The sequence below is a fragment of the Streptomyces sp. NBC_01716 genome, assembly GCF_036248275.1.
Classification (GTDB): Bacteria; Actinomycetota; Actinomycetes; order Streptomycetales; family Streptomycetaceae; genus Streptomyces.
The window spans coordinates 57,672-171,413 of record NZ_CP109181.1; the positions used below are offsets into that span (position 1 = coordinate 57,672).

Annotated in this window: 105 protein-coding genes and 8 pseudogenes (1 of these 113 cut by a window edge); 54 read left to right on the forward strand and 59 right to left on the reverse strand. The window is 68.8% G+C overall.

Annotated elements, in window-relative coordinates; all coding sequences use genetic code 11:
• Positions 1-34 precede the first annotated feature (34 nt).
• Genes OIE74_RS00235 through sbnB form a run of 3 tightly spaced genes read left to right on the forward strand, consistent with a single transcriptional unit; the run spans position 35 to position 2,927 of the window.
• Positions 35-931, forward strand: coding sequence for a formyltransferase family protein (locus OIE74_RS00235; protein WP_329377072.1), 897 nt, complete (start codon positions 35-37; stop codon positions 929-931).
• On the forward strand, positions 928-1,905 hold the full coding sequence (gene sbnA / locus OIE74_RS00240; RefSeq protein ID WP_329377074.1) for a 2,3-diaminopropionate biosynthesis protein SbnA: 978 nt from the start codon (positions 928-930) through the stop codon (positions 1,903-1,905). Before OIE74_RS00235 ends, sbnA begins: the two co-directional genes overlap by 4 nt.
• Before the next feature lie 20 nt (positions 1,906-1,925).
• The gene (sbnB, locus tag OIE74_RS00245) at positions 1,926-2,927 is read left to right on the forward strand and encodes a 2,3-diaminopropionate biosynthesis protein SbnB (protein WP_329377075.1); all 1,002 of its coding nucleotides are present in this window, start codon (positions 1,926-1,928) and stop codon (positions 2,925-2,927) included.
• Positions 2,928-3,052: 125 nt separating this feature from the next.
• Here the strand turns inward: sbnB and OIE74_RS00250 are convergent, their stop codons facing one another.
• Both OIE74_RS00250 and OIE74_RS38520 read right to left on the reverse strand, forming a co-directional pair.
• A complete protein-coding gene (locus OIE74_RS00250) occupies positions 3,053-3,742 on the reverse strand; it encodes a class I SAM-dependent methyltransferase (RefSeq protein WP_329377077.1) in 690 nt (229 codons plus the stop codon).
• 333 nt (positions 3,743-4,075) lie between these two features.
• Positions 4,076-4,552, reverse strand: a pseudogene (locus tag OIE74_RS38520) (IS1380 family transposase); the annotation flags it as partial.
• A 228-nt stretch (positions 4,553-4,780) separates the two neighbouring features.
• On the opposite strand from OIE74_RS38520, the pseudogene OIE74_RS00260 reads away from it, so the two are divergent.
• Positions 4,781-6,032 (forward strand): annotated as a pseudogene (locus OIE74_RS00260) (ISAzo13 family transposase).
• 543 nt (positions 6,033-6,575) lie between these two features.
• The gene (locus OIE74_RS00265) at positions 6,576-7,079 is read left to right on the forward strand and encodes a hypothetical protein (RefSeq protein ID WP_329377081.1); all 504 of its coding nucleotides are present in this window, start codon (positions 6,576-6,578) and stop codon (positions 7,077-7,079) included.
• A gap of 139 nt (positions 7,080-7,218) precedes the next feature.
• Here OIE74_RS00265 and OIE74_RS00270 read toward each other — a convergent pair whose 3' ends face one another.
• Positions 7,219-8,415, reverse strand: a complete 1,197-nt coding sequence (locus OIE74_RS00270; protein WP_329377083.1) for an MFS transporter — start codon at positions 8,413-8,415, stop codon at positions 7,219-7,221.
• Positions 8,416-8,674: 259 nt separating this feature from the next.
• Here OIE74_RS00270 and OIE74_RS00275 point away from each other — a divergent pair, with 259 nt between their 5' ends.
• The 4 genes from OIE74_RS00275 to OIE74_RS00290 all read left to right on the forward strand — a co-directional run bounded on the left by OIE74_RS00275 (position 8,675) and on the right by OIE74_RS00290 (position 12,549).
• Complete coding sequence (locus OIE74_RS00275; protein ID WP_329377085.1) at positions 8,675-9,949, forward strand: 4Fe-4S cluster-binding domain-containing protein; 1,275 nt, start codon at positions 8,675-8,677, stop codon at positions 9,947-9,949.
• The gene (locus tag OIE74_RS00280) at positions 9,946-10,554 is read left to right on the forward strand and encodes a uracil phosphoribosyltransferase (protein ID WP_329377087.1); all 609 of its coding nucleotides are present in this window, start codon (positions 9,946-9,948) and stop codon (positions 10,552-10,554) included. The genes OIE74_RS00275 and OIE74_RS00280 overlap by 4 nt, the downstream gene beginning before the upstream one ends.
• Before the next feature lie 18 nt (positions 10,555-10,572).
• The gene (locus OIE74_RS00285) at positions 10,573-11,817 is read left to right on the forward strand and encodes an amidohydrolase family protein (protein ID WP_329377090.1); all 1,245 of its coding nucleotides are present in this window, start codon (positions 10,573-10,575) and stop codon (positions 11,815-11,817) included.
• 546 nt (positions 11,818-12,363) lie between these two features.
• Complete coding sequence (locus tag OIE74_RS00290) at positions 12,364-12,549, forward strand: hypothetical protein (RefSeq protein WP_329377093.1); 186 nt, start codon at positions 12,364-12,366, stop codon at positions 12,547-12,549.
• Between the two features lie 158 nt (positions 12,550-12,707).
• Here OIE74_RS00290 and OIE74_RS00295 read toward each other — a convergent pair whose 3' ends face one another.
• The 4 genes from OIE74_RS00295 to OIE74_RS00310 form a co-directional block, all read right to left on the reverse strand.
• Complete coding sequence (locus tag OIE74_RS00295; protein ID WP_329392115.1) at positions 12,708-14,195, reverse strand: UvrD-helicase domain-containing protein; 1,488 nt, start codon at positions 14,193-14,195, stop codon at positions 12,708-12,710.
• Positions 14,192-14,668, reverse strand: a complete 477-nt coding sequence (locus OIE74_RS00300; protein ID WP_329377095.1) for a hypothetical protein — start codon at positions 14,666-14,668, stop codon at positions 14,192-14,194. Before OIE74_RS00300 ends, OIE74_RS00295 begins: the two co-directional genes overlap by 4 nt.
• Before the next feature lie 2 nt (positions 14,669-14,670).
• Positions 14,671-15,579 carry a DUF6083 domain-containing protein gene (locus OIE74_RS00305; protein ID WP_329377097.1) on the reverse strand — a complete coding sequence of 303 codons (909 nt, stop codon included), beginning with the start codon at positions 15,577-15,579 and terminating at the stop codon, positions 14,671-14,673.
• Between the two features lie 170 nt (positions 15,580-15,749).
• Positions 15,750-16,013 carry a helix-turn-helix transcriptional regulator gene (locus tag OIE74_RS00310; RefSeq protein WP_329377099.1) on the reverse strand — a complete coding sequence of 88 codons (264 nt, stop codon included), beginning with the start codon at positions 16,011-16,013 and terminating at the stop codon, positions 15,750-15,752.
• A 185-nt stretch (positions 16,014-16,198) separates the two neighbouring features.
• Between OIE74_RS00310 and OIE74_RS00315 the strand changes: the two genes are divergently transcribed.
• Entirely contained in the window at positions 16,199-17,275 is a 1,077-nt protein-coding gene (locus OIE74_RS00315; protein ID WP_329377101.1) for a hypothetical protein, read from the forward strand.
• Positions 17,276-17,361: 86 nt separating this feature from the next.
• Here the strand turns inward: OIE74_RS00315 and OIE74_RS00320 are convergent, their stop codons facing one another.
• From OIE74_RS00320 to OIE74_RS00340, 5 genes are all read right to left on the reverse strand, one after another.
• Positions 17,362-18,282: a Dyp-type peroxidase gene (locus OIE74_RS00320; RefSeq protein ID WP_329377103.1), complete on the reverse strand. Its 921-nt coding sequence runs from the start codon at positions 18,280-18,282 to the stop codon at positions 17,362-17,364.
• Between the two features lie 486 nt (positions 18,283-18,768).
• On the reverse strand, positions 18,769-19,317 hold the full coding sequence (locus tag OIE74_RS00325; protein WP_329377104.1) for a hypothetical protein: 549 nt from the start codon (positions 19,315-19,317) through the stop codon (positions 18,769-18,771).
• A 12-nt stretch (positions 19,318-19,329) separates the two neighbouring features.
• Positions 19,330-22,803, reverse strand: coding sequence for an RHS repeat-associated core domain-containing protein (locus tag OIE74_RS00330; RefSeq protein WP_329377105.1), 3,474 nt, complete (start codon positions 22,801-22,803; stop codon positions 19,330-19,332).
• Positions 22,707-23,441: a DUF6531 domain-containing protein gene (locus OIE74_RS00335; RefSeq protein WP_329377107.1), complete on the reverse strand. Its 735-nt coding sequence runs from the start codon at positions 23,439-23,441 to the stop codon at positions 22,707-22,709. The genes OIE74_RS00330 and OIE74_RS00335 overlap by 97 nt, the downstream gene beginning before the upstream one ends.
• 394 nt (positions 23,442-23,835) lie before the next feature.
• Positions 23,836-24,405, reverse strand: coding sequence for a phosphoribosyltransferase family protein (locus OIE74_RS00340; RefSeq protein WP_329377109.1), 570 nt, complete (start codon positions 24,403-24,405; stop codon positions 23,836-23,838).
• A 107-nt stretch (positions 24,406-24,512) separates the two neighbouring features.
• On the opposite strand from OIE74_RS00340, the gene OIE74_RS00345 reads away from it, so the two are divergent.
• The 3 genes from OIE74_RS00345 (at position 24,513) to OIE74_RS00355 (ending at position 26,662) form a co-directional block, all read left to right on the forward strand.
• A complete protein-coding gene (locus OIE74_RS00345) occupies positions 24,513-24,878 on the forward strand; it encodes a mycothiol transferase (protein ID WP_329377112.1) in 366 nt (121 codons plus the stop codon).
• Between the two features lie 215 nt (positions 24,879-25,093).
• Complete coding sequence (locus OIE74_RS00350; RefSeq protein WP_329377114.1) at positions 25,094-25,819, forward strand: dienelactone hydrolase family protein; 726 nt, start codon at positions 25,094-25,096, stop codon at positions 25,817-25,819.
• Positions 25,820-26,074: 255 nt separating this feature from the next.
• Positions 26,075-26,662 carry a hypothetical protein gene (locus tag OIE74_RS00355; RefSeq protein WP_329377116.1) on the forward strand — a complete coding sequence of 196 codons (588 nt, stop codon included), beginning with the start codon at positions 26,075-26,077 and terminating at the stop codon, positions 26,660-26,662.
• A gap of 50 nt (positions 26,663-26,712) precedes the next feature.
• Here OIE74_RS00355 and OIE74_RS00360 read toward each other — a convergent pair whose 3' ends face one another.
• A complete protein-coding gene (locus tag OIE74_RS00360; RefSeq protein WP_443076333.1) occupies positions 26,713-30,354 on the reverse strand; it encodes a DNRLRE domain-containing protein in 3,642 nt (1,213 codons plus the stop codon).
• A 405-nt stretch (positions 30,355-30,759) separates the two neighbouring features.
• Positions 30,760-30,930 carry a hypothetical protein gene (locus tag OIE74_RS00365; protein ID WP_329377120.1) on the reverse strand — a complete coding sequence of 57 codons (171 nt, stop codon included), beginning with the start codon at positions 30,928-30,930 and terminating at the stop codon, positions 30,760-30,762.
• Positions 30,931-31,018: 88 nt separating this feature from the next.
• Here OIE74_RS00365 and OIE74_RS00370 point away from each other — a divergent pair, with 88 nt between their 5' ends.
• Positions 31,019-31,342 carry a hypothetical protein gene (locus tag OIE74_RS00370; RefSeq protein ID WP_329377121.1) on the forward strand — a complete coding sequence of 108 codons (324 nt, stop codon included), beginning with the start codon at positions 31,019-31,021 and terminating at the stop codon, positions 31,340-31,342.
• 66 nt (positions 31,343-31,408) lie between these two features.
• Here OIE74_RS00370 and OIE74_RS00375 read toward each other — a convergent pair whose 3' ends face one another.
• Positions 31,409-31,981 carry a TetR/AcrR family transcriptional regulator gene (locus OIE74_RS00375; protein WP_326795926.1) on the reverse strand — a complete coding sequence of 191 codons (573 nt, stop codon included), beginning with the start codon at positions 31,979-31,981 and terminating at the stop codon, positions 31,409-31,411.
• An 83-nt stretch (positions 31,982-32,064) separates the two neighbouring features.
• On the opposite strand from OIE74_RS00375, the gene OIE74_RS00380 reads away from it, so the two are divergent.
• Positions 32,065-33,015, forward strand: a complete 951-nt coding sequence (locus tag OIE74_RS00380) for an NADP-dependent oxidoreductase (RefSeq protein ID WP_329377127.1) — start codon at positions 32,065-32,067, stop codon at positions 33,013-33,015.
• A 92-nt stretch (positions 33,016-33,107) separates the two neighbouring features.
• Here the strand turns inward: OIE74_RS00380 and OIE74_RS00385 are convergent, their stop codons facing one another.
• Both OIE74_RS00385 and OIE74_RS00390 read right to left on the reverse strand, forming a co-directional pair.
• Positions 33,108-33,287 carry a hypothetical protein gene (locus OIE74_RS00385; RefSeq protein WP_329377129.1) on the reverse strand — a complete coding sequence of 60 codons (180 nt, stop codon included), beginning with the start codon at positions 33,285-33,287 and terminating at the stop codon, positions 33,108-33,110.
• An 805-nt stretch (positions 33,288-34,092) separates the two neighbouring features.
• Positions 34,093-34,908 (reverse strand): competence protein CoiA family protein, encoded by an 816-nt coding sequence (locus tag OIE74_RS00390; RefSeq protein WP_329377131.1) that lies wholly within the window; start codon positions 34,906-34,908, stop codon positions 34,093-34,095.
• Positions 34,909-35,543: 635 nt separating this feature from the next.
• On the opposite strand from OIE74_RS00390, the gene OIE74_RS00395 reads away from it, so the two are divergent.
• The gene (locus OIE74_RS00395) at positions 35,544-36,761 is read left to right on the forward strand and encodes an LAETG motif-containing sortase-dependent surface protein (protein WP_329377134.1); all 1,218 of its coding nucleotides are present in this window, start codon (positions 35,544-35,546) and stop codon (positions 36,759-36,761) included.
• 232 nt (positions 36,762-36,993) lie between these two features.
• On the opposite strand, the gene OIE74_RS00400 is transcribed toward OIE74_RS00395, so the two are convergent.
• Both OIE74_RS00400 and OIE74_RS00405 read right to left on the reverse strand, forming a co-directional pair.
• Entirely contained in the window at positions 36,994-37,269 is a 276-nt protein-coding gene (locus tag OIE74_RS00400) for a DUF6381 family protein (RefSeq protein WP_329377137.1), read from the reverse strand.
• Positions 37,270-38,429: 1,160 nt separating this feature from the next.
• Positions 38,430-38,711, reverse strand: a complete 282-nt coding sequence (locus tag OIE74_RS00405) for a hypothetical protein (protein WP_329377139.1) — start codon at positions 38,709-38,711, stop codon at positions 38,430-38,432.
• 144 nt (positions 38,712-38,855) lie between these two features.
• Between OIE74_RS00405 and OIE74_RS00410 the strand changes: the two are divergent.
• A pseudogene (locus tag OIE74_RS00410) lies at positions 38,856-39,338 on the forward strand (ATP-binding protein); the annotation flags it as partial.
• Between the two features lie 29 nt (positions 39,339-39,367).
• On the opposite strand, the gene OIE74_RS00415 reads toward OIE74_RS00410, so the two are convergent.
• The 7 genes and pseudogenes from OIE74_RS00415 to OIE74_RS00445 form a co-directional block, all read right to left on the reverse strand.
• Positions 39,368-39,658 (reverse strand): hypothetical protein, encoded by a 291-nt coding sequence (locus tag OIE74_RS00415; protein ID WP_329377141.1) that lies wholly within the window; start codon positions 39,656-39,658, stop codon positions 39,368-39,370.
• Between the two features lie 386 nt (positions 39,659-40,044).
• A pseudogene (locus OIE74_RS00420) lies at positions 40,045-40,308 on the reverse strand (Mu transposase C-terminal domain-containing protein); the annotation flags it as partial.
• A 188-nt stretch (positions 40,309-40,496) separates the two neighbouring features.
• On the reverse strand, positions 40,497-41,039 hold the full coding sequence (locus OIE74_RS00425; protein ID WP_329377143.1) for an ATP-binding protein: 543 nt from the start codon (positions 41,037-41,039) through the stop codon (positions 40,497-40,499).
• A gap of 634 nt (positions 41,040-41,673) precedes the next feature.
• Positions 41,674-42,003 (reverse strand): hypothetical protein, encoded by a 330-nt coding sequence (locus tag OIE74_RS00430; RefSeq protein WP_329377146.1) that lies wholly within the window; start codon positions 42,001-42,003, stop codon positions 41,674-41,676.
• Between the two features lie 246 nt (positions 42,004-42,249).
• Positions 42,250-43,191 (reverse strand): winged helix-turn-helix domain-containing protein, encoded by a 942-nt coding sequence (locus tag OIE74_RS00435; RefSeq protein WP_329377148.1) that lies wholly within the window; start codon positions 43,189-43,191, stop codon positions 42,250-42,252.
• Positions 43,192-43,457: 266 nt separating this feature from the next.
• Positions 43,458-44,066, reverse strand: a complete 609-nt coding sequence (locus OIE74_RS00440; protein WP_329377150.1) for a hypothetical protein — start codon at positions 44,064-44,066, stop codon at positions 43,458-43,460.
• 314 nt (positions 44,067-44,380) lie between these two features.
• Positions 44,381-44,902 carry an SUKH-3 domain-containing protein gene (locus tag OIE74_RS00445; protein WP_329377152.1) on the reverse strand — a complete coding sequence of 174 codons (522 nt, stop codon included), beginning with the start codon at positions 44,900-44,902 and terminating at the stop codon, positions 44,381-44,383.
• Between the two features lie 107 nt (positions 44,903-45,009).
• Between OIE74_RS00445 and OIE74_RS00450 the strand changes: the two genes are divergently transcribed.
• From OIE74_RS00450 to OIE74_RS00465, 4 genes are all read left to right on the forward strand, one after another.
• Positions 45,010-45,537, forward strand: a complete 528-nt coding sequence (locus OIE74_RS00450) for a DinB family protein (RefSeq protein ID WP_329377154.1) — start codon at positions 45,010-45,012, stop codon at positions 45,535-45,537.
• A gap of 277 nt (positions 45,538-45,814) precedes the next feature.
• Positions 45,815-48,958, forward strand: a complete 3,144-nt coding sequence (locus OIE74_RS00455; RefSeq protein WP_329377156.1) for a discoidin domain-containing protein — start codon at positions 45,815-45,817, stop codon at positions 48,956-48,958.
• Positions 48,903-49,949 (forward strand): GAF domain-containing sensor histidine kinase, encoded by a 1,047-nt coding sequence (locus OIE74_RS00460; RefSeq protein ID WP_329377158.1) that lies wholly within the window; start codon positions 48,903-48,905, stop codon positions 49,947-49,949. Before OIE74_RS00455 ends, OIE74_RS00460 begins: the two co-directional genes overlap by 56 nt.
• Positions 49,950-50,013: 64 nt before the next feature.
• Positions 50,014-50,556, forward strand: coding sequence for an MOSC domain-containing protein (locus tag OIE74_RS00465; RefSeq protein ID WP_329377160.1), 543 nt, complete (start codon positions 50,014-50,016; stop codon positions 50,554-50,556).
• A gap of 18 nt (positions 50,557-50,574) precedes the next feature.
• Here OIE74_RS00465 and OIE74_RS00470 read toward each other — a convergent pair whose 3' ends face one another.
• The gene (locus tag OIE74_RS00470; protein ID WP_329377162.1) at positions 50,575-51,141 is read right to left on the reverse strand and encodes a TetR/AcrR family transcriptional regulator; all 567 of its coding nucleotides are present in this window, start codon (positions 51,139-51,141) and stop codon (positions 50,575-50,577) included.
• 127 nt (positions 51,142-51,268) lie between these two features.
• Here OIE74_RS00470 and OIE74_RS00475 point away from each other — a divergent pair, with 127 nt between their 5' ends.
• Positions 51,269-52,387: a saccharopine dehydrogenase NADP-binding domain-containing protein gene (locus OIE74_RS00475; protein ID WP_329377165.1), complete on the forward strand. Its 1,119-nt coding sequence runs from the start codon at positions 51,269-51,271 to the stop codon at positions 52,385-52,387.
• Between the two features lie 200 nt (positions 52,388-52,587).
• Here OIE74_RS00475 and OIE74_RS00480 read toward each other — a convergent pair.
• A pseudogene (locus tag OIE74_RS00480) lies at positions 52,588-53,571 on the reverse strand (MFS transporter); the annotation flags it as partial.
• Between the two features lie 320 nt (positions 53,572-53,891).
• On the opposite strand from OIE74_RS00480, the gene OIE74_RS00485 reads away from it, so the two are divergent.
• Positions 53,892-54,314: a pyridoxamine 5'-phosphate oxidase family protein gene (locus tag OIE74_RS00485; RefSeq protein WP_329377167.1), complete on the forward strand. Its 423-nt coding sequence runs from the start codon at positions 53,892-53,894 to the stop codon at positions 54,312-54,314.
• 77 nt (positions 54,315-54,391) lie between these two features.
• On the opposite strand, the gene OIE74_RS00490 is transcribed toward OIE74_RS00485, so the two are convergent.
• On the reverse strand, positions 54,392-55,420 hold the full coding sequence (locus OIE74_RS00490; protein WP_329392116.1) for an Acg family FMN-binding oxidoreductase: 1,029 nt from the start codon (positions 55,418-55,420) through the stop codon (positions 54,392-54,394).
• Between the two features lie 355 nt (positions 55,421-55,775).
• A complete protein-coding gene (locus OIE74_RS00495) occupies positions 55,776-56,279 on the reverse strand; it encodes a hypothetical protein (protein WP_329377169.1) in 504 nt (167 codons plus the stop codon).
• Positions 56,280-56,682: 403 nt separating this feature from the next.
• On the opposite strand from OIE74_RS00495, the pseudogene OIE74_RS00500 reads away from it, so the two are divergent.
• Positions 56,683-57,027 (forward strand): annotated as a pseudogene (locus OIE74_RS00500) (hypothetical protein); the annotation flags it as partial.
• A 74-nt stretch (positions 57,028-57,101) separates the two neighbouring features.
• Here OIE74_RS00500 and OIE74_RS00505 read toward each other — a convergent pair.
• The gene (locus OIE74_RS00505) at positions 57,102-58,307 is read right to left on the reverse strand and encodes a globin domain-containing protein (RefSeq protein ID WP_329377171.1); all 1,206 of its coding nucleotides are present in this window, start codon (positions 58,305-58,307) and stop codon (positions 57,102-57,104) included.
• Positions 58,308-58,586: 279 nt separating this feature from the next.
• The gene (gene rpmG / locus OIE74_RS00510) at positions 58,587-58,751 is read right to left on the reverse strand and encodes a 50S ribosomal protein L33 (protein WP_203183923.1); all 165 of its coding nucleotides are present in this window, start codon (positions 58,749-58,751) and stop codon (positions 58,587-58,589) included.
• 68 nt (positions 58,752-58,819) lie between these two features.
• Between rpmG and rpmB the strand changes: the two genes are divergently transcribed.
• Together rpmB and rpsN are read left to right on the forward strand one after the other, a co-directional pair.
• A complete protein-coding gene (gene rpmB, locus OIE74_RS00515) occupies positions 58,820-59,056 on the forward strand; it encodes a 50S ribosomal protein L28 (protein WP_329377176.1) in 237 nt (78 codons plus the stop codon).
• A complete protein-coding gene (rpsN, locus tag OIE74_RS00520; protein ID WP_329377179.1) occupies positions 59,056-59,361 on the forward strand; it encodes a 30S ribosomal protein S14 in 306 nt (101 codons plus the stop codon). The genes rpmB and rpsN overlap by 1 nt, the downstream gene beginning before the upstream one ends.
• Positions 59,362-59,452: 91 nt before the next feature.
• Here rpsN and OIE74_RS00525 read toward each other — a convergent pair whose 3' ends face one another.
• The 9 genes from OIE74_RS00525 to OIE74_RS00565 all read right to left on the reverse strand — a co-directional run bounded on the left by OIE74_RS00525 (position 59,453) and on the right by OIE74_RS00565 (position 72,291).
• Positions 59,453-61,156, reverse strand: a complete 1,704-nt coding sequence (locus tag OIE74_RS00525) for a right-handed parallel beta-helix repeat-containing protein (protein ID WP_329377181.1) — start codon at positions 61,154-61,156, stop codon at positions 59,453-59,455.
• Between the two features lie 315 nt (positions 61,157-61,471).
• Positions 61,472-63,643, reverse strand: coding sequence for a glycoside hydrolase family 3 N-terminal domain-containing protein (locus OIE74_RS00530; RefSeq protein ID WP_329377183.1), 2,172 nt, complete (start codon positions 63,641-63,643; stop codon positions 61,472-61,474).
• Between the two features lie 12 nt (positions 63,644-63,655).
• Positions 63,656-65,257: an FAD-dependent oxidoreductase gene (locus tag OIE74_RS00535; protein ID WP_329377185.1), complete on the reverse strand. Its 1,602-nt coding sequence runs from the start codon at positions 65,255-65,257 to the stop codon at positions 63,656-63,658.
• 145 nt (positions 65,258-65,402) lie between these two features.
• Positions 65,403-66,446, reverse strand: coding sequence for a LacI family DNA-binding transcriptional regulator (locus OIE74_RS00540; protein ID WP_329377187.1), 1,044 nt, complete (start codon positions 66,444-66,446; stop codon positions 65,403-65,405).
• Positions 66,443-67,546 (reverse strand): ABC transporter ATP-binding protein, encoded by a 1,104-nt coding sequence (locus OIE74_RS00545; protein ID WP_329377189.1) that lies wholly within the window; start codon positions 67,544-67,546, stop codon positions 66,443-66,445. The genes OIE74_RS00540 and OIE74_RS00545 overlap by 4 nt, the downstream gene beginning before the upstream one ends.
• Positions 67,543-68,616, reverse strand: coding sequence for an ABC transporter ATP-binding protein (locus OIE74_RS00550; protein WP_329377191.1), 1,074 nt, complete (start codon positions 68,614-68,616; stop codon positions 67,543-67,545). Before OIE74_RS00550 ends, OIE74_RS00545 begins: the two co-directional genes overlap by 4 nt.
• Positions 68,617-68,674: 58 nt before the next feature.
• Complete coding sequence (locus OIE74_RS00555; RefSeq protein ID WP_329377192.1) at positions 68,675-69,574, reverse strand: ABC transporter permease; 900 nt, start codon at positions 69,572-69,574, stop codon at positions 68,675-68,677.
• 6 nt (positions 69,575-69,580) lie between these two features.
• Positions 69,581-70,585, reverse strand: coding sequence for an ABC transporter permease (locus OIE74_RS00560; RefSeq protein WP_329392117.1), 1,005 nt, complete (start codon positions 70,583-70,585; stop codon positions 69,581-69,583).
• Positions 70,586-70,629: 44 nt separating this feature from the next.
• Positions 70,630-72,291 carry an ABC transporter substrate-binding protein gene (locus tag OIE74_RS00565; RefSeq protein ID WP_329377194.1) on the reverse strand — a complete coding sequence of 554 codons (1,662 nt, stop codon included), beginning with the start codon at positions 72,289-72,291 and terminating at the stop codon, positions 70,630-70,632.
• 411 nt (positions 72,292-72,702) lie between these two features.
• Here OIE74_RS00565 and OIE74_RS00570 point away from each other — a divergent pair, with 411 nt between their 5' ends.
• Complete coding sequence (locus OIE74_RS00570; RefSeq protein ID WP_329377196.1) at positions 72,703-74,721, forward strand: beta-galactosidase; 2,019 nt, start codon at positions 72,703-72,705, stop codon at positions 74,719-74,721.
• A 153-nt stretch (positions 74,722-74,874) separates the two neighbouring features.
• Entirely contained in the window at positions 74,875-76,761 is a 1,887-nt protein-coding gene (locus OIE74_RS00575) for a hypothetical protein (RefSeq protein ID WP_329377198.1), read from the forward strand.
• Here the strand turns inward: OIE74_RS00575 and OIE74_RS00580 are convergent.
• A complete protein-coding gene (locus OIE74_RS00580; protein ID WP_329377200.1) occupies positions 76,724-77,533 on the reverse strand; it encodes a TetR/AcrR family transcriptional regulator in 810 nt (269 codons plus the stop codon). The genes OIE74_RS00575 and OIE74_RS00580 overlap by 38 nt on opposite strands.
• A 126-nt stretch (positions 77,534-77,659) precedes the next feature.
• On the opposite strand from OIE74_RS00580, the gene OIE74_RS00585 reads away from it, so the two are divergent.
• Positions 77,660-78,883 carry a saccharopine dehydrogenase family protein gene (locus OIE74_RS00585; protein ID WP_329377202.1) on the forward strand — a complete coding sequence of 408 codons (1,224 nt, stop codon included), beginning with the start codon at positions 77,660-77,662 and terminating at the stop codon, positions 78,881-78,883.
• Between the two features lie 566 nt (positions 78,884-79,449).
• On the forward strand, positions 79,450-80,274 hold the full coding sequence (locus tag OIE74_RS00590) for a DUF427 domain-containing protein (protein ID WP_329377204.1): 825 nt from the start codon (positions 79,450-79,452) through the stop codon (positions 80,272-80,274).
• A 22-nt stretch (positions 80,275-80,296) separates the two neighbouring features.
• Here the strand turns inward: OIE74_RS00590 and OIE74_RS00595 are convergent, their stop codons facing one another.
• From OIE74_RS00595 to OIE74_RS00610, 4 genes are read right to left on the reverse strand one after another with little or no spacing between them, the layout of a single operon-like run.
• On the reverse strand, positions 80,297-81,781 hold the full coding sequence (locus OIE74_RS00595; RefSeq protein WP_329377207.1) for a flavin-containing monooxygenase: 1,485 nt from the start codon (positions 81,779-81,781) through the stop codon (positions 80,297-80,299).
• Positions 81,781-82,359 carry a carboxymuconolactone decarboxylase family protein gene (locus tag OIE74_RS00600; protein ID WP_329377208.1) on the reverse strand — a complete coding sequence of 193 codons (579 nt, stop codon included), beginning with the start codon at positions 82,357-82,359 and terminating at the stop codon, positions 81,781-81,783. The genes OIE74_RS00595 and OIE74_RS00600 overlap by 1 nt, the downstream gene beginning before the upstream one ends.
• Positions 82,356-83,294 (reverse strand): hypothetical protein, encoded by a 939-nt coding sequence (locus tag OIE74_RS00605; RefSeq protein ID WP_329377211.1) that lies wholly within the window; start codon positions 83,292-83,294, stop codon positions 82,356-82,358. The genes OIE74_RS00600 and OIE74_RS00605 overlap by 4 nt, the downstream gene beginning before the upstream one ends.
• Positions 83,295-83,304: 10 nt before the next feature.
• Complete coding sequence (locus OIE74_RS00610; RefSeq protein ID WP_329377213.1) at positions 83,305-84,087, reverse strand: HpcH/HpaI aldolase family protein; 783 nt, start codon at positions 84,085-84,087, stop codon at positions 83,305-83,307.
• 270 nt (positions 84,088-84,357) lie between these two features.
• On the opposite strand from OIE74_RS00610, the gene OIE74_RS00615 reads away from it, so the two are divergent.
• The 12 genes from OIE74_RS00615 (at position 84,358) to OIE74_RS00670 (ending at position 95,458) form a co-directional block, all read left to right on the forward strand.
• Positions 84,358-85,143, forward strand: a complete 786-nt coding sequence (locus OIE74_RS00615; protein ID WP_329377215.1) for an IclR family transcriptional regulator — start codon at positions 84,358-84,360, stop codon at positions 85,141-85,143.
• 113 nt (positions 85,144-85,256) lie between these two features.
• On the forward strand, positions 85,257-86,300 hold the full coding sequence (locus OIE74_RS00620) for an extracellular solute-binding protein (RefSeq protein WP_329377217.1): 1,044 nt from the start codon (positions 85,257-85,259) through the stop codon (positions 86,298-86,300).
• Between the two features lie 5 nt (positions 86,301-86,305).
• On the forward strand, positions 86,306-88,018 hold the full coding sequence (locus OIE74_RS00625; RefSeq protein WP_329377219.1) for an ABC transporter permease subunit: 1,713 nt from the start codon (positions 86,306-86,308) through the stop codon (positions 88,016-88,018).
• Positions 88,015-89,205, forward strand: a complete 1,191-nt coding sequence (locus tag OIE74_RS00630; RefSeq protein WP_329377221.1) for an ABC transporter ATP-binding protein — start codon at positions 88,015-88,017, stop codon at positions 89,203-89,205. Before OIE74_RS00625 ends, OIE74_RS00630 begins: the two co-directional genes overlap by 4 nt.
• 40 nt (positions 89,206-89,245) lie before the next feature.
• Positions 89,246-90,187, forward strand: coding sequence for a DUF6282 family protein (locus tag OIE74_RS00635; RefSeq protein WP_329377223.1), 942 nt, complete (start codon positions 89,246-89,248; stop codon positions 90,185-90,187).
• On the forward strand, positions 90,184-91,002 hold the full coding sequence (locus tag OIE74_RS00640) for an N-acyl homoserine lactonase family protein (RefSeq protein ID WP_329377225.1): 819 nt from the start codon (positions 90,184-90,186) through the stop codon (positions 91,000-91,002). Before OIE74_RS00635 ends, OIE74_RS00640 begins: the two co-directional genes overlap by 4 nt.
• 79 nt (positions 91,003-91,081) lie before the next feature.
• Positions 91,082-91,942, forward strand: a complete 861-nt coding sequence (locus tag OIE74_RS00645) for an SDR family NAD(P)-dependent oxidoreductase (protein ID WP_329377227.1) — start codon at positions 91,082-91,084, stop codon at positions 91,940-91,942.
• Positions 91,939-92,943: an NAD(P)-dependent oxidoreductase gene (locus tag OIE74_RS00650; protein ID WP_329377229.1), complete on the forward strand. Its 1,005-nt coding sequence runs from the start codon at positions 91,939-91,941 to the stop codon at positions 92,941-92,943. The genes OIE74_RS00645 and OIE74_RS00650 overlap by 4 nt, the downstream gene beginning before the upstream one ends.
• Entirely contained in the window at positions 92,940-93,350 is a 411-nt protein-coding gene (locus tag OIE74_RS00655) for a cupin domain-containing protein (protein WP_329377232.1), read from the forward strand. Before OIE74_RS00650 ends, OIE74_RS00655 begins: the two co-directional genes overlap by 4 nt.
• Positions 93,347-93,736, forward strand: coding sequence for a carboxymuconolactone decarboxylase family protein (locus OIE74_RS00660; protein WP_329377233.1), 390 nt, complete (start codon positions 93,347-93,349; stop codon positions 93,734-93,736). The genes OIE74_RS00655 and OIE74_RS00660 overlap by 4 nt, the downstream gene beginning before the upstream one ends.
• Positions 93,723-94,703: an NAD(P)-dependent oxidoreductase gene (locus tag OIE74_RS00665; protein ID WP_329377235.1), complete on the forward strand. Its 981-nt coding sequence runs from the start codon at positions 93,723-93,725 to the stop codon at positions 94,701-94,703. The genes OIE74_RS00660 and OIE74_RS00665 overlap by 14 nt, the downstream gene beginning before the upstream one ends.
• On the forward strand, positions 94,700-95,458 hold the full coding sequence (locus tag OIE74_RS00670) for a carboxymuconolactone decarboxylase family protein (RefSeq protein ID WP_329377238.1): 759 nt from the start codon (positions 94,700-94,702) through the stop codon (positions 95,456-95,458). Before OIE74_RS00665 ends, OIE74_RS00670 begins: the two co-directional genes overlap by 4 nt.
• A gap of 43 nt (positions 95,459-95,501) precedes the next feature.
• Here the strand turns inward: OIE74_RS00670 and OIE74_RS00675 are convergent, their stop codons facing one another.
• The 5 genes from OIE74_RS00675 to OIE74_RS00695 all read right to left on the reverse strand — a co-directional run bounded on the left by OIE74_RS00675 (position 95,502) and on the right by OIE74_RS00695 (position 100,751).
• Entirely contained in the window at positions 95,502-96,302 is an 801-nt protein-coding gene (locus OIE74_RS00675; protein WP_329377240.1) for an NAD(P)H-dependent oxidoreductase, read from the reverse strand.
• Positions 96,303-96,618: 316 nt separating this feature from the next.
• Complete coding sequence (locus tag OIE74_RS00680) at positions 96,619-97,830, reverse strand: S8 family peptidase (protein WP_329377242.1); 1,212 nt, start codon at positions 97,828-97,830, stop codon at positions 96,619-96,621.
• A gap of 304 nt (positions 97,831-98,134) precedes the next feature.
• Complete coding sequence (locus tag OIE74_RS00685) at positions 98,135-98,515, reverse strand: DUF6221 family protein (RefSeq protein ID WP_329377245.1); 381 nt, start codon at positions 98,513-98,515, stop codon at positions 98,135-98,137.
• A 202-nt stretch (positions 98,516-98,717) separates the two neighbouring features.
• Complete coding sequence (locus OIE74_RS00690) at positions 98,718-99,305, reverse strand: CGNR zinc finger domain-containing protein (RefSeq protein ID WP_329377247.1); 588 nt, start codon at positions 99,303-99,305, stop codon at positions 98,718-98,720.
• A 318-nt stretch (positions 99,306-99,623) separates the two neighbouring features.
• Complete coding sequence (locus tag OIE74_RS00695) at positions 99,624-100,751, reverse strand: FAD-dependent oxidoreductase (RefSeq protein WP_329377249.1); 1,128 nt, start codon at positions 100,749-100,751, stop codon at positions 99,624-99,626.
• A gap of 85 nt (positions 100,752-100,836) precedes the next feature.
• On the opposite strand from OIE74_RS00695, the gene OIE74_RS00700 reads away from it, so the two are divergent.
• Positions 100,837-101,529 carry a TetR/AcrR family transcriptional regulator gene (locus OIE74_RS00700; protein ID WP_329377251.1) on the forward strand — a complete coding sequence of 231 codons (693 nt, stop codon included), beginning with the start codon at positions 100,837-100,839 and terminating at the stop codon, positions 101,527-101,529.
• 118 nt (positions 101,530-101,647) lie between these two features.
• Here the strand turns inward: OIE74_RS00700 and OIE74_RS00705 are convergent, their stop codons facing one another.
• Entirely contained in the window at positions 101,648-102,709 is a 1,062-nt protein-coding gene (locus OIE74_RS00705; protein ID WP_329377253.1) for a PP2C family protein-serine/threonine phosphatase, read from the reverse strand.
• Between the two features lie 357 nt (positions 102,710-103,066).
• On the opposite strand from OIE74_RS00705, the gene OIE74_RS00710 reads away from it, so the two are divergent.
• Positions 103,067-103,573, forward strand: coding sequence for a Dps family protein (locus OIE74_RS00710; RefSeq protein ID WP_329377255.1), 507 nt, complete (start codon positions 103,067-103,069; stop codon positions 103,571-103,573).
• A 13-nt stretch (positions 103,574-103,586) separates the two neighbouring features.
• On the opposite strand, the gene OIE74_RS00715 is transcribed toward OIE74_RS00710, so the two are convergent.
• A complete protein-coding gene (locus OIE74_RS00715) occupies positions 103,587-104,315 on the reverse strand; it encodes a YoaK family protein (protein ID WP_329377257.1) in 729 nt (242 codons plus the stop codon).
• Positions 104,316-104,555: 240 nt separating this feature from the next.
• On the opposite strand from OIE74_RS00715, the gene OIE74_RS00720 reads away from it, so the two are divergent.
• The 6 genes and pseudogenes from OIE74_RS00720 to OIE74_RS00745 all read left to right on the forward strand — a co-directional run bounded on the left by OIE74_RS00720 (position 104,556) and on the right by OIE74_RS00745 (position 107,859).
• Positions 104,556-105,419, forward strand: a complete 864-nt coding sequence (locus tag OIE74_RS00720; RefSeq protein WP_329392118.1) for a DMT family transporter — start codon at positions 104,556-104,558, stop codon at positions 105,417-105,419.
• Between the two features lie 132 nt (positions 105,420-105,551).
• Complete coding sequence (locus OIE74_RS00725; RefSeq protein WP_329377259.1) at positions 105,552-106,142, forward strand: TetR/AcrR family transcriptional regulator; 591 nt, start codon at positions 105,552-105,554, stop codon at positions 106,140-106,142.
• Positions 106,143-106,290: 148 nt separating this feature from the next.
• Positions 106,291-106,764, forward strand: coding sequence for a DinB family protein (locus OIE74_RS00730; protein ID WP_329377261.1), 474 nt, complete (start codon positions 106,291-106,293; stop codon positions 106,762-106,764).
• Positions 106,765-106,849: 85 nt separating this feature from the next.
• Positions 106,850-107,206, forward strand: coding sequence for a PadR family transcriptional regulator (locus tag OIE74_RS00735; RefSeq protein ID WP_329377263.1), 357 nt, complete (start codon positions 106,850-106,852; stop codon positions 107,204-107,206).
• 56 nt (positions 107,207-107,262) lie between these two features.
• A pseudogene (locus OIE74_RS38525) lies at positions 107,263-107,349 on the forward strand (hypothetical protein); the annotation flags it as partial.
• A gap of 270 nt (positions 107,350-107,619) precedes the next feature.
• Positions 107,620-107,859, forward strand: a complete 240-nt coding sequence (locus OIE74_RS00745) for a hypothetical protein (protein WP_329377267.1) — start codon at positions 107,620-107,622, stop codon at positions 107,857-107,859.
• Between the two features lie 16 nt (positions 107,860-107,875).
• Here OIE74_RS00745 and OIE74_RS00750 read toward each other — a convergent pair.
• Together OIE74_RS00750 and OIE74_RS00755 are read right to left on the reverse strand one after the other, a co-directional pair.
• A pseudogene (locus OIE74_RS00750) lies at positions 107,876-108,031 on the reverse strand (dihydrofolate reductase family protein); the annotation flags it as partial.
• Positions 108,032-108,161: 130 nt separating this feature from the next.
• Positions 108,162-108,749, reverse strand: a complete 588-nt coding sequence (locus OIE74_RS00755; RefSeq protein WP_329377268.1) for a TetR/AcrR family transcriptional regulator — start codon at positions 108,747-108,749, stop codon at positions 108,162-108,164.
• Positions 108,750-108,830: 81 nt separating this feature from the next.
• On the opposite strand from OIE74_RS00755, the gene OIE74_RS00760 reads away from it, so the two are divergent.
• The gene (locus OIE74_RS00760) at positions 108,831-109,616 is read left to right on the forward strand and encodes an oxidoreductase (RefSeq protein ID WP_329377270.1); all 786 of its coding nucleotides are present in this window, start codon (positions 108,831-108,833) and stop codon (positions 109,614-109,616) included.
• A 44-nt stretch (positions 109,617-109,660) separates the two neighbouring features.
• Complete coding sequence (locus OIE74_RS00765; RefSeq protein WP_329392119.1) at positions 109,661-110,032, forward strand: VOC family protein; 372 nt, start codon at positions 109,661-109,663, stop codon at positions 110,030-110,032.
• Positions 110,033-110,054: 22 nt separating this feature from the next.
• Here OIE74_RS00765 and OIE74_RS00770 read toward each other — a convergent pair whose 3' ends face one another.
• The 3 genes from OIE74_RS00770 to OIE74_RS00780 form a co-directional block, all read right to left on the reverse strand.
• A complete protein-coding gene (locus tag OIE74_RS00770; protein ID WP_329377272.1) occupies positions 110,055-110,816 on the reverse strand; it encodes a hypothetical protein in 762 nt (253 codons plus the stop codon).
• The gene (locus OIE74_RS00775; protein ID WP_329377274.1) at positions 110,813-111,724 is read right to left on the reverse strand and encodes a hypothetical protein; all 912 of its coding nucleotides are present in this window, start codon (positions 111,722-111,724) and stop codon (positions 110,813-110,815) included. The genes OIE74_RS00770 and OIE74_RS00775 overlap by 4 nt, the downstream gene beginning before the upstream one ends.
• Positions 111,725-111,805: 81 nt before the next feature.
• A complete protein-coding gene (locus tag OIE74_RS00780; RefSeq protein WP_329377276.1) occupies positions 111,806-112,345 on the reverse strand; it encodes a hypothetical protein in 540 nt (179 codons plus the stop codon).
• A 236-nt stretch (positions 112,346-112,581) separates the two neighbouring features.
• On the opposite strand from OIE74_RS00780, the gene OIE74_RS00785 reads away from it, so the two are divergent.
• The gene (locus OIE74_RS00785; RefSeq protein ID WP_329377278.1) at positions 112,582-112,935 is read left to right on the forward strand and encodes a hypothetical protein; all 354 of its coding nucleotides are present in this window, start codon (positions 112,582-112,584) and stop codon (positions 112,933-112,935) included.
• 162 nt (positions 112,936-113,097) lie between these two features.
• Complete coding sequence (locus OIE74_RS00790; protein ID WP_329377280.1) at positions 113,098-113,604, forward strand: DUF6624 domain-containing protein; 507 nt, start codon at positions 113,098-113,100, stop codon at positions 113,602-113,604.
• A 42-nt stretch (positions 113,605-113,646) separates the two neighbouring features.
• Here the strand turns inward: OIE74_RS00790 and OIE74_RS00795 are convergent, their stop codons facing one another.
• Positions 113,647-113,742, reverse strand: the final stretch of a protein-coding gene (locus tag OIE74_RS00795) for a tetratricopeptide repeat protein (RefSeq protein WP_329377282.1). Its footprint extends 744 nt past the window's final position; only the last 96 of its 840 coding nucleotides appear in the window; the start codon falls outside the window, past its right edge; it ends in the stop codon at positions 113,647-113,649.

Sequence of the window (113,742 nt, forward strand, 5' to 3'; positions counted from 1 at the left end):
CCACTGCCGGCGGTCAGAAGGGAAGTCCCGCTCCTTGTCTCCCTACTTCCTGCTCACCGAGAACACCCTCCACGCCGCCTATCTGGTCACCGACTGGCTTGCCGAGTTCGGCACCAAAGAGAGCTTCCATGGGGTTGTCCTACGGGACGATCCACTGCCGAAGGCCGTCAGGATAGCCCGGGACAACTTCCACCGGACGTATCAGGGCGAACGGTCTCTGGATGAGGGCGCGTGGGAGCGTCTGTACCAGCTGTATCCCGATCTGAGCGAGACCGAACGGACCATGATCAGGGACTTCGGAGTCCCAAGACATACGGTGACCCAGGATCCGGACACTGTTTTCCTGGGCAGGAATCTCAACAGTGAGGCTGCCAGGAAGTGGCTCGACACGCAGTGCGCAGGTCCGAGTAGACCGTTCCTCTTCGTGTTCCTCGACAGGATCCTGGCTCCGTGGTGGATTGAGATGACGGAATCCCGCATCATCAACGCCCATTCCGCTGTGCTGCCCCACGCCAGAGGGACCTTCGCGATAGAGCAGACCGCGCTTCTGCAGGACCCCACGCTGTTCCGAGCCGCCGCCGGAGCGACGGCCCACTTCGTCGACACCGGGGTCGATACCGGGCCCGTAGTGCGCGCCGTGACGTTCACTGATCCGTTCACCTTCGAATCCATCTGGAGCTGCAAGGGGCACTCCTTCATGCTGGCCTTCAACGTCCTGAGGGCAGTGGCGCACGACATGACTGAAGGCCGCGACACCACATACGCGGGTGTCGTCCCCGCACCATCTCCGCACGGCTCCCCCGAGTTCAGGCGCGACGCCTTCACACCGGAACGGCAGGCCGCCTCGGAAGCCGCCTACGCAGCCATGCGAGCTGCCGCACAGAAATCGGCTCCGTCCGGGGCCAGGAAGAATCCGATCGGGTCATCGTGATAGCCAATGAAATCTACGAAATCGTGCCCGACGACCTGTTCCTCCGATTTGACGAACTAGCTCCCAGAAGCTCTGTCTACCTCAAGGTCGAAGGCCTCAACGCTGCTGGGTCGGTAAAGCTTAAGACCGCTGTCGCCCTGGTAGCGGAAGCTGAGGCGTCCGGGTGGTTTCCGCCCGGCCGCCTGATCGAGTCGACGTCCGGCAACCTCGGCGTGGCCCTGGCGGTGGTGTGCGCCGCAAAGGGGTATCCCCTGACCTGTGTCACCGACCCCAACACGAATGCCCAGTCGGTACGGATCATGGAAGCCTTGGGTGTCGAGATCGTCGTCATCAATACGGTGGACGAGAACGGCGGATTTCTCCAGTCTCGCGTCAGGTATATACGCCGGCGTCTCGCACGCGAGCCCGGTCTGTACTGGCCGAACCAGTACGCCAGCGCGGCTGGCCCACGGGTCCACCGGGACCGTACAGCTCAATCAATATTCGGGGAACTCGGCCACGTCGACTATGTCTTCATCGGCGCGGGGACGACCGGAACGCTGATGGGCTGCGCGGATTTTGTCCGGGAGCACAGCCTGACCACCCGGATCATCGCGGTCGATATTGTGGGTTCGGTGACATTCGGCGGTCCCGCCACCCGGCGCCATATCCCAGGACTCGGCACCAGCAGACGGCCGGAAATCCTCAACGAAGAGAAGATCGACAAAGTAATTCACGTGACCGAATCCGAGACCATCGCCATGTGTAGGAGGATCGCTGCCCAACGCGGGATCCTTCTCGGCGGATCGAGCGGCACCGTACTTGCCGCCGTACAGAGCATGGCCAAGGAACTCCCGCTCGGCAGCATCATTGTGGCTATCTCCCCAGATCTCGGGGACCGTTATCTCGAAACGATCTACAACGACACGTGGGTGGCTGAGCGATGGCCGCAAACACTGTTGGTTCCGCGAGTCTCCGACGGTCCGAAGAAGTAAGCGAAGGAGAGTCAGAAACTGTGCAGCGTTTTGACATCATCACCGGCGGAACGGCACGAGATATCCTGGAGAGTAACAGAGAAAAGGTTCTCGATATCGTAAGAAACACGTACCTGCACCACAGTGCGGGGGAGGCCGTCAATCCGGACAGCCACTTTCTACGCTTTCCCGGGAATTCAGATTCCCGCATCATCGCACTCCCCGCTCATCTCGGTGCCAACGTGCGGTTTGCCGGTCTCAAATGGATCGCCAGCTTCCCAGAGAACACGAAATCTGGGATACCTCGGGCATCGGCCGTGCTCATCCTCAACGACTACGAGACGGGCTATCCCGTAGCCTGTATCGAGGCCGCGACCATCAGTTCGGCACGTACGGCCGCATCGGCGGCGCTGGCGGCGCGCGCCCTGCGTCCCGGCGGGTACGGGGGGACGAGGATCGCGGTCGTGGGTGCCGGGGTGATCGCCCGGAACATCGCCAACTACCTTCATACAGCCGGCTGTACGCCGGACTCCTACGTGGTTCACGACCTGGACGAGTTTTCTGGCAACGCCCTCGCCGACCATATCGACCAGACGCAGGGCGTCCCCGTCGATTTCACCGCCGACCGTGCAGCCGCGCTGGAGGCCGAGACGATCGTGTTCGCCACCACGGCACTTCAGCCCTACGTTGCCAAGCCGTTCGAAGCCGGCCAACTCGTCCTGAACATCTCGCTACGAGACCTCGAACCACGGGTGATACTCGCAGCGCAGAACATCCTCGACGACGTCGGTCACTGCCTGAAGGCCAGTACCTCTCCCCACCTCGCAGAGCAGGCGTCAGGCAGCCGTGACTTCGTCACCGGCACGCTTGCCGACGTCCTCAACAACTTGGTGACCCTCGACCCGGGCCGCCCCGTTGTCTTTTCGCCGTTCGGGCTCGGGGTCCTCGATCTGGCGGTAGGTGTCTTCATCCTCCATGAGGCTCACGAGTCTGAAAGCTCCCTACGAATCCCAGACTTCTTCGGCGAGACCGAGCGGTGGTGAGGCGCCTCACGAATCCGACACTCAGGGTCCGGTGATATGATTGGCGCGATCTTTTCATGCGGCGGGCGCGACCGACAACAACTGCCGCGCTATCCTCGTGTTTCCAGCCGTCCATCAATGCGGTATCACGTCGGCACCAGTTCGAGGAGCAGGTGGGGATGTTTGATGGTTCGGGTAGCGGACTGCGAACGAGCTCGCTCGATGAACGTGTGCCCGGTCCGTTCGGCGAAGTTACGAAGCAGACTGACGTTTCCATGCCCGCTGAATCCGATCAGCAGACGCCCACCGCGTGTCAGATGATTCGGTCCCTCTTCTACGTATCGCCGATGACTTTCGTACCCAGGATCGAAGAATGCTTTCTCGAACTCGGACTGGTGCGTGTAGTCGGACGGCATCTCGATTCCGTTGGAGTTCCAGAAAATACAGTCGAACCTCTCGTTGACTCTGACAGCACTGAATAGGTCCCCGTGGCGTACGCTTACCTTTTCGTCCACACCGTGCCGGGCTATGTTGATCCCAGTATTGCGGACCGCCTGCGGATTGATGTCGGACGCAACCACCGCGTCACAACCTGATATGGCTGCAGTGACAGCAGTAACACCCGCGCCGCAGCCGATCTCCAGGAATTTTCCGCCAGCTGGCGGGTAGATGTCTTGGTAAGTAAAAAATTCAGTGGATGAGAAGGAGCCCGACGGATATACGTTCGGCAAGATTGACCACTCCTTCCCGAGGAGGGAAAACACATTTTCCCGGTCGATGGCAAATCGGCGTATATTGTTCCGCGTGATCGCTTCGATGGAGATGGGTTCCGGCATGATGATACATCTCCTTCCGTTCATGCCCGAGATAACGGTTCCTCACGTTAACCCGTTGCTCCTGTGATTCTGTAGTGTAAATCGAGACTTATATGGCTGGTGCCCTCGGGTGCTGGACGCCGTTACCCATCGCCTGATGACTCCGAGAGGGCGCACGGAAACCGGGAAGCCGCTCCCCCACCGAAGCCGACGACGCTCGCCTCGGCGGCCTCGAAACGAGCGGATCGGTAGGCCGCGTCAGGTGGTACGTCTCCGTCCTTGTCAGGTGCAGAACTTCTCACTCCGTCCATTGCAGTTCCTCAACTACCTGAATCCGCTGTGCTGCTTCGCCATGACGAACACGAGGCGCGGATGATGGCCGAAGGGCTTTTTCCAGGTCGCGGTTGCGTACCGCTTCTCGGAGTGCGCAAGGGCCAGCACGCCGTTGACGTCCACGGTCACCTGCCCGTCCGCGGCCGGAGCGTGGGCCCCGGCCAGCTCCCAGACCCGCGTTCGTATTCAGGACATGTGGCCCGGATCGCAGCGAGAGCCTTCAGGCCGGACGCGGCAAGAGCGGCGACGAGACGGGGGCCCGTCGGATCGGAGGCCACCGGGCCGAACACCCCCGCTTCCGCCCGCAGCATGCCGACATCAGCCAGGCGGCCCCCCGTCGAGTGCCACAGCAAAATCTTGCCCGGATCCTGCACGGCCCACGGCTTGGATCACGGCGTAAGTGCCGCCGATACTGCGGTGTCCGGCGGACTTGTGGACGGTATCGACCAGCAACGCCGAGCCGGCCTGGGCAACCACCCCGCGACCGCCGCCATCGATACGGACACGTGGGCAGGACCCGCGTTTCTTTCACCTGGAGAGGGTCTCTCCGCTACCACGCACAGGACCCTCAGTAAGTCCTATCGTTGCAGCTCAGAGCCACTCTCTGCTTCTCGCCCACCTGCCGGACAGCACCCCTCAAGAAGGCACGAGGCTAAGGGCTTGCAGATCATCAAGGTATTGCTTCCCGTCCCATGGCTCGTTGTATGCGCATCCCGGATAAGCTCTATGCCCAACTCGCCACGAAGTTCGCGGTTGTTGTTCCCGCATCTGGATGAGCGGCAACGACGGCTGCTGATGGCCACAGAGGCCCGTGTTCTGGGACACCGTGGTGTCCGGGCCGTGGCGCGTGCGGCCTCGGTCAGTTAGACCACGGTCCGCAAGGGCATGTCCGAGCTGGAGGCCAGCGAGGAGCCTCTGAGGCGGGTGCGGCGGCCGGGCGGAGGCCGCAAGAGGGTCGCAGATCTCGATCCGGGGCTGCAGCCGACACTGCTGGCGCTGGTCGAGCCGGACGAGCGAGGCGATCCGATGTCGCCGCTGCGGTGGACGGTGAAGTCGACCCGCACGCTGGCGCGGGAGCTGCCCCGGACCGGACACAAAGTCAGTGCGGACACCGTCGCCGACCTGCTGCGGGAGGAAGGCTTCATCTGCAGGCCAACACCAAGACCATCGAGGGAAGCCAACATCCGGACCCGGATGCCCAGTTCCGCTACCTCAACGAGCAGGCTCGCGATCACCGGGACGCCGGCCAGCCGGTGATCAGCGTGGACGCCAAGAAGAAAGAGCTCGTCGGTGAGTTCAAGAACAACAGCCTCCAGTGGCGGCCTGCGGCTGATCCGGTGCCGGTGAACGTCCATGACTTCGCCGACCCCCAGCTGGGCAAGGCCGCCCCGTAAGGGATCTACGATTTCGCGGCGAACGCCGGCTGGGTCAACGTGGGCACCGATCACGAGACCGCCGCGTTCACGGTGGAATCGATCCGCCGCTGGTGGTGCGGCCAGGGCCGGGCCGCCTACCCGCAGGCGACGCGACTGCTCATCACCGCCGACGCGGGCGGCTCGAACAGCTACCGCACCCGAGCCTGGAAGCTCGAACTCGCCCAGCTCGCGGCCGCAACAGGACTTACGATCACTGTGTGCCACCTGCCGCCGGGCACATCGAAGCGGAACAAGAGCGAGCACCGGCTCTTCTCGCACATCACGATGAACTGGCGCGGCCGCCCGCTGACCAGCCACGAAGTCATCGTCCAGTTCATCGCCGCGACCACCACCCGCACCGGACTGCGTGTCATGGCCGAGCTGGACACCAACGTCTACCCACCGGAGTCCAGATCGTCGACGCGGAGATGGCGTCCCTGCCACTGACCCGACACGCCCTCCACGGCGACTGGAACTATGCCCTCACCCCCAGCCGTGCCCCCGGGCTCCGCAGGAGCCGGCCCCGGAGTGGGACCACGCTCTCCTGTCCGATCCCGCTCTGACCGGCATGTCCCGGCGGCAACTGAGCGATCTCACCGACACTTTGGCCCTCGACGGCGACGTCAAGCACGGCCGCCCGCCCCGGCTCGCCTTTCCCGACAGGTCCTGGCAGCCGTCCTTCACCCGCAGGTCGCACTGGCCGCGGAACCCCTCACCGTGCTGTTCGACAGCAGTCGGACCGCCGTGCACCGCACTCTGCTGAAGATCAGGACACTGCTCAAGGCGCACACCATCATCATCCCGCCGGCGGCCACCCCGCCCTCCGCCCTCACAACCCTCCAGGCTCGCGCTCGAGCCCTGAGCGGCGACCCCAGCAGCGTGATCAAGACAACGTGTTAATGATCTGCAAGCCCTTAGGGGGTGTCTTGCTCGTCGCAGCGAGACAACCAACTTGCCGAAGCAGCGCGAGCTCAGCCCGGTGAAGGGCTTCTATCCGGGACGGCACGGACGCCGTGATCACACCAGCCACAACAAGATCGTTTCACTCGGTGAGAAGCAACCATCGCCCCGTACCCTCTCGGCCTGAGCCGGTCCAGAATGCCGCCATGGCCGAGGAAGAGCGCAACAAGGCAGCTGCACGTTCATTCCTGTCATGCGCCACCGAGGTGGCGCGGCTGATGGATCTCGGGAACGCGGCCGACATACCGGAAACACGCCGCGCACGGCACCTGGCCCATGCGGTGCGCAGGCCGCTGCTCGAACGAGCCCACCTGCCCGAAGAGTTCTTCGCCCCGTTGATGGCCGCAGCCGTCTACGACCCGGACCCCAGCTTCTGCCTCTGGTTCGTCGAACCAGCGGTCTACGCCTTCGGGCGCCGCCAAGTCATGACCGCCCTGCTCGACTATCTACGGAACGGCACGGACGCCGAGCAGGCAGGCGCCGAGCGGGCCTGGTATTGCGCCCATGTGCCGCTCCGCGCAGACCGGTCCCCGGCCTACGCACCCGGCGGAAGTCGCGATCCCGCCATGGATGAATCCCGCGATTTGAGGGACAAGTGGCGGGAAACCCTTCGGCGATCAGCGATGTGCCCGGGCCGCCTCGAAACCTGAGCCAGCCCCGTGGCCATGGGGCTGTTGCTCACTCTGACCCGTTACGGGACAGGTTTTAGACGGTCCCCCGCCGCCATTGCCCTGATCACGATCGTGGCAGCGGCTGAGCCCCCGGACGGTGCCCCCCCCTGGCGGGGCGTCAGCTTTCCGCAGTGGCCGCCATGCTACGCCGTACCGCCAGCAAAAGGGCCACCAGCCCCGGCACCACGGCCACCGTCATCAGAGGCAAGGTGGCCCACCAGCCGACTAGGTCCTTGGCCGCGCCGAACAGAGGAGGTCCCAGCAGAGTCCCCAGGCTGCCGATTTGCGTGACCATGCCAGCTGCCATACCGGCCCCCGAGATCCCTGCCACCGAGGGCAGCGCCGAGAAGACAGCGGCGACCACGATCCCGTTGACGATCATAAGAAGGCCAGCGGCGACGAAGCACGCGAGCCACGTCGGCCCGAGGAAGACACCCGCACCCAGGAAAGGCATCAGCAGCGCGGAGACGAAGAGCGGCTGGGCACGGACACCGCGCTGAGCAAGGAGACCAGCTACCACGCTGCCCACGATACTGGCGGCCGCCACGACCGACGTTAGTGCACCGGCGCGACCCCGCGGCAGGTTCTGTTCCGAGGTAAGGAAGGCTGGCAGCAAGGTCACCACCGCCAGACCGACCATCGAGACGAGCGCAAAGCCGGACGCCAACAGCCACACCGGCGCCCCCAACCGAGCGGTGGACTCGGATTCTGCGGCTCCCTCCTCGAAGTCCGCTCCCCCGGAAACTGGGTCCACCCCCGGTACGGCTGCCCTCAGTGGCGCCCCCCGGTACACCGCAGCCGCCAGCAGGAGCGAGGCAACCGCCGGCACCACCAACCACCCGCGCCAGCCGACCCCTGTCATGAGGCCGCCCGCCGCCGCGGCGGCGAGTCCGGCCGGAATGCACATCCCCCACAGGGCCAGCGCCCACTTGCGCAGGGCCACATCAAGCACTTGCGCCAGCAGAGCCGGACCGGCCACCATAATCGCCACGTAGCCAACGGCTTCTAGCAGACGTGCGAGGAACAGCTGCCAGGCGGCGTTGGCGAACACGGAGGTCCCGAGCCCGCTCAAGCCGATCGTGACCAGCCCGAGGGCTAGCGCCGACCGGCTTCTGCCAGCCCCGGCCCATCGCCCGACCGTCGTGGCGGCCACCGCTGCCACGACCGTGACGCTGGACGTCAGCCAGCCAGCCCCTGTCAGCGACAGGTGGAACCCATCACGCACCTGGTCGAGGAAAGGGGAGAATTTCCCCAGGGACACTGCGGCCGCCACACCGGCCGACAGAACCACCGATACCGCCGCCCGCTCCGACATCCGGATGCACTCCCTCCGTTTAATAATGGCGACGGGCCATTAATTCACCCGATTCCCGGATCAGCCACGCTGATTGAAACACGGCGGAGGGAACGGCGACAGCGAACAGATGCCATGACTTTCGTGCCCGCTCGAACGCAACAAGCGCTTTCCAGCCAATCGGCCCCGACCGTTCGAATCACTTGACGGACGATAGGTCGCGACGCAGGATATTCTATGCGTCAACTAGGGGAGGGAAATTTTGCATCATCCGCATCTCATGGACGCTTTCCGTGACCCTTCGGTCGCCCGCGAGCGGGTTCTCCGTTCCTTCCATCATCAGCTCGAAAATATTCCGACTCAGGGATCGAGCTTCTTCATTCATCTGAGCGAACTGTGCCCGGTGGCATGCGAGCACTGTATGTATTCATCAGACCTGGAGCGGAAATCAGAGAAGACCGCACTCTCCAAGAGTGAGCTTGAGGACGCGATCCGATTCATTTCAGAATCCTCCTCGCAGAAGCTCAACATAACCGGCGGGGGGGAACCCTTTCTCAAGTTCTCCAGCATTTTGCGTCTCCTAGAGACGGCCAAGGTCCCAAGAATCGAAATCGTCACCGCCGGCCACTGGGCCACAACCCCCAAACGCACGGCGCGCATGATGCGCCAGATCGACGAAGCACGCTCTCGCAATGCCGTCAACCCCGAGCTACTGCTTCGGCTGAGCATCGACCGCTACCACCTCAACGCGCCCCGCCCGGTGCGGATCGAGCAGTACGGCAACGTACTTCGCTGCTGGTCAGAGACCCAGCCGAGCTTCGCTGTAGGGCTACGCAGCATTCAGCCGGACATGGGCACGGTGGACCGGGCGATCGCGGATGAACTCGGCGCGGGCATCGCCGAAGTGGACGGCTGGAACCGCCGGCTCCTGCTGCCCGGCGGCAAGACCGTTCCCCTGACCTTCAATGTCTTCCGGCGCAGCGGAAAGGCCCTTCGCCTGGCGGAGGACCACCGGGACGCCAGCAAGACCATCCGGGAGTATTACGGCCCCTTCGAGTCCCAGCCTGGAAACCTGTCGCTGGCCACCGCCGTGAACGACGCGATTCGCGGGGATTACACGGCCAGTACCGGAGTCGCCGTCACGCTCAACTCCGACGGAACGTTCTGGATCTTCTGCGGCACCGCTCCCGACCGCAAACTCCTCCTGGAGAAGCAGAGCTTCGCCGAGGCGGTGGCGTACTTCTTCGACGACCCCATCACTCATCTGCTCGTCTACGAGGGAATCTGGGCCCTGTCCGACCTCGTCATGGAAATGGCCCCGAAGACCCATGCGGCAGCCCTGGCCAAGAACGACTCCGCTTCCCTGGTGGACGATCTACTCGCCCCCGACGACGTCCGGCTCGCCGTCACGCTGATCTCGGCCCAGCAACAAGTAACCCGAAACCGTGCCACGGTCGACGCGGAGCATCCGCTCGCCGGGCTGCTGGCCGATCCGGCGGTCGACGTGGCGGAAATGTGCTGTGGCCTCATCCTCGGGAACAGGGAAACGCGGTGACCTTCGCAGCGGAAGCACCCGACGACGAGAAGCGTTACGCCCGGCTGCAGCACACCACCGATCCCGGCGAGGCCCGGCACGGCCTCATCGGGATCGGCGGCGTCCTGGGCCTGCGGACCGCCGAGATCATGCGCGCCGAACTCGGTGCCCTGCGGGACGTGTTGTGCGTGTTCGTGCTGCGGGGCGGCGCACTGATGTACCCCGGCTTCGCGACGGCCTTCCCGCAGGCCGACTTCTGCGTGCTCGGTATGCGGCGCACGGCCGACCGACTCCGCGTGGACCACCAGTACATGACGGACGTTCCGCGGGGCAGCTATCAAGCGACGGTCTACATCGACTGCGTAGCGGCCACCGGAGGCACACTGCTGGCAGCCAGAGAAGCGATCACCGCCCGATGCGACACCGGTCATGAGGTGGCCGCAGTCGTCAGCAGCGCCGCAGCGGCCACCGACAGAGTCCGGGCGACGGGCATCAGCTTCGTCGGTTTCAGCCTCTACGAGGACCTCGACGGCCAGGTGGTCACCCCCGACATGGGAGAACTCGACGCCGGCGATCTCTTCAGCGGCGTCTCGTGGCCTTCTGTACCCGACGGATCCGAGCGGTGACCCCGGAGGCGGACCCACGTGTTGCTGCTGACGAACGCCCAGCTTCCAGACGGCCCACTGACGGACGTGCTCCTGCGCCGCGAACACATCCACGCCGTCGGCCCGGTCGGCAGCTTGGAAACCAACGTTGAACACGTCGATCTGACCGGTTACCTCCTGCTGCCTGCCCCCGCCGAGCCCCACTGCCACCTCGACAAGGTCCTGCTTGGCAGGTTCGACGGTCAAGGACGAGGAGATCTGGAGAGCGCGGTCGAGTCCTGGTACACAGCCCGCAGGACGGTCTCCCGGGCTGATGTGCGAGACCGGGCGCTGAGCGCCGCCTCCAAACTCCTGGCGGGCGGCGCGACCGCCATCCGCACCCATGTGGACGTCGGGGAGACGACCGGGCTGATGCTGGTCGAAGCTCTGACGGAAGCGCGTGAACTGCTGGCGGAGCGGCTTGACCTCCAGATCGTAGCCTTCGTGGACTTCCCGCTCCGCGGCCGTGCCGGAGCCAGCAACCGCGCTCTGCTCGCGGACGCGCTCAAGGCGGGCGCCGACGTGGTGGGCGGTGCGCCCTACCGGGACGACGATCCGTCGGCGTGCCTCGACATCCTCATGGACACGGCGGCCGAGGCCGGGCGCCCAGTGGATCTCCATGTCGACGAGACTCTCGACCCGGACTCGACCACGCTCGGCGGACTCGCCGAGTGGGTCCTGAGGAGCGGCTTCCCCCACCACGTCACCGCGAGCCACTGCGTAAGCCTCGGCAGCCAGCCGCAGGAGCTGGTGGAGCGGACGGCCGCCCGGGTCGCCGAGGCCGGGATCTCCGTCGTGGCCTGTCCGCAGACTAACCTGTATCTCCAAGCCCGGGGCCACACCCGCGCCGTACCGAGAGGACTCACAGCGATCGCCGCGCTCCGCGCCGCCGGGGTCACCGTGGCGGGCGGTGGAGATAACGCTCGGGACCCGTTCAACCCGCTGGGCCGGTTCGACCCCATGGATACGGCATCGTTGCTGGTCCTGGCAGGTCACCTGACGCCGCGCTCCGCCTACGACGCCGTCAGCGGAGCAGCCCGGACGGCCATGGGCCTGGCCCGCACGACGATCGAAGCCGGAGCTCCCGCTGAGCTGCTGGCCGTACGGGCGAACGCCCTCGCCGACGCCATGGCGGACGCCTGGGCGGACCGTGCGGTGATCCACCGGGGCCGCCTCGTCTGCCGCACCTGGCACGAGCGGGTCTTCCCCGCGGGCCGGTCCCCCGGTGCACGCGGTACCGGGTGAGCGCCGGTCCAGGTTGCCGCAGACGAACTTCTTCGTCGTGCGCCCCAACTCCCCGCCTCTGTAGAGCAGTTCCCACAGGCCACGTGGGTGCGCTCCGAACGGGAGATAGCGCGAGAACGGGTGCGGCTGCGGGAAACCGGCCCACGTTACGGCGCCTGAACCTGCCGGTGTCCGGCGGTTCTGAACTCTTGCAGGCGCTGTCACGATCCCGATCCCCCGACTGAGCCGGTCGCCTGTCTCGGCATTCTCCTATCCGGTCGTGCTACCTGCCTGGCCCACTTCGACGGGCTCTCATCCCGCGCCTCGTCGCTCCCCTCGTGGACGGCTTGGCTGCTGGCGAGGTCGATGGGCCCCAGCGGTCCGGTGAGGCTAAGTCGTCGTTTCTTTTGGCGTGATCGTTCGTTGTGCTGAGCATGACGAGCCTTGCTGAGCGGTTGGTGCCCAACGAGTTGTGGAAGCTGTTTCGGCTGGGTCGTGTCGCCGACGGAGGTCACACGCCCGCAGGGCGGCGGGCGTCGGCGGGCTGGTGAGTGAGTGAGTGAGTGAGTGAGTGTTTCAGATCTCTGGTCCCTGGGGGACTGCGGTCCTGCGGCACATCCGTCCTGGGATCTCGTCAGCGCGCTGATTCACCTCGTTGACAAGGCGACCGAACATCTGGCCCAGAGTCACTTGGCGCTGGACCGTCTGTTCGGCAACATCGACGAAGACCTCGGACAACCTTTGCTCACCTGAGCCTCACCAACGTTACGGGGAAGGGCCGCACGTGGTGCTTACCTTTACGGCTCGTACCCCTGGGCGGTGAGGGGCAGACGTTGCTTACCCATGCGCGGGATCAGCTCATGCGTGCCGGCGGCGCACGCCTTGCCCGGTTCGGTGGTCCGGTCTGGTGTTCATGGTGGCGACGGTGCCGGCTGCGGTGCGGGGTTTCCGTCGGGGTGGTGGTGAATCCAGGACAGTCCTCCGAGGTCGAGTCGGGTGCGGGCGCGGGTGACGGCGACGTAGGCGAGGCGTGCTTCGGTGTCGTCGATGGGGCCGGGGACGGGGCGCCCGTTGTCGTCTTTCTGGTCGGTGTCTTTGGGTGGGGTGAAGTCGGGGGCGATGCGTACGGTGTTCCATTCGCGGCCTTTGGCGCGGTGGGCGGTGGAGACGGTGACGTCGGAGCGCGTTTCGGGGGTGAGCTGATCGACGGCGGCCAGGATCGCTTCGGGGCCGTGCTGGTCGATGAGGTCGACAAACGGTTTCAGGTCGCCGCCGGCGGGGTCGTGTTCGGCGTAGTCCTGGAGTTCGCCCCAGGAGGCGAAGAGGAGGAGTTCGGGGTGCCAGGTGGGGCGGCCCTCCTTGAGGTCGCGGGCGGCGCCTGCCAGGGCGCGCAGGCTGTCTCCGCCTCCGGCGAGGGCAACGGACTGGCCGGTGGCGAGGTGGTTCATGACTTGGGTCATGGCGCCGATGTTGGTGCGGCACAGCACTGCGTCGGGGGCGGCGGCGGGGGCGAGATCGGTGGGGATGGTGGGGGTGCCGGTCAGGCGGATGGGGGCGCCGGCGATGGTCAGCCACCGGTTGGCTTCGGTAGCCAGGCGGGGGCCGAAGCGGAAGGACTGGGACAGGGACAGGGCGTGGCCGTCGAAGCCGGTCATGACGTCGCGGGCACCGCGCCAGCCGTAGATGGCCTGGGCGGAGTCGCCGACCATCACCAGCTGGGCGTGGTCGCGCTGGGCGGTGAAGACCTGTTCGAGGACGGGGTTGGTGTCCTGGGCCTCGTCGAGGAGGAGGAAGTCCGCCTCGATTCTCGGGCCGGTCAGTGCCCAGATTTTGAGGTAGTGGTCGTGGTCGAAGCGCACGACGCCGGTGTCGGGGTGCTGGAGGTCGGCCCACGCTTTGCGGGCGAACGGCAGTACCACGTGGGCGAGCTGGGCGTGCAGGGCGTGGTCTTCGAGGCCGCGCAGGCGCGGTACGTGAGAGCGGCTGAGGTGACGGTCGGCGGAGTGGCAGTAGTGGGTGACGGTGCGCAGCACGGCGTGGGACAGGGCCTTGTGGGAGACGTCGCGTTCGCCGATGCGGACGTTCTTGGTGATGCCCAGATCTCTGCCGGTTTTCCACCCTGCCTGGCGGGGGCCGTTGAGCCGGCGGGTGTAGCGGTGGCCGGTAGCGGCGAATGCGAGGGAGTGGGCTGTCCGGCAGGTGACGGTGGGCGGGAAGCGGGCGGCGGCGCCCTGGGCGATGGCCTTGTTGAAGGCGATATAGCGGCCCCGGCGTCTCGTCCGTGTGGCGAGGAGGACCAGGGTGCTGGTCTTGCCGGTACCGGCACCGGCCTGGAGGGCCAGGTGTCCCCCGGTGGTGAAGGCGTCGGCAGCGGCGGTCTGTTCGTCGGTCGGGTTCAGCACGCGGGCTCTCCGGTGGTGTGGGTGAGGGTGCGGCCGACGGCGGCCACGAGCCGGTCGGGGCTGGTACGGGTCAGAAGCTCGCTTAGGGCGTGCTCCAGGTCCGCGGCCTGCCGCCGGGCGTGATCCGCCAGGGCCCTTCTGATGACCTGCGCCACGAAGAGGCTCGGTTCCTGGCCTTCATGTTCCGCGGCATGACGGATCGCGGCGGCAGCGGCGGGGCTGAAGGCGACAGAGAGAAGAACCTGTCCCGCCTGGTCCGGGTAATGGGTGCTGAGACAGTCGAGGGGAAGCAGTCCTTCGAGACGGCGCCGGGCGCGGTTCAGGGCCCGGCCGGGATTCCTGGCTTTGATCACTGTCATCAGGCGCGTCGTGTCATGGTTCGCAGCAAGTGGCAGGGCCTGGGAGGCGCGGGCGAGTTCGGCCGGGGTGGCGGGCCGGGTCAGGGTGATCTCAAGGGCGTGGCGGGCCATGGTCACCCCTCCCCGGTCCGCGGCGAGTTGAGCTGTTCGTATCCCTGCCTCCGGGCACCGGCGGGGGTCGTGAGCGGCAGGCGGGGGTGGATGTGCTGGTGGTGGAGCAGGGGGTCGAAGGTTTTCCAGTCGGCGAGCGCGAGGTCGGCGCCGGTGGGGGTGGCGGCGTGGGCGGGGCAGTGCTGGGTGCGCCAGCGCAGCTGCCCGGCGTAAGGGAGGCGGGTGAGGTCGTAGACCGCCATACCGGTCCCGGGCAGGGCAAGTTGCCCGCGCACAGCGGTGGCAGGCATAAGCGTCCAGATGCCGGCCGGGGCACCGGGGGCCAGAACGGGGAGGGTGCAGCGGCGGCGTGTACGGGTCTGGGCGACGCACCGGATGTCCTCGACCGGACGGTCGGCGAGGTAGCGCCCGTAGAGGATCTGCACAACGGGGCGGGCCGGGCGGCAGCCCTCCGCCTGGGACTCGGAATGGGCGGGCTGGGCGGTGGTGGGGGTGAAGGCGCCGGTGTCGATCATCCGGCGGGTGCGCAGGGCGAGGCGACGGCGGAACTCGGCCAGGTCCGGTGTCAGCGGATCAGGTGCCTCGCGGCCGGGGCACAGGAGCGGGTGCGGGATCCGGCACCAGGCCGTGCCGTCGCTGGCGGGGTAGGCCGTGCCGGAGCTGACGTGCCAGCGACAGGTCGACGGAATCACGCTGGTAGGTAGTTCGTGGGGGTGGAGGGCGACGGGCCGGTGGCCGGTGCGGTCGTACCACTCGATGAGGTTGCCGCACGCGGTGCAACGGCCGCTCTGCCCGGCGCGCAGGAGACGGCTGCTACTGGTCGACGCGACCCGCAGCCGACGGTGGTGACGGTGCGCCTGGGGCTGGGTACCGTCCCAGCGGCGCCTGGTCGAGGCGGGTGTGGAGTGCATGGCGGCGAACGTGCCAGGCGGCACGCCGCCCGGCGGGCGTCGCGGCCGGACATGTCCCCCGGACAGCCTCTTTCACTGCCACACCCGTACGGTCACCCGCTCGCGTGTTCGCGGGTCGTCACCGGTACGGGTGATCCGTCCCGTGGTCCTGAGAGGCGGGCCGAACGGTCTCAGTCGTCCTGCGGGGCTGGGGGTTCGTGGCCGGCACAGAGGGTGCCGAAGAGTTCGTCGAGCGGGGCGCCGAGAGCGTGGGCGAGGGCGTGCCAGGTGGCCAGGGTGCCGATGGTGCGTCCCTGCTCGATCTCGATGAGGGTGCGCCGTGACAGGCCGCTGCGGGCGGCCAGTTCGTCATAGGTCCAGCCGTGATCGCCCCGCAGCCGCGCCAGCTCCAGGCGCAGTGCTTCGAGGTTCGGTTCCGGCGGGAAGATCGTCACTTCCCCATCCGAAGGTGCAGACCCCTGCCCTGTCAGTGCAGACCTCTGCCCTACTTGTGCGGGACGGTAGGCCGAACGAGAGGGCAGAGATCTGCACTACGGTGCGCCCACCACCCCGCTCCCCCGCCTCAGGTCACCGAAGGACCCCGTACCGGCGCGGCCAGACAAGGAGGAACACGCGCCCCATGAGGCTGTGCACCACCGCATACGAGACGGTGCGACGCACCTGGACGGTCGAACTACGCCCCCACGCAGACGGACCGGCCCTCCACTGCCCGCAGTGCGCCACGAGTTCCACCCCGGTGGCGGCCGCCTCCGCACGGGCCACCGTCCTCGCGCATCTGGCCCGTCACGCGCGCCGGTCGGCACTCCCCGGCCACCTGCGGACCTGCCAGTGCCACCAGCACGGCTGCCACTGGCACCCCCGACACCGCGGCTGCGCCGGACCGATCCTTCTCGCCCTCACCCGCGAACGCAGCGGCCGCACCTGGCGTCTCGCCGACGTCTGTGCCGCCTGCGCCGCAGCCACCGCGTACACGGCCGTCGTCCCCGACACCACCCCCGCCACAACGGCCAACGGATCGGCGCCCTCTGGCCGCGGTCCGGGCAGGAGAAGACCGCCCAGAAGGCCCGGCGGTCTGTCCGGGCAGCTCCGCGTCCAGGAAATGCTCAGCTACCTCGCCGCCGCCCTCCCCCACGACGCAAGCACTGAAGCCCGGCTGCTCGCCTTCCAATGCGCCCTGCGCACCGACAGGCACGGACAGGCCCACCTGCCCGCCGGGCTCCTGCGCGGCATGCGCCTGCGCCACGACCCCGCCCCGTGGCAAGAACTCGAAGCGGCCCGCTGGCTACAACCCCTCACACCAGCAGACAACGCACCCCGCCACCACGCCCGCACCGTTCAACTCCTCGACCCCGACGTCCTCAACCAGGCCCCCAGCCGCACCGACCGACACCAAGCAGCCGACTGGGCCCTGCGCATCATTGCCTCACTGCCTCCGGGCGCCCATTCACCCCCGGCGCGCCTTACCCACCTGGCCCTCACCGCTCACCGCTCCCCCGGGACTGCGCACTCCAGCACTGAAACCGACCGCCTGTCCCGCGCCTGCGGCCTCAACCCTCACGATCTGGAACAGACACTCGACCAACTGGTACTTGCCGGCGTCATCACCCAATGGCGGTTCAGCCAGGACAGCGAAGAGGTGCACTGGGCCCCGGCCCCGTCCACCCCTCACGCATCCCGGGCACAGGGCGGCGTGTGACGTGAGGCGGCAGGCTGCGCCGGGGGCTCATCAGCGAGAGCGCGTACGGAGAAGGTGCGTGCCCGTCAGGGGAGTTCACACGATCTCTAGCTGAGGGCGTCGATCCACGCGTCGCCAGGCGGCGGTACAAAGAAGTACCCACCGCCGGTCGTGAGCACGTACTTCGCCAATGCCTCACCCTCAAGCCGCTTCTGGACCGCCTCGAAACCTTCGACCAGGTCCCGCTGGTAACAGTTGAAGATGATGCCGGTGTCACCGTCACCACGGTCGTAGCTGTAACTACGCCGCACCAATGGGGGCGGATTGCGGCGGTCGGGGGCAGCGAGCCGCACATGCGAATCCAGAGGCGTGAGCCGGCCCTTCGGGTCGGCCGCGAAGTTCGGCTCCTCACTGACCGGCGCCCCGTCCAGCCACCTCCCGTCACGCCGCCGGCCCACAATCCGCTCCTGCTCATCCACAGAATCCTTGTCCCACAACTCCGTCGCGAACCGAATAACCCGCACCACCTGATAACTCCCCCCAACCGCCCACTCCGGCTCACCCTGCCCCTCCCGCACAACGACCCGGTCAGCGACCTCCCGCTCCGACACCGGATTCCCGAACCCCTCAGTGAAATCAAACGGGTTACGGGAAAGCCCCCGACCCTCCTCGACACGATTGTCCGCCCGGAACCCTTCGATGGCCCAGCGGACGACCCAACCGGCCTCGGCGGCAACCGTCTTGACTCTCTCCACGGCTTCCCGCACCGCCTCCGCATCCTCCCCCGCGACCCGCACGAGAAGATCACCGTGCGACCGCGCCGGATCCAGCAAATCACCCGCAAAGGACGGCATCACCCGCAACTGCCGAGGCGAGGGGGCCCGGTCACCCTCGAAGAGAGAGGCTCCCAACCCGAACCCCACTGCGGAGTCGACCCCACCGGCAGACCGCGCCCCCTCAACCAGCGCCCTTGCCGCACGCCCCACTTCCCCACCGGACTGCCCCCGATCAAGAACAAGAACCCCCACCCGACTCTCCGGTTGTCCGCCTCCCAGCACTCGCGCCACTGCGGCATCGGCTCCAGCACCGGAGCGCTCAACCTCAGACGGGCCACTCCCCGCACGCACCGCGACCACACCCGCAACTCCTAGCCCAACCGCCGCCCCGGAAACCACCAGCGTCCTACGCCGCACGGCGCACCTCCCCACTACTGACAGTGACCCCTCTGAAGAGCGACGAACCAACCTGATCTGCCCACCTCCGGTACACACCAGAGAACGACGGGCTAGCCTCGCACTTTCACGAGGCGGGCTGTCCGCCTGATGATCAAGAAAGCAGAAAGTGCCTCTGCCCAGCCAGAAAGAGGATTACTGAGGTCCTTGTTCCGGCCACCGCCGGAAGCACTTTCCAGATCAAGAAGCGTATCGGGTCCTACCAGCATGTCCGCGGCGAGGGCGCCGGTCGCAGAGTTTCTCGCGGGGAGCAAATGCCGAACGCGCCCGGGGGTCATGTGATCACAACGGCAGCTCGCCAACTGCCGCCATTTCTCTTTGAATCCAGGCTTCATCATTAGCCTGAAGGACTCCCTCGCCATCAAGAAAGAAGATTTCATCTCGATAACATTGAACGAAGATTTCGACCATCTGACCGATGCTCCGATAGGCGATTCTTGACTCTTCGCCGACTACAACGCTGACAACATAGGAAAGTCCCGTGCCTTGATCGTATGACGCCGCATAGAAGTCACCTCCACCCGATCCCAGTAGCGGATAGAAATCAGAAAGCAAGATGGCTTCGCCTGGATGGTCAACCTTGATCGAGAGCGAATCTTCTACGGATAGCGGTTCGTACCCTGGAATCAGAGCCGCATCATTCTGGGTTTGCCCGGAACGATGCATGACGCCATTACATGCACCGAACCAGCCTGCAACTTCCGAAGGGACCACCCCACCGAAGGAACTTTCCAAAGACCTGACTGAAACTCCCGGGATCCTGTCAGCCACGACAGAAAGTTCGAGGCGTTCCGCTTCGCGCCAAAGCGTCACAAGCCATTCTTCTAGCACCTTATTTCCTCCTCAGCGGATCCTCACCAGGAATTGATCGCCGACATTAACCCCGGCACCCCGATAGAAACTCTTCAGAGACGCCCCGTGGCTGGAGTTGATTGATCCAGGGGAAAGGGTGAGCGATGCACCCCGCCCTCCCTCAACAGTGGAGGCAAAAGGATACTCCTCCCAGGTTGCATTCCCTGCGAACCGCCGTGGGCGAGGTGCGTGTGCTTGCGCCTGGCGCCGCGCTGTTCTGGCCGCTGCCTCTCCGCCACCTCTCCTCGTCACAATGGCTGGAGCTCCGTCTGCCACTGCCCGCTGGAAGTTCGCCGCCTGTGGCGCGTGTGCCGCTGAGTCGATCTCATGCACTGGGAGGGCTGTAGCCTCGCCAGCGGAATCTACCGCGAATGCAATCGGACAGGAGTCACTGTTTGCATTGTGGACAAGTACCGGCGTTGCCGCCGCGAACACGTAGTACGTATGGATGTCGTCGACGGTGAGGTTGTAAACCGTTGTTGACTTGGTGTGGTGGGTGAGGGCGGTGATTTGGGTCCAGGTGCCGGTGCTGGTCTGGAGCCATTGGCCGGTGGTGAGTTCGTCGGCTTCGATCCAGCGGCCCAGGGCCGGGACCCAGAAGGGGTGGCCGTCGGTGGCGGTGAGGGTGCTGGTTTTGCCGTCGGCCAGGGTGATGTCGACCAGTTGTTTGTCGCCGGTGCCCCTGATCAGCGCCGTGACCGGGCGGGGGCCCGATTCACCGGTTTCCGGGTCAGTGGCAAGAACCTCGTCGCCGATCTGCACATCCTTGATCGGTTTACGGGTGCCGTCCGCCAGGAGGACCGGGGTGTCGGCCGTGAAGCTGTTGGCCCGGCACTTGCCGAGGCTTGCCCATTTGCCGATCATGCCGCCCACGCAGCCCAGCGCCGCCGATGTGCCGACCTGGCCCCAGTTGACCTTCCGGCCCGACAGCCGCTGGCCCAGCCAGTCCAGGCCCGCCTCGCTCAGGCCGCCGATCACGCAGCCGGCCAGCATCGGGGAGTTGCCCGACGGGTCCGTGTACGTCGTCGGGGAACTCAGCGCGTACTGGTAGAGGTTCGTGCCACCCGCGTAGCCGATCGGGTCCTGGGAGATGAAGCGCCCGGACTCGGGGTCGTAGTAGCGGTTGCGGTAGTAGAGCAAGCCCGTGCCGTCCGACTCGCGGCCCGTGAACGTGTACGGGTTCGTCGAGGCGGCCCCGGACGCAGTCGGCTGGCCGTACGGGTCGTACGTATAGCTCGTGGCGACCGTGCCGTCCGCGTTTGCCAGGCCCACCACCGTGCCCAGCGCATCGGTCAGGTAGACCTGCGTCGCACCGTTCTCCGTACGGGTCAGGTACTCGTCCAGGCCCGACGTCGCGACCGTCGCCTTCGCAGCACCCGCACCGTCCTGCTCCACCAGCGGGTTCGAGCCGTCGGTCAAGTACTTCTGGGTCGCGTCACCCAGCTTCTTCGAGCTGCGGATACCCAGAGGGTCGTAACCGAAGAGCCCGGCGGATCCGCCACCGGTGGGCGTGACGCCCGACAACTGGCCCCGGGCGTTCCAGTTGTACGTCCTCTTGCCGTCGGACTTCAGCTGCCCGTCCGCGTCGTACGTGAACGAGCGGCCGCCCAGGGACGTGACCCGGTTGTCCTTGCCGAACACCGCACCCGTCTCGGCCGCCGGCAGCGCGACCGACGCCAGGCTGCCCGTCAGGCCCGTCTGGAGGCCCCGGGTGTCGCGGGTGTAGGTGAGGTCGCCGACGGCAGCGGCGCCGCGGGCGTAGTTGATCGCCGAGACCACGCCGGTCTTGTCGAGCGTGGTGGTACGGGTGATGCCGCCCGGCAGGGTCGCCGTCTTCTCCCGGCCCACCGCGTCCAGACCGAAGCTCACCTCCTGCCCGCCCGAGGTGACGGAGGTGAGGATGCTGGAGGTGTCGTAGCCGTAGACGGTGGTGGTTCCGGCCGCCGTCATCTCCGTGCGGCGGTCGGCCGCGTCGTAGTCGTAGCCGACCGTGCCCGTCGGGCCGGTCGCCGTCTTCAGCCGGTCGTAGGCGTCGTAGCCGAAGCTCTCCGTGCCGGCCTGGGTGTCGGTGACCGTCTTCGGGAGGTCCACGGCGTCGTACGCGTATGTGACCGTGGACTCGGCCACTCCGGCCGCGTTCACGCCGTACTTGGTGTTCTTCGCCCGGCCCAGCAGGTCGTACTCGGCCGTCGCGGCCAGGCCCGAGCGGTTCGTCGCCTTCGTCAGCCGGCCCGCCGCGTCGTATCCGAACAGCGCCTGCGCGCCCACCGGGTCCGTCACCGACTCCGTGCGGTCCGCGTCGTCGTACGCCCACGTGGTGCTGTTGAGACGGGCGTCGGTCAGCTTCTTCAGGTTGCCGTTCTCGTCGAAGTCCAGGGCCGTGGACTGGCCCAGCGGGTCGGTGATCTTCCGGGTCTGGTTCAGCTCGTCGTACGTGAGCGTCGTGCGCGAACCCGCCTCGTCCGTCACCACGGTCGGGCGGCCCGCCGCATCCAGGAACTGGGCGCCCGTCCGGCCCTCCGCGTCCTTCACGGAGTCCAACTCGCCTTGCCGGTAGGTGTATTCGGTCACCGCGTCCGACGCGTCCGTGACGGTCTTGACCTGGCCGTCCGGCGCGTACGTGAGAATCGTCTCCCGGCCCTCCGGGTCGGTGACCGTCCGCAGGTTCCCCTCATCGTCGTAGCCGAGCGTCGTCTCGTTGCCCAACGGGTCGCTCACCGAGGTGGGTTGGTCGTACGGGCCGTTGTAGACCGCCGTGCCGGACTGGCGCGCCTGCGCCGTACCCGCAAGCTCCGTCGTGCGCGAGACGTAACCGTTCGTGTCGTACGTCAGCTCCGTGCGCCGGCCGTACGGGTCCGTCACCGCGTCAATCCGGTGCTTCGCGCCCCGGTGGTACTGCGTGGGCCGCGCCAGGGAACTCCCGGACGCCTCGGTGTCCTTGACGCCGTAGCCGTGGGTGTCGAACTCCACCTGGCGCACGGATCCGCCGGGCTCGGTCACCGACGTGACCTTCCCGGCGCCGGTCTGCGCGTACGCGAACGAGTACTCCGCGCCCTCGGTGAGCGTCTGCTTCTGCACCCGCCCGTCGGCATAGAACTCGTTCTTCATATACGTGATGCCACGGGCGTCGACCGCTGTCTCGATCCGGTTCGACGTCCCGATGTAGGTGTACTTGCTGATCCCGCCCGCCGGGTCCTTCACCGTCTCCAGCCGGCCGGCGTTGTACGTGTAGGACGTCGTCCGGCCCGTGTTGTCTGTCGCCGACGTGACGCGGTGCTGGGTGTCGTACTCCAGCGAGATCCACCGGCCGCCCGGGCTGGTGATACGGGTGATCTCACCCTTGTCGGCGTTGCCGCCCCCGCGCCTGGTCAGCTTGACCGTGTTGCCGTGCCGGTCGCGGACCTCGCGGAGCGCGCCGTACTGCGGGAACTCCCACACCGTCCCGCACGGAACGTCAGGTCCCACTGCCCCGTACCGTTGGTGATCTTCGCACCGCGGAAGTCGGACGGTGTGTCCTCCGGCTCGAAGACGGCATCGTTCCAGCCGCTGCCCGGCGAGGTGCGCTTGAAGTGGACCTTGCTGCCGCCCGGCAGATAGAGATCCACCTCCTGCCAGGGCTGTTTGGAGTTCAGGAATACGTTGTACGACAGGTCGCGGCCGATGCCGAACGCCCGCGGGTGCGGGTCGCCCTGCCAGTACGTCCGGGTGACCTCGGCGCCACCGCGCGAGTCCGCGACCGCCAGGTCCGTACGTGAGTCGGTCAGCAGGCCCGTCGACAGCTCGACCGGGTCGCCGGACAGCCAGTCCATGACGTCCTGGAGCCAGGAGGTGTCCCAGGGGATGAGGTCGTCAGTGTTGAACATCGCGCCGTGGAAGGCCCACACTCGGGTCTTCTTGTCCGGTACGACCTGGCGGCCGTCCGCCGACACCTCGCCGGTGCCGTAGACGTGCCAGCCCTTCTTCTTCGGGTCGTAGTCGAGGAATTTGACCCGGGTGCCGGGAGCTTCGCGGGTGTAGTTCGGGTAGACGATCTGCGCGCCCTCGGGGAAGACGTACGTACCGCCCGGCTGCACGGTGAACGGCAGGCAGAAAGCCCCGTTCACGTGCAGCGGCCAGGTCCTCGTACAGGGGCCGGCAACCGTCACCCGTGCACGGAAGGCAGCCAGGAGCCCGTTGATGCGCGCGAACGTGCCCGGGCAGGTGAAGCGGGGTGGACAACGAGCCGCCCCGGGCAGCCATGAGAGGCGGGCTGATGCCGGTGAAGCCACTCTCCGGGACAGTGACCCGCGGGCTTAAAGCACTGGCGCCAACCGCTGTGGCCAGGGCCGCGAACAGCAGGCCCCGGCATACGCAACCGCTGATCATGACACCACTGCCTGAAACGACAGGCCGTCGAGCAGAACCGCGTACGGGCCGGAGCCTCCTGCCCCAACCGCTCGTCGCAGCTCTCGCAGACCGCTCCGCAGCACCGGTCCGGCCGGGCCATGCTCGCGGAGGTTACACACCTCGGTCAGAGTGATCGGGATTTTCCCGCCGCAGCGGTGATGGGAGGTCTTGTGCAGTCACGATCCCTCGAACGGTGCCGAGCGGGTACTGCGGGGCTCCGGGCAACTGATCAACGATGACGCTGCACCCGACCCAGACGGATCCGCACTCCTCGACCATGCTCCTGACAGCCGCAGCTTGGCTTCCGGTCTCAATCCAGTCATCAACCAGCACCACTCGATCTCCCGGCCCCAGCGAGGACCGCTGGAGCCGCAACGTATGACAAAGGCCCCGGTAGTCGGGGGACGACTGACGCGCGACCTTGTCGCCCGGGAAGAGGCCCTCGCCCTTCCGGACAGGCACGAAACCGACTCCGAGCTCGACCGCAGCCGCACCGCCCAGGAGAAACCCCCGCGCCTCGATGCCGCAGACCGCAGTGATCCCCTCACCTCGAAACGGTTCAACGAGACCGGTCACCACCGCGGCCAGTGCCCGGGCATCCCGAAAGACCGCCCACACATCGGCGTGGCCACTGATCCACCGGAAGTGTTCAAGCGTCAGGTCACGTGCGCTCACGGGCATGGACGGAAGTCTCCCGACCGCCCAGCAACGCCGCAAGCCATCACCGACACCCACCTCCTCCCCGCCGCTGATGACGGACATCGGCCGCCGCTGCCAGGGAGTGGCTCATGAATACGACACCGGACGGACGGCCCATCCCGCCCGCACACGCCGACGAGCGCACCATGCTCGAAGCATGGCCGGACTTCCACCGTGCGACACTCGCCCTCAAGTACTCGGGCCTCAAAGATGATCAAATACGGACTACCGCGGCATCACCCTCGCCGATGACACTGCCCGGTCTCGTCCAGCACATGGCCAAGGTGGAACACAACTGGTTCCAGAGCGTGTTCACCGGTCCGACCGAGCCACCCGTCCTCGGCAAGACCAACCCCGACGGCTTCACCCTTCAGCCCGAACGAGCGCTAGGGGTGATCGTCGGCGACGAACTGGCGGCTCGTCTGCTTCGACATCCTGCCGATCTGGGGGTGTGACCGAGGTACACGCCAAAGAGGCAACGAGATGACCTTGAAGCCCTGAGCGCTCGGCCCCCGTACTTCAGAGGGACCCGAGGGACAGGCGACCCGACGGCAGCCAAGCCGAGAATGCTCAGCCGTGACTCGATCGCGGTCGGTGCCAACACGCACGCTGTTCTGCCGGCGGAGAACACCGGACCGACCGGGCTCGACGATCACTACAGTCCAGTCTCATGACGACGATCACGACGCGTACGGTCGAGTACCCGGCCGACGGTTTGACGATGATCGGGCACCTCGCGCTCCCGGCCGGTGTCGACCGCCGGCCCGCGGTGCTGCTCGGACCAGAGGGCATGGGGCTCAGCGACGTCGAGCGCTGCCGGGCCGATGCTCTCGCCGAGCTGGGATACGTAGCGCTGGCCTTCGACCTTCACGGCGGGCGCTATTTGGGCGACCCCGAGGAGATGCTGGCCCGTTGCATGCCGCTGCTCGCCGACCCCGACCGGATGCGGGGCATCGGCCACGCGGCGCTCGACGTGTTGCGCGCCGAACCGCGGACCGACCCCGACCGGATCGCCGCCGTCGGCTACGGCACCGGGGGCGCCGTCGGGCTGGAACTCGGGCGCGACGGCGTCAACCTGCGCGCGATCGGGACAGTCAACGCACTGACCACGGGCCGACCGGGCGAGGCGGCGCGCATTCGCTGCCCGGTGTGGGCCGGGGTCGGGTCGGAAGACCCGATCATGCCGCCCGCGCAACGGGACGCGTTCACCGCCGAGATGCAGGCCGCGGGCGTCGACTGGCGCCTCGCGGTCTACGGCGGCGCCTTGCACGCCTTCCACCACCCGCCGGTCGACCACCCCGTGGTCCCCGGCGTCGGCTACCACCCACAGCACGCGCAGCGCGCCTGGCACGACGTCATCGACCTGCTCGCCGAGTGCCTGCCCGTAACGGAGTGATGTGCGGGCATGACCCAGGCAAACAGCCTGGCGCCATGCCTGGTCCGCGTCGGACACTCACAGTCCCCTCCCCTCAAGTCCGCACAGCAGAAGCACATTAGGGCGGATGCTCGATCGCGGAGACGCGTTCGCAACTGCCGTGGTAAATACCGGATTTACTGCGGCCGCGATGTTGGCCCCGTGTACGGTGACCGCGTGTCTGTTCAATCACATGGTGAAGAGGAAGCCGAGCGCGTCGCAGTGGCTTGGCGGGCTGTGACCGACTGGCTTGCCGAGCATGCCCCCACTTCGTACGCCTCCCTCCTGCCACCCGCGACGGACGAAGAGATCGCCACCGCCGACTCCCAGCTGAGGCAGCACCTCGGGTTCGGGCTGCCCGTGGAGCTGGGCGCGCTGTGGCGGCTGTGTGGTGGTGTGGAGCACCAGGACATCGAGGCCGACGAGCAGGGCGAGATCTTCTCCGGAGAGTTCCTCCCGGACGGGCTGCTTCTCTCGCCGGCCAAGGCGCTGGCCCCGCGCCTTCCCGGGCCCGGGACGAAGGACTTCTGGGGCGCCGAGGTGGTTCCCTGGCTCACGGGGGACGACGAGGACGCTCCACTGCAGGGCTCCTACATCGGCGCCCGTGGTGTCGGGAAGTGGTCGTTCGAGGACAACCCGGCCGGCACGCCTGATTACCCGTCGATGGCCGCCTACCTGGAGAGCGTTCACCGCACGCTGACCGTCGGGCCCGCGAACCTGATGAGTTCCAATGTGCCCGGCGTCGTGTGGGGCTGCCTGATCTGGGACCGTCCCGAGGGGTCCTGGCTGACGGATGCCGCCGGGCACTGGAGCCCGGTTCACTGACCAGAGCGGTCCCCGCCCGGATCCGGGCGGGGACCGTCAAGGATTGCTTGCTACGGCTTGGCCATCGTGCAGAGCAGTGTGGCCTTGGACGGGTCACACGCCTTGAACCAGTCATTGCCCGGGTCGAGGGTGTAGGCGTCGCCGTCCAGAACCCGGAACGTCTTGATGAATGTCGGGTCGGCGAACCCGAACTTGTTCATCGATCCGGAGTTGACCTTCAGCGACATCGACGACCGGCCGCAGTTCTCCGCGAACGTCGGGGCGTCGTAGCGGGTGTCATCGAGCAGGTGCTCACTGCCGTCGTCGGTCTTGGCCGCAACGGTCTGTATGCACTCGCCGCCACCGTTCGCGCCAGCGGTGTTCTTCCCGCCGATCGCCTTGGGCGTGCCGGGGGATTGGTAGGTGGAGGAGAACGGAAACTCGTCGCAGGAGATCGCTTCAGGGGCGCCTTCGGTGATCTCCGGGTGCAGGGCCGTCCAGGGGTGCTTGAGGAACGGCTTGGTGGGAACCCATCCGTCCGTGCGCTTGGACCGGGACTTGGAGCACATCACCTTGTTCCGGTTGTCCTCAGTCTCATAGCCGTTCGCGTTTCGCTTCTGGGACGGCAGGTAGGTCAGTGGATCGGAGCGGTTCTTGCCGCCTCCCCTGACCTTCGACTTGTTCTGGATCAGCCAGGCATGCGCCGCGGCAGCCGGGTACTTACCGGTGTTGAAGTTGTATTGAGGGAAGTACTGCGGCAGTACACACCCCGGCACGCCGTAGGACTCGACCTTGTCGCAGCGTACGTCGATGCGCGGAGAGCGGAACGGAACGTGAATGGTCTCGTCCTTCTTGCCCTCGGCCGGCTCGTAGTAGGTGTCGAACTGGCCGACGAACCAGACCGGGAGCCCCTTCGACAGGTCGACGTCCCGGGAGCCGGTGGCGCTGTTGACCGAACCGTCCCACTTGTGGCTGGCCGTTCCGGTGGCCATGTGGGAGTCGTCCGGCTGGCTGTCGCCGCCGCCCTTCCAGCTCAGGTCGTTGTAGAAGTCGAAGTTCCTCACGTCCCTGCTGTCCGTGGCTCCCTCGCAGGCAGCGCTGAAGCACATGGAGTCGATGTAGGCATCCGGGCTTCCCGCACCGAGCAGTACCGACTCGTCATGCCCGGGGAAGTCGTTGAAGATAGGGTTGATCTGGATCCATGTCTTGATGTCGCCGTTCTTCGGGTCGGTCTTGACCTGGTAGGCGACCTCGAAGGACGCGTGATGCTCGGCGACCGGGAGGCCGTTCCAGCTGTATGTCGCGGTGAAGTTCAGGCCGAAGAACAGGCACGCCTCATTGCGTGTGATCAGCGACTTCTGCGCTTCGCCGTACAAGCTGGGCTGGCACCAGTCACCCTTGATGATCGGGTCCGGGTAGCTGGGCGCCCGGGTCTTGTCCCGCTCGGCGGCTTCCTTCGCTGCCTTGCGGGTCCCCTCCAGTGAGCGTTCCTGCAGCGGGGTGACGGTCACCCTTGTGCCGCCGCTGTCGAAGGTGCGCGGCTCCCAGCCCTTCCACGCGATGTTCCCGTCGTCCGGGTGGGCAGGCGGCGGCTGCGGGGTATCCGTCAGCACCGGGTCCGCAGAGGCCGTGTCGAGCACGGGGAGCTTGATGTCCACCTTCTGGGCCCGGTTGTAGTCCCGGTTCCCGGCAGTGAACCCGTAGTCCTTGATCGGGCCGACGTTGCCCGCCCGGTCCACGGTACGCGTCTGCGTGAGGTGGTTGCCGTCAGCGGCCGGGGTCGCGGTGTAGGAGGCTTCGGGCGCTACGGCCCTGCCGGCCGGCGTGGTGGTGCGTACGGATGACCAGCCGTAGTCGTCGGCGTCGTCTTCGAACGGGTCGATGCGGTACTGCACTTCGTACGGAGACGCGTCGCCGGTGGTGACGTCGAAGGTGCCCGCGACGCCGGCGCCGCCGCCGCCCCAGTTCTCTGGGTAGGTGCTCGACGTGATGGACGCCGGCTCTCCCGGTGCGGTGGTGTCGACGACGAACTGGGTCCAGGGGGACCAGTTGAGGTTGTAGTGGGTGCCGTCGTAGGCGTTGGTGCGGAACTTGTACGTCTTGCCGTCCTTGAGCTGCCCGGCCGGGACGGTGACGGAGGCCGGTGTGCCCGGCGCGACGGAGCCGGACACGATCAGGCCCTCGCCCGCGGGGGTGGTGATGGGGGTGTCGGTGGCGGCGTCGTAGACCTGGAAGGTGCCGGTGACGTGGTCACCGTCGGCGTCGGTGAAGGTGTCCCGCAGGGTCGGGGTGGTGGTGTTGACCGCCCACACCCCGGCGTACGACCTGAACGGCGCGCCCGCCTGCCGGTCCGTGCCGTCGGAGGGGCGGTAGTTGTAGGTGACGGACAGCTTGGGCTGGTTGGCCGTGTTGTTCGCGGAGTTGACGCGCTTCCATGCCCTGGTGTCGTCGGTGGCCGCGCGCAGGCCCATGAAGCCGCGCGTCGCCTTGGCGGACGCCCAGGACTGGACGAGGGCGTCGACGTCGGCGTTGATCCACCCGTCGGGCTGGGTGGCGGCGCAGTCCGGGCTGCCCTTGGTCTGCGTCGAGGAATGGTACTGCTGGTTCCAGGTGGGCTGGTTCGACCACCTGGACGAGGTGGACGCCGCGCTGGTGTCCCAGACGGTCCACTCCTGTGCGGTGCAGTCGGTGTTGCCGGAGTGGAAGTTCCACAGCGCCAGGTTGGTGTCGACGATCAGTGCGTCCTGGATCGGGGTGGTGTTCCAGTGGATGAAGGACCGGGCGGTGCGCGGAGTGCCGTCGGGGTTCTTGGTTCCCGGATTGCCCATGTCGAGTTCGACGTCGTTCGACCAGTCGACCGTCTCGCCCTGCTGCACGTAGGTGTCGAAGGTGCTCGCCAGTGCGGAGGTGGAGGGGTCGACCGTGACCGGGTATCGCGTCTTCGGGTCGGCGAGGAAGGAGGCGTCGGGGGTGACGACGAGGTCGACCTGGCCGGCGCCCTTGTCGACGACCTCCATGTCCACGCGGGCGCGGTTGGTGTGCTCGCCGGAGGTCTTGTCGATGGAGGCGTCCCACATGACCGGGGCGGGCATCGTGGCCCGCCGGGCGCCGGTGCGGGCGTCGGTGAAGGTGACCGAACCGTCCTTGTTCGCCTTCGCCTTCAGGCCCTTGGCCTTGACGGGGAGTGTGTAGGTGTAGGCGCCGGAGGGCCGCTCGCCGATCTCGACGAACTGCTCGAAGCCGGTACGGGTGGCCTCCACGATCACGTCGGCACCGGGCACGGCGTTCTTGTACGTCGCGGTGGTGCCGTCCAGAACTGGCTTGGGCAGACCACCCTTCCACTTCAACGTCACCTGCTCGTCGCCCGTGCCCAGGGTGACCAGATCACGGGCCGTGTCGCCCTGCGCGGCACGCAGCGACTTCGCCGGGGTGCCGCCCTTGCCGCCCAGACGCAAGCCGCCCGGGTGCACCCTGGAGACGATGCTTCCGTCGGCGGTTTCGGTGAGGGTGGCGTCGGCCTTCTGCCACCGGCCGTTCTTCCAGACCCGTTCGGGGCCGGCGGTCAGTTCGCTGGTGAGGGTGCCGTCCGGGTTGGCGACGGTGTACGTCGTCTCAGTGGTCTCGTCCGTGGCGACGGTCTTCTTGCCGGTCCTCTTCGCCTCGGTGATCGCCCACGCCTTGGAGCCCTTCGCGTGCTTGGCGGCCCAGGCCATGTCGGAGGCGAGGATGCCGGCCTCCGACGGCTGGACCACCGTCCCGGCGCCGGGTTCCGGCGCGGGCGCCGCGCTGGTCGGCAGCGACGCCCCGGCTATGAGCGCGGTCTCGACGACCAGGAGCAGCGCGGCCCCGGCCGCGAAGCGCGCCCGGCGCCTCGGTGCTTGATGTCTGTGTGAAGACACGGAAGCGTGTGTCCTTCCCGGTAGAGAAATGCGACACGTGTACGAACGCGGGACATTACTCAGACACACCGGGGAGGCACAGGCGGTTATCGGCCGTGGCTCACAACCGCCCCGGCAGGCCCGCGAGTTGAAGCGAAACCCTGCCTTCAAACGCGGTAATGCTCACAACGGCCGTTGACGGACTTCGAGCCCAGAAACTTCGGCTCGGTGCGGCGGCCGTCAGAGACGTTGCTGGACCCAGACGGCGAGGATGCCGACGGCGCCGGTCCCCGTGCCGTAGCGGGCGTCGCGCAGCACGTGGGCGAGGGCGCGGCGCGGCGCGGCGGCGTCGTTGGATCCAGCGGATGAGGCTGCGTACAGGGCCGGGGCCGGTTTCTGCTGACCGGACAAAGTGCGCTGGTATCACTGTTGTGCCCCGGAAGGTGAACTTCGTACAGCGCCCTTCATCCAGCATGCGGCCCGTCGGTATCAACGACTTATGCGTACAAGCAGATTCACCAGATTCGCCGCCCGCGTGGCCGCCGTGGCGGCGGCCGCCTTCATGCCGCTGCCGCAGAGCGCCACGCTGGACGCCTCGTTCAAGTCGTTCGCGTACGCCTGGCGGCGCTCCTTGGTCCAGAACTTGGCGCCCGATCCCCAGCCTCACGGTCTCCGCGTGCTGGCGATGCTGTCCTGCCTGGCCTCGCTGGGAGAGTGCCCAGACCGACTGAAGGACACCCGGAACACCCGTGTCTCCGTCCAGGGCAGTCGCTCGTACCGGCCGCCGATTCAGACCCGCCCGGGTCCACGCCGAAGCCGCTGACAAGGAGGGGTCCCCGTAGTACTCGCCGAAAAACGGGCGGATATGCCTGACCTGGCAACAGTCGACTCAGCGGACTGTCGGAGCTGGCAGTGTGACCGCCTCGCGCAGCTCGGCGGCGGCCTGGGCCATGAGCTGAGCGAGGGTGGTGTCCGGCTCGGCTAGCCAGCGGGGCATGGCGCGCCGGTGGATCGCCAGCACCACGTCGATGATGAAGCGTGCTTTGCCGGGCTCGACGCCGCGGCGCTCGAGCGCCGGTGCCAGCGCGTCGGCGATGTCGGCGAGCTTGATCAGATCGCGCTCGGCCAGTGCCGGGTTGGCGGCGATCACTCTTCCCCGGCGCAGCAGGAACTCGCGTGGGCGGAAGATCTCCTCGGCGGTTCCCAGCGCGGTCAGTAGCGCCTCGATCGGGGTGAGGCCCGGGTCGGCCGCCTCGACCTGGGCGACGAGGTGGGCCTCGAGTTCGTTGCCGGCGAAGAGGACTTCCCGCTTGTCGGGGAAGTAGCGATAGAAGGAGCGCTCCTTCAGACCGGCGGCGCCTGCGATCTGCGCGACCGAGGTGCGCTCGAACCCCTGCGTCTCGAACAGCTCGAGCGCCGCGCGTTCCAGCCGGCCCTGTGCGTCGGATTCCCATCGCGGCATAGCCACCAGGGTACGACAACAGGAGCTGTTATCAGCTGGTACGGTCAATGACAACAGATGCTGTTATCAGCCAGGAGATCGTCATGAAGGCTCTGCAATTCGACCGGTTCGGTTCCCCGGACGTGATCGTGCTCCGCGACGTCCCACAGCCGGAGCCGGGACCCGGCCAGATCCGGATCGCCGTGCGGGCGTGCGGCCTGACACCGGCCGACTGGCACGTCGTCGACGGTCTCCTCGCCGACCATCTGCCGCCGCTGCCGCGCGGGCTCGGCCTCGAGGTCGCGGGCACCGTCGACGCGCTCGGCGAGGGCGTCACCGGCGTCCGGATCGGCGACCGCGTGTTCGGCCCGGCCACCTTCGACGGCCCGACGGCCGGCGCCGCCGAGTACGCGCTGATGCCGGCCTGGGCACGCATTCCCGAGGGCGTAACCGCCGAGCAGGCCGCCGCGCTGCCGATGGCGGCCGAGACGGCGTGGCGCGCGCTCGACGACCTCGGCGTCCAGCCGGGTGAGCTGCTGCTCGTCCACGGCGCGGGCACCACCGTGGGTGAGGCGGCGGTGCGCTTCGCGCTGCACCGGGGTATCCGGGTGATCGCCACAGCCGGGCCGACTCGGGCCGCCGCCCTGGAAGAGATCGGCGCCCAGGTGACCGCCTACGGCGAGGGCATGGCCGAACGTGTCAGCGCACTGACCCCAGGCCCCGTGGACCGCGCCCTGGACACCGCGCCGACCGGGGGCCGGATCGACCGCGCCGACCAGCCCAGTCCGGCCGGCGGCTCGCTACCGACCCTGATCGAGCTGACCGGGGATCCCGACCGTGTCCTCACCGTCTCGGACTTCGCCGCCGCAGCCGAACTGGGCGTCCGGATCACCACCGAGATCCGCTACGACCAGATGAATGGGTTCGCCAGGCTCGCCGGCGAAGGCATCCTGGTCGTACCGGTCGCCCGCACCTACACCCTCGACCAGATCCAGGAAGCGGCCAAGCTCAGCCAATCCCGCCGCCCCGGCGGCAAACTCATGCTCGTCCTGTGATCGCCCTGCCAGCCTGATAAAGCGAGACCACCTCGACGAGGAACGGGGCCAGGCGTCTTCTCCTCGTCCGGGCACCTTGTCCTGTCCGGCGGTCAGAACAAGGTGTCGCGTACCCGCAACGGCCGGTACCCGTTCGGGCCGAGCTGGGCGAGTTCACCTTCGATGTCGACATCGATGGCGCCGAGAAAGTTGATGTTCTCGCTGTGCGCCGGGGAGATGTGGGCCAGGACCTCGTCGTCGATGCGGCGCCCGGCCGCGCGCATCGACTCCACGGCCAGACCGTAGTCACCACGGTCGTGTCGCCATCGCGGGCCGCGAGGTCGCACAGCCGGTCCTTCCATGGGGCGTCCTGTGCGTTTCGGTATCGGGCGCGGTCTGCGCGCACAGCTGCTCCAGTCGCGCCGCCAGGAGGTGCTCGGCGGTGCGCTGCGGGGCCGTGTCGGCGGCCAGCGTCGCGGCGGCGACCAAGCTGTTCGGGATCGCCCGGTTACCAGGGGGGGTTTCTGCTCGGTGGAGTATGCGCGCTGGGCCTCCGCCTCGGCTTCCGCGCTCTGTTCCAGCCGGGACAGCGCCTACCGCTCGTACTCCCCCGCCGGACGCCGGTCTGTCCCGAACCACCGGATCCGGAGGCCGAGAACGCGGTGAACAGGTGAAGTTGTCCGGGGCAGGTGCAACTCGCTCCTGGGGGCGGAGCTGCGGCAGGATGCGCAGGCGACGGGCGCGTTGTGGCCGTATCGGCGCATCAGTTGTCCGCATCCGTTGCAGGGGCCTGGTTCCCAAGGCGGGCATCCCAGCGCGGCGGCGGCCCGCTCGTCCAGGCCTCGTTGGCGAGGGACGACCGGACCGGGAGTTGTTGACGGTGGAGAGATCGTCAGGGGCTGTGGAGCCGTCGGCGGGGGCGGCTTGATCGGGATCGACGTAATCGCGATGCCGGTCACGACACCGGTGCCGTCGCGCTGCTGCGGAATGGCAGAAGGTGCGAGTTCGTCGACCGTGATGTGGAGTTCGACGCTTCCGATGCCTCGGCGGAGGAGGGGGGCGCTGGGTCGCCAGGTCTCTTCTCCGAACTGGCAGTTTTCATCGGCGTCTCTGCCGGAGAAGTGGAGTTCGTCGTCCCTTTCCGGTTCGGGATTCTCGGTCGGCGTTTGTAGCTCGCGGTAGTCGGCCGCATCCGGTCTTCGACTTTCCGGTCGGGCAGGGTCGTTCGGCGGCGGCTGTGCAGTGCCAGTCGGCGAGGACGCGGTACCCGCCGGCGAGCGGGAGGTCCGCAGCATTGCTGATATCGCGCCAGGTGGTATCGCGGATCAGCATCCAGGGAGCCCTGTCGACGAGATGGAAGGTGTCGTTATGGGTGATCCATGCGGGGACGAGCCCGCTGTCGGAATGCGCTCTGGACCGGCGCAACACGGTACTGGGGCTGGCGTTGTAGAACTGGGCCTCGCATCCAAGACTGAGTCCGCCGTTCCCGATGATGGTGACGTCGGGGCGGGACGAGCGGTTCTTCGTGGATCTCTCGACCATTCTTTCGAGTCCGGCCGACTCGCAGGTGCGGTTGATGAAGTCCTTCATCGCCTTGTGGCGGTCGCTTTCCTCGGTCGTCATCTCGTGCGCGGTGGGCAGGTGTGCGGCCCGCAACCGCAGGTCTCCGTCTGGCCCGCAGTGTCGGCGTACGTACATGTGGGGGCTTTTGACGCCGGACAGCTCCGCCTTGCACTTACGCCCGAGATGGCTCTCGACGCAGACGAGGAGGTCGCGCCTTCGCGTGGCGGCTGGCTGGAGGAGTTCCGCGATCAGGTCAGGGACGCTGATTTCGCAGCTCTGTGGAAGCCCGAGGTCTTCCTTGTCGAGTTCAAGGAGGCGGTCCAGTCCGGAGTGCCACACACCGTTCGCCACACATGCCCCGTCCGTTACTCATAAGCTGAAAAGCCCTGGTTTTCACGGTAGAGCCAGGCACTGACAACCCATCAGGTATAGATCGGTCATTCGAGAAGGGGCGTATACCTTCGGTCTTGAGTTCCGGAATCCTTCAGGGGCGGCATCCGCGTTCGCGGCTTCTCAGCGGGTGACGGGCCCAAACACGGCTCGGCTGAGAAGTCAGGAGCGTGGGGTCGCTGACGAGGGGGGGCCACGGTGCGGCCTCCGGGCGGGTGGCCGGCTTCTTCCGCTCCGACCTGCCGACGAGGAGTGCCTGTCGGATCTGGGCGGCGGTGTCACGGGAGTGCCTCGCAGGCGGGACTCTGGCATGGGCCACGCGCGACGAGAGAGTCGGTGATCTCTTCAGGTGACCAGCGGCCCGTCATCCTCGATCGAGTCGGCGGCGAACTCGCCGCGGCCGGTGTGGTGGACGCCGTCGAACGTCATCAGGATGCGCGCCTCGCGGATCGCGCGGCTCTGGGTCTCGATGCGCCGTCCGGGTCCGGCACGACACGTACAACTGTCCGGGGCCGGTATGTGTCTAGGGGTTACAGGTGGCCGTTCTGCTGAAAGACGCCTTCCGTTCAGCGATGTCCCGACAGAGGATTCCGCCAATGCCGACCCCGCCGTACCGACGCCGCGCCTCCCGTTCCGCCGTCGCCACCCTCGGTGCCGCCGGGCTTGTCGCGCTGGGCGCCGCTCCCGCTGCCGTGGGCGACGAGGCGCCGCCCTCCCTGGCCCTCGGAGACATCAAGCCGATCACCGGAGTGAAACCGGGGAGCCCGGTCGATCTGCCGGTCACCGTCGTGAACAACGGCGCCACGACCGTCGAGAAGCTGTGGATCAAGTACACCGCCACCCGGGGTCTCGCCTTCCCGGAGGTTCCCTCCAACTGCCAGAAGCAGTACGTCGGTGCGTACGACGAGATGCCCGAGCGGTGGATCGCGATATGCGCGTTCGACAAGGCGGTGAAGCCGGGCGTCGCCTACAGGCCCCAGAAGCCGTTCGCCGTCAAGGCCGAGAAGCACGCCTTCGACGACGAGATGTGGGTGACCGTCACGGATTACGAGCCGTCACCGGACGAGAACAGCACCCCGACCCCCGGCACCGCACCGGAGATCGAACTGATCGAGTCGCCGACCGGGGGCGCGGGGTCCACTGACCGGTTCAGGGTGCCCGTCACGTCGGTCAACACGGCCGACTACGAGGTGACGGGCGCGGCGTTGCGGGGGAAGCCCGGCGACACGGTGACGATGAAGGTGACTTTCACCAACACCGGCCCTGGCTGGGTCTGGTCGAAGCCGGGGACTCCGTGGACTTCCGTCCTGGTCACGCTCCCCGCCGGAACGTCGGTCGTCAAGCCCGACTTCTACTGCAAGGCCAAGGGCAAGGTGTATAACTGCGGCCTCACGACCCGCCCGCAGGAACACCTCGAGACGGCGACCTTCACCTTCAAGTTGAAGATCGACAAGAAGGTGGCGAGTGCCAAGGGCTCGGTGGCGTTGAGCAACCGGAAACTGCCGTTCGACCCCGACAAGGCCAACGACACGGCCCCCATCACTCTGGAGGTCACCGGCGGGGAGCCAGGCGCGACGGGCGGTACGGCCGGCGGCTCCGGCTCGACCGGCGGGTCAAGCGGCGGCTCCACCGGCTCAACCGGCGGGCCGTCGTCGGCCGGCGGTACCGGTACGGCCACAACCGGCGGCAACCTCGCGGCGACCGGCTCCTCCTCCGCCACACTCCCGATCGCGGGCGCCGCCGCCGCAGTGGTCGTCACAGGCGCAGGCACCATCCTCGTCGTACGCCGCCGCAGGGGGCGGCTCGACAGCTGACGGACTGACGACGCGCCCGCCCCCGCCCCCGTGGCCCCCGGTGCTTCCTGCCCGAGCGGGGATGGTCCGAATGATGCACGGGACCGGCCCCGAAAAGGGCACTGCTGGGTCCTTCGCAGTGCGACGGCGCGGCGGTCGCCTCTCGCGTGCCCTCGCGTCGGGCTGCTCACGACGCGAGCCGCTCTTCCGGTCTGGCCGCCCGCACCCGCCGCTGTGGTACAGCTCGCCCCGGTCACTCCGCAGGATAGATGTCCCCGGCCGCCATCATGCTCTCCTGCTCGCTGTCGAACTCCAACTGCCGGGCTTTGCGATCCAGTCGCCCGCGCTCCTCAGGGTCGCTGGTCCGTTTGGCCTCCGCCTTCGCAGCGACGGCTGCTTCGCGCATTTGCCGGACGTGGCGCCGCGATTCGCCTCTCTCGTTCATGATCGAGCCTCGCCTCATCACCGAAAAGTGTCCCTTCCAGCGAAACAGGCCCGGCGGCCGAACGCCACCCGGCGTGAGGATCATCCCCGCGCCCGCAGGGATGATTCCGGCAAGTCCGTGTTCACGGACACCTTGACGAGCTGCTCCCCGCCCGCACGGATTGGTACCCCGAGCAGTGGGTGGCCGCTTTCAAAGAGCGCCATCACGGCGCGCGACCTACCTGTTCTGCGGGTAGTAGATGCTCGTCTGCGCAGTACCCGGGTGCTCGTTGAACAGGTGGTTCTCAAGTGCGCTGCGGGCCTCGTCCACGGCCCTGTAGGCAGTCTCCAGCTTCTTCTCGGGGATGGACCTCGGGGCCTTGGCGGGGATAGGCGTTGCTGAGTCGCACAGAGAGGTGGAGGAGTTCGTTTCGGATAGCGGCCAGACGCAGCCCCATGGCGTCGTGCTGCTCGTGCGTAAGTCTCGGCTTCACTGGGGTGATCTCCCTGGGGTTCGGGGTTGGTCGGATCGGATTGATTCTGATCAAAGGCTCGGGCCTACAAGAGCGGTACGTAGAGGCCAGCCGCTGCACCGAGCTGCCGGACGTTCGTCGTGGGCTGGAGCGGAGACGGCTTCCACCTGGTGGCCTGCTGAATGAAACCGCCCCTGTGGTTGTCGGTGGCGCTCCACCTGCGGTCCGGGACGGGGAGGCGTAGCCAGTTCAACCGCTCCTCAGTTACCGCATGCACGGGATGTGTGTAGTAGGTCAGGAAGTTCTCGGGGTGGTCCGGTACGTGGGGCGGGGATTCGAAGATGCCCTGCCCGTCGGGTTGAGTGACGGTCCAGTAGATCGGAACCTCTCCGGGGCGGAACTGACGGGTGATCAGGGGAGGGCGACAGCACGGGCATCCGATCGTCAAAGCGCAGACAGGTTCGACCGTCAGTCGTTCTTGCACTGCTCGCATGGACCGGCGCCGTAGATTCGAGTGCCGCAACCTAGACAGTCGTTGATGTCGTCGTCCGAAGGATCGAGTTGATCCCTGACCTGAGTCTCTGCGGCGTGCGGCGGCGGGGCCGCGTTGCGGGTCGCGATCTGCATCATGTCGGGCTGCCACATGACCTTGCTGAAGAACGTCTCGCCGATCGCGGAGAGACGAAGATTCCAGGGCCGGCCGTACGACTTGATCTCCCACCCGTTGGCGCGGGCCCGGTCAGCAGGAGCGCTGATCCGGCCGACCGGTCGGATGGGCCATGGTTTCGTGGTACTACGACGACGGCGGGGCCGGTGCGGCCTGCCGCTCCCGGTACCGGCACAGCGCCTCCTCGACTGTCTGCCGGCCCCAACTCTCGCTGTCGGCTGCCGCCAACCACGCTTCTGCGTGGGCCGCCACGGTCTCGCCGTCCTTGGGATCGAGGTCGGGCCAGTCGAGCAGAACGGTCAGGACGTTGGGGGCATCGGGATGGGTGCCGTACGAGCACAGCCATTCCAGCGCTCGGCGGGTGGCGCCGACCCGGTACGAGGAGTCCACCCTCGGGTTGCCGAGCACCGATCCCAGGAGCCGACCCAGGTTACTGTTATTGGTTCTGTTGATCCAGTGCGCGGCCAGCTCCAGAGCGCCGGCGAGCTGGTCGGCCCGGAGGTCGTCGCGCTTCAGCAGGACCTCCAGGACGCCGACCTTCGCGCCAAGTGTGAATGGATCAAGAAGAGCCTGCCGCTCTGCCTCATCGGCGACTCGGGCACCGGCAAGTCCCACCTGCTGATCGCGCTCGGCACCGAAGCCGCGATGGCCGGCTACCGGGTCAAGTACGTGCTGGCGACGAAGCTGGTCAACGAGCTCGTCGAGGCCGCAGACGAGAAGCAGCTGACCAAGACCATCGCCCGCTACGGCCGCGTTGATCTTTTGTGCATCGATGAGCTCGGCTACATGGAACTCGACCGCCGTGGCGCTGAACTTCTCTTCCAGGTTCTAACCGAGCGGGAGGAGAAGAACAGCGTGGCGATCGCCTCGAACGAGTCGTTCTCCGGTTGGACGAAGACCTTCACCGATCCCCGGCTCTGCGCGGCCATCGTCGACCGCCTCACCTTCGGCGGCAACATCATCGAGACCGGCACCGACTCCTACCGACTCGCCACCACCCGTGCCCGCGCAGAACAACAGCTGGCCACGAGCTGACCAGGACGCATGGGGCTCTGTGACCAGGATCAGTGCTCGCGGATCCTTGACCACCACCAGCCGCCGACCGTCCGTTCGCTCACCGGTCCAGGGTCCGGCAGAGTGCGACGCTCGAACTCGTCGTCGATGCGAGCAATCAACCGGCCGAGATCGCGCCGGGCACCGCGAGGGAGGTGAAGCATGGCCTCCTCCAGATCATCGCGGGCATACTCCACCTCCAGTCCGGGCTGCCAGACCGGGGACGCGTTCAGATAACGGCCGGGTTGTTTGAACGCCCACTCGAAACGGGCGAGTGCGTCAGCAACTGCGTCAGGCCACATCCGCTCATGCTCGACACGGCGGACAGCTGCACGGGTCTTCGCGGAAACGCCGCGGATCTGCCGAACTACAACATGTCTACGAGGCCGCCATCGCTCAGCGCGGACGGCCTTCGGGCGCCTACGCGGCATCGCCCTTTCTGATCAACATGGCGCCATCCTGCCACGAACGGGGCTGACGCCGCACGCACGATCGAACCCGGCGCCACCTCGCGTGCTCTTACTTCTCACCAACATTCCCGTGCTCTCCAGGCAACGCGTGATGCCGAAACCCACCAACAAGTGCTCTCGCTTGAAACCTACGCAGCCAGGCACCGCAGCCGGCGGGGGCCCGCAGGAGAAGCCGCGTATTCAGGCGCCGCCGTCGGCTGACCGTCGCAGCCGTCAGGGCCGGTCTCGGCCCGGGCCACCAACTGGCGGTGGACCGCAGAAGCGTTGCCGTGCCAGTACGCCAGCAGCACCCGGATCTCCCTGGTGATCTCGAACCGGTCACCGCTGCGTTCCCCGGGGCGGATCGCGGACCGGGGCGACCGTGAGGCCTCAGCCAGCCACCGCCACACCGTCCGCTCCGACACGCTCAGGCACTCCCCGGCCAGGCGCACATGCTCCCGCGACAGCCGCCGCTCGACGCGCAGCGCCAGCAGACGACGCACCGCCGGCGCCCGCAACGCCGTCAAAGACACCTCCCCCAGAACACCAGCCGGATCCTCCGGCGGCGCCATCGGCTGCCCGTCCACGCCGTGCCCCTCCGTCCCCTCCACTTCCATGGAGCGCGCCTTCGTTCACCTCGTCGGAACAGATGAAGGCCCCCGTACACAAGCCCTCCGAGCAGCCCGGACCGTCACGGGTAAGGGCCAAGACGCGCGCAGGCCTGCTCGATCAACTCCCGATCCACACGCCTTAAAGGGCCGCGCTCGCGGGCCGCGTAGACATGCGACGTGATCTTCGCCCACGTGCGGAAATTACCGCGCGCCATCTGCTCGTCTGCCCGCGCAAGGTCGTCTGGGTCCACCTCCGCCCACACGGGATGGAACAGAGTCAGGGTCTGCGGCACTTGAGACGGCTCAAGCCGGCCGACCTGATGCCAGGTCAGCACTCGCGAGCGCAGCGCCGAAGCACGCGGGAGGGCCCGCTCGCTTCCAGCCCCACACAGCACCAGCGCCGCCGCACAGCCCGGCGCGTCCCACAACTGCCGCAGATAATCCAGCAATGGCGGCGTCAGCCGCTGGGCGTCATCAATGAACAACACACCCGGCTCGGCCAGTGCCCACGTCAGAGCCTGGCTGGCCGGTCCGGCCCGGTGCGGCAGCGCCCCCGACGGCAGCCCGAGCGCTTCACACAGCGAGGCGCGCAGCTGCGGCAGACCGGGCGCCACGCCGGCCACCCGCCGAGTGGACACCAGCCGGGCCGCCGGCACGTACAACCGCACACCGCCGCCCCGCACCCCCGCATCTGCGGCGCCCTCCGGCACACCGGTACGTCGGCGGGCGGCCCGTCGACAACAAGCGGACCACCCGCCTCGTCCACGAGCCCCAGATCCGCCGGTGCCCGGTCATACCGGCTCGGCTCCAGCCCAGCCCGGGGCCCCGCCGGACGAGCTACTTCAAGAACCCGGCCCGCCCCAGATCCCGCTTGATCACACGGTGCAACGTCGGCAGCGAGGGCACACACTCCGCACCCCGCCCCTCCAACGCCCCTTCTTCCTGGGCCCGGAGCATCCTGCGCCGCAACTCCGCGACGTTCCCGCCCGCCTCCGCGAGGACCTCCCACAAGGCGTCACTCAGCGAAAACCCGTCCTGCCGCGACCGAGTCTCGACATGGCCCCGGCGCCCATCGGCCAGCCACCGCCACACCCGCCGAAACCCCCTGAACCGTCATACGGCCCAGCCCACCCAACCCCGCGAGCCCCTCACATAGAAACAGCGAAAGCCATGACAGCCAGCAACCAACCTGCTAGCCGCATCACAACATCCGCTTGGTCACCCCATGCCAGCGACCACAGTCCCGTCCTGCACCCGCTACCAGAACATCCACTCCGCGAGTCCGCTGACGCCCACCCACCGCCACCCCACCACACAATCGCACGAGTTGCCCGCGGCCTCACTGTTCTCGAAGATCATCTTGATGACGGGGTAGGCGAGGTCGCCCAGGAACAGCAGCCGGCCGACTGTGCCGTCGCTGTCGCAGTGAGAAGCCGTACCTCCCGGTCGGCGGGAGCCTGCATGGCCACGGCCCCGGTCGAGCCTGACGTGGCCCGGCTGGCCCAGGACGATCTCCAGGCTGACCAGTCCGTGGAGTTCACGGATCTCGCCCGCTTCGTGTAAAACCGTGGAAGAAGGGCGAAACACGCCGGAGGTCGCCCCGTCGGGGATCCGGTCCAGGACGGCGAGTGTGTGGGATGCCCGGCACCCAGCCCGGCACTTGCCCGATTCTTTGAGTACCAGGCACTGATAACTCTTTCAACTCGTGCTGCCAGGATCCGGGCGGACATCACAATGAGTCGGAACCCAGGGCAGCATCCGTGAAGTGAGAGTCAGCACACCGTGCTGCCCATAGGTCGGCAGGGAGCCGCTGCTGAACCGGTCCGTGCACGATCAGAAATCCGCCTCGACCGCCAGGTGCTCCCAGTACGAGTCGAAGAACTTCTGCGCCCGCACCACGAAAGCCATCCGACTGGACGCGAAGACGGCACCGGAGCCGGGCAAGGAATCGGCGTCCGCGCGGTACGGATGCAGCAGTGAAGCCGATCCCAGACCGATGGCGTCCCTGATCGTCATCACCTCTCCGGTCTTCTCCCACATGACGTGGTGCTCTGTGATCTCGTAGAGCCCTTGAAGGGCCTGATTCCCGTTCAGGATGTACAACTTGAAGCCGGGAACCGAGGGCACGACCCTGACGTCAACCATTACCTCGGGGACGAAATTCTTCGCCTGAAGATCGAACAGGGTCTGCCGGATCTGCGACACGCTTCGATAGAGGATGCCCTGAAGCCGCTGGAGCGGGCGCGGGTCCTCGGGATCGTCGATGTTCCTTGGCACCGGCAGCGGGGCGCGGGTGTCCGGCAGCATCAGGCGGGCCCTGATACTAGCCGGGGCCGAATTCCGGTCTTCCCGAATGCGCTGGGCCTGGTCCGAGATACGGTTCGCCAGCACTTCCGTGGTCATCGAATACACGTCGAGAGTCACCGCGCTCGCCCTGAACGCCTCGTCGAGCGACGGCCCCAGCATCACCGCGGGCACGCTCTCCGAGGCAACGGCCGCGCCCTCCGCCTCCGAGGGCACCACGCCACCGGGCAGTCCGGGAGCGACGAACGTCCCGCTCCCGCGCCGGCTCACGATCAGCCGCTCCTCGCGCAGCACGTCGAGCGCCTTCAGGACGGTCGACCTGGACGCACCGAAGCGCTCGGCCAACTCCTCGTTGGTCGGCAGCCGTCCGGTCGCCCGGAAGTCACCGCGGTTGATCGCGGCACGCAGTCCATCCGCAATGGTCGCGTACCAATACCTGGGCTCATCGTGACCTGACTCTCGATGCACCACCTCGTAACCGTACAACCACCCCACAGTTGCGTGCAGGCGAGTCCGGCATCCTTCCGCATCCACCTGCCCTTGCCAGCCGTGCGGAGGGTCGGCCGACGCATCCGGGGCGCCCGGCGGCAGAAGTGAAGTCCCACCCACCAGCCCCCAGCCCGATCACCGCCCCAGAAACCACCAACGACCTACGCCGCACCTCGCCCCCCTCCACACAACGAGACGCACAAAATTGACTTGCCATCAGCTTGCTCGTCACCGGGGAAGCCGCACCATCACAGCTGGTCTCGAATCTCTAACCAGGCAGCAACGTCGCGACTGACCTTTCCATTTGTCACGGCGGAAGAAATCCATGGAAGCGCAGACAAAATCAGTTCAACGTCTTGCAATGCGGAGAATCTGACATCCACCTCGCCACTCGCAGGGAGTACCCGCCCGACGGGCGCATAGTATCCCTCCCTGGCGGCCAAATGCTCCGCCTTTCTGATTTTGGAGTCTGCTATTTCCTGTTCACGCGAAACAGGCATGCGATTGAGTGCCCATTCGGCAGCCCCGCCCGGCGTTACAACTTCAGGCAGGTCGGCGACCGGCGGGTCGTATCGGAGCGCGATGGCCGCGAGTCGCAACATCCAGTACGCGCCCATGGGTGGCCTGATATCCCCAATGGCTACCGCGAGGCTGACAACCTCCACGCTAACTTCAAAGTCATGTCCACGCCGGCTCGAAACCACATCCAGTAAGGAGCTCAGGCTGGTTTCTAGCGATTCGAAAATCGCCAACCACCACTGAGGGAAGCTTCCATCAGGAAAGCGTCTGCAGATCCAGTCGGAGATCCCATGGACTGGGATGCTGCGAATCTCCCGAAGATCGGACTCTACGCTCATTTACGGGGCCTTCCCGCCGTAGTCCCTAATCACTGCAAATGGAACCCTGATTCCAGCTCCAGCGAAGGCGTCGACGCCTCGCGCGATAAACGCCGCAGCACGCTGCGCGCAGGGCGGCGTGTAGCGGCCCGTGAAGCTATCGAACGAAGAAACCGCACCACCATTTCGAAATCCCACTTGCCCAGCGCCAATTACTGGCGCTCCACCGCCAGCCACAGTGTGATGGATTCCGGGGCCAGCCCAAACCATATTAAGATTCCCTGCCTCGCCGATCGCCAGGAAAATTCCTCCTGCCCCACTTCCCCCAACGGAAATCATCCGAGACCGAAAAATTCAGAAAGCTCCGAAAATCTCCCCTCCTCCCCGATGGCAAGTTCCGGATCGAATTCAAACGACTCTCGCGCACATGTGATTCCCGGTCCATCGTTTTCCACTCGAATACCGCCGAACTCCGCAAAGAATTCTCCTGCCGCTGCATTCCAGGCGAAATTCTGCATTGCCGCTTTCCAACGGACCAGATTAACTCGGCGATCCGGAACCCAGCCCGCCCGCCGAAGGTCGCTTTCTACCTCTACCTTGTCGCCCGGGAAGAGGCCCTCGCCCTTCCGGACAGGCACGAAACCGACTCCGAGCTCGACCGCAGCCGCACCGCCCAGGAGAAACCCCCGCGCCTCGATGCCGCAGACCGCAGTGATCCCCTCACCTCGAAACGGTTCAACGAGACCGGTCACCACCGCGGCCAGTGCCCGGGCATCCCGAAAGACCGCCCACACATCGGCGTGGCCACTGATCCACCGGAAGTGTTCAAGCGCCAGGTCACGTGCCCTCACGGGCATGGACGGAAGTCTCCCGACCGCCCAGCAACGCCGCAAGCCATCACCGACACCCACCTCCTCCCCGCCGCTGATGACGGACATCGGCCGCCGCTGCCAGGGAGTGGCTCATGAATACGACACCGGACGGACGGCCCATCCCGCCCGCACACGCCGACGAGCGCACCATGCTCGAAGCATGGCCGGACTTCCACCATGCGACACTCGCCCTCAAGTACTCGGGCCTCAAAGATGATCAAATACGGACTACCGCGGCATCACCCTCGCCGATGACACTGCCCGGTCTCGTCCAGCACATGGCCAAGGTGGAACACAACTGGTTCCAGAGCGTGTTCACCGGTCCGACCGAGCCACCCGTCCTCGGCAAGACCAACCCCGACGGCTTCACCCTTCAGCCCGAACGAGGACTCGACGAGGCAACGGCTGCCTGGCAGGCGGAGGTCGCCCGAGGTCGTGAGCTGATCGCTGACGCGTCGTTGGACGACTCCGGTCACCTGTCCGAGCAGGAAGCAGTTCACCTCGGCGGCCAAGGAATCTCCCTGCGCTGGATCATGGTGCACATGATCGAGGAATACGCACGTCACAACGGTCACGCCGATCTCCTCCGTGAGCAGGTCGACGGAGCAACCGGCGCATGAGACGCCCCCCGGCCGGGGTGATCAGGCAAGACCCATGACCTCCTCGGCGGTGGCCTCCCCACGGGATACCTGATCAGGCCGGCGTACGGGCGCGGCTGCCCCGCATGACGTGCCCGCGGCTCAGGGCCCCCGGCCCCGGCCCCGCCCCGGACACCACTGAGAGCCGGCCGCAGGCAAGCCGGCGGTCCCGGGGCTTGACGGTTTGGACAGTGCGAACCAAGAATGCAGTGGATCCTGACAACGTTGTCTTAGGTTCGAACCCAGGAGGCGCATCCGCGTGAACCACCACCCGCCCCGGCTGAGCAGACGCCGGTTCGCCCAACTGTCCGGCCTCACAGTGGCGTTGGCGGCGTCCACGTCGCTCGGTGTCTCACCGGCCGCGGCCGACGGCCGGCCGGGCGTGCGTCGCCCGGCCGCTCCCGATGACATCGCCGACGCCTACTACCGGGCCCTGCTCACCCACACCCACTGGTCCGAAACCCAGTGGGACGCCTCCAAGGGGTACTACACCGCCAAGAACTTCGGCTTCGCCGTCGTCCTCGGCAACGCGCTGCTGCTCACCCGCGGTTCGTACGACGCCGAACGGGCCGGTGTCGACGAGAAGACCCTGCTCCTCCGTACCATCGCCACCATCAAGCACTTCGCCTCGTCGAACCGCCTCACCGGAGGCAGCGAATGGGGCCGCACCCTCTTCTTCGACACCACCTTCCAGCTCTACTTCGTCCTCGCGGCGCGCCTTCTCTGGGACCGGCTCGACAGCGAGACGCGCGAGAACGTCGACACGATCGTGCGGGCGCAGGCCGAGTTCACCACCGGACTCGGTACCGGGGACGACCCCGCCTCGGGAGACTGGACACCGCGCGGCCTCACCGGCGGCTATGTGGGCGACACGAAGCTGGAGGAGATGGGTGTCTACGCGCAGTCACTGGCCCCCGGACTCGCCTGGGCGCCCGACAGCGTGACGTACTCGCAGTGGCGGGACGCCTTCGGCCGCTGGAGCCGCAACGAGGCCGGGCTGCCGGCCGCGGACCGCGCCAACCCGGCGCTGGTCGACGGTGTCCCCGTCAGCGACAACACCGCGCAGAACCTCTACGACACCTTCATCGTCGAGAACCACGGCTCGTTCGGCCCGCATTACCAGTCCGAACTCTGGCGGACATCCGGGCGCAACGCCGCCCACTTCGTCACCGCCGGCCGGCCGATGCCCGAGGTCCTGACCTCGCAGCCGAACGCCGGGCTTCTGTGGGACACCCTCCTCATGGTGATGAGCGACTCGGGTGAGCCCCTGATGCCGATGGTCAACGACCGTGAGCACCTCTACGGACGCGATGTCATCCCCCTCGCGTTCCTCGCCCAGGTGCTGGGAGACCGGGCCGCCGCCCGCGCCGAGGCCGCGCTGGCCGAGCGCCTGGAGGCCTACCAGGCGTACGCGCCGGTCAACCGCCTGACCAAGTTCTCCGGAGAGCCCAAGTACGAGCCGGAGGCCCGCGCCGAGATCGCCGTCAGCTACCTCCTGCACGAGTGGCGGGCCGCGCAGGGCAAGGCGGTACGCCCGCTCACGGAGCGGGAGTTGTTCGAACGGGCCAGCGGCGTACGGGACTTCGGCCCCGGACCCGGCCTCATCGCGCACCAGTCACCGGCCGCCTGGGCCGCCGCCGTCAGCAAGCCCGGCTACGTCAAGTTCGCCTGGCAGCCCGCCCACGACAACTGGCTCTTCGCCCTCAGCGGGAACACACCCATGTTCCTTCCCTCGACCGCCGCCAAACCGGCCGCCCGATCCGTCACGACGTACAGCGAGGTCCGTGACGGCTTCGACGGCAGCGCGACGGTCTTCACCCTGCCCACGGGCTTCGCCGGGTTCACCACCCTCCCCTCGGGGGACGTCGTCTACGCGACGAGCGGCACCTCCGCCGGCGAGGGCCATCTCGAAGTGCGCAACCTCACCATGCCGGGCATCAAGGGCCTCGACGGCGGCCGTACGTACACCACCGCCGAGGGGGCGACCACCGTCTCCGCCAAGGACGACGGCGCCCCGGCGCCCGGCGGGCGCACGGACGACATCAGCTTCACCAGGGCCTCCTACCGTCAGTTGCGGATGCGCGGGATCACCCCGGACCCCAAATACGGCTACTCCCTGTTCGCGATCGAGGTACGCGACGGCGCCGAGGGGGCGGACCTCGCCCGGGGCGCCACCGCGACCGCCTCGTCCTCCGACACCGGCAAGGGCGCGGCCCTGGCCGTCGACGGCGACCTCACGACCCGCTGGGCCGTCTCCGTCGCCGACCGCCCGCGGGCGGACAGCTGGCTCACCGTCGATCTCGGGCAGGAGCGGGAGTTCGACCGCGTCACCCTGCGCTGGGAGGCCGCCGCCGGCCGGGCGTACGCACTCCAGGGCTCGGTGGACGGAAAGACCTGGACGGACCTGGAACGTTTCCCGCACGCCGACCTCACCAGCACCGGCGGCTGGGTCTCGGTGGACGGGCGGGCGGGCCTCGTCGTACGCGGCGCGAAGAACCCGCTCGCCGTCTACGGCGACACGCTGGTCCTCTCCGACGGTCCGGCCGAGGCCGTCCTCGTGGAGGGTTACGCCGACGGCGACCCGTCCGGGGTGAAGGCCGCCGCACGGCGCGAGGCACCCAGGCCGGAGCATCCTGATGTACTCGCGAGCACCGCGGGAGGTCACCTCAGCCTGTTCAACCTGTCGGCCACCGCCGTGACCACCACGGTGTCCCTGCCCCAGGACACCCGTTCGGTACGGCTGTACGCGGGCACGCAGACGCTGACGGCCGACGGCACCGACTACCGCGCCGAACTCCCCGCGGCTCAGGCGGAGGTGGCACCCGCCCGCTTCGTACTGCGGCCCGACGGCGGCGGGCGCGTTCCGGCCGGACTGCGCGCCGAGGTCGTGGACGCGGCGACACTCCGGCTGACCGGGCCCTCCTGCCGGCTGGTGGTCACCCCACCGGGCGGGCGGGCGACACACGTCAGTGTGCGCCGCGGGCGTACCGAGAACGTCACCGTGCGCGGTACCACCGCCTATCCGCTCACCGACATGGCACTCGGGCGCGTCACCTTCCCGACGGCGCCGCTCCCGGCCGGCATGTCCGACCCGGTTGCGGCGGTCGACGGCGATCCGCACACCTCCTGGAGTCCGGGCGCCGGCGGCCGCATGGTGGTCGACCTCGGGGCACCGACGGCGATCGGCGAGATCCGGATCAGCTGGACAGGGGGGCGGGCGCCGTCGGCGGAGGCCGAGTTCAGCACCGACGGTCTGTCGTACGAGCCTGCCGGAACCCTCCGGACCAGGGGTCGTGTCGCGACACTCACCACGAAAAGCACCGCCCGCTACGTGGCCCTGCGGATCAGTGGCCGGGCCGGCAACGACGCACGCGTGGTCTCGCTCTCCGTACTCCCCGGCTGACCCCCGCACCCGTCCGTCCCACCCGGCCGGTACGACGGCCACGGCACCTCGCCGTGGCCGTCGTATCCGCCCAGTGGCGCACCGGGCGACGTCCGGCGGCGGTCGGCGGCGGCCCGCGGCGGCCGGGGAGACGGTCACCAGCGACGCGGTCAGCGTCGACCCCCGCGCCGATGGCGGCAGTTCCTCCGTGGTCGACCTGGGGCCGGCGTTCTATGTGCCCCTCGGCACCCGCGACCACGTACGCGGCGTCCTGCTGGTGGCGAATGTGCCCGGCGGGCGGGTGTTCCCGGACGCGGTCGTCGACATGGTCATCTGTTTCGGCAATCAGGCGGCGCTGACCCTGGAGGTTGCCGAGCACCGCCAGGACGCCGAGCGCATGCTGGTCCTCGGCGACCGTGACCGTATCGCCCGCGACCTGCACGACCTGGTCATCCAGCGGCTGTTCGCCGGCGCCCTGACCCTTCAGTCCACGCTCGGCCGCGTCGCCGACCGGCCCCAGGTGAGCGAGAGGATCCAGCAGGTCGTGGACGACCTCGACGACACCATCAAGGTCATCCGCTCCACCATCTACGGCCTGCGGGAGAGCGACCGCGGCCGGGGCGGCCTCCGGGCGAGAGTGGTGACGGAAACCGATCGGGCCGCCGAAGCCCTCGGCTTCACCCCGGCGCTGCGGATGACCGGCCTGCTGGACACCGACGTACCCGCCGAGTACGCCGAGCATCTCCTGGCCGTGCTGGGCGAGGCGTTGTCCAACGCGGCCCGGCACGCTCACGCCACCGCCGTCGACGTCGGTGTCGACGTGAGCGACCGGACTCTCCGGTTGCGGGTGCGGGACAACGGCCGGGGCATCGATCCCGCCACCACCCGGCGCAGTGGTCTCGCCAACCTCCGGCGGCGGGCCGAGAACCTGGGAGGAGGCTTCAGCACGTCCTCGAACCAGCCGAGCGGCACGGTCCTGGCCTGGAGTGTGCCTCTGCCCCTGCCGTCCTGAGGCCTGAGGGTTCCCGAGAGCCGGGTCATAGCTGATCATTGCCATGGGGAAAGGGGCACGGAGGATGAGCGGGACAGTGACGGCGGTCAGCAGCAACGGCGAGTACTCGTTCACCAAGCCGAACCGGGACAGCATCATGCTGCTCGCCGGGCTCGGTGTGGAGGGCGACGTACATGCCGGCGTGACGGTCAAGCACCGCTCGCGGGTCGCGCAGGACCCCACTCAGCCGAACCTTCGTCAGGTCCACCTCATCCATGAAGAGCTGTTCGCCGAGGTCGGCGCTGAGGGATTCACGGTGGTGCCCGGTGACCTCGGCGAGAACATCACCACCCGCGGCATCGATCTGCTCGGCCTGCCGGTCGGCACGCTGCTGCGCGTCGGCGACGACGCGGTGCTGGAAGTGACCGGCCTGCGCAACCCGTGCCCGCAGATCGACAACTTCCAGGACGGGCTGCTGAAGCAGGTTGTCGGCCGCGACGAAGCCGGGAGCATCGTGCGCAGAGCCGGAATCATGAGCATCGTGAAGAAGGGCGGTGCGGTGCGTCCGGGTGACACGATCAAGGCGGAGCTTCCCAGCGGGCCGCACCGACGCCTGGAGCGGGTCTGATCCGACTGCCTGTCCTTCTCACGCCCCGGCGACGGCGGCCCGCAGTTCGTCGGTCACCGTGTGCAGGCAGCTGCCGAAACTCGCCTGCCCCGCGGTCTCGATCCACTGCCGGAAGGCGTTCCGGAAGGCCACTGTGGCGAGCTGCGCGGCCAGTTCGGCCGTCCCGGCGTTCACCTGACGTTGCATCAGCGCGTCGCGCATGGCCTCGGTGACCGCGGCCATCTTGGTCCGTTCGCGCTCCCGCAGCTCCGGGCTGGCGTCGATCACCGCCTGGCGCTGCGTCACGTCGCCCAATTGTTCGGCGAGTTGGGCGCCGACCCGCGCCAGTGCGTCGAGGGCGGCAGCGAGCGGGGCCGCGTTCGGGTCGGCCGTCAGGACCGCCTGCGCCAGTGCCGGGGGAAGGCGCTCCGAGCCGGCGAACAGGACCTCTCGCTTGTCGGGGAAGTAGCGGAAGTAGGAGCGCCGGGTGAGCCCGGCCCGCTCGGCGATATCGGTCACCGTCACGTTGTCGTATCCGCGCTCCAGGTACAGCTCGACAGCCGCCCGCTTCAGGCGCTCCTCGGCACCCGGATCCCACCTCGCCATGGGTTGACTCTAGCAGGCGATGTCTCACTGTGTCGTCAGTGCTAGCCTGCACTCACGACACACCGTGTCATCACTGAGGGGCTCGCTCGTCCCCGGTGCGGTCCGGAGCAGGCAGGAGGACGTTCACATGACCGAGACCAGCGGGATCGGCAGGACGACAGACGAGAGCAGGACGAACGACGAGGTATGGGTGGTCGGGGCGACCGGCCGTATCGGCCGGGGCGTGACCGCCCGGCTGGCCGCGCGGGGGCTGACCGTCGTGCCGGTCGGGCGCAGCCGGGAGCGGCTGCTCGCTGCCGGGGCCGAAGCCGGTCTGCCCGGGGACGCGAAGGTCGTCGTCGCCGACTCGGCCGGGCGGATCGCGGACGAGATCGTCCGGGAGCGCCCGCGGGTGGTGGTGAACACCATGGGCGCCTTCGCCACCACGGCACCGGTGATCGCCCGTGCCTGCATGCCCGGCGGCCACTACGTCGACCAGGCCAACGACGTGGTCGCCGTGGAGGGGCTGCTCGCCCTGCACGACGAGGCGGTGAAGGCGGGCAGCACCCTGGTCACCGGCGCCGGATTCGGCGTGCTGGCCACAGAGGCGGTGGTGGCGAAGCTGTGCGAGGGCCGGGGTGCGCCGCACCGGGTGCGGGTCGACGCCGTGGCCTCGGTGGCCATCGAGGCGGGTGTGCTCGGTACCGCCCTCGCGGCCAGCATGGTGGACGTGCTCACCGCCGGCGGACGGCGGTACGACAACGGGTGGCTGGTGCCGTCACGCCTTGGCGCGGACCAGCGGCGACTCACCTTCCCGGACGGGGAGTCGGCGAAGTCGGCAGGTGTCGCGTCCGGCGACCTCGTCGCGGCGCACGCGGCGAGCGGAGCACCGTTCGTCACCGCCACTTCCGCTCTCGTGCCGACCGCGCCGCTTGTACGTGCCCTGCTCCCGCTGCTCGGCCGCCTGCTGTCCGTTCCGGCCCTGCGACGCCTCGCCGTCGACCGGCTCGGCCGGGCCGCGATCAAGAAGGCCGTACCCCGTCCGCGCACACACTCCTGGGGACACGCCGTCGTGGAGTGGGCGGACGGCACCCGGCACGAGGGATGGCTCCGCGCCGGCGACGGCATGGACTTCACGGCCGACGTCACCGCCACCGTCACCGAACTGCTGGCCCGCGGTGCCGGCAGGCCCGGCGCCTGGACACCGGCAGCCGCCCTCGGGCCCGACCTGGCGACGACCGCGGGCGGCACCTTCGTACGGGACTGAGGAGCACCGACGAGTCGCCCCACTCGGAGAACCGGTCCGTCCTTCGTTCCTGTCGGTCCGGGCCGCTCGCCCCTATCCGGTGGTGCCGGCCGTGCGGTGCTCGCGCCGGCGGGCGGTGCCGGAATCGCTCGCGCCGCCTTCGAGTGCGGCACGGACGCCGGTGAGGGTGAAGGCCAGCGCCGCGGCGGCCACGACGGCGAGCCGGTGACCGAGCCGACCTGGCCGGCCGGGGTGCGCAGCGCGACCAGGGCGAAGGTCGCTCCGCTGGCGGCGCCGAGTGCGGCGGCCATGGCCAGGAAGGCGATGGTGCCCACCGGCGCCAGGGCCGGGGTGAAAGCCTGCACGACGGCACCGGCCACGACCACGGTCAGCGCGCCGGCCAGCACCCGGACCGGGCCGAGCCGGTCGGACAGCCAGCCGCCGATCGGGCGCATCGCCACCGCGAGGAGGACGAACCCGGCCATGCGATTGGCGGCGTCGCCCTGGGTGAGGCCGTAGCCGGTCTTGAGGTAGGCCGGCAGGTAGACGGAGAAGGCCACGTACCCGCCGAAGGCCACCGCGTACAGCGCGGACGCCTGCCAGGTGATGCCGAGCCGGGCGGTGGCCGCCAGCCGGCGGGCCAGCGGCTCGGTCGGCATGGTGCGGCCGGGCGCGTCACGCAGCAGCAGCGCGGCGGCGACGGCGTACGCGGCCAGCACCGCGGCGGTGATCAGGAAGGGAGTGGACATGCTGTGCGTGCCGACCAGCTTCACGGTGGTCAGGGCGCTGATCGCGGTGCCACCCATGCCGGCGCCGAAGACACCGATGGCGAGACCGCGCCGCGTGGGCGGGAACCAGGCGTTGACGAGCGGTACACCGACGGCGAAGGCGCTGCCGCCGATGCCGAGGAAGAAGCCGCCCGCCAGCAGCGCGGCGAGGGAGGAGTGCCCGGCCAGGCCGAGGTAGAGCACCGGCACGATGGTGGCCGCCGACACGATCGGGAACATCACCCGGCCGCCGAACCGGTCGGTCAGCGCGCCCACCGGGATACGGCCCAGGGAGCCGACCACGACCGGCGCCGCCACCAGCAGCGACTGCTGGAACGACGACAGGCCGAGGCTGTCCTTGAACCGAGGGCCGAGCGGGCTGAGCAGCGCCCACGCCCAGAAGTTCACGGCGAAACCGACCGTGGCCAGAGCCGGCATCAGCCACGCCCGGCCGGGCACCGGCGTACCCGACGGTGAGCCACCGCTCCTCGACTTCAACGGCTGGACCATGTCGTCCGTCCCTTTCCTCTGCACGGTGGTACGGCGCCACCGTGATCGCACACGCACCGCAAGTCCCTTGCCTGCGGGGCGACTTCCCGTCACCACTGTTCACCCCGCGACTCGGCGGAGGCATGGGCCATCAGTCCCTGCCGGCGGACAGACAGTCCCGGGGTGCGGATCCGGCGGTCCGGAGCCGGGAGGGGGGTAGGGCCGGTCGGCCCTACCCCCCTCGTGGCTCCCGCGGGGACGATGGAGCGATGTTCAGGAACGACGCCTTTCGCGCGCTCGACCGGCAGGAGAGCCTGCGCCTGCTCGCCAAGACGCCGGTCGGCCGTGTGGTCTACACCCGGCAGGCGCTGCCCGCGGTCCTCCCCGTCAACTTCTCCCTGGACACGGACGCCTCGGTGCTGCTGCGCACCTCGCCGGACTTGGACCTCGTACGCGCCATCGACGGTGTCGTGGTCGCGTTCGAAGCCGACGAGTTCGACGCGTCCACCCGGTCCGGCTGGAGTGTGGTCGTCACCGGCCGGGCCACCGTGGTGACGGACCACGCCGAGCACGAGCGGCTGTCGCAGGCCGGCCCCACGTCCTGGATGCCTCTGCGGGAGGCGGTGTTCGTGCGGATCGAAGCCGAGATGGTCACCGGTCGCGAGCTCAACGGGGCACGCGGCGATCGGTGAGGCGCGGCAATCCGTGAGGGGCGGCGGAGCGGGCCGACGCCGGCCGCCCCGGCCGGACGCGAGACGGTGTCGCGGAGTCAGCCGGTCGGCCCTGTGCCCGGGTGCGAGGCTCTCGGCTCCGTGACGCAGCCGGCTTCGGGGTTCGCGGACGCGCGCGGCGTGTGGCCGCCGTCCGGGCCGTAACCGAAGCGGATCAGCATCTGCGGGCGGCAGAGCCGCCTGGAGCCGGCCGTCGCTCTCCGCAAGTCCGGCCATTCCATGGCCTGGTGGAGGAGCGAGGTACGCACTCCTCGGGCCGTTGCCGTGAGCAGGACGTACTGCAGGGCCTGGCCCGCGCGCAGCCAGTCCTCCCGCCCATCGTCGGACGTCCACAGCAGGGCCGCCTGGGCATGGCGTTCGAAGCGCAGGGTGGGGCGCCGGAGGGCGGCCTGCGCGCCGGTGAAGTCCCTCATCGGCATCCGCGCCGCCGAGTCGGGCGGGCCGAGGGCGGTGAGCGGTATGCCGTAGGGGGCGTCCCTACCGGGGGCGGTGATCCAGCCGCGGGTTTCGGCGGCGCGCTCCGGGTCGGCGATGTTGCGTGCCTCCGCCGTGGCGGTCAGGCGCAGGAGCCACCGTGTTCCGGCGATGTCCGGCACATGCAGCCGCGCTCCGGCGCGATGCGCGGCCGCTGTCATCTCCGCCACGATCGGCGGGGGCACCGGCCTGCCGGTGAACGGCATCCGGCTTGAGTGCCGCTGCGCGATGGCCTCATGGAGACCGGCTTCATCGAGCTGGTCGTCCGCGGTGAGCCGGCGGGTCAGCCGGACGGCGGCCAGCAGTCCGGGTGCGTGCGGGTCCGGCAGCAGCCGTACCTCCGGTCGCATGCCCAGGTGTACGGCGGCGAGCCGGAGGTTGAAGACCGCGGCGCCCACGGACAGATAGAGGGCGCGGTGCGTCGGGTCGGCCAGCGGCAGGGTTCGCTCCGGCGCCGAATGAACCTCAAGCACCTGGCTTTCGGGGTCCAGGCGGAAGCGCCAGGGCTGTGTGTTGTGGATCGACGGTGCCGCGACGGCGGCCGCCAGGAGCGACTCCACGGTGGCCGCGTCCAGCAAAGTTCGGGTACGCATGATGCCTCCTCTTTCTTCCTCGTGACCGCGGGTCATCGGCATCCCGGACCGGCGGACGGCCGACGCGGTGAAGCGGTCCCTGGCCTCCGGGTCGAGCGGATGGCGGGCCGGCGGCAGGATCACGGCGGGGCTCATCGCGCGGTCCTGCCCAGCGCCCGGGGGCTGTGCCCGGCCGCCCTGGAGTGGGGGCAGACAAGGCGGGCGGCGGGACGGTGACCTGGCCGGACCGCGCGCGGTGCCCACCGCGCGCGGCAGCGGCGGAATCGGCATCGAGGCCGGTCGGCGTGGTCGTGCACGGGATACCTCCGGATCGGTCGCCGTCAGCGTCCACCGGCGGCGGCGGTCGGCGCGGTGTTCAGGAGCGGTTCGGGGAGCGGGAGGCCAGGGCGTCCGCGGTGGCCACCAAGGCCGCGCCCAGGCCGGTCAGCGCGGCACCCAGGCCCGTGACCAGGGTCGTGAGGTGCCATGCCTGGTAGGCGGACAGCAGTGAGGCGCGCAGGGACTGGCCCATGAACGCGGTACGGCGCAGTTCGGAGAGCTTCCCGTCGTCACCTCCGGTGGCGTGCAACTCGGTGCTGATCTCGGCATAGGTGCGACCGCCGGTGGCATGGGCGAGATTGCCCTTGATGAACTCGGCGTAGGCGTGCGCCTCGGGGCCGGTTTCCACGCGCCGGCCCGCGTAAGCGGCGAGTTCGGGGGGCAGACCGCGCTCGGGGAAGGTGATCTTCTGGGCCGCCAGCTCGGTACGGATCTCCTTCCGGCCGCTGCGAGCGCGCAGCACCATGAGCGGTCCGGCGACGCCCAGGGCTGTTCCGACCGTGGCGAGCAGGGTGCCGGCCCGACGGTGTGATCCGTCCATGGCGTGTTGTCCTTCTTTCCACTGGGGCGTGTCTTGGGGATGTTGGCTCTGGGTGTCTCTGGGGTGGTGGCTCCGGGGAGGGTGATGCTGCGTCCGGCCGCGAGCAGCGGCCGGACGCACGACCGAACCGGACGCCACACGCCGTACGCGCCACACCCGCGACGGCCGGGTACGGGGGAATCGGCCGCCTGACGGGCACGGGACGCCCTCGTACGGATGGGTATCCGCGGTTCGATCAATGCCCAGCATGCAACGCCCGCCACACCGGCTCCCTGGCCGACCGGTCCCAACTCCGGGACCATTGGGCCCTATTACGGCCTCGCCGGATGGGGCCGGAAGGTCGTCCGGCAGGGACCGCCGGCCCCAGGTGCGCCGAGGTCGACGCCGCCTAGCGTTCCTGGCCATGAAGAGCGATCAGAACGCACTGCGGCGGGAGTCGCGCGCCGGTGAGGGCTGGCCGCTTGCCGCCCGGCGACTGCTCACCCGCCGCGAGGTGTCCACCGACGGACATGCCGTGTTCGGCACCGGGGACGCCAAGTGGGAGGGCTTCTACCGGGACCGGTGGGCGCACGACAAGGTGGTGCGCTCCACGCACGGCGTGAACCGCACCGGTTCGTGCTCGTGGATGGTGTACGTCAAGGACGGCATCATCACCTGGGAGCACCAGGCCACCGACTACCCCTCGATCGGCGCGGACTGCCCCGAGTACGAGCCACTCCGGCAGAAGCGCACGACAGCCCAGCCATGGATGATGGCTGGGCTGTGTCCGGTCCCGGGCCGGAGCGGCAGAGCCTAGTGGGCGCGTCAGCCCCTGTGGGCGTGTCAGCCCTCGGCGTGGGCCAGCAACAGGTCGGGGCCGAAAACCTCGTAGCGGATGCGGCGTGCGGGGATGCCGGCCTTGAGCAGCTGAGTACGGACGGCGCGCATGAAGGGCAGCGAGCCACACAGGTACACGTCGGCGTCGGCGGGGAGGTCCAGGCCGTCCAGGTCCATCAGCCCGGTGCGCGCGCCGGGTTCACCGTCGGCGCCCTGCTCGTACCAGAACTCGGTCCGGGCGTCCGGGAGTTCGCCGGCCAGGCGCTGGATGTCGGCGCGCAGCGCATGGTCGGATGGGGTGCGGTCGGCGTGCAGGACGCGCACCGGGCGGGAGGCGCCGGTGGCGGCGAGATGCTCAAGCATTCCGGCCATCGGGGTGCAGCCGATGCCGGCGGAGACCAGCAGCAGCGGGCTGTCGGCGTCGTCCAGGACCACGTCGCCGAACGGTGCCGACAGGGTGAGCTCGTCACCTTCCCGTACGGTGCGGTGCAGGTGGTTGGAGACCTCACCCTCGGGGGCCTCGGCGATGCTCGGGACACGCTTGACCGTGATGCGCCGCACCTGGTCACCGGGGGCGCCCGAGAGGCTGTACTGGCGCAGCTGGCTTATTCCGTCGGGCAGTTGGACCCGCACGCTGACGTACTGGCCGGCGCGGGCGGGCGGCATGGGGGCATCGTCGGCCGGGCGCAGCAGGAAGGACACGACGTCCGGGGTCTCCTCGCGGCGCTCGACCACGGTCCACCGCCGCCAGGGGTGGCGCGGGTCGATTCCGGCCTCCTGGTACAGACGGGCCTCGCGGGCGATGAGCGCGCCGGCCATCAGCCAGTACACCTCGTCCCACGCCGCGCCGACGTCGGGCGTGACGGCGTCCCCGAGGACCTCGGCGATGGCACGGAACAGGTACTTGTGGACGATCGTGTACTGGTCCTCTGTCACACCGAGGGCGGCGTGCTTGTGCGCGATCCGGCTCAGCAGTTCGTCCGGCCGGGCGTCGGGATTGGCCAGCAGCGCCTGGGCGAAGCCGGCGATGGAGCCCGCCAGAGCCTTGCGCTGTTCCCCGTTGGCCTGGTTGCCGCGGTTGAACAACCCGTCCAGCAGCTCGGGCCGCTCGCTGAACATCGTGCCGTAGAAACGGGTCGTGATCTCGTCGAGCGCGCCGCCCACGGCGGGCAGGGTGGCGCGGACGACAGCGGCGGACTCGGGCGAAAGCATCGCTCTCCTCGGAAGTGCGGACGTGCGCGGGCAGGGGGCTCACACATCTCGTCTGCAAGCGGTCTATCAGCGATCCGGCCCCGGCCGGGGCCTCCGCGGACCTGCGGGGACGAACGGCCCAGCAGGTCAGGACCCTTGGTTCCGCGGTCCGGGCGGAAGGGGGGGCCGAACGGCCCTGCCAATTGCCCGACCGTCCCGATAAGGATGAATTCCGGGTTTCATGGATGTGTCCTCGGGATCGGGAGTCGGCGTGGGCGTACGCGTGGACGTGAGCCAGGGTCAGCGCTCTTCGCGGAAGTCGACGTGCCGGCGGACGAGCGGGTCGAACTTCCGCAGCACCAAGCGGTCGGGGTTGTTCCGCCGGTTCTTGCGTGTGACGTACGTGTAGCCCGTACCCGCGGTGGAGCGGAGCTTGATGATCGGGCGTAGTTCGTTGCGAGCCATGGCGCTACTATATGGCAATGATTTCCATGTTCAAGAATGGAATCGCTCGACGAGAGGCAGGTAACTCCGTGTCCGCCCACTGCCAACTGACCGGCGCACAGCCGGGCTTCGGCAACAACATCAGCCACTCGCACCGTCGTACGTCGCGCCGGTTCGATCCGAACGTTCAGCGCAAGCGGTACTGGCTGCCGAGTGAGGGCCGTCATGTGCGGCTGACCCTCAGCGCGAGGGCGATCAAGACGATCGACACCATCGGCATCGAGGCGGCGGTGGTCCGCATCCGGGCGCGAGGAGTGAAGGTCTGATGGCGAAGCAGAGCAAGATCGCGCAGAACGAGAAGCGCAGGCGAACCGTCGAGCGGTACGCCGCACGCCGTGCGGAGTTGAAGGAGATCATCCGCCGGCCCGGCACGCCGGAGTCCGAACGGATCGCCGCGGTCGAGGAGTTGCGGCGCCAGCCGCGCGACGCCAGTGCGACCCGGGTCCGCAACCGGGACAGCGTGGACGGCCGCCCCCGTGGCCATCTGCGCAAGTTCGGCCTGTCCCGGATCCGTATGCGCGAGCAGGCGCATGCCGGCCTCCTCCCGGGAGTGGTCAAGTCCTCCTGGTGACAGGTGAGTTCACCGGGCGGGCGGCCGACCCCCTGATACCCGCGCGGCCCTGTCCGACCCGGAGGACGGACAGGGCCGCTACGGTCAGGGTCTATCCCGCGTCGGCCCCGATGTTCGGCGTGCTCGGAACGGCCGTCCCGTAATAGTCCGCTCCGCCGTTGCCGGGCACGGCCGTGCCCGCTTTGAGCGCCGGTGAACCGGACTTGAGGGTGTAGGCCTGTGGGCATGGCTGCGGCCCCGTGCCCGAGGCCGGAGACCACGAGCAGGTGCCGCCCGCGCCGGGCGAGGTGAACAAGGGGTCACCCCACACCGACCCCGTCTCCAGCCCGGCCGCCTTCCACGCGGCGAAGTCGGCGTGGGTCGTACCGCCCCAGCGCCAACCACCGGTATTCGTCCCGTAGTACAGGTTGTTCGACAGCGTCATACCGGTCTGCCCGTTGGGGTTGTAGTAGAGCTGGCCGGTCTTGCCGTACGGGCCCTTGTTGGCCATGTGGCAGATGTTGTCCTTGATCTGCGAACCACTGGCCCACGTGCCCGAGGCATAGCCGAAGAGGAAGCACGCACTCGCGCCGGCCTTCTTGTTCGCGGTCTGGTCCTTGTTGGTGAAGAAGGTGTTGCCGTAGATCGACAGCGCCTTCTTCGGCGCGCTGGGCACCACGTCGAACAGGCCGCCCTGGGCGTTCGCCCAGTCGTCGTTCTCGGAGATGTTGTAACGGTAGGTGTTCGGCCCCCACACCATCGAACTCGCGGTCGAGGTGTAGGCCAGATAGCCGCTGCCCGCGTTGTCGTGGGTGTAGTTGTACTCCACCACCGAGTTCGTGGTGCCGCCGTCCAGGTCGATGCCGTCCCAGTCACAGCCGGCCGTGTAGGCCGGGACCGGCTGGACCTTGTACACCTCGTTGTGACGGATCGTCACATCGTTGGAGGTGTACGTCATGATCCCGCTGGCGCCGCCGCACGAGGTCACGTTCGCCCCGATGTCGTGGACCAGGTTGCGCTCGATGACCGCACCGTCCCAGCCGTTCCCGGTCAGCGCGGCCCCGGTGCTCTGGGCGGCCATGCCCAGGTTGTAGACCGTGTTGCCCGCGACCCGGACGTTGGTGATGTTGGTCCCCGAGCCCCAGCCGTAGATGCCGGGCCCGGCGTTCGAGGTCACCTCGGCGCCGTGCAGCTTGTTGTTGAGGATCTGCACGTCGTCCAGCGGCCCGCTGTTGGCGTTGACCGCGTAGCCCAGGACCATGATCTGCCCGCCGAAGGTACTGCTGCTGCCACTGGGCGTCGAGAACCCGGAGATGTCCGAACCCGTCACCTTCAGGCCCTTGGCCGCCGTCGACGACGTCTGGTTCTGGAGCAGCACACCGGCCGCGGTCGTGGTGCCGTTGACCACCTTCATGTTGGCCAGCTGGAAACCGCTGACATTGTCCGCCGTAACAGCCGCCGAATAGTCGCCGGTGCAGTTGGACTTGAGGGTCGCCTGACCGGTGCCGTACGAGGTGATCTTGAACGGCGTCGAGGCCGACGATGCCGGGACGTTCGTGGAATTGAAGACCAGACAGCCGGTGAACGCCTGCCCGCCCTGGAAGGAGACGACGCTCCCCTGCGGGAACGTGAATCCGTTGACCTTCCCGGTCGACTTCCACGCCTGGTCCGGCGAGAGACCGGTGTTGCTGTCGCTGCCGGTGGGTGACACGTAGTAGGTGGTTACGGCGGCGTGGGCGGTGCCCGTGGCGGCGCCTGCCAGCAGCAGTCCCAGCATTCCCTGGGCCACCACCGCGGCACAAATCCTTGCTCTCATGCTTCTCCCTTCCGCGTGGCCGTGACGACGCACGGACACGCGGGTGACGACTCGTGGTTGAGGCATGCCTTGACGAACCACGCGGCACTGCCGACATGGCGTCCAGGCGATATGGATCGAAGAGCAGGTGAGGGGAGTCTCCTCGGCGCATCGCTCCCTTCGGCGGACGGCTTCGCCGTCCGGGTCGAGACGGTCCTGGCGGTGCGGGCCGGTCCCCGTTCCGGGCCGGCACCGGGTCATCGAGGGCAGCCGGGCCGAACGACCGCGCGCGTCCCGGCGCGGTGCGATGTCCGACGGCAAGCCCCGCAAAGGTGGTCAGGTGATCAGAAGGGTGCGCCGGGCCCCGGTCCGTGAGCTGTTACCGGTGTGAATGTGGATCTCGCCGGGCTCCACGGTGAACACGCCGTCCGGGTCGTTGGTCCAGTAGCCGATGTCACCGGCGTCCAGGAGGAAGCGGACGTGCTGCTCCTCCCCAGCCGCCAGCCGGACCCGCTGGAAGCCGCGCAGCCGGCGGACCGGCTGGACGATGGTCGCTGCGGGGTCCTGGATGTAGAGCTGGACCACCTCCTCGCCCTCCCGGTCACCGGTGTTGCGCACCGGGACACTCACCTCGACCGATGCGCCCGCCCGCAGTTCCGCCGAGGCGATCCGCCCACAGCTCAACTGCGGCTCCCCCACCTCGAAGGTGGTGTAGCTCAGGCCGTAGCCGAACGCGAATTCCGGGCCATCGGCGACATCGAGGTACTTCGAGACGTACGTCACGTCGGGCTCGGCCGGGTTGTAGGGGCGACCGGTCCGCTCGTGGTTGTAGTAGAGCGGAACCTGCCCCACCACGCGCGGGAACGTCACCGGCAGCTTGCCGCCCGGGACGACCGCGCCGGTCAGAACATCCGCGACGGCGGGACCCGCCTCGATGCCCGGATGCCAGGCCATCACGATCGCCGACACCTTGTCCGCCCACCCGCCGATCGTCAGCGGGCGCCCGCCCACCAGCACCACCACGCAGGGCGTGCCGGTCGCCGCGACCGCGTCGATCAACTCCTCCTGTGCGCCGGGCAGGCCCAGTTCGCTGCGCACGGCCGCCTCCCCGCTGATCGCGGACGGCTCGCCCACCACCAGCACCACGGCGTCGGCAGCCTTGGCGGCAGCCACCGCCTCCGCGATACCGGAGGTGTCGGCCCCTTCCGCCGCCACCCCGGGCGCATGGCGAATGCCGGTGTCCGGCAACGCATCCCGCAGCCCGGACAGGACCGGGACCGCCTCCGGTGCACCCGGCAGCGTCCACGTACCCAGCAGGTCACCGGAAGCGGCGAACGGCCCCACGACCGCCAGCGAACCCAGGCCCGGCACATCCAGAGGCAAGAGCGCGTTCTCGTTCCTCAGCAGCACCATGCAGCGACCAGCCGCCTCGCGCGCGGCGGCCCGTGCCTGCGCGCTCGGGGCGGACAGAGCGGCGGACTCGTCCACGTAGGGGCGCTCGAACAGGCCCAGACGCAGCTTCAGCCGCAGCACCCGGGACACCGCGTCGTCCAGCCGCTCCCCCGTCAGCGCCCCTGAGGCCAGCAGGTCGCGGCCGTGCTCGACGAAGGTGGTGGAGACCATCTCGATATCCACTCCGGCGGTCAGTGACCGCCGTGCCGCGTCGGCCTCGTCCACCGCACCGCCGTGTGTGACCAGTTCCAGGACGCCGGTCCAGTCGCTGACCACCACCCCGTCAAAACCCCACGCGTCCTTGAGGATGCCGGTCAGGGTGTGCTCGTTGGCGTGAGCCGGAACGCCGTTGACGGTGTTGAACGCGGCCATCACAGTGGCGGCGCCGGCATCGACAGCGGCCTTGAACGGCGGCAGATAGAGGTTGCGCAGCCGCTGCTCGGACACGTCGACGGTGTTGTAATCACGGCCGCCCTCCGCGCCCCCGTAGGCGACGAAGTGCTTGGCGCAGGCGGCGACCCGGTCCCTCGCGCGCAGGTCGTCGCCCTGATAGCCACGCACCTTGGCCACCGCGTAAGCAGTCGTCAGGTACGGGTCCTCGCCCATGCTCTCCGCGATCCGGCCCCACCGCGGCTCCCGGGTCACATCCATCATCGGAGAGAACGTCCAGTGGATCCCGTTGGACCGCGCCTCACGCGCCGACACCTCCGCATCCGCCACTGTCACCGCCGGATCGAACGCGGCCGCCTGGCCCAGCGGAATCGGAAACGTGGTGTGAAAGCCGTGGATCACGTCCAGGCCGAAGACCAGCGGGATGCCCAGGCGGGACTCCTCCACCGCGATGCGCTGCAGCGCGTTGCTCGCTCGCGCACCGACCACGTTCAGCACCGAACCCAGCAGGCCCTTTCGGGCGGCGGTCTCGGCCGCCACGGTGTCACCACCGCCCGGTCCGGTGTCCCAGGCCCAGGCCAGTTGCTGCAACTGGCCGAGCTTCTCCTCGACGGTCATCCGCCCCAGGAGTTCCTCGATACGGGACCCGTGATCATGGCCGCTCATGGCGGATTCCTCTCAGTAGTGGTGCGGCCGGGAGCGGATCTCCTCCGGCCAGGCGAGCTGGATGCCGAGGGTGTGGCTGAGCAGCCTCTGGTAGTCGGCGAGCTGGTTCTGGTCGGAGCGGACCTTGCGGGGCGGCAGGGCCCGGTCGAGGCAGAATCCGGCGAGCGCGCCGACCGCCTCGCCGATGGCCCACTCCACGGGGTGCAGCCGGTAACAGCCGTTGGTGATGTGTGTGGTGCCGATGTTCTTGTTGGCGGGCAGGAGGTTGTCGACACGGACAGGGATCAGCGCGCCGAGGGGGATCTGGAACGGGTAGGACTCGATGTCGATGTACGAACGGCCCGCGGTGCTGGGGTGCAGGTCGATGCGGTAACTGCCGAGGCCCACGCTGTCGTGGAACACCGCACCGCCCGCGCCCGGCGGGCGGGCCTCAACGCCCACATGCTGCTCGACAACGGTGAACTCCGCCCTGATGCGGCGCGCTTCACGGATGTACGGCGCCTTGGCCAGACCGTCCGAGGTGCCCGTCACGTCGGGCCGCAGCCGCAGGCCGGGCCAGCCGGTGCCGCCGTCGGGACGGGGGGCGTCGGTCTGCAGCCAGTACAGGAAGGACAGTGACAGATCGCGGCCGGCGTCGAGTGCCGCTTGTCGCCGCTGGGCGTCGACTCCGAGCAGCGGCGCCTCCCAGTAGTCGATCTGCGGCCAGTTGACCATGGTGACGTCGGAGGCGAAGGCACCGGCCGCGAACTGTTCGCGGGCCAGGACACGGCGGAACTGCCACAGGTCGAAGTGCTCGCCCGCCGCCCGGTCGGCGCCCATCAGTGCCCAGGTGCGCTGCCGGAGCGTGATGGGCTCGACGTCGGTAAAGGAGAGCTGCGAACCGGGCCAGAACGGGGCGACGGTGGTGCGCCAGTGGTCGTAGGAAGCGGGCCGGTCGATCACATGCTCCTCGCCGGGCCTGTGGTCCAGGGCGAAGCACCAGGACACGGCCTGCTGGTCCAGGGGGTCGGCGGTCTCGGGGGCGTGCGGCTCTCCGGTCTCGTCGCGCCCTTCCGCGCCGATCACGTGTTCCACGCCGGCCAGTTCCAGCAGGTCGCCGAGCTCGGTGGCGTCCGCGACGTAGTCGGCCTGGACGGTGATCTCGCGTTCGCCGTGCCGGCCGGCCAGCGTGACCGCCTCTATGCGGTCGCCGTCGGTGTGTGCGGCGACCGGTTCGTATCCGGTGAGGACGGTGAGCGCACCGGAGGACCGCCACGGGGCGAGCATCTCCTCCAGGACGGCGGCGGCCACCCGAGGTTCGTGGCACATGCGGCTGACGACGCCGAGCCCGGGGTCGAGCAGCGGGTCGTGTGCGGCATCGGGTCTGAGGGGATAGTTGCGTCGGTAGTAGTCGCGCACGCGGCGGCGCAGTTCGGTGTAGCCGGGTGGTGCGGCCGGGCCTTCGATCCAGGGATGTTCGTCGGGCGGTACGGCTTGTGCGGTGAGTTGCCCGCCGAGCCAGTCGGTGACCTCGGTGAGCACCACGGTCCGGCCGAGCCGGGCGGCGGTGAGCGCCGCGGCCACGCCGCCGAGGCCGCCGCCGACGACGAGGACCTCGGTTCGTATGTCTGTCATGGGTTCGGGGTTCCTTCTGCCGGCTCTACCGGTCGCAGTGGTCGGTCGGCGTCGGTCGTCGGCGTCGGGGCAGCCGGGACCGACGGACGGCGCCGCGCGGGTGCCGGCGCGTCCGGGGTTGTGGGGTGGCGAGGGCTGTTCGGGCCTACTCGCGCGCGTCCGCGATGGTGGTACCGGGAATCAGCGGGCAGGGCACCATCAGGCTGCTGGTGCGCAGGTCGGGGTCGTCGAGCATGGCCTGCAGCCGGTCCACGGCGAGCCGGCCGATCTCGACGCGGGGAATCACCAGGGAGTCCCACTGTCCGGACAGGTCCGCGGGCGCCGCCTCCAGCACGGCGACGGACACGTCGTCGGGGATCTTCCGTCCGCGCGCGGCCAGTTGGCCGCGCAGGGACTCCGCCAGCCGCACGGACTCCACCACGATCGCGGTCACCGCGCCGCCCGCCACCTCATCGAGCCACGGCCCTTCGATGTCCACAGCGCCGTGGAACCCCGGCGAGACATCGGTCAGTCCGAGCCGCTCGACCGCCTCCGCGTAACCGAGGCGACGGTCCTCGTACGGTTCCATCTGCAGCCACTCACGGATGTAGCCGAGTCGCCGATGGCCGTGCCGCACCAGTCGTTCGACGATCTGTCCGCTCGCCGCGTGGTAGTCGGGGACGATCTGCGGGATCTGTGCGCCGGGTACGTCGCGGCGGCCGATGTGAACGAAGGGATAGCCCTCGTACCAGAGGCGCGCCAGCTCACCGCGGTCGGCGGCGACACCGAACAGGATGCTGCCGTCGGCGAGGTTGAGCCGATTGGTGCCGTCCTTGTAGATCTGGCGTTCGCCGTCGGTGCCGGACCCGGTCGAGGTGAACAGCACCAGGTCGAAGCCGGTCTCCTCGGCCCGCTCCTCGATGCCGAGGAGGAACTCGAAGTAGAAGTCCTCGTGCGCGCGGGGGAACACACGCTCGAAGGTGTGCACCCCCAGCAGGTTGTTGCGTTTCTTGCGCATGGCCCGTGCCGCCGGATTGGCGACGTAGCCCAGCTCTCGCACCGCCTCGAAGACCCGCTGTCTTGTCTCTTCCGGGATCCGCGCGGTCGCCGCGTTCCCGCTGATCACGCGGGACACCGCGGACTGGGACACCCCGGCCAGCCGTGCCACGTCCGCCTGGCTGGGTGCCTTGCCCCGTCGTCGCGCTGTCATGATGCCCCCTGGAGCTTCTCCCGCCGGGCGGCGGTCGCCGCGGCATGTGTCGTCTCGGCGAGTTCCCCGGCCCGGCCCTTGGCGTGCAGCCAGCACTTCGCCCAGTGCCCGTCGCCCAACTCCGTGCGCGGCGGGGCCTCGACGGCGCACTCCCGCATCGCGAAGGGGCAACGGGGGTGGAACCGGCAGCCTGTTGGCGGGTCGATCAGACTGGGCGGCTCGCCCAGTTCGTCGGCTCCGGCGAAGAGCTTGTCGCGGTCCCCCACGCCGCGCTCGGGGTCCGGCGAGGACTCTATGAGCAGTTTGGTGTACGGGTGCCGCGGGGACGCGATCACTTCCTCCTTGGGGCCTGACTCCACCATCTGTCCTGCGTACATCACGGCGATCTCATCACACAGATAGCGGGCGCTGGCGATGTCGTGCGTGATGTAGAGCAGCGCGAGGCCGTCCTCGGTACGCAGTCCCTGCAGGAGGTTGAGCATCTCCAGCCGGATCGACACGTCCAGCATGGAGATCGGTTCGTCGCCGAGCAGGACCTTGGGCTCCACGGCGAGTGCGCGGGCGATGACGACGCGCTGGCGCTGCCCGCCGGAGAGCTCGTGGGGGAACTTCGCCGCGAACTCCGCGGCCGGAGTGAGGCTGACGCGTTCCAGGAGTTCGGTGATCCGCGTCTTCCGCCCCTGGGCCGTCAGGTGCGGCTGGTGCAGGCGCAGCGCACGTTCGAGGTTGTAGCGGACACGGTGCAGCGGGTTCAGCGATCCGAAGGGGTCCTGGAAGATCAACTGCACCTCGGAGTGGTAGGTGCGCTGTGCCCGCCGGTTGCCGCGCACGGTCTCGCCCCGGAGCACGATCTCACCCCGGGTCGGCTCGTGGAAGCGGGCCAGCATGCGGGCCAGAGTGGTTTTGCCGCTGCCGCTCTCCCCCACCAGCGCCAGGATCTGACCGGGCTTCAGGCGGACGGTGGCATCCTCGACAGCGCGGACGAGGGACGTGCCGCCGAGGGGGCCGCGGACGGTGAAGTGCTTGGAGACGTCCCGTGCTTCCAGCACGTACTCCGGCGCGTCCGCCTCGGACACCTTGTCGCGCAGGACCTTTCTCACAGGATCGCGCCTTTCGTCTCGCCGCTGTCGGTCTCGGTCTCGGTCTCGTTGAGCAGGCACGCCGCCTCGTGCCCTGCCTTCGGCCCTACGGGCAGCAGGGCCGGCAGCCGTTCCTCGCACCCCTTCATCCGCTGTGCGCAGCGCGGGTGGAAGGGGCAGCCCACCGGTGGGCGGCGCAGGTCGGGCGGGGTACCGGGGATGCCGCGCAGGGTGCGCAGCGGGGCGTGCAACGGCGGGAAGGAGTCGCGCAGCCCTTGGGTGTAAGGGTGTTTCGGGGCGCTGTAGAGGGCCGCCGCCTCGCCCACCTCGACGATGCGGCCGGCGTACATGATGGCGATACGGTCCGCCAGTTCGAGCAACAGCGACAGGTCGTGGGTGACGAAGACGACCGCGAAGCCCAACTCGCGCCGCAACCTGAGCACTTGAGCGAGGATCTGGCGCTGCATCACGACGTCGACCGCGGTTGTCGGCTCGTCCATCACCACCAGTTCGGGCCCGCAGGCCAGGGCCAGGGCGATGGCGGCGCGCTGGCGCATACCGCCGGACAGCTGGTGCGGGTAGTCGCGGACGCGGTCGGCGGAGATGCCGACCAGGGCGAGCAGTTCGGCGGCCCGCGCCCAGGCGTCCCGCTTGCTCAGCGAGCGGTCGCGGGCCCGCAGGACGTCGGCGAACTGGGCACCGATCCGCATCACCGGGTTCAGCGCGTCCATGGCGGACTGCAGCACGATGGACAGCGCGGTCCACCGGTAGCGGCGCATCCGCCTGCCGTCGAGCGCGACGAGATCGACGGGCGGGGCACCGTCGCGGCCATGGAAGAGGATCTCTCCCGCGGTGGTGACGGCGGGCGGTCGCTGGAGCCGGGTCAGGGCGGTGATCAGCGTCGACTTCCCGGAGCCCGACTCCCCGGCCACGCCGAGGATCTCCCCCCGGCGCAGGGTGAAGGAGACGTCGGAGCAGGCGCGAACGGGTACGCCACCGGTGGCGTACTGAACGGTCAGGCCGCGTACCTCAAGGACAGCCTGTCCGGCGGAGGTCTTGGACGGCATGTGCTGCTCGGCCTGTACGGTCATCGGGATCCACCTCCGGTCGGAACGGTCGTCGGGCGCGGCGGGACGGGGCACCTGGCCATCACGCCCCACCGCCTGTTCGCGCGAGCCGCTTGGCGCGCCGCACCGAGACGGGGCGGGCAACTCGCAGTTTGGGGTTGGCGATCTCGTCGACGCCGAAGTTGACCAGGGCACAGGCCGTACCGATCAGGGCGATGCACAGGCCGGGCGGTACGAACCACCACCACAGGCCGCGCAGCACGGCGCTCTGCTGCTGCGCCGACTGGATCATCGTTCCCCAGCTGATCGCCGAGGAGTCGGAGATGCCCAGGAAGGCGAGTCCCGCCTCGGCCATCACCGCGCCGATCATCGCGTGCAGGAACATCGAGGCGATGAGGCCGGTGAGATGGGGCAGCACTTCGGCGAAGACCAGCCTGCGGCCCCGCTCGCCCAGCATCCGCATGGCGCGTACGAAGTCGCGGTTGGCGATGCTGAGCGCTTGGGCGCGCAGCGTGCGGGCGCCGCCGGACCAGCCGAAGAAGCCGATGATCAGGGCGATGGTGGTGATTCCCGTGCCCTCCAGGTAGCCGGCGACGATGAGGATCAGAGGCAACACGGGCAGGACGAGGAACAGGTTCGTCAGGAAGTTCAGGCCGGCGTCGACCTTGCCGCCGTAGTACCCGGCCGGTACTCCGATCAGGATCGCCATCGCCGTGCCGACCACCGCGCCGAGGAGCCCCACGTACATCGACCCGCGTGCCCCGGCGACGACCTGGGCGAGGACGTCCTGCCCGAACTGGTTGGTCCCCAGGAGGTGGGCGGCGCCGGGTGGCTGGGCGATGACGCTGGTGTCGTTCTCGCGCGGGTCGAGGCCCAGCAGGGTGCCCACCAGCCAGGGCCCGAACACGGCGAGCAGGCAGAAGAAGGCCAGGATACCCAGGCCGATGCGGACCTTCCAGCTGGTGAGGAATGCGGTGCTCAACTCCCGTCACCCTCCTTCTCTGATGCGCGGGTCGAGCAGGGCGTACACCGAGTCGGCCAGCAGGTTGGCCAGCAGAACGGTCAGCATGATGAGGAAGAAGACTCCTTGCATGACCGGGTAGTCGCGCTGCTGGAGCGAGGTGAAGAGCAGATAGCCGACACCCGGGTAGTTGAAGACGACCTCGGTGAGCAGGGCGCCACCGACGACGTGACCGAGGGCGAGAGCGAAGCCGGTGAAGTTCGGCAGGACGGCGTTGCGGGCCGCGTAGCGGAGCATCACCCTGCGGTTGGACAGGCCCTTGGCCTGGGCGAGAAGAACGTAGTCCTCGCGCACGGTGGTGACCGTCATGTTGCGCATGCCGAGCAGCCAGCCGCCGAAGGCCGAGAAGACGATGGTGGCGGCGGGCAGCGCCCCGTAGTGCAACACGCTGAGCAGGAACGACGGGGAGAAGTCGATCGGCAGGTCGGCGTCGTATCCGCCGGACAGCGGGAACCAGCCCAGCTGGAAGCCGAACAGCCACAGTCCGATGAGCGCCATCCAGAAGTACGGGATGGCCGAGACGAACGTGGTGAGCGGACTGACCACGGTGTCGAAGCGGCTGCCCGCCTTCCAGCCCGCGGCGGCGCCGATGCCGGTACCGAGGACGAACGCGATCACGGTGGTCGATCCGACCAGAAGCATGGTCCAAGGCAGCCCCTGCCACAGCAGGTCGCTCACCGGCGTGGGGAAGTTGCTGACCGAGACACCGAGATCGAAGTGCGCCAACTGGCCCAGGTAGTCGATGTATTGGCGGCCGAGATTGGTGTCCGGTTCGCCGAAGACCTTCTGGATCGACTCCAGGGCGCTCGGCGACAGCTGCTGGCCGCTGACCCGCTGGAGCTTGTCGACGATGCCGGCGGACGGGTCGCCCGGCATGAGCCGCGGCAGGAAGAAGTTCAGAGTGATCGCCGACCATGCGGCGGCCAGATAGAAGCCGAGGCGGCGTGCCAGGAACCGCCAGCGGCGGGGCACCCTCGCTGAGCGCGCGGCGGGCGCGGCGGAAACAGCCGCCGCAGTCACTTGGCGGCCTGCTTCAGGTCCATCAAGGTAAGTGTGGCGTCGGGGCCGAGGCCCGGGAACGGCACGTGCGTGAAGTGCTCGGGGGTGGGCCAGCCTTCCCAGTGCGAGGCGTTGATGGCTATGAACCAGTAGCTGTTGTAGATGGGGCTGTACGGCACCTGGTCCGCGACGATCCTCTGGAGTTCCTCCCCGGCGCTCTTCGTCACCGCGGGTTCGTTCGACCCGAGCAGCTTTCCGAGCGAGGTGTCGGTCGCCTGGTCCTTCCACCGCCCGAAGTTGGTGGCGGCCTTCTCACCCAGCGGGCGGTGGGCCCGGCTGCTCAGCCCGCTGTAGACGCCGGCGACGCCGCCGCCGGTGGTGAAGTTGATGGTGAGGTCGAAGTCGCCGGCCTGCTGCTGCTCGTACAGGTTGGCACTGGGGGCACCGACCTGTTTCACCGTGATTCCGAGATGCTTCTGCCAGCTGCGGATCATGATGTTGGCATACGGGTCCCACCCGTAGTCCTGGTTGAACGAGAGCCTCGGAGCGTAGGACTTGCCGTCCTTGACCAGCTTGCCGCCCCGCACCTTGAAGCCGCTCAGCGCCAGCTCCTTCTGCGCCCCGGCGGCGTCCACCGCCTGCACCTTGTTCCGGTACTCGGGCAGGATCACATCGGCGAAGACCTCATCGACCAGTCCCGTGGGTCCCGCCTCCGTGCCGGGACGCTCCAGCATGGTGACGATGTCCTTGCGCGGAATGGTCATCGCGAGCGCCCGCCGCAGATGGACGTTGTCGAAGGGAGCCTTGGCGGTGTTGAAGAAGAGAGCGTAGGTCCCGCCGGTCGCGTACTTCTGATACAGGTGATGCTCGGGGTTTTTCGCCTCGTACTCCTTCTCGGCGCCGTTCCAGGCGATGAGCGCCCAGTCCACTTCGCCGCGCAGCAGTTGGGCCCGCACGGCGTCGCCACTGGTCGGGACGACTTTGAGCTCCTTCAAGGCGAACTTCCCGCCCCAGTAGTCGTCCCTGGCGCGGAGGGTCACCTGCTGAGCCGCGAACCGCTCCAGGGTGAAGGGGCCGGTGCCCACCGGGTCGGGATTGGACCAGCTCTTGAGGTCCTTCCCCGCCCAGATGTGCTTGGGCACGACCGGAACCATGATCGAGGCCAGCTGACCCAGTTCGCTGAAGGCAGGCTGCTTCCAGTGGAGAGTGAGGGTCGTGGCGTCCTTCTTGACCACGCGCTCGTAGGTGGTGCCACCGGTGTTGAACGAGGGGTCCTCCAGTGGGATGCCCAGCGAGAACACCACGTCGTCGGCGGTCATCGGCTTGCCGTCCGAGAACGTCACATCATCGCGCAGCGTTACCGTGAGCGTGGTGCCGGCCTCGTCGAACTCCAGGCTCCTGGCCAGCCACGGCTTGACCTTCGCACCGTCGCTGTAGTCGATCCGGGCCAGCGGCTCGTAGATCATCTCGCTGTTGGGGGACTTCTGCGTGGCGGGGCCGAACATGTTGTAGTTGCGGACGAACGTCGTCCCTCCGTCGGTCTTGCCGAACACGAGTGACTTCGCCGATGTGCCGCCCGCCCCGGACCCGCCCGTTCCTGCCGTGCAGGCACTCGCCCCGAGGGGAATCGTGACGGCCGCGGCGGTGGTGCGCGCTAGGAAGACTCTTCTCGTGGGCATGGCTGACTCCTGGCTGGTCGTTAGGGCGGGGCTGCGCACAGAGAGTTGCTCATACGTATGAGCAATGACGGAAGAAGGCTCCGGGGCACTTGCTTCTACGTATGACCAGGGAACGTACGGACGTTGCGGGAGAGCGTCAAGGGTGTGACGGCAATGTTTTCCGGCCGTTGACAGCCTGGTGCGGCCAGCCTAGGTTGAGCGCGCTCACGGTGCATCAACAGCCGCCTCCAGCACCTGCCTTGGTCACCGCGACGGGCCGTCGTGCATGACGCGCTCCGCCCGCCGGCGTCCAGTCGTCGCTCCCGCACGCTCTCGTGGACCAGCCGCCCGTTGCCCAGGGCCGCCGGCGGATGGGTACTGCGCCGCCCCGTCGATCCCGCACTTCGCCGCTCATAGCCCAGGAGCTTTCGCATGCCGCGATCCGACCGGCCGCACCTCGCATGGAACCGAATCCCGCGCCCCGCCTTCGGCGCCGACTACAACCCGGAGCAATGGTCGAGGGCGACGTGGAAGGACGATGTCCGCCTGATGGGCGAGGCCAACGTCAACCTGGTGACCCTCGGTGTCTTCGCCTGGTCCTGGATCGAACCCGCCCCGGACGCCTTCGACTTCTCGGGCCTGGACGAGGTCATCGCCCTTCTCCACGAGTCGGGCATCGCCGTCGACCTGGCCACGCCGACCGCCGCACCACCTCTCTGGTTCTCCCACGCGCACCCCGAATCACTGCCGGTGACCGCCGACGGGCGAACGGTCGCGCCCGGCTCCCGGCAGGCGTACTGTCCCTCGTCCCCCGCCTACAGGGAACGCGCGGCCGTGATCACCCGCCGGCTCGCCGAGCGTTACGGCGACCACCCGGCCGTGGTGATGTGGCACATCAACAACGAGTACGCCAACGGGAACCCGCACTGCTGGTGCGACATCTCCGCCGACGCCTTCCGCTCCTGGCTGCGCACCACGTACGGAGACGGCCTCGACGCTCTCAACGACCGCTGGGGCACTGCCGTTTGGGGCATGCGCTACAGCGACTGGGCACAGGTCACTCCGCCGCGGCCCAGCACCAGCAGCCTCTCGCCGGGACTGTGGCTGGACTTCCGCCGCTTCAGCGACGCCGCGCATCTGGCCTGCTTCCGGGCCGAGCGCGACATCGTGCGCGCCCACTCCCCCGGCCGCCCCGTCACCACCAACTTCATGGCGAGCTCGCTTCGTTGGAGCGACTACTGGCGCTGGGCGCGCGAGGTCGACATCGTCTCGAACGACCACTATCTCTCTTCCGAGGATCCGGACCGCGCCGCCGACCTCGCCTTCGCCGCGGACCTCACCCGCGGTCTCGCGGCCGGGCAGCCCTGGATGCTCATGGAGCACTCCACATCCGCCGTGCAGTGGCAGCCCCGCAACATCGCCAAAACCCCCGGGGAGATGGCCCGCAACACGCTCACCCACCTCGCCCGCGGCGCGGACGCCGCGCTGTTCTTCCAGTGGCGCCAGTCCGCGTACGGGCCGGAGAAGTGGCATTCGGCCATGCTTCCTCACGGCGGTGAGGACACCCGCGTCTGGCGGGAGACCAAGGCGCTCGGCGCCACTGTGGCCGCCCTCGCCGACATCGCCGGCAGCACGTGTGCGCCGGCCGACATCGCCCTGCTCCTCGACTACGAAGCCATGTGGGCCCTCCAACTGCCCCACCGGCCCAGCGGCGACATGACGTACACCGGCGTTCTCCGCGACTGGTACCGCGCCCTGTGGGAACTCGGGCTCTCCTGCGACCTGGTGTCCGGCCCCGGGGAACCCGGGGAACAGCGCCTGCTGCTGGTGCCCTCGCTCTACGCCCTGTCGGCCGGCACCGCCAGGGCGCTGGAGGACTACGCGGCCCGCGGCGGCCAGCTGGTCGTCGGCCCGTTCAGCGGAGTGGCCGACCCGCACGACCGCGTCCACCCCGGCCCGTATCCGGGCGAGTTGCGTGACCTGCTCGGCCTGCGGGTGGACGAGTATCTGCCGCTCGCCGCGGGAGCGTCCGTCGGTCTGGACGACGGCTCGATCGGCCTGCTGTGGGCCGAGCGTGTGCTGCCCGACCCGGATACGGAAGTGGAGAGCCGATTCGCCGACGGACCCGCGCGGGGCGGCCCGGCCGTCCTTCGCCACGGCACCACCCGCTACCTGGCCACCCGCCCGGACCACGCCTCCCTCCTGCGGCTCCTTCCCCGGTGGGCCGCACAGGCGGGCTGCGCGACTCCGGTCCCGGGCGCCGGTCGTGGAGTGGAAGTCACCCGCCGCGGCACCCCCGACGGCAGGTCCTGGCTCTTCGCCGTGAACCACACCGATCACCCGGCGCGGGTGGCCACGACAGGAGTCGATCTCCTGTCAGCCACCCGTTCGCCGGGCGTTCTCACCATCGCGGCGGGCGAAGTCGCCGTGGTGGCGGAGAACCCCCGGTGACGTCGCGCGTTTCTTCCCTTCCATCGAAAAGAGAGGTGGCCCATGAAGGTCCGTCTGCTGGTAGCCGTGGGTGCGCTCATCCTGGGAGCCGTTCCAGGCGCGGCTGTTGCCGCGACCGATCCGGTTTCCGCCGGTGCGGCGGCAGGAGATCCCATGGCCGCGCAGCCCGTGCTGCTCAACCAGAGCGGCTTCGGTCTCGGCGAGTCCAAGCGGTTCACCGCGCCACGGGCGGAGGACGGTGCCAGGTTCACGGTCACCGATGCCTCCGGTGTCGTCAGGCACCGAGGAAAGATCAAGAACGGCATAGGCGATCTCACCGCGTTCGACCCACGCGACACAGGTGACTTCGTCGTCACCGTCACAGGGAAAGCGGGCGTGGGCGCATCGGTACCCTTCGGCATCGGCGCGTACTGGACCGAGCGGGTTTCCTATCGGCGCGCCATCGAATTCATGTCGGGCAGTCGGTGCTACTTCGGCGACTACACGCGCAAGACAGCCGACCCGGTCAGCGATGAGTACGGGCCGCGTGAGTGCATGAAGGGGGTGGCCTGGCGCGACGCGTCGCAGTACTCCAAGGAGATCCAGACACTCGTCGACATGTATTCGGCGAACCCCAGCGCGTTCGACCGGATCCACGTGGACAGCGCTGTCTACAAGGGGCTTCCGGTGACACTGCCGGAAGGCACACCAGAGATCGTGCGTCTTATTCACTGGGGCGTCGAAGTGCTTCTGGAGGAGGACGTGAACGACCCTCAACTCAAGGAGCAGCTCGCCGCTTTCGTCCATGCCTATCCGCGGCTGGAGAAATACATCCCCGTCTCGGTGTACGAGCGTGCCACCGCCCATCTCTTCGCCACCTGGGACGACCCTGCCCGCGATCGGTACTCCTGGCAGGCGCTCACACCTCACACCGGGAATCTGCTCCAGGTCTATACGCAGGTGGGAACGGGTAAAGGGGAGCTCGCGCCGGGGCACTCGGTGTGGCCGAACCTGATGATGTACGAGGTGGCGAAGCGTGAGGGCCGCGATGACGCCGGCCGTTATCTCGAAGCCGCCCAGAAGCAGGCATCCTGGCTGGTCGACCAGCTGGATGTCACGGATCCGCGCGTCACCAAGGGGCAGCGGCAGAGCGAGCACGTACTGATCACGGGATTGGTGCAGTTCGCCGAGGCGTATCCGGACCAGGCTCCCAAGGGCATCACCCGGTTCGTGCGGGACTGGGCCCGGATCGCCGTCGAACGCTCGGACAATCTCTGGGACTTCCGCCGCTACTCCGACGACCGCTGGACCATCCCCGCCTTCACCGGCGGCGGTGCCGACGATCCCAACGAGGTGGGAAACGTGGCCGGTTTCTCCGCGCCCGCACTCGCGGCGGCACGCCTTCTGGGAAACGACCCGCTGGCCGGCCGACTCCGTGAGGTCGCCACGGCACAGGTCGACAATATCTTCGGCCGCAACCCGGCGGGGCGCCACGCTTCCTACGACGCGCCCAGCGAGAAGGACGGATTCGAGGGCGTGGAACACGGGTGGTATTCCGAATACTACGGCGGAGCAGGGTTGTTGGAGGGCGAGCGGGGCGTGCTCGACGGCAGCCCGAAGAACGGGCTCTACCCCTTCGACCCCGAGATGGGCGATATCGGGCACACCGAAGGATGGGTCGCCTTCAACACCGCCTGGAACGAGTCACTGGCATGGCGAGCGGCTGACCAGACTCACCTGAAGGTGACCGCTCACGACCGCTCTCCCGCGAAGGTCGTGAAGGCTGATGAGACGGTCCGGGTGGAGCTGGCCGCACCGTTGAACCTGGACGCCGAAGCCCTCGGCGAGGGCACGGTCGAGGTACGCGTGGGCGACCACGGCGCGAAGCCGTTGACCGTCACGCAGACGGGGAAGAACTCGAAGACGTTCAGCGCGACCCTCCATGTGGCGGCGCTGCGCGCGAAGCCCCGCGAAACGATCACCGTGACGTACGGCCATGCCCCCTTCGCGGTGTCGTACTCCTTCACCGTGGCCGGGCGGGACCAGGCGCCCGCCGGCTGACGGACGAAGGCCCTGCTGAATCTGGCAGGGCCTCCTGGGCGTGGTGCTCGTTACGGGGGACGAGCCGCGGCTCTGTCGTCGTGAGCTGCGCCGCCGCGTCGTTCAGCAGGGTGTCCAGGACGACCGGGTAAGCGCTGTGTGTCATGCGGCCGGCCAGCAGTCGCGCGGTGGCGGCGATATGGGGGTGGGTGTCGGCGGGAAGCCGGGCGTACGTCGAGCTCCACATCTCCTCGTCCCTCTCGCGGGCCTCGTCGGTGAGGGCCAGCGATCCCGCGTCCAGGGCTGCGAACGCCAGACTTGAGTCGATGAAGGCGTGGTAGACGCGGACTGCCGTGGCGTCGGGGAAACCCGCGCCGCGCAGGATGCCGAGGATCGCTTCGTCCACCGCGATCTCCCGGGGCCGGCCGGTGACCCGGCTGGCGGTCAGTACGGCGGCCTGCGGATGCGCGAGATAGGAGGAGTGGATCGCGAGCCCGAGGGCGCGCAGGTCGGCCTGCCAGTGCCCCGTGGCCGTCCAGTTGTCCAGCGCCCGTCCCATGAGTTCCTCGCCGATGGCCCGGGTCAGATCGTCCATACCCTCGAAGTACCGGTAGAGGGTGCTCGGGTCGGCGCCGAGGGCGGTGCCCAGCCGGCGGGCGGTCAGTCCCGTACCGCCGTGCTCTCTGAGCACCCGCAGCGCGGTGTGCACGATCAGTGTCTCGGACAGTACGGAGCCCTGCCTGGTCGGGCGGCGCCTGCGTCGCGCCTCCTCCGGCACCACCTGCTTCGGCATCGCGTTCCTCTCCTGCTCCCTGGCAGTCGCCCGTCTTATGCCAACACGGTTGACCCTAGCTGGTGCCGTCCCGTTGCATCGGGGTACCCGACAGGCGCCCGCCTGCGGGGGCGAAGGGTGTGCGACATGCGTGTACTGCTCGTGGGCGCGGGCGGCGTCGGAACCGCCATCAGCCGGATCGCGGCCCGCCGGGACTTCCTGACCCACATGACCGTGGCCGACTACGACCTCTCCCGCGCCGAGAAGGCCGTCGCGGCGCTGGGGGAACACGGGGACCGCTTCAGCGCACGGCGCCTGGACGCCTCCGACGAGGAAGCGGTGCGCCGGGCGCTCGTCGAGAACTCGTGTGACGTCCTGCTCAACGCCACAGATCCGCGGTTCGTCATGCCGCTGTTCCAGGCCGCCCTGGCAGCGGGCACGCACTACCTGGACATGGCGATGTCCCTGTCCTCACCGCACAGCACCCACCCTTACGAGCGCTGCGGTGTGAAGCTCGGCGACGGGCAGTTCGAGCTGGCCGGCGAGTGGGAACGGTCGGGCCGCCTGGCCCTGGTCGGCATGGGCGTGGAGCCGGGCCTGTCGGACGTCTTCGCACGGTACGCGGCCGACGAACTCTTCGACGAGATCGAGGAGATCGGCGTCCGGGACGGCGCCGATCTGACCGTCGACGGCTACGACTTCGCCCCGTCCTTCAGCATCTGGACCACCATCGAGGAATGCCTCAATCCGCCGGTGATCTACGAGAAGGAGCGCGGCTGGTTCACCACGGCGCCGTTCAGCGAGCCGGAGGTCTTCGACTTTCCCGAGGGGATCGGCCCGGTGGAGTGCGTCAACGTGGAACACGAGGAGGTGCTGCTGATCCCCCGCTGGGTCGACGCGCGCCGGGTGACGTTCAAGTACGGCCTCGGCGACGACTTCATCGCCAAGCTCAAGGTGCTCCATGAACTGGGCCTGGACTCCACCGCCGAGGTCACGGTCCCCGGCCGGGGCGGTCCTGTCCAGGTCTCGCCCCGTGACGTGGTCGCCGCCTGTCTGCCCGACCCGGCCACGCTCGGCGACCGCATGACCGGCAAGACCTGCGCGGGCACCTGGGTCAGGGGCGTCAAGGACGGTGCCGTGCGTGAGGTGTACCTGTACCACGTGGTCGACAACCAGTGGTCGATGCGCGAGTACGGCTCCCAGGCCGTGGTCTGGCAGACCGCGATCAATCCGGTCGTCGCCCTCGAACTGATCGCCGGCGGCGTATGGACCGGCAGCGGGGTCCTCGGCCCCGAGGCCCTGCCGCCCCGCCCGTTCCTCGACCTCCTCACCGCGTACGGCTCCCCGTGGGGCCTGCGCGAGGAGAACTGACGTCGCTCCGGGTCGATCGGGATCCGCGGGTCGCCGTTCCCCGGGCGTGGCTCACCGATCAACGTCCGCCGTCTGGGCGGGACTTGTCTTCGCTGCAATCCCCAGCCGCTCGATCTGTTGGAGGTTGCTGTGACTGACCGTCTTGTGCACACGGTCGAAGTGCCGTTGGCGGAGAGCTTCGTCGGCGAGCGTATGGATCACGGAGCGCGTGCGGTGGGGTTCGGGTGGCGAGCCCGGGGAGACCTGGTTCCGCGGGAAGGCTCAGCGGCGCCATCGTGGCCGCGCAGCCGCAGCAGGAGGCGCAGCAGGCGTACGTGCTGCGGACCAGGAGCATGTTGCGGAAGGTTCCCTCGCTCACCGCCGTCGTGAGTCCGCCCCGTCCTGACGGCCGAGCCCGGCCCGTCGGGCTGCCTCTGCCTCCTCGTCGGGCTGCCTGGGCGGAGACAGAACGCGCGGTCACCCTCGCGTGTCCCGACTCTCCGGGACTCACCGCCTGCCCCGGGTCGTGCTGCGGGTCTGCGACGCTGACGAGGTCTCGTACCACCGCCTCCGAGCCAGGAGTACCCATGACGGACACCGCGCCGGGTCATCCCCGGCCGATCGCTCCGGTCGGCCATGTCGAGCCGGTCCCCCGGCGCATCCGCGCCTTCGTGGGCGGGCGTGCGGTGCTCGATACCGTACGGGCGCGGTACGTATGGGAATGGCCGGGCTACCCGCAGTACAGCATCCCGCTCGAAGACGTGGCCGAGGGCGCCCTCCGCGACGAGGAGCACGTCCAACGGCTCACACCGGGCACGGCCCGGCGGCACGCGCTGGTGGCCGACGGTGTCTCGCGGCCCGCCGCCGCGTGGGTGTGGGCCGACGACGCGCCAGGAGACCTCGCAGGCACGGTCCGATTCGAGTGGGACGCGCTCGACGCGTGGTTCGAGGAGGACGAGGAGGTCTTCGTCCACCCGAGGAACCCCTACACCCGGGTGGACGCGCTCCGTTCGAGCCGGCCAGTGCGTGTCGAGCGGGACGGCGTGGTGCTGGCGGACGCGCCCTCGTCGGTGATGGTGTTCGAGACCGGCCTGCCGACCCGCTACTACCTCGACCGTACGCACGCCGACCTCACGCGCCTGGTGCCCTCCGACACCGTCACCGCCTGCCCGTACAAGGGCCGGACGAGCGCCTACTGGTCGGCGGACACCGGCACGGCCACCCACAAGGACCTGGCCTGGTCCTACGACTTCCCGACCCGCCAACTGGCGCCCATCGCCGGGCTCGTCTGCTTCTACAACGAGCGGGTCGACACGCACGTCGACGGGACACTGCTGCCTCGGGCTGCCCCGGCCGACCGGGCGGCCTTCGAAGCGGCGCGTACCCGAACGGATACGAAGTCGGCCACCTGATCGAGGAGTTGCCGGCCGGGGCTCAGCGCCGGCGGAACGTCAGCCCGAGACGGGGCAGTGCCCGGCAGCGCAGGAAGTAGGCGAGATGTGTGCGGGGCCACTGGGTGACATTGGCTCCTGAGGGTGCGTGGTAGTAGTTGTTGCATCCTGCCTCCATCGCCGACGCGTGGCGGTCGAACTGGCGGTCCAGCCACCGCACATAGCGCTCCAGCGCGCGCTCCCGGGTGTCCACCGCCTTCCATCCGCGGCGGCGGACCTTACGGATGGCACGGGCGGCCACGTCTGCCTGGCGTTCGAGCTGGGCGATGATGGAGAAGCCGCCGTTGGTGTTGGGGCCGTACAGGATGAAGAAGTTGGGGAAGCCGGGCACGGTCACCCCGAGGAACGCCCGGGGGCGGTCCCCCCACGCCTCCTGGATCTCCCTGCCGTCCGTGCCCGTGACGGTGAAGGACGAGAGGAAGCGGGTGGGCTGGAATCCGGTGCTCAGTATGAGGACGTCCACTTCGTGTTCCTCGCCCCCGCTGTCCACCACGCCGGTGGCGGTGACCTCACGTACCGGGTGCGGCACCAGCGTCACATGGTCCTGATTGAACGCCGGGTAGTAGGTCGAGGCGTAGATCGGCCGTTTGCACCCCCACGGGTAGTCCGGGGTGAGCGCGGCGCGGGTGGTGGGGTCCTGGACGGACGTCTCCAGATACCGCAGGCACAGTTCCCGCATCCGCTTCTGGGCCCGGCCGCCGGCGTCGTACGCGCGGAAGCGCCGCGTCGATTCGTGGAAAAGCCGCAGCCGGTAGAGGCGCCGGTGGAGCGGGCTGCGCCGGAACCGGGCGCGTTCGGCCTCTGTGAAGGCGCGTTCGCCCTTGGGTTCCACCCAGCCGGGTTCGCGCTGGAAGACGTAGAGCCGTGCCGCGCTGTCCGCCACCACCGGCACGATCTGGACGGCCGTCGATCCGGTGCCCACCACCGCGACGCGCCTGCCCGCCAGTTGGACCTTCTCGTCCCATCGCGCGGTGTGGAAGGAGTCTCCGGTGAAGCCGTCGAGACCGGGCCAGTCCGGGTAGCGGGGCACGTTGAGCAGTCCTACGGCGCTGATGACGAACTGGCACCGGTACCCGGCGCCCCGTGCCGTCCGCACCCGGTGCCGGCCGCTCTCCTCGTCCCAGGTCACCGACTCCACGCGGGTCCCCAGCCGGAGCCTGGCGCGGAGCCCGAAGCGGTCGAGGACCGTCTCGGCGTATCGCTGGAGCTCCGGCTGGGTGGCGTGGGTGCGGGGCCAGTCGTGGTCGGTGAAGGAGAAGGAGTACGCGTGGGAGGGGATGTCCACCTCGCAGCCGGGATAGCGGTTGTCCCACCAGGTGCCTCCCGGGCCCTCGGACTGTTCCAGGATCACGAAGTCCTCGACGCCGGCCCGTATCAGTCTGACGGCGGCGGCGATGCCGCCGAAGCCGCCGCCGATGATGACGACACCGGTGGATTCGGGCTCGGACGCGGACTGTTCGGCACCCATCAGGTCCGCTCCTCTGCCGGCGGGCGGATGGCGTACACGCTCAGCTGGAGGGCGATCAGGGTGTAGAAGCCCACCAGGGTGGTGACTTCGAACAGACCCGGCGCACCGAGGACGCGGTCCGCCGCCGCGTAGTCGGCGTCGTCCAGGCCGCCGGTCTCCAGCAGTTTCCGGGCCACCTCGACAGCGGTCCGTTCGCGGGTGTCGGTGGTCTCCGGCAGGTGTCCCGCGCAGAGCGTCCCGGTCTCCGCCCCGGTCAGCCCCGCCCGGACGGCGGCCAACCGGTGGGCGTACAGCTCGAAGGGGCTCGCGTGGTGCTGTGCCACGGTCAGGATGACGGCCTCCCGGCAGCGGGCCGGCAGGGTCATGTCGTAGCTGATCGCCGCTCCGAGCTTCTCCAGCCCCGCCCCGAGCCGGGGCTGGAGAAGCCATGCCCGGGTGGGCCCGTTCAGCAGCCCGCGGTCGTCGAGGAGCGGGAACGCCGGCGGGTGCTCCGCACGCCGCCCGAGTGCGATCTCGTCGTGCAGGCTGCGCTGTTCGGCGGTGGGCGGTCCCGGCAGCGCCCCGTCGAGTCGGCTCATCGGGCCGGCTCCGGGTCGTCCGGCATCGGGTACTCGTCCGCGTTGAGCACCCAGCCCGCCATCAGGGAGAAGTCCCTGCGGGGCGGGGCGAAGAGGTCGATGAGGTGGTTGGTCTCCTTGCCCATGGCCTGGCTGGTGTGCACGACGGGCGGGGGTATCACCGTGAGGGACGGCGCGCCGCAGTGCTCGTGGTCGTCCTCCCGCCACTGCCCAAGGTCGGTGGTCCACGGCCAGCGCAGATGGTGGACGAACTCACCGTCGATGATCAGCGAGCACTGCTCGAAGTCGTCGTGGGAGTGGGGCGACATCTTGGTGGTGTCGCGGGGGCCGGTGCGCGGCCGGGGGGCGTTCACCATGAAGGAGGAGCAGCGGAAGATACGGAACGGCGGGTTCTCCAGACTGGGGACGTCCAGCCGGTAGGTGCGGACGCGGTACCCGCCGGCGGGCTCCGGCCAGGGGATCAGCGGTGCCACGTGGGGATGCGGCTGCTCGTACGAGCCGGCGTTGGCGGCTCTGGCGGCCAGTGCCTCGGACCGGGTGGTGGCGATCGTGACGGCCCGGCCGGTGCCGCGCAGCGTGAGGGTGGCGGGGCCCGGGGGCATGAAGGTGAGGGTGTGCCCGGAGACCTCCGTGCTCTCGCCGCCCGACTCGATCGTGGCGCCGACCGTGTCCTCGGGCAGGAGCAGGGCGTGCTCGTCGGGGCCGCCGGGGTGTTCGAGGACGGTCTCGCCGGTGATCTGGGTGTAGCCGGTCACCAGATGCTGGCTGCGGGCGTACCAGGTGTGGGCGTTGTCGTCCCGGGTGGTCGGCGGCAGTTCGTAGAACCGTACGTAGTCGGCCTCGGCGGCCTGCCGGGGGCTGTCGGTTCCGGTGCTCGGGCTTGCGGTCGGGGCGGTTCGCAGCGCCGACCGGGCGTCGCCGGGGTGGTAGACCATGGGTGTCCTCTCAGGACCGGGGTTCCGGGCGGTGTGTCTGGCTGCGGGCCTGCCGGCAGAGCCGGGCGGCGGCGTCGCCGAAGATGTGGGCGTCGTTGCTGACCATCACGTAGGAGAAGCCCTGTTCGGCGGCGCGGGCGGCGGCAGGGGCGTCCCGCACGGCAGTCCCGCAGGGAACACCACGGGCGGCGGCCGCTCGCAGCAGTTCGCCGGTGAGGCGTGCCAGGAGCGGGTCGCCCGGGGTGAGTCCGCTGGAGAGCGTGAGGTCGCCGGTGCCGAGGAAGACCGCGTTCAGCCCGGGGGTGTCGAGAATGGCCTCGGCGTTCTCCAGTGCGGACAGGTCCTCCAACTGCGGGATGCGCAGGGTCTCCTCGTCCCCGCGCCGCAGGTAGTCGGCGGTGCTGTACAGTCCCCAGGTCCCGGCGCGGGAGGTGGTGCCGAGTCCCCGTGTCCCACGGGGTGGGAAGAGCATGGAACCGACCGCTTCGGCGGCCTGTTCGGCGCTGCTCACATGGGGGACGAGGATGCCGTCGACCCCCATGTCGAGGACCCGTTGTATATGACTGCCGCCGCGGTCGGGGACGCGTACGAGCACCCGCATGCCGAGACCGTGGGCGACGGTCGTCGTCCGGTAGGCGGCCTCCAGTGTCATCGGGCTGTGCTCCATGTCCACCACGACGAAGTCGTAGCCCGCGTGGGCCAGCAGTTCGACGGTCTCCAGGGCGGGGATTTTGATCCAGGTGCCGATCAGTGGCGGGCCGGCCGATTCGCCGAGTCTTTCGAGCATGCGCATGGACCGCGCTCCTTCGTGAGTGAGGGGCGGCTGCCTACCCGTTGCGACGACAGTGCGTTGCGCGATACGGGATGTGCATCCTGGTATGCGGAATGCAGTGAAGCTAGGATCCGCCGCGCTCCGCTGTCAAGGGGTTGATATGCGCCAAAGAAACATTCTCGAAAACTGGCAGACGCATTGACAGCGAGGGACAGGGGCGCTTTAAAGTCCGCTGTACCGCATAGTCGAACAGCGAAACCACAATGCGGAACAACTTCGAAGGAGACCTTGATGGCCTCTGCGCAGCGGGAGTCCTCCACCACCGGGACCGAGTCCTCCACCGGGGACATCCAGGTGATCGCGCGCGCCGTTCAGGTCCTCAGACTGCTCAGCGGGAGCGAGACCATCGACCTCGCCACCGCCGCGCAGGAACTGGGGGTCGGGAAGTCAACCGCCCATCGCTATCTGGCGTCCATGGAGAACCACGGACTGCTCCAGCGCCGCGATCGCACCTCGTACGAGTTCGGCGCCCTGCTGGCCGAGCTGGGGACCACGGCCCTCTCCCGGCTGGGGGTGATCGACCTCGCCCGCCCGATCATGGAAGAGATCAGCGTCCATGTGCGGCACACAGTAGTCCTGGGGATCTGGAACGGCCATGCCCCCGTCGTGGCCCAGGTCTGCGAGGACTCCGGCCGTACCGCCCACGTGTCGATCCGGGTGGGCAGTGTGCTGCGCCGTTCCACGGCCCAGTCCGTGGTCTTCCGGGCCTTCCGCGACGAGTCCTTCCACCGCTTCCGGCCCGGCGCCCAACTGGCGGACGCGACGGAGGACGAGCTTGCGGAGGTGCGCCGTACCGGTATCGCCGTCCGCGCCAGCGTCGACGAGGGAGTACGGGCTGTGGCGACCCCGGTGCGGGACGCCAACGGCCTGGTGGTGGCGACTCTCGCGGTGGTCGGGATCTCGCAGTTCGTTCCGGAGCGCAACGACAGTCCTGTCGCGAAGGCCCTGCTGACCGGCGCCGCGACGATCCAACGAGAGATGAGAAACCCGCTCGCACACGACGTGGAGACCGGCTAGTACCGGCGCGGTCCCCCGGCCCCGGCCGGCGGACCGCGCGAGATCCCCGTGACCACGGTCTGCTCCAACGGGTGTGGGACACAACGGGTGTCCCACACGAGAAAGGCTAGATCATGAGGACACGCTATTTCCTCGCGCTGGTCACGGCGGGAACCCTGACACTCACGGCCTGCGGCTCCGGCAGTGGATCCGACGACGACCGGACGCTGACCTGGGCCAGCACCGGAGGACAGTTCCAGGAGGACGAGAAGACAGCCCTCCAGGAACCGTTCACCGCGGCGACCGACACCGCCTTCAAGAACGTCAGCCCCGCCGATCCCGCGCAGGTCCGCGCCATGGTGAAGTCGGGGCGGACCATCTGGGACCTGGCCAACATGAGCTGGATCTACGCGGGCGCCTACTGCGGCACGTTGTACGAGAAGCTCGACCATCCCGATCTCGACCGGGACCTCTTCCCCAAGGGCACCACCGGCGACTGCTTCGTCCCCACCTACCGGTTCGCCAATGTCTTCAGCTACAACGAGGACCTCTTCCCGGGCAAGAAGCCCAGCACCATCAAGGACTTCTTCGACACCAAGGGGTTCCCCGGCAAGCGCATCGTCTTCGACTACCCGAAGAACGGACTGCTGGAAGCCGCGCTGGTCAGCGATGGCGTCAAGCCCGATGAGCTCTACCCGCTCGACGTGGACCGCGCGTTCCGCAAGCTGGACACCATCAAGAGCCAGCTGATCTTCGCCCCGAGCTACGGTGCGGTCCAGCAGATGCTCGTCGACAAGCAGGCGAGCATGGTCATCACCGTCACCGCCCGTGCCATAGCCGCCGCCGACAGCGGGGCCAACCTGAAGGCGGTCTGGGACTTCAACACCACCGACATCGGTGCGCTCGTCATCCCCAAGGGCTCCCCCCGGAGCAAGCTGGCGCAGGACGCCATCGCGTTCGCTGTCGAACCCGAGCAGGCCAAGGAGTACGCCAAGCTCACCGGCACCGCCCCGGCCCGCGTCGACATCGACATCAACTCCGTCGACTACTCCGACCGCCAGAAGTCCTTCAACGCCTTCCTGCCCGACCGGGGCCGGCTGACCGAGCAGAGCAAGGAGTGGTGGATCGAGCACACGGACGAGGTGCTTGAGCGCTGGACCGAATGGAAGGTCGGCTGACCACCATGACGACCCGAGTCACCCCGCGCCCGGCCCCGCCCACGCGGCGTCTCGCGCGGGGGACCCCCGGGCGGGAACGCGCCTCCGGGCTGCTGCTCCTGCTGCCCGCGCTCATCGCCCTGACCCTGCTGTTCGTACTGCCGCTGCTGAACGTCGCGTTCCAGAGCGTCACCGAGCCCGACACCGGCCTCGGCAACTACGCCAGGCTCTTCACCGACGGCTACACCCTGGGCGTGCTCGGGCGGACCCTGTTGGTGGCGCTGGTGGTGGCGGTCGTCGGACTCCTCATCGCCTACCCCTACGCCTACGCCATGACGCTGGTCGGCCCCGCCGCGCGGGCGCTCATGGTGACGCTGGTCCTCGTGCCGTTCTGGACGAGCATGCTGGCCCGGAACTACGCCTGGCTGGTGCTGATGCAGGACGGCGGCCTGGTACAGCGCCTGCTGCGGCCCTTCGGTCTCGGCGACGTCACCCTGCTGGGCAGCACCACGGGCGTGGCGGTGTCCATGACCCAGGTGATGCTGCCCTTCCTGGTGCTTCCGATGTACAGCGCCATGCAGCACATCGACCGGCGGCTGCTGGACGCGGGCCAGAGCCTGGGCGCCAGTCGCGCGCGGGCCTTCCGGAAGATCTATCTGCCGCTGTCCATGCCCGGGGTGGTCGCGGGCACCTCGCTGGTCTTCGTACTCGCCCTCGGTTTCTATGTCACACCGGCGCTGCTCGGCTCGCCGCAGAACGCCATGATCGCGCAGATCATCAATGTGCGGACCCGGGACCAACTCGACTTCGGCGGCGCCGGCGCGATGGGAATCTTCGTCCTCGTCGTCACCCTCGTCGTCCTCGGCCTCGCCCGCCGGCTCACCGGCAACCAGGCGTCAATCGCCGGGCACGGCGTGGCCGGTGCGGGCCGGCCTGCCGACGGCCGCGGGACCGGAATGCGGCCCTGGCTCAAGGTCTACACGGGGCTGGCGGCCGTCGTCCTGGCGACGCCCACCCTGGTGGTGATCCCGATGAGCTTCTCCTCGGGCACCACGTTCCGCTTCCCGCCCGACGGCTGGTCGCTGCGCTGGTACGAGAACCTCGCCACCTCGCCCGCCTGGACCGAAGCGATCGTCAACTCGCTCCAGGTCGGGCTGGTCACCACCGTCGCGGCCACCACGCTCGGTACGGCCGCGGCACTGGGCCTGGCCCGGCTCGGCCCGCGCGGCCGGGGCGCGCTCACCGCACTGCTGCTCTCCCCGCTGATCGTGCCCAACATCCTCGTCGCCCTCGTGGTCTTCGCCGCCTTCCTGCGGCTGGGCCTCAACGGAACCCTCGCGGGCATCATGCTCGCGCACACCGCCATGGCACTCCCCTATGTGGTCATCGCCGTCACCGCCCGGCTCCAGGGCATGGACCCACGGCTGCGCAGCGCCGGGGCGAGCCTGGGCGCCGGACCCTTCTCGGTGTTCCGCCGGATCACCCTTCCGCTCGCCCTGCCGGGCATCCTGTCCGGCGCGGTGCTGGCGTTCGTCACCTCACTGGACGAGGTCGTCGTCGCCCTGTTCCTCCAGGCTCCCGGCGCCTTCACCCTCCCGGTCCAGATGTTCAACAGCGTGACCATCCAGATCGACCCCACCATCTCGGCCGCCTCCACCGTGATGGTCCTCCTGGTCAGCATCCCGATCCTGCTCGCCCAGACAGCGGGCGTACGCCGCGGAAAGGCGGGCAAACGGTGAAGTTCCCCGATTTCGGCAGGACAGCCAAGGCTCCGTACGAGCCGGGCGGCGGCGCGCCCGCCGCCGCTACCCTCGCGCCCGGTACAGCCGAGCCCGGTACACCCGAGCCTGGCCTCTCCACCGCGGGCGGCCGGATCGAACTCGTCGGGCTGACCAAGCAGTACGGCTCCGGCGGCAACGCCGTGGACGACGTCAGCCTCGACATCGCCCCGGGCGAGTTCATCACCCTGCTGGGACCCAGCGGTTCGGGCAAGACCACCACCCTCAACATGATCGCCGGCTTCACCAGGCCGACCGAGGGCAGCATCCTGCTCAACGGCCGCGACGTGTCGGCGCTCCCCTCGCACCGGCGGAACTTCGGCATGGTCTTCCAGAACTACGCCCTGTTCCCGCATCTGACGGTAGCCCAGAACATCGCCTTCCCCCTGCGCGAACGCAAGGTGGGCAAGGAGGAGACGGCCCGCCGGGTGGCCGAGGTCATCGAACTCACCGACCTGGGCGGTCTGGAGACCCGCCGCCCGGACAAACTGTCCGGAGGACAGCAGCAGCGCGTCGCGCTGGCCCGTGCCGTGGTGTTCTCCCCCAGCGTCCTGCTGCTCGACGAACCGCTCAGCGCGCTGGACCGCAAACTGCGCCAGTCGCTCCAGCGCGAGATCAAGCGCCTGCACGACGAACTGCGGCTCACCTTCGTCTTCGTCACCCACGACCAGGACGAGGCGATGACGCTGTCGGACCGCATCGCGGTCTTCCACGAGGGGCGCCTGGAACGGGTGGGTACCCCGGCCGCCCTCTACCGGGAGCCGGGAACGCACTTCGTCGCCCAGTTCCTCGGCGAGTCCAATCTCTTCGCCGGGACCTACGAAGCCGGCGTCTACCGGTGGCAGAACGAGAACTGGCGGGCCCCGGATCCGCCCGCCGCGCCCGCGGCCTCTCTCCAACTCGTCGTCCGGCCCGAACTCCTGGGAGTCACCCCCAAACCCGATGACGTACCGACCGGCCGCAACACCACGGAGGCTCATGTCGCCGACGTGTCGTTCTACGGCACCCACGAACGCGTCGAGCTGACCTACGGCGACGGGACATCCGGCTGCGCCGTGCGGCCCGCGGGCGCCACACCCGAGGTCCGGGCGGGCGACACCGTCATCGCCCACTGGCGGCCGGAGGACCAAGTCCTCGTCAGGCCCTGACCTTTACCCAAGGAGTTCCCACCAGCACCAAGGAGTTCCCATGAGCATACCGAACGATCTGCTGGATCCCGGGCTCGACGGCGACCGGCTGACACCCGACGACGAGGCGGACGCGCTGCTGCGCGGCGCCGTCGACCTGCACCAGCACCCGGGCCCCAGCCCTTTCCCCCGGCGCATGAGCATTCTCGACGCCGCCCGCGACGCGGACTCCCTCGGCTTCCGGGCCATCGTCGCCAAGTCCCATCACCACAGCATGGTCACCGACATCCTGGCCCTTCGGCCCGAGGGACTCGCCGGTCTCGGTGTCCAGGTATTCGGCGGCATCGCGCTGAACCGCACCGTGGGCGGTCTCAACCCCTACGCCGTGGAGCTGGCGCTGCGGATGGGCGGACGGATGGTGTGGTTTCCCACGCTCTCCTCGGCCGCCCATATCGACCACCACCGTGAGCACGACACCGGCTTTCCCACCAGCGAGGTCGAGTTGCGGCCCAACGAGGTCATCCGGATCACGGACGGCGAGGGCACCGTACTCCCCGAGGTGCGCGACATCCTCGATGTCATCGCCGGTGAGGACGCGGTGCTGACGTGCGGTCACCTCGGCGTCGACGAGGCGCACATACTTATCGACGCCGCCCAACAGGCGGGAGTACGGCGCATCGTGGTCAACCACCCCTGCTTCGTGGTCGGAGCCCCCGTCGAACAGGCCGCGGAGTGGGCACGCCGGGGCGTCTTCATCGAACACTGCGCGGTGATGTACTTCGGGCGCCCGGAACGCCGCCGCGACCTCGGCGAACTGCTCGCCTTCATCCGGGCCGCAGGCCCGGAGCAGACCGTGCTGTCGTCCGACTCCGGCCAGAAGGTGAACCCTCTGCCCGTCACTCTCTACCGTAGGGCGGTCCGCGCCCTCCTCGACGCGGGTGTGCCCGAAGCCGACATCGTCAAGATGACGGGCGGCAACGCTGTCGGGCTGCTGTTCCCGTGAACGGCCCCCCGACAGCGCGGACTTCGGCCGACTCGGTCTACGAGGTACTGGCCCTGCGCTACGGAACCAGAACCGGCTCCCGCGCGGAGATCTACCTCAACCACGGCATCTACGGCGAGCCCGACAGCCCGCTGGACATGGACTACTACGTCTGGGTGGCACGCAACCACCACCGCACCGTCGTCATCGACACCGGATTCAGCCGGGCGGCCGGAGCGCGACGCCTGCGCACCGCACTGGCTTCCCCCGTCGAGGCGCTGCGCCGGTTCGGCGCCCGGCCCGAACAGGGCCCGCTCATCGTCATCACCCACGCGCACTACGACCACATCGGCAATCTGGCGGCCTTCGACCAGTCGGAAGTCGTCATCGCACGGGCCGAGTTCGACTTCTGGACCGGCCCGTACGCGCGGCGTGCCCAGTTCGCGCACTCCGCCGAACCCGAGGAGACGGCGCACCTGGCGGAGATCCACCGGCAGGGCCGTACCACCCTGGTGGACCACCGCGCCACCGTCGCTCCGGGGATCGAGGTGCTGGTCGTCGGCGGGCACACACCGGGCCAGTCGGTCGTCCTGGTCGACACCCCCGGAGGCCAGGCCGTTCTCGCGTCGGACTCTCTCCACTACTACGAGGAACTGGAGCGGGACCGGCCGTTCGCCTTCGTCGCGGACCTGCCCGCCATGTACCGCGGCTTCGATCTGCTCGCGGAACTCGCCTCGGGACCTGGCAGGGTCCTCGTTCCCGGCCATGACCCCGAGGTCGCACGGCGGTTCGACGCCGTACGCGGCGCGGAAGGTCTCGCGTACCGCATCGCCTGAACCGCGACCCCCGCTCGTCCGAACCAACGCGGCGGCACACGGCGGCTCTCTCCCACTCATCAGAAAGGCAGGCACTGTCATGGTCCCCAGCCCACCGGAAGGCGGCCCCCCGCGGGCCGGAGCGGCGCCGCCAGGCCCGCTGAGCGGAAAGGTCGCCGTCGTGACCGGCGGCGGCAGCGGCATCGGTGCCGCGAGTGCCCGGCGGCTGTCCCACGACGGCGCCCGCGTCGTGGTGGTGGACCGCGACGCCGCCGGCGCCGAGAAGGTCGCGCGGGAACTGCCGGGCGAGGCAGTGGCGGTGACCGCCGACGTCTCCGAGGAAGCGGGAGTGGAACGTTACGTCCGGGTCGCCGTCGAGCGGTTCGGCGGGATCGACCTGCACCACCTCAACGCCGGTGTCGTCGGCTCCCTCGAACCGCTGCCGGATCTGTCCGCCGACGACTTCGACCAGGTGATCGCCGTAAATCTGCGCGGCCCCTTCCTGGGCCTGCGTGCCGCGTTCCGGCGCTACCGGGAACAGGGCACAGGCGGTTCCGTCGTCATCACCGGTTCCATCGCCGGGCTGCGCGGCAGCGACGACCTGCTGCCGTACCAGGCGTCGAAGTACGGCGTCCGGGGGCTGGTGGAGGGCGGCGCCGTCTACGGTGCCCCGCGGGGTGTCCGCGTCAACTCCGTCGCGCCGGGACTCGTACCGTCCGGCCTGTTCGCCGCGGCCTCCGGTCCGGGGGCGGGCGGCGACATGGAACGGCGCGCCCGCACCACCCCGATGCGCCGGGTCGGCACCCCGGAGGAGATCGCCGCGGTGGTGGCGTTTCTGCTCGGCGACGAGGCCGCCTTCGTGACGGGCACCACGGTGTCGGCGGACGGCGGGGCCGGCGTGGTCAACACGGTGCGCCCCTCGGGCGGAGCCGGCGCCTGGACCCCGGCGGCGCCGCGATGACGGGGGCCGCACCGGCCCGGCGGGTGGTCGGTTTCATCGGACTGGGCAACATGGGCGGCCGGATCGCCCGGCGCATCACCGACGGCGGCGAGGTGGTTCTGGGCCACGACCGCGATCCCGTACGGGCCGCGGCGGCCGGCGCGACACCGGTGGCCTCGGTGGCGGACGTGACGCGCCGCGCCGACGTACTGCTGCTGTCCCTGCCGGACTCCACCGTCGTGGAGTCGGTGGTCGAGGGCGCCGACGGCATCCTCGCCCACGGCAGACCGGGGCAGATCGTGGTCGATCTCAGCACCGCCGCGCCCGCCTCCACCATCCGTCTGCACCAGGCACTCGCCGAACGCGGTGTCACCTATCTCGACGCGGGAGTCTCGGGCGGCGCGGCCGCCGCGGAGCGCGGCACCCTCACCGTGATGGCCGGCGGGCCCCAGCGGCTGCTGGACGAACTGGCCTGGCTCTTCGGTCTGTTCGCGTCCCAGGTGTTCTCCATGGGGACACCCGGCTCCGGACATTCGGCGAAGCTGCTGAACAACTTCCTCAACGCCTCCGCGCTCGCCGCCACCGCCGAGGTCATGGTCGCCGGGCGCAAGGCCGGACTGGACCTGGCGAAGCTGCTCGACGTCCTGAACGCGGGCAGCGGTGTCAACTTCGCGACCCTGAACCGCTTTCCGCACATCATCCGGGACGACTACCTCGAAGGCGGCCTCACCAGCGACCTGATGATGAAGGATGTCGTGCTCTACGTCGAACATCTGCGGCAGCTCGGCGTCCCCACGCTCAACGCGTCAGGCCCACTGGCCTCGTTCGGACTGGCCGCCGGACTCGGCTACGGACAACGGATCAGCAACCGGGTGACCGACGCCATCGGCGACCTGGCCGGCGGCGTACGGCTGTACGACACGGGCACGGAAGCGGACACCGGCGCGGACACGGACGCGGAGACAGACGCGGACGCGGACGCGGTGACCGACATCGGCACGGACGCGGAGCAGACCGCGTGATCATCGTCAGCGGCCGGGTGGCCGGCGCCCCGTCCGAACGGCGCGAAAGCACCTTCGACGGCACGGTCTGGACCGACCCCGTGCTGCCCACGACCGACGGGACCACCATCAACCAGGTCTTCTTCGCGCCCCGTTCACGCACGCACTGGCACCGGCACGAGCGCGGCCAGATCCTCCACATCACCGCGGGCCACGGCTGGATCGGCACGACGGACGGCGAGCCCCGGCCGCTGGAGACGGGCGACACCGTCTGGATACCGCCCGGCGAGACCCACTGGCACGGCGCCGGGCCGGACAGCTTTCTGCTGCACCTCGCGATCTCGCTGGGCACCACCGAGTGGCTGGACCCGGTCACCGACACCTTGTACGGCCCCGGCGGGCGGACACCCAAGGAGAGCACCCGATGAATCAGCACAACCAGCGGTACGAAGAGGGGCTGCGCATACGACGGGAGGTGATGGGCGCCGCCCACGTCGAACATTCGATGGCCGCGGCCGACGAATTCACCCTGCCGGTACAGGAGATGGTCACCGAGTTCTGCTGGGGCGGGCTCTGGAGCCGCGAAGGGCTGGACCGCAAGACCCGCAGCATGCTCAACCTGGTCATCCTGGCCGCACTCAACCGCAATCACGAACTCGCCGCGCATGTGCGCGGTGCCGTGACCAACGGCTGCACGGAGACCGAGATCCGCGAAAGCCTGCTGCACACCGTCATCTACTGCGGTGCCCCTGCCGGGCTGGAAGCGTTCCGCGTCGCCGACAGCGTCCTGGAGGAACTCCGTGACCGGCCCTGAGCCCGCGGCGGTGATCGGTTTCCTCGGCCTGGGCGGCATGGGCGCCCCGATGGCCGGCCGCCTCGCCGCCGCCGGTCACCAGGTGCGCGGATACGACACCGCCCCCGGCACCCGTGCCCGGCTCGCCGCGGGGAAACACGGTGTCGAGGTGGTGGACAGCGCCGAGCAGGCGGTACGGGGCGCCGACACCGTCGTACTGATGCTGCCCGACTCCACCGCCGTGGACCGTGCCCTGCTCGGCGACGGCCTGATCAGCCGGCTGGAGCCCGGCACTCTCGTCATCGACATGGGCTCGTCCGAACCGGCCCGGACCCGGGAACTGGCCGCGTCGGCCGCCGGACACGGGGTGAGCCTGATGGACGCCCCGGTCTCCGGCGGGGTCCTCGGCGCCCGGCAGGGCACGCTCACCATCATGGCAGGCGGCACCGAGGAGCAGCTGGCGCAGGCCGGGCCACTGCTCGGCGTGCTCGGTTCCAAGGTGACGCACGTCGGTCCGGCCGGCGCGGGGCACGCGCTCAAATCCCTCAACAACCTGATGTCCGCGACGCATCTGCTGATCACGTCCGAAGCGCTGCTGACCGGCGCGGCCTTCGGACTGGACCCCGCGACCATGCTGGAGGCGGTGAACGGCTCCAGCGGGCGCAGCGGCTCCACCGAGGTCAAATGGCCACGGTTCGTCCTCGGCCGCGGCTTCGACTCGGGCTTCGCGCTGCGGCTGATGCTCAAGGACATGCGCACGGCCACCGGTCTCGCCGCGGCCACCGGCACCCCGTCCGTCCTCGGCGAAGCCGCCGTAGCCCTGTGGGAAAGCGCCGCCGGCCGGCTGCCCCTCGACGCCGACCACACCGAGATCGTGCGCTGGCTGGAGGAGTCGCGGGAGAGGGCCGAGCAGGAGGAACACGACAACGCCGAGGCGGATGAACTACGACGACCCGCGGACGCATCGACGGAAGGCGGCCCTTCATGACGCTCACCACTCGCCAGCAGCAGGTCAAGGACGATTTCCGCAGGATACGTGGGACCTGGGGCCCGGCCTGGGAGAGCATTCTGCGGCTCGATCCCGATTTCCTCGAAGCCTATCTGCGGTTGTCCGCCGTCCCCTGGCGCAGCGACCATCTCCCGCCGAAGGTCAAGGAGTTCATCTACATCGCGGTGGACGCCGCCGCCACCCACCTCTACGAGCCCGGCATCCGCCAGCACGTGCGCGCCGCCGTCGCCCACGGCGCGACCGCCGAGGAACTCGTCGAGGTGCTGGAGCTGACCAGCACGCTCGGTATCCACGCCACCAACATCGGTATCCCGCTGCTGCTGGAGGTCCTCACCGAGGAGGGGCTGCGCACCGGGCCGGCGCCGTTGGACGAACGGCGCCGCCGGCTCCGCGAGGACTTCACCGAACGGCGCGGCTATTGGCACGAGTTCTGGGACGGCCTGCTGGAGGTGGACCCCGAACTGTTCGAGGCGTACCTGGGGTTCTCCTCCGTCCCGTGGGACAAGGGCGTACTGGAACCCAAGGTGAAGGAGCTGATCTACGTCGCCTTCGACGCCTCCGCCACCCATCTGTACGTCCCCGGGCTGAAGCTCCACCTGCGCAACGCCGTACGGCACGGTGCGACCACCGGGGAAATCATGGAGGTGCTGGAGATCGCGAGCGTGATCGGCATCCACACCGCGACGGTGGCCGCGCCCATCGTGGAGGAGGAACTGCGCGCCGCTCACGAGTGAACACCGGGGCCGGCCTGCGGTGTGCGTCAGCCGCGCGGCGGGGTCATCCGTCGTGTGCCAGGTGGATGCCGAGGTCGGTGCGGCCGGGAAGAAGGGCTTCGTGCAGTGCGCGGGTGCCCTGGTAGTCGCCGTCGCGCAGGCGCCGGAACCGCCGGGCCGGCTCGGCGTCGACGGTCCCGAGCCTGTCGCGCAGGCGCTGGGCCTCCCGGTCGACACCGGCGGCGTCCAGGGTGTCGGCGTCGTGGATCACGTGCAGGTCGAGCGTTTCGATGCCCACGTACCAGAGAGTGCCGTGGGTGAGGGGGAACAGCAGGGAGTCGAGGTCGCCACTGATGCCGCGCGGGCCGATGGAGCGTGCGTCCTCGCCCGCGGTCACGACGATGAGCGCCCTGCGTCCGACGAGGCCGCCGTCGCCGTAGCGGAGGGGCAACCCGTTCTCGGCATCGAGGTCGCCGTAGGCGAACCCAGCCGTGAGCACCCGGTCGAGCCAGCCCTTCAGGATCGCCGGTGGCCCGTACCACCACAGGGGGAACTGCACGATCAGCAGCTCCGCCGCCGCGAGCTTGGCCTGTTCCTCGCGCACCTCGGCAGGCAACTGCCCACGCGCGTACGCCTCGCCCGCCTGCTCGGCCATGTTCCCCGGCTTGTCGGCGAACTCTCCGAGGTCGCGGCCGCTGAGTACGGGATCGAAACCCTGGGCGTGCAGGTCGGACGTCATCACCTCGTACCGCGCGGACAGTGCCTGGGTTCCCTCCCGGAAGAGGCGGTCGTTCAGAGAGCCTCCGCGGGGGTGCGCGTACACCCACAGGGCGGAGCCCGGCTTCGGCGGATGTGCGATCGTCATGACGCTTCCTTCTCCGTGTCGTGTCGTTCGTCGGTCGTTCGTCGGTGGTGACGGCGAGTTCGCTCATCCTGCCCTCTCGCCTTTATCTACCAACAGTAACCTACCATTAGTATCTTAGGGCGGGCCACCCGGAGACTCCTCCGTGCGGACCGCACCGGTGTGAGCGCCTCACGCGGGCCGGGGACCCGGACGTGGGAGACGTTCTGTCCCACGCCCGGATCCCCGGTCGTCGTGCGTCGTGCGTCGTGCGGCGTGCGGCGTGCGGCGTGCGGCGTGCGGCGTGCGGCGTGCGGCGTGCGGCGTGCGGCGATTGTCGTTACGGGACGAGCTTGAGCAGCTTGTTCGGGGAGCCGGTCCCTACGCCCGTGATGACGTTGGACGTCGCGCCGCTGACCAGCGCCGTGGCGACGGCCGCCGGGGACGCGCCCGGGTGGTTCGTCAGATAGACCGCGGCGGCGCCCGACACGTGCGGCGCGGCGAAGGAGGTGCCGTCGCCGGTGTAGGTGGCGCTGTCCGAGGTGTTCCAGCCCGCCGTGATGCTTGAGCCGGGCGCGAAGATGTCCACGGTGGGGCCGTAGTTGGAGTACGTGGCCCGCGCGTCCGTCCTGGTGGTGGCGCCGACGGTGATCGCGGTCGACACCCGGGCGGGCGAGTAGTTGGACGCGAGCGCGCCGGAATTGCCGCCGGCGATGGAGTACGTGACGCCGGACGCGATGGATCTGCGCACCGCGTCGTCCAGCGAGGTGCTGGGCCCGCCGCCGAGCGAGACGTTGGCGACGGAGGAGGCGACGTGGTTGGCGGTGATCCAGTCGACGCCGGCGATGACCCCGGCGGTCGTACCGGAGCCGTTGTTGCCGAGGACACGCACGGCGACGATCTTCGCCTTCTTGGCCGCGCCGTAGGTGGTGCCGGCGACGGTCGTGGCGACGTGCGTGCCGTGGCCCGCACCGTCCTGGGCGGTGGCGTCGTTGTCGACGAAGTCCCAGCCGTACGAGGCCCGGCCGCTGATCTCCTGGTGGGTGATGCGCACGCCGGTGTCGAGAACGTAGACGGTCGTGCCGCCGCCGGCCGAGTCCGGGTAGTTGTACGTGCCGTTCAGCGGCAGGTTCGGCTGGTCGATACGGTCCAGCCCCCAGGGCGCGTTGGTCTGGGTGGCGGTCGAGTGGACCTTCTGGTCCTGCTCGACGGTCGCGACCGCGGGGTCCGCGGCGAGCCGCTTGGCCTCGACGCCGCTGAGGGTGGCGGCGTAGCCGTTGAGTGCCGACGTGTAGGTGCGCTTGATCTGGCCCCCGTAACCCGCTATCAGCTTCTTGCCCTGGGCTGTTGACGCCTTGAGTCCGGCCGTCTGCTTCAGGGTGACGATGTAGCTTCCGGGCACTGCCTCGGCCGCACCGGCGTGCAGGATCCGGCCTTCCGCCGGGGCGGCCTGGGCGGGTGCGGCCAGGCCTGCGCCGAGTACCGCCGCCAGGGTCGCCGCGGTGGTGATCGCCACGGCGGCCCGCCGCTTGGTGTCGCGTACTGCTGCCATCGAGAGGGTCCTCCTCGGACGGTGGCGCGCTTGATGGTCACGCGCCGGGGGTGGGTACGGCGTACGGGGTCGTAGGCCGCACCACGACGATGACCTCGGGCGTCCGAACGGAACAAGCTTTCCTGGATGATGTCATGACCGCGACACAGATTTGACACTCGGTCAATCCCCTGTCACACAGGGGCAATGCGCCCGTCGCGCGATCTTCGAGATCGGCGAACCGGGAGCGCGGACGGCGGAGTTCACCGACGGGTGCCTGCTCAGGACTGCTTGCGACGGTCAAGGTCCGTCCCGTAAATCCGCCTCAGAGGCGTCGGGGGTAGTCAGGGTGATCGGCGTAGGGTGACGCGAGGTCGAGCAGGTCGTCACATGGCCAGGGCTCACCGTCGTACTGGCAGTCATCGCGGTTGTCCCACGGCAGTTCGTGGTCGCCCGTGGCCGGACTGAGCACATGGCGGGCGAGCACGCCTCGCTTGGCCCCGACTTCCCGCAGAACGCGAGCCGGATCGTGCAGCGCCACGTGCAGGGCGATCGCTGGATGGAAGCCGGGGAGTTCTCCTTGGCAGAAGTCGACCGTGTGCCCGTGGGCGGCCCACTCCCCACAGCTGTCACCATCGCAGCGCCGGGCCAGATCGGCCTCCTCATCCAGCCGTGCGTGAAGGAACGTCACCAGGTCTTGATTCATGAGGTCATCGTGGACGAAATGCCGGGCCCGGTCGCCTGATTTCCGTGGGGCGGGCAGGCCCCGGCCGGCAGGCCGACAGTGGCAGATCTTGCCGTGGCTGGTGTGATCACGACGTCAGAGCCGTCCTGGACAGCCCCGTTCACCGGGCTGAGCCCGCGCGGTACCGCCCCGGGAACCGCACGGGGCTCCCGCGAGGTCGTCCTCAGGACGCTCTTTCGCTCTTCAGGCGGCTGCGGTAGGCGCGTTGGGCGGCCTGTGAGCTGCACGCCGAACCGCAGTACAGGCCCGAGGAGTTGCGGGTCTTGTCGAAGAAGCCCGAGTGACAGGTGGGGTTCTTGCACACCTTCATCCGGGCCCAGATGCCCCGCGAGGCCAGATCGGCCGCCGCGGCGAACAGAGCGCCGAAGGCGCCGAGGATTCCGGTCTGGGACGGCGCGAGGTCGCAGCCCTCCGCGGTGATCCGCAGAGTGAGCGGGTAACGCTCCGCCGTCCACCGGAGGTACTCCTCGGCGTCGGGCAGAAGCATGGCCCCGTCCGGGCAGTCCGAGTGGGCGCGGAAGACGGTGGCGAGCGCGTCGCGCAACTCCCGGCCGGCGACTGCGTCCGCGCCAGTGACCCTCTCGGAGTCCCCCATCAGCCCCGCACCGGTCATCCACGCGCCCAGCGCCTCGGTGTCCCCCAGCAGTTCGGTCCGACCGCTGCCGTGAGGGCCGGAATTGACGAACGCCAGCAGCAGATCCGAGCTGCGGCACACGTTCCCGCCGCACACGTCCACGAGTGCCTGCTCCATGCCGCCCCACCTCCGTCCTGGAATCTGTCGTACGCCCTCATCATCCCGATCATCATGCTCTAAGTGATTACGCATATCACCATCGCGGAATCCAGACCGCAGACGTCATGAGCAAAGACATTATGGTTGTTTGCGTTGGGCACCAGGGGCCTCCCTGTGCCTCTCCCGCGCAACGCGTCGGGAGTCTTGTTTCTCCCCCAGGAGGTAGTCATGTCTTCGGTGCTCATGGTGTTGTCGGCGGCCAGGAAGTGGACGCAGAAGGACGGCACACAGCGGCCGACCGGGTTCTGGGCCGAGGAATTCGCCGACCCGCACCGCTCATGACGGCTGTTCGTCGTCGCTCATCATGGCGATCCAGCTGTGGGGTGCGTCATCGCCGAGCATGATGCCGTAGACGTCCTCGCCGCCGGCTTCGGCAGCACGCGGGAACATGGCCTGCTCGTAGTCGGCCAGCGCCTTCTCGACGTCGTCGGGGTGCGCGGTGATGGCCTGGCCGAGCTCTGCGCCGTCCAGCATGGCCAGATTCGCCCCTTCGCCGTTCGGGGGCGCGAGGTGGGCCGCGTCGCCGAGGAGAGTGACCCCGGGCGTTCGATCCCAGCGGTGCCCGACCGGAAGGGTGTGAAGGCGGCGCAGGACCGGCGCGGTGTCGCTGTCGGTGAGGAGCGCGGTGAGCTGTGGCGCCCAGCCGTCCAGCTCTGAAACGACCCGTGCCGTCACGGCCGCGGCGTCGGCGGGGTCGGTGTCGGCGAGCCAGTCGAGCGGCTTCACGAACTGCGCGTAGGCATGAAGCGTCCCGTCGCCCTCCCGCTGGACCACAAACCCCTTCCCCGGCGCGAGCGCGAACAACGAGCCGGCGCCCACCGCTTCCGCGGCGGCGCGATGACGGGTGGCCCCGTCGAACAAGAAGGTCTCGACGGAGGTGACGCCCACATACGTCGGGGCGGCGTCGGACAACACCGGCCGCACCCGTGACCACGCCCCGTCAGCCCCGATCAGCAGACTCGTGATGACTGCGCTGCCGTCGGCGAAGCGCACCTCGTGGCGCCCCTCGTCGAGGGCCCGCACACCGGTGACCTTGTGTCCCCACCGGACGGTGCCCTCCGGAAGCGAGTCGAGCAGCAGCTGCCGCAGCTGACCGCGCTGCACTTCGGGACGCGAGCCCGTCCCGTCGTCGGGCAGGTCGAGCAGTACGGTCCCCGTCCGGTCAAGAACCCGGTAGGACTCGCGGCCCTCCAGGACGAGGCCGCGGAACTCCTCGATCAACCCGGCTGCCGCGAGCGCCGGTTGGCCGTTCCGGGGATGGATGTCGAGCATGCCGCCCTGACTGCGTGCGGTCGCCGAGGCGTCCGCTTCGTAGACCGTGACCGGGATGCCGTGAAGGTGCAGGACGCGGGCCAGAGCAAGACCGCCGAGGCCCGCTCCGATGACCGTGACCGGTGTTGTCATCTTGATCTCCAAGGGTGGATTGGATTGTCACTCCAAAAAGCTAGCACCGTTTGGATCGGCAATCCAACCGTGGCAGAATGAACGCATGACGACCAAGGGCAAACGGGCGGCCCGGCGCACTGACGCGCTGTCCACACAGCTGATCGTCCGGGCAGCAACCGAGATCCTCGACGCCGACGGCGAGACCGCGTTGACTTTCCGCGCGCTCACCCGGCACCTGAACACCGGCTACGGGGCGATCTATCACCACGTGGCCAACAAGAGCGACCTGCTCGCGGCGGCCACCGACGACGTCATCGCTCGCGCCGTGGCCGAGCAAGTCACCATCGCGGAGCCCCGGGAAGCGCTGCGTGCCCTCGCACTCGGCCTGTTCGACGCGATCGATGCGCACCCCTGGGTCGGCGCGCAACTCACCCGGGAGCCCTGGCGATCAGCGCTGTTCGACGTCTACAAGAGCGTCAACGAGCAGCTACAGGCCCTCAACGTGCCCGAAGAGGCCGTGTTCGACTCGGCGGGCGTACTCGTGAACTACATCCTCGGAGTCGCCGGACAGAACGCCGCGAACGCCCGCGTGCTCGCCGACAACGGAACCGAACGAGCCGACTTCCTCGAAGACGTCGCCGCACGGTGGGCCCAACTCGACCCCGCCAGACACCCCTGGGCGCAGGGTGCGGCGAAGCGACTGTGTGAGCACGACGACCGTGCGCAATTCCTCGCCGGCATCGACCTCATCCTCGCCGGCATCGAGGCCGTGCACCGCGAGCACAAAGACAGCTGAGACGGCGCCCGATGTGGAGGCCGACGGTCCCGGACGGTCGCGGCAGACCTCCTCGACAACGATGAGGACCTTGCCCAACCGCCGGACCGTTCCCGACATCCCGGCCGTGGCCCACACGTCACGCCCCGGGCTCCGTGGCGCGCCGCACCGTGACCATCGCGACGTCGTCCTCAAGGCGGGCGTAGTGGCGCAGGTCGGCCTGGAGGGCGTCCAGCAAGGCGTCCGGAGGGCGGGACGCCCAGGCGCCGATACGCTGCGCCAACGGGTAGAAGTCGCCGGCTTCGTCACGGGCCTCGACAAGACCGTCGGTGTAGAGCAACAGGGTGTCACCCGCGTCCAGACGATGGGTGTCGACCCGCACAGGATCGCTGTCGAGGTCGAGCAGCCCGACCGGCAGCGCGGGCATGGACGCCGTCAGTTCCCGCACGCGCCCCCCGCTCAGGAGAAGAGGCGCCGGATGACCGCAGTTGGCCAGCCGTACCGCCTCGCCCTCACCGACCACCTCGGCGACGACCACCGTCACGAAACACTCCCGCCTCCGCTGCCCCACCTCAGGCGCCTGTCCCCCGCCGCCGCCCACACCCGCCACGTCCCCCGTACGAGCCAGATCACGGCGCACCGCGTCATCCAGAAAAGCCGGCAGATCATCCAGCACCACTCCCTGCCGGGCCGCCTCCCGGAAAGCGGTCAGCAGAAACAGCACCACCTCAAGAGTCGACAGCCCCTTCCCCTGCACATCCCCCACCATCACCCGCGGCCGGCCGTCGACCACCGCACACGCATACGCATCCCCGCCGATCGTCGACTCCGCGTCCGACGCCAGATACGCCGACGAGATCTCCACCGGACCCAGCCGCGAGGGCAACGGACGCAACAACGTCGCCTGCGTCCGGGCCGTGACCCGGCGCGACTGTTCCAACTCCCGCGCCCGCTTCTCCCGAACCCTCGCCGCACCCACCGCCGCCGCGCTGACAAGCAACGCCGTCGCAAGCGAAACCGGCGCATCTTCCCAGTTCAGATGTCCGTTCACGGAAAGCGTCACCACATACGCCGGCAACATCACCACCGCGATCACCACCACCGGCCCCGGCCCGGCGAACACCGCCGCCAGAGCCGGCAGAGCCAGCATGATCCCACCCAGCCGCACGGTCGACCCGCCGAAAGTATCGGCCATCAGCATCCCCACAAGCGCGACAAGCGCCGCACCCACAACCGCCCGGTCACGCCACAGCGACTCAGACCCGCGCCTCCACACAGCGACCAACGGCATACCCTCACCGTACAGCCACAAACACGGATAAACAGGACGGGGGGCCTCACCACAGACGGGTCGGTACGACCGGACGCCCGCACTGTGCGGACGGACGCGGCCGAACGTGTGAGCCTCCCGGGCGGCATCATTCCAGTCGCGCCGATACGGCCTGGTTCGCGGCCCTTTCGGGCGGTGGCCGAGTGGCGCCAGGGGCGGTTCTTCGTAATCTCGGTAGGAGCCGCCAACTCATGCCTGCCGCCAGTCCCGCCCCCAAGGAGAGCCGCCATGACCGCTTCCGCCGCCCCCGGGTCCTCCAGACGAGCCGACAAGGACATCACCGGGTTCGAGGCTTCCCCGCAGTTCGCCCAGGCACTGCAGCAGATCGTCGTCGACCTGATCGAGCTCAACATCCAGGGCAAGCAGGCCCACTGGAACGTGGTCGGCCACAACTTCCGGGACCTGCACCTCCAGCTCGACCAGATCGTCGACGACGCCAGAGAGGCGGCCGACACCATCGCCGAACGCATGCGGGCCCTGGGCGCGGTCCCCGACGGGCGCTCCGACACCGTGGCGGCGACCACGACCCTGCCCCAGTACCTGACCGGCGAACAGAGCGTCAGCACCGTGGTCGACCTCTTCACCGTGCGTCTGCGGGCCGCCGTCGACACCGTGCGTACGTACCACGACCAGGTCGACCGCGAAGACCCCTCGACGGCCGACCTCCTGCACAGCATCATCGACGGCTTCGAGAAGCACGCCTGGATGGTCGGCGCGGAGAACCGGACCGTCTGAACTCCGGGCCCTTTCAACCGGTCCAGGACCCGCGCGCCCGCCGTACCGGCACCAGCGCGAGCGCGACAGCGGCCACCACACACGCCGAACACAGCAGAGGAATGTCCGTGTTCCCGTGGACGATGAGCGCCGCACCGGCCAGGGCACCGAGGAACATGGCCGCCACCGTCAGGACGCGCACCCCCGCCCTGGACCTGCTGCCGCCGCCCGGACGACCGTCAGCCGCGATACCGGTGACCGTCATCGTCAGAACCGTCGTGGTCAGATCGGGCACAGCCAGAGAGCGCACCACCGCGTTCTGCGCGCCCATGGCCACCGCGAGCAGCACGATCAGCGCCCACCGGACTCCGCCGTCGAACGGCGGATCCGCCACCCGGCTGATCACCCACGCCACCAGCAGCAGTACGGTCTGCACCACGGTGACGGACAACAGCAGCCTGCCACGGTGCCTCGGCACCCGGTGAGCCAGCCGCCCTCCGGCCACCGCACCGGCGACGAACGCCGCGAGCGCCAGAACGGACGCCACCACCGAGAACCCCGAAGCACCCGCCAGGGCGAAGCCGAGGAAGACGATGTTGCCGGTCATGTTCGCCACGAAAACCCGGCCCAGTGCGAGATAGCTGAACGCGTCCACCAGACCGGTGACCACGGTCAGCACCAGCAGCAGCGGGGGCAACGGGCCGTGCCGGCCCGACAGGTCAGGGACCAGCACCTCCCGGACCTCGCTCACGATCTGTCGCACGTGCCTCTCCCCATGCCGTTCCGACAACCCTGACGGACACCAACCGATATGACCGGCTCCGACACGTGACCACGTCCGGCTCGGGGCCCGGCTCCTTGGCCGTCGTTCGGGTGAACGGCGGACGGGTCCGCGCCGGTGGAGCGGGCGCCGGCACGAAGCGTCGGTGATGCTGAGGGCGGATCAACTCCCCGCCATCCTTCAAAGCCCGTAAAGGCCGCCGCCCATATCCGGGAGCCCAACCTGACGATCCTTTGTGTTCTCTTCGCTCTGTTGGGAGCCGCGAGCAATGCGACGGGCACGGTGCTGCAGCGCAAAGCCGCCCTCGTGGTGCCACGCGGCGACGCGTTCCGTCTCCGGCTGCTGCTGGACATGGTCCGTCAGCCCGTATGGATGCTCGGTATCTGCGCCGTGGCCTGCGCGGCGCTCTTCCAGGCCCTCGCGCTCATCGAAGGACCGCTGTCCCTCGCCCAGCCCGTATTCATCCTCGAACTGCCATTCGCGCTGCTGATCGCTCTGCCGATCCTGCACCGCTCCCTGCCCGCGACCGGCTGGTACGCGATCACCTGTCTGGTCGCCGGACTCGCCCTGGCCGTCGCCGCCGCGGCCCCGAGCCCCGGCACGACCCACGCCCCGATGGCCTCGTGGATCATTGCCATCGCCCTGTGCCTGGGCGCGATGGGGCTCGCGGTGCTTCTCGCGATTCGCCTCCCGTCCGGCGCGCGCAGAGCCGCCCTCATCGGGGCAGCGGCGGCCATCGGCAACGCGCTCACCGCCGCGCTGATCAAGTCCGCGGCCAACACCTTCTCGGAGGACGGCCTCGTCGCGTTCCTCACCACCTGGCAGACCTACGGATTCGTTGTCTGCGGCATCGCGGCGGTGTTCCTCCTTGAGAACGCCCTCCAGGCCGGACCCATCGCCGCCTCACAGCCCGCCCTCACCATCGGCGACGCGACAGTCAGCCTCGTCCTCGGCGTCGCGCTCTACTCCGAACACATCCGAACGGGCTGGTGGTTCCTCCCCCAACTCGGTGGCGTCGCCCTCATCGTCATCAGCACGGTCTACCTCTCCCGAGCCATCCCCCTCACCCGCGAAGTCTCCGGCTGACCGACAGCGTGAGGGGTCCCGGGGGGCTTGGTCGCCGCTCACCCGGTCTGTCATCATGGACGAAACGGAACTTCACTCCGGAATCGCTACGGACACGTGGTTCCGGTCTGTTGCGCGGAAGGAGCGCCGGCGGTGAGCGGCAGCGGTCAGGGTACGGGCAGCGCGGCGGGGTCCAGGCGTAAGGACGCCCGACGTAACCACCAGGCCCTGCTGGAGGCGGCCGCCGCCGTCTTCGTCACCTCGGGTGTGGAAGCGCCGGTACGTGACATCGCGGCCAGGGCCGGGGTCGGAATGGGTACGATCTACCGCCACTTCCCCACCCGGGCGGACCTCGTCATCGCCGTCTACCGCCACCAGGTCGACGCCTGCGCCGAAGCCGGTCCGGTCCTTCTGGCGACCGGTCCGACGCCGCACGCGGCCCTCGAAGGGTGGGTCGACCTCTTCGTCGACTTCCTGGTCACCAAGCACGGCCTGGCAGCCGCGCTGCAGACCGACAACGCCAGCTTTGAAACGCTGCACGCGTACTTCCTCGACCGCCTCGTGCCGGTGTGCAGCCAGTTGTTGGACGCGGCCGTCGCCTCCGGTGAGATCCGCTCCGGCTTTGAGGCGCTCCAGCTCATGCGTGGCATCGGCAACCTCTGTATCGGCGCCGACAGCGACCCCGGCTACGACGCGCGCCGCCTGGTCGCGCTTCTTGTGGCAGGACTACGCCAACCGTCCTGACCGGGTCACCGGCGGCGCTGCCCCCGTGCCGGGATCCGACTCGGTCCGCTCCTTGCCGGTCCGGCAAGGAAGGTTGCCGATGGCGGGGAGCGTGGGCATCGTGGGCCCATGCCCCGGTGAACGCTGCCGGGAGATGAGGAGGATCCGGATGACCGACACCAAGCCCCCGCGCGCCGACGCCGACGAGAGGACGACGCTGCTCGGCTTTCTCGACTACCTGCGGAGCGCGGTCGCGGGCAAGGCGACGGGGGTCCCGGAGCCCCAGGTCCGTACTCCCGGAGTGCCTTCGGGCACCAGCCTCCTGGGACTCGTCAAACACCTGACGGTCGTCGAACGATTCTACTTCCTGGGCGAGGACACCGCCGACTGGGCCGCCAGCATGCGGCCCGCGCCCGAGGAGACCGCGGAGCAGCTGCTCGCCGGCTACCGCGACGCCGTCGAGCAGGCGAACCGCGTGATCACGGCCTGCCCCGATCTGAGCCTCCCGATCCCCCACCCTCCGCGTCCCGCGTCCACCCCCACGATGCGATGGGTCCTGGTCCACATGATCGAGGAGACCGGACGGCACGCGGGCCACGCCGACATCCTCCGTGAACAGGCCGACGGCTCCACCGGCCGCTGAAGCCCGCGTCCGTGCCTGGATCCCCGCCCCCGGAGCAGGAAGAGGATCCTGGCGGTAACGGCCCGCAGCAGGTACCTTGTGTTGCATGGTACTTCCTGGTGGAGCGCATTCCGGAGTGAGTCAACTCCGGCGTGGGATCCTGCAGTTCTGCGTTCTGGCTCTCCTCCGCGACAACGAGAAGTACGCCTTCGAGCTCGTACGGGAACTGTGTGACGCCCACGGTCTCGCGACCAGTGAAGGCACCATCTATCCGCTGCTCTCACGACTCCGGAAGGAGGGGTGGGTGAGCACCGTATGGAAAGAGTCCGAGACCGGACCACCGCGCCGCTACTACACGCTGACGGCCGCGGGCCGAACCGCACTGACTGATTTCGCCGGTGAGTGGGGGACTTTCAAATCCACCGTCGACAGCCTTCTGGGCAGCGAGGGGAGTCATCAGTGACCTCAACAGGAGATCAGCTTGTCGAGGAGTATCTGCGCCGTCTCGACAATGCTTCCGTGTTCCTCGGAGACGAACGCCGCACGGAGCTCAGGCAGGAGATCGCCGAGCACATAGAAGCCGGCCTGGAAGAAGCGGACGCCGCGCATGCCGAGGCGGTCCGTGCCGTTCTGAAGCGGCTGGGGCCGCCGGCGGACATCGTGGCGTCGGAGCTCGGCCCACGGTCCACCGGCTCCACACCCGTAGTCCGGCAGGAATCCCCTTCCGTGAGCGCGACCGGTCACGACGGCGGTGGGCATTCGCCCCGGGGCGGCGGTTCCGCACCTGGTCCTGTCCCGCCCCCGCCCCCTCTCCCTCCCCCTCCGCTTTCTCCTCCGACGACGGGTACGGGCACGGGCACGAGGAAGGTTCCGCTGGTGCTGATCGGGGGTGTGGCGACGGCAGTTGTCCTCGGTGTGCTGGCCTTCGGGGCGGTCTTCTCGTCCAGTGAGGCAGGCCAGCAGCATCGGGTGCCGCCGATCACTCCCTCGCAGAGCCGAGTGCCTGACAACGTGACGCCGGACCAGACCCCCGAGGCCGTTCCGGACGCCTCTCTCGCCCCCTCGGAGCTGCCACCCGGCGAAGGAACGGGGGACCCCACCAACTCACCGTCATGAACGAGAATCGCGATTACAGCCGTCGCCCCAACAGGTGGACGCCGACCTTTCGCACCTCGTCGGTGGCGAAGCGACGGATCTCCTCGTGGGGCCCCGGCCAGTCGAAGCCGCCATCCGGCCCGACGATGCAGCCGTCGAGTGAGACGCTCATCGAGTAGGTCACGCTGCGCATCAGAAGTCCTCCTCGGTAACGGGCGGGGTCGACAGCACGACCGCCGGACGCCGCAGGACTCATCGCCGCTCGCGGGATTCCCTCGGATCTCCCCGCCCACGCGAAGATCATCACGAAGGGCGGCGCTCTTTCACGACACGGCCCGGCCGTGATTCGCCGCGCCGTAGCGCAGACCGTCGTACAGGATCGCGACGATGCGCACCGCGTCGTCCTTCCACCCCTTCGCGCGCATCCCGCAGATGCCGCCGAGGGCGCGCAGGACAACGCGTCCGTCGATATCGCCGCGGACGAGTCCGGCGGCGGCGCCGGCGGCGAGCAGTTCGTCGAGGGCGCGGGCCATCTCGTCGCGTGCGTCGTCGAAGATCGGCGAGTCGGTCGTCATGATGCTCTCCAACGCCTCCCCCATGCCTTTGCCCATCGCCGAGTGCTCCACGAGCAGGAGCAGAAAGGCGTGCAGGGCTTCGTCCGGCGCGTGTCGCGCGAGCAGTCGGCCGGGGGCCGCGCAGAGGTCGGCGACTTCCTGGCGGTAGACCTCGGCGACGAGCGCCTCCCGCGTTTCGAAGTGGCGGTAGAGCGTGCCGACCGCCACCCCGGCTCGTCGGGCGATCTCCTCCACGTGGGCGTCGGCGTCCCCGGCGAGAAAGGCCTGGCGCGCGGCGGCCAGGAGCGCTTCGCGGTTACGGCGGGCATCGGCGCGCATCGGACGTGGCGACGGCAACGGTCCTCCATAAGGTGAATCAGGTTCAGGTTGCGTGTACTGTTTCCGGAGTCGGGTTCATTTTACTGGGAGGGAAAGCACATGACGAATGTGTACGTGAACGAGGACGAGGGACTGAGCGGTCTGCGCGTGCTGGTGACCGGGGGCAGCCGTGGGCTGGGCAGGGCGACGGCCCAGCGCTTCGCCGCCGCCGGCGCCACCGTGCTGACGGCCTCGCGCACCGCACCCCCGGAGGACGTCCACGCCACCTTCATCCCCGCCGACCTGCGGTCCGCGGAGGGGGTGGCCGAGCTGGGGCGGCGCGTACTGGACACCGTCGGGGGCGTCGATGTCCTGGTGAACAACGCCGGAGCCGCGACCGGACCGATACCGACGCTTGAGCGGCCCGACGCGTCCTGGCTCGCGGACCTGGAGATAAACCTGCTCGGCGCTGTCCGGCTCGACCGGGCCCTGGTTCCCGGGATGGTCGAGCGCGGCTCCGGTGTCGTGGTGCATGTCTCCTCCATCGCCAGCCGTCTCCCCCAGCCCGCCGAGGCGTCGTACGCCGCGTCGAAGGCAGCACTCAACGCCTACAGCCGCGAGTTGGCGACGGCGGTGGGAGAGCACGGCGTGCGCGTGGTGTGCGTTCTGCCCGGCTTCGTCGTCACCGAGGGAGCGGCCGACCACCTCCAGCACATGGCCGACAGCCAGGGTGTGGGAGTTGACGACGTCAAGCGGCAGCTCGTGGACCGGCTGAAGGTGCCGATGGGGCGTCCGGGCAGCCCGGAGGATGTCGCGGAGATGATCGCGTTCCTCGCCTCCGGCCGCGCCAAGTGGCTCACCGGCGCGCAGTTCCGGGTCGACGGCGGCATCATCCCCGTCGTCTGAACCGCGCCCCCGTACGGGAATCGAGGAGAGAGAACGTGACCACCATGACCATCAGCCTCACATCACTGATTCTGGACGCCGCGGACCTGGAGAGCGAGAGCTCCTTCTGGCACGGTCTGCTCGGCGGCGGCCCGCCCACGAGGACGGAGAACCACCACTTCCTGCGGGTCGACGGGTTCCCCGTGATCGTCATCCAGCACGCTCCGGGGCATGTGCCGCCGCAGTGGCCCGACGGCGCTTCCCAGCAGCTGCACTTCGACCTCGCGACCGACGACGCGGCGGCCACGGACCAGCGGGTACTCGACTCCGGCGGCCGACGACTGCGGCCGGCCACCGGCGTTGTCGCCTCGGCTCAGCCGGGCTCCCGGGTGTACGCCAGCCCGGCCGGGCATCCCTTCTGCGTCCGCTCGGCCTGATCCCGGGGCGGCCTCGGCGCGCTTACGCCGCCAGGAGGTCCGCCAGCCTGTCGCGGACGCCGTCGCTGCCGTCCTCCGCGGCCGGCACCAGCCGCTCCCGGTCCCGCGGGTCCCGGGACAGGACGTGCAGTCGCCCCTCGTTCCGGGCGAGGATCAGGTCGGTGCTGGTGCCCGCCGTCTCGGCCGATCCCACCGCGGTGTACTCGGTGACGGTGACCAGCGCGGAACGCTCCGCCCCGGTGAGCACGGCATCGGCGTCCGTCGGCTGATCGTTGTCCGCCGACGGGCCCCGGGGAAGCCAGTCGGTGAGCGTACGGAGGGCCTCGTCGAGCTTGTGGAGGCCGATCTGGTGGACGCCGAGCGCGTCGATGCTGACCTTCAGACAGATCTTCTCGGGCTGGGGAAGCAGCAGGATCCGCCAGGGCTCGCCCGGCTCCGTTCCGGTCGTACGGGCGTCGAGCACCTTCCTGGCCCGCTGCTGGAACGCGACGGCGATGCCCAGGTCTCCGCGCACCTGGACCTCCTCGCCCGATGAACCGGCCATGAGGAGTTGGCGCGCGGCCAACGAGCGGACGGCCTCGGTGAGTTCGTCCTCCGACGGCCGGGCCTCCAGGAAGTCCACGATCGCGTCCACGGCGGTGAGTTCGGCGATGGTGTACGCGCCGAGCAGCACCGGCCCGGTGTTCACCAGATCCACCACGGCCGTGACCAGCCCCGGGGGAACGGACGCCTCGCCCGGCCCCGGCTGTGACTCCGAAGAAGCGCCGTTCCGGTCCTCGCTCATGACGAACCTCCTGTCGGCCACCCGTCCACGGCGGGCGCCGCGCGACTCTCCCGGAGCACGGCGGCGGCGGTACGGGACGGGGTCTGCGTCACCCATACGTCGGAATTGCCGAACAGGCCCCGTCCGGCCCTCTCGGACAGCGCCTGGCCGAGCTCACCGGCCAGGTCCGGCCGGTCGGGCGGCGGGAACCGGGCCGCCAGTTCCTGGGACGCGGCCGTGACGTCGTCGTTGGCCTCGATCCGGCGCAGCGCCCGGGTGAGGGACCGCGCGATCGGCGGCGTCAGGGACGTGGGCACGGCCAGAACCGGCGCGAGATACAGCGGGCGCCGCTCGGTCATCCGCGACAGACCCCAGGGCCCGACATTACTGTCGGTGAGCTTGTACACCACATAGTCCATCAGATGGCGCAGGTCGCTCGGGCGGGGCAGTTTGGGCCCGCCGAACGCGGCCGGGGTCTTCTCCAGCTGCACCCAGGTGCCCTGAACCGTACGGCCGTGCAGTTTCTCCCGTACGACCTGCCCGTGCATCCCGATGTCGGGGTAGAGCTTCTTGTCGATGTCGCGGTGGTGGCTGGAGAGCCGCGGATGGCTGCCCTTGGAGCGCCGCCACTTCTCGTACAGCCGCGGATCGTCCACGAGCACATGCCCGCCGCGCAGCACGTCGCGGAGCTGCGGTACCTGGAGCCCGTGCGCCTCCAGATCGGCGAGGATCACCGCTTCCTCGGGGCTGAGTCGTTCGGCGGCCTTGACCAGGCCCTTCCGGTACGACCCGGCCCGCGCGGTGATCTCGATCATGAGCCGCACCCTGGTGCGTACGTGTTCGGCCTGCTCGGCGAGGGCGCTGCCGGAAGCCGCCTTGCCGTGCCGCTCGGCGCGCGTGCGGAACGCCCGCTTGTGCTTGGGCTTCATCTGGTCAGTACAGCACGAGGGTGAGGTAGGCGCAGGTCAGGGACGAGACCGCCACAGCCGCCAAGGGCCCCGGGGCGAGCGTCAGGCAGAAGCCGGTGTGCTCGCGGAGTCGTCCTGCTTGGCCGCCGTGTAGTGGACGGTGGCGCCCTGCTTGGAGCGCTCGGCACGGCTGCGCGCCACCAGGCGTTCCGTCGTGGTGCGCACGAGGTTGTCATTCAGGTTGCGGTCCGGGTGCACGGCGGTGAGCGCCTTCGCGATCTCACCGGCCGTACGTGGCTCCGACTGCTCGGTCAGATACTCGTGGATCAGCTCGGTGAGCGCGGCGGCCTTCTGCCGGACGGCCTTCTGCCGGACGGGCTTCTGCCGGGCGGGCTTCTTGGCCGACGAACTCCTCGCCGGTGCGGGCGACTTCTTGCCCGTACGGGTGCCGGAACCGGTACCGCCGAGTGCCGCGCGCACGCCGACCAGCAGTTCGTGGTCCTGCTCCAGACCACTCAACCGCGCCTGCAGGGAGGCGACTTCGCCACGGATACGCTCCTGCTCCACGGTGTTCCGCTCAAGGTCCGCGGAGACTTGTTCCGCGTACTGAGACTTGAGTGTGTTGTTCTCCTGCGTGCTCATGAGGGCTCCTCGGCTGGGGTGTTGGGTGTGGACTCTACCCATGTGCGGTGTGGGATTGTGGTGCGGGTGCCAGGGAACACAGGTGCGGCGCCCCTGCGCTGCTTGTTCGGTGAGAAGGAAACGTCATTCCGGAGGACGCGTTGGGGACGCTACTCAAGGGCCTGAACCGCGTTCCATGGCATGAGCTGGAGCATGCGTACGGTTCCGCCGAAGGCGTTCCCGGTCGGCTGACTCGTGTGGCGTGGGGCGACGCCGGGACGAGTGCCGACGCACTCAGTGACCTCGGCCTCTGGCTCGGTGAGCTGGCGGTCTTCGACGCGACGGTCGCGGCGGTTCCGTTCCTGTGGGATCTCGCGGTGACCGACACCGTGACCGGTCGGCCCGGGGTGATCGCCTTGCTCCAGGCGGTCCTTGAGCACGGCAACGTTCCTCAGCTCGAAGTCCAGCACGCGGCTCACCTCGCCGTGCTGCGCGGATCCCGCATGGTGGAGGTGCTGAGCGGTGACGAGGATCCTGCGGTGCGGGCGGCGGCGACCGATCTGGCGACGGCGATCGACAGGCACGCGTGTGAGACCTGCCGTCCGGGCTGACACCGGCGCGGAGGGCCGTATCGACTGGTCGATGGTGTAGATCCATTATCCGGGTGCGGGAAGGCGCCTGTCGCCGTTCTCCGGAATGATATTTACGCCCGATATGCGCCCATAGGGTTGCGGCAGCGAGTACAGCGCACCGATCTGACCTGGGAGTTGAGAGTGGCGCACGACGTTGCCGCACTGACGGTGGAGCTCACGGACATGGCCGCGGCCGATCAACGGTCCTCGATCCGCGCCAACAGCGATGAACCCGCCGAGCAGTTGGCGTGGCGACGGCTGAGCGCACGGCACGGTGACCGACTTGGCGAGATCATGGACGAGTACGGCTGGCCGACGGCGGAAATGGTCGGCGAGGAGGCCGCACGCGCGGCCTGGCTGATCGCCCAGCACGCGGACCGGCAGCTCGACGTCCAGCGTCGCGCTCTCCTGCTGATGGAGCAAGCGGTGTCGGCAGGCTTGGCCGACCCTCGCGAGCTGGCCTTTCTGCGCGACCGCACGTTGGTCAACGAGGGCCGCCGGCAGATCTACGGCACTCAGATCGCCGGCGTGAAGGACGGGGCACCGGTGCCGTGGCCCTGTGCAGAGCCGGAGCGCATGGACGAACTCCGTGCGGAAGTCGGCATCGAGCCCTTCGACGAGTACGTCGCCAAGTTCGCGGTGGCCTGACGACCGGTTCCCCGTCGCATCCTGCGGATCATTGCCCAGGGCTCATCTGCCGTGGAGCGATGATCCGCCGGACAGGCCCCGCCACTGGGTCAACTTGTGCCGCGTCCATCGTGTGCCGCGGTGTTCCGGGCCATGGAC

Excerpts from the sequence above, each read along its gene's own strand:
- OIE74_RS00250 (WP_329377077.1), bottom strand. The coding sequence starts at position 3,742 with ATGCCGGAACCCATCTCCATCGAAGCGATCACGCGGAACAATATACGC.
- OIE74_RS00265 (WP_329377081.1), top strand. The coding sequence starts at position 6,576 with ATGGCCGAGGAAGAGCGCAACAAGGCAGCTGCACGTTCATTCCTGTCA.
- OIE74_RS00270 (WP_329377083.1), bottom strand. The coding sequence starts at position 8,415 with ATGTCGGAGCGGGCGGCGGTATCGGTGGTTCTGTCGGCCGGTGTGGCG.
- OIE74_RS00275 (WP_329377085.1), top strand. The coding sequence starts at position 8,675 with ATGGACGCTTTCCGTGACCCTTCGGTCGCCCGCGAGCGGGTTCTCCGT.
- OIE74_RS00300 (WP_329377095.1), bottom strand. The coding sequence starts at position 14,668 with ATGGCCCGCCACGCCCTTGAGATCACCCTGACCCGGCCCGCCACCCCG.
- OIE74_RS00305 (WP_329377097.1), bottom strand. The coding sequence starts at position 15,579 with ATGCACTCCACACCCGCCTCGACCAGGCGCCGCTGGGACGGTACCCAG.
- OIE74_RS00315 (WP_329377101.1), top strand. The coding sequence starts at position 16,199 with ATGAGGCTGTGCACCACCGCATACGAGACGGTGCGACGCACCTGGACG.
- OIE74_RS00340 (WP_329377109.1), bottom strand. The coding sequence starts at position 24,405 with ATGCCCGTGAGCGCACGTGACCTGACGCTTGAACACTTCCGGTGGATC.
- OIE74_RS00345 (WP_329377112.1), top strand. The coding sequence starts at position 24,513 with ATGAATACGACACCGGACGGACGGCCCATCCCGCCCGCACACGCCGAC.
- OIE74_RS00350 (WP_329377114.1), top strand. The coding sequence starts at position 25,094 with ATGACGACGATCACGACGCGTACGGTCGAGTACCCGGCCGACGGTTTG.
- OIE74_RS00360 (WP_443076333.1), bottom strand. The coding sequence starts at position 30,354 with ATGGCCTGGGCCGCCAAGCACGCGAAGGGCTCCAAGGCGTGGGCGATC.
- OIE74_RS00370 (WP_329377121.1), top strand. The coding sequence starts at position 31,019 with ATGCGTACAAGCAGATTCACCAGATTCGCCGCCCGCGTGGCCGCCGTG.
- OIE74_RS00375 (WP_326795926.1), bottom strand. The coding sequence starts at position 31,981 with ATGCCGCGATGGGAATCCGACGCACAGGGCCGGCTGGAACGCGCGGCG.
- OIE74_RS00380 (WP_329377127.1), top strand. The coding sequence starts at position 32,065 with ATGAAGGCTCTGCAATTCGACCGGTTCGGTTCCCCGGACGTGATCGTG.
- OIE74_RS00395 (WP_329377134.1), top strand. The coding sequence starts at position 35,544 with ATGCCGACCCCGCCGTACCGACGCCGCGCCTCCCGTTCCGCCGTCGCC.
- OIE74_RS00400 (WP_329377137.1), bottom strand. The coding sequence starts at position 37,269 with ATGATCCTCACGCCGGGTGGCGTTCGGCCGCCGGGCCTGTTTCGCTGG.
- OIE74_RS00415 (WP_329377141.1), bottom strand. The coding sequence starts at position 39,658 with ATGTGGCCTGACGCAGTTGCTGACGCACTCGCCCGTTTCGAGTGGGCG.
- OIE74_RS00440 (WP_329377150.1), bottom strand. The coding sequence starts at position 44,066 with ATGAGCGTAGAGTCCGATCTTCGGGAGATTCGCAGCATCCCAGTCCAT.
- OIE74_RS00445 (WP_329377152.1), bottom strand. The coding sequence starts at position 44,902 with ATGCCCGTGAGGGCACGTGACCTGGCGCTTGAACACTTCCGGTGGATC.
- OIE74_RS00450 (WP_329377154.1), top strand. The coding sequence starts at position 45,010 with ATGAATACGACACCGGACGGACGGCCCATCCCGCCCGCACACGCCGAC.
- OIE74_RS00465 (WP_329377160.1), top strand. The coding sequence starts at position 50,014 with ATGAGCGGGACAGTGACGGCGGTCAGCAGCAACGGCGAGTACTCGTTC.
- OIE74_RS00470 (WP_329377162.1), bottom strand. The coding sequence starts at position 51,141 with ATGGCGAGGTGGGATCCGGGTGCCGAGGAGCGCCTGAAGCGGGCGGCT.
- OIE74_RS00475 (WP_329377165.1), top strand. The coding sequence starts at position 51,269 with ATGACCGAGACCAGCGGGATCGGCAGGACGACAGACGAGAGCAGGACG.
- OIE74_RS00485 (WP_329377167.1), top strand. The coding sequence starts at position 53,892 with ATGTTCAGGAACGACGCCTTTCGCGCGCTCGACCGGCAGGAGAGCCTG.
- OIE74_RS00490 (WP_329392116.1), bottom strand. The coding sequence starts at position 55,420 with ATGCGTACCCGAACTTTGCTGGACGCGGCCACCGTGGAGTCGCTCCTG.
- OIE74_RS00495 (WP_329377169.1), bottom strand. The coding sequence starts at position 56,279 with ATGGACGGATCACACCGTCGGGCCGGCACCCTGCTCGCCACGGTCGGA.
- OIE74_RS00505 (WP_329377171.1), bottom strand. The coding sequence starts at position 58,307 with ATGCTTTCGCCCGAGTCCGCCGCTGTCGTCCGCGCCACCCTGCCCGCC.
- rpmG (WP_203183923.1), bottom strand. The coding sequence starts at position 58,751 with ATGGCTCGCAACGAACTACGCCCGATCATCAAGCTCCGCTCCACCGCG.
- rpsN (WP_329377179.1), top strand. The coding sequence starts at position 59,056 with ATGGCGAAGCAGAGCAAGATCGCGCAGAACGAGAAGCGCAGGCGAACC.
- OIE74_RS00525 (WP_329377181.1), bottom strand. The coding sequence starts at position 61,156 with ATGAGAGCAAGGATTTGTGCCGCGGTGGTGGCCCAGGGAATGCTGGGA.
- OIE74_RS00530 (WP_329377183.1), bottom strand. The coding sequence starts at position 63,643 with ATGAGCGGCCATGATCACGGGTCCCGTATCGAGGAACTCCTGGGGCGG.
- OIE74_RS00535 (WP_329377185.1), bottom strand. The coding sequence starts at position 65,257 with ATGACAGACATACGAACCGAGGTCCTCGTCGTCGGCGGCGGCCTCGGC.
- OIE74_RS00540 (WP_329377187.1), bottom strand. The coding sequence starts at position 66,446 with ATGACAGCGCGACGACGGGGCAAGGCACCCAGCCAGGCGGACGTGGCA.
- OIE74_RS00550 (WP_329377191.1), bottom strand. The coding sequence starts at position 68,616 with ATGACCGTACAGGCCGAGCAGCACATGCCGTCCAAGACCTCCGCCGGA.
- OIE74_RS00565 (WP_329377194.1), bottom strand. The coding sequence starts at position 72,291 with ATGCCCACGAGAAGAGTCTTCCTAGCGCGCACCACCGCCGCGGCCGTC.
- OIE74_RS00570 (WP_329377196.1), top strand. The coding sequence starts at position 72,703 with ATGCCGCGATCCGACCGGCCGCACCTCGCATGGAACCGAATCCCGCGC.
- OIE74_RS00575 (WP_329377198.1), top strand. The coding sequence starts at position 74,875 with ATGGCCGCGCAGCCCGTGCTGCTCAACCAGAGCGGCTTCGGTCTCGGC.
- OIE74_RS00580 (WP_329377200.1), bottom strand. The coding sequence starts at position 77,533 with ATGCCGAAGCAGGTGGTGCCGGAGGAGGCGCGACGCAGGCGCCGCCCG.
- OIE74_RS00585 (WP_329377202.1), top strand. The coding sequence starts at position 77,660 with ATGCGTGTACTGCTCGTGGGCGCGGGCGGCGTCGGAACCGCCATCAGC.
- OIE74_RS00590 (WP_329377204.1), top strand. The coding sequence starts at position 79,450 with ATGACGGACACCGCGCCGGGTCATCCCCGGCCGATCGCTCCGGTCGGC.
- OIE74_RS00595 (WP_329377207.1), bottom strand. The coding sequence starts at position 81,781 with ATGGGTGCCGAACAGTCCGCGTCCGAGCCCGAATCCACCGGTGTCGTC.
- OIE74_RS00600 (WP_329377208.1), bottom strand. The coding sequence starts at position 82,359 with ATGAGCCGACTCGACGGGGCGCTGCCGGGACCGCCCACCGCCGAACAG.
- OIE74_RS00605 (WP_329377211.1), bottom strand. The coding sequence starts at position 83,294 with ATGGTCTACCACCCCGGCGACGCCCGGTCGGCGCTGCGAACCGCCCCG.
- OIE74_RS00610 (WP_329377213.1), bottom strand. The coding sequence starts at position 84,087 with ATGCGCATGCTCGAAAGACTCGGCGAATCGGCCGGCCCGCCACTGATC.
- OIE74_RS00615 (WP_329377215.1), top strand. The coding sequence starts at position 84,358 with ATGGCCTCTGCGCAGCGGGAGTCCTCCACCACCGGGACCGAGTCCTCC.
- OIE74_RS00620 (WP_329377217.1), top strand. The coding sequence starts at position 85,257 with ATGAGGACACGCTATTTCCTCGCGCTGGTCACGGCGGGAACCCTGACA.
- OIE74_RS00625 (WP_329377219.1), top strand. The coding sequence starts at position 86,306 with ATGACGACCCGAGTCACCCCGCGCCCGGCCCCGCCCACGCGGCGTCTC.
- OIE74_RS00635 (WP_329377223.1), top strand. The coding sequence starts at position 89,246 with ATGAGCATACCGAACGATCTGCTGGATCCCGGGCTCGACGGCGACCGG.
- OIE74_RS00645 (WP_329377227.1), top strand. The coding sequence starts at position 91,082 with ATGGTCCCCAGCCCACCGGAAGGCGGCCCCCCGCGGGCCGGAGCGGCG.
- OIE74_RS00650 (WP_329377229.1), top strand. The coding sequence starts at position 91,939 with ATGACGGGGGCCGCACCGGCCCGGCGGGTGGTCGGTTTCATCGGACTG.
- OIE74_RS00660 (WP_329377233.1), top strand. The coding sequence starts at position 93,347 with ATGAATCAGCACAACCAGCGGTACGAAGAGGGGCTGCGCATACGACGG.
- OIE74_RS00670 (WP_329377238.1), top strand. The coding sequence starts at position 94,700 with ATGACGCTCACCACTCGCCAGCAGCAGGTCAAGGACGATTTCCGCAGG.
- OIE74_RS00675 (WP_329377240.1), bottom strand. The coding sequence starts at position 96,302 with ATGACGATCGCACATCCGCCGAAGCCGGGCTCCGCCCTGTGGGTGTAC.
- OIE74_RS00680 (WP_329377242.1), bottom strand. The coding sequence starts at position 97,830 with ATGGCAGCAGTACGCGACACCAAGCGGCGGGCCGCCGTGGCGATCACC.
- OIE74_RS00685 (WP_329377245.1), bottom strand. The coding sequence starts at position 98,515 with ATGAATCAAGACCTGGTGACGTTCCTTCACGCACGGCTGGATGAGGAG.
- OIE74_RS00690 (WP_329377247.1), bottom strand. The coding sequence starts at position 99,305 with ATGGAGCAGGCACTCGTGGACGTGTGCGGCGGGAACGTGTGCCGCAGC.
- OIE74_RS00695 (WP_329377249.1), bottom strand. The coding sequence starts at position 100,751 with ATGACAACACCGGTCACGGTCATCGGAGCGGGCCTCGGCGGTCTTGCT.
- OIE74_RS00700 (WP_329377251.1), top strand. The coding sequence starts at position 100,837 with ATGACGACCAAGGGCAAACGGGCGGCCCGGCGCACTGACGCGCTGTCC.
- OIE74_RS00705 (WP_329377253.1), bottom strand. The coding sequence starts at position 102,709 with ATGCTGATGGCCGATACTTTCGGCGGGTCGACCGTGCGGCTGGGTGGG.
- OIE74_RS00710 (WP_329377255.1), top strand. The coding sequence starts at position 103,067 with ATGACCGCTTCCGCCGCCCCCGGGTCCTCCAGACGAGCCGACAAGGAC.
- OIE74_RS00730 (WP_329377261.1), top strand. The coding sequence starts at position 106,291 with ATGACCGACACCAAGCCCCCGCGCGCCGACGCCGACGAGAGGACGACG.
- OIE74_RS00735 (WP_329377263.1), top strand. The coding sequence starts at position 106,850 with ATGGTACTTCCTGGTGGAGCGCATTCCGGAGTGAGTCAACTCCGGCGT.
- OIE74_RS00760 (WP_329377270.1), top strand. The coding sequence starts at position 108,831 with ATGACGAATGTGTACGTGAACGAGGACGAGGGACTGAGCGGTCTGCGC.
- OIE74_RS00765 (WP_329392119.1), top strand. The coding sequence starts at position 109,661 with ATGACCATCAGCCTCACATCACTGATTCTGGACGCCGCGGACCTGGAG.
- OIE74_RS00770 (WP_329377272.1), bottom strand. The coding sequence starts at position 110,816 with ATGAGCGAGGACCGGAACGGCGCTTCTTCGGAGTCACAGCCGGGGCCG.
- OIE74_RS00775 (WP_329377274.1), bottom strand. The coding sequence starts at position 111,724 with ATGAAGCCCAAGCACAAGCGGGCGTTCCGCACGCGCGCCGAGCGGCAC.
- OIE74_RS00780 (WP_329377276.1), bottom strand. The coding sequence starts at position 112,345 with ATGAGCACGCAGGAGAACAACACACTCAAGTCTCAGTACGCGGAACAA.